Source organism: Curtobacterium sp. PhB128 (assembly GCF_004340725.1).
Lineage (GTDB): Bacteria > Actinomycetota > Actinomycetes > Actinomycetales > Microbacteriaceae > Curtobacterium.
Genome location: NZ_SLUR01000009.1, coordinates 1 through 113,108 on the forward strand (window position 1 = coordinate 1; position 113,108 = coordinate 113,108).

Here is a 113,108-nt window from a genome sequence, read left to right on the forward strand (position 1 = left end):
GCAGCCCAGAACCGTCGCTTGTCCTCACGCGTGTGCCAACGACCCACACCAACACCTCACCACTCAAGGTGTTGCAACCACCCCTTGAACCCAAGGCGGCACACTGTCGCTTTCGCGGGGGTGAGGGGGCTGCCTCAGCGAGGAGTGTCGCTTCCGCGGGCAGGAGCGGCGCTACGCGCCGGTGCTCGCGCGGCGGACCAGGCGCGTGGGGAGCGCTGCCGGCTCGGCCGCGGTGCCGTCGAGCGTCGCGAGCAGCCGTTCCGCGGCCGCGCGCCCGAGGTCGGCACCGGGCAGGGCGACGCTCGTCAGGGCGGGGGCCGTGACCGACGACGACGGCAGGTCGTCGAAGCCGGCGACCGCGAGCTCCTCGGGAACCGCGATGCCCAGTGACCCGGCGACGCGCAGGACGCCGTAGGCCAGGGTGTCCGCCGCGGCGACGACCGCGGTGACGTCGTCGTCCTGCCAGGCCTCGATGACGTGCTCGGTGGCCGAGGCAGCGGCGTCCACGGTGAGGTCGGCGCGGGCGGTGACCTCGGACACGGTGATGCCGGCGGCGGCGCACTCCTGCTCGAGGAGGTCGCGTCGGACCCCGAACGTCGTCGCACGCGAGGTCCCGTCGAGGTACCCGACGCGGCGGTGCCCCTGTTCGTGCAGGTGCGCGACGAGGTCGTGGACGCCGGGGGAGAGGTCGTAGTTGACGGCCTCGGCACCACCGGGGGCGTCGAGGAGCACCACGGGCACGCTCGCCGACATCGACTCGCCCGCGGCCGGGGCGTCGACGAGGATGCCCGCCGGACGGAGCCGTTCGAAGCGGCGGACGTCGGCTGCCAGGGGCTGCGCGCCGCGCTCGGTGACCGACAGCACGAGCTGGAACCGGTCGCCGATGGTGTCGCGCACGCCGCGGATGACCTCGGCGAAGAAGGGGTTCGACAGGTCAGGGGCGATGAGGACGACCAGGTCGCCGCTGCCGCGCGCCAGGGAGCTCGCGGCGTGGTCGACGACGTAGCCGAGCTCGTCGACGGCGTCGCGCACCCGCGTGGCGATGGGGACGGAGACCCGGCCGCGGTCCTTGCCGTTGACGACCAGGGAGACCGTGGCGATGCTCGTGCCGGCGCGCTCGGCCACCATGGCAGCGGTCACACGGCGGCCCGGGGCGACGGATGAAGGCACGGGTCGATGCTACCGAGGACGCCTCGACGACTTGACGTCAAACGCTTGACGTGTTTCGATGTCAAACGCTTGACGCGCTGCGCGACGACGATCTGTCGGACCGCGGATCCCCACCGCGTCGAGCACAGACCCCTCGATTCCCCGAAGAAGTGGAGCGCCCAGCGTGCCCAGTGCGACCCAGCCCGCGAAGATCATCCTCGACTGCGACCCCGGCCACGACGACGCCGTCGCCATCCTGCTGGCCCACGGCAACCCGGACATCGAGCTCCTGGCCGTCACCACCGTCGTCGGCAACCAGACGCTGCCGAAGGTCACCCGCAACGCCCTCGCCGTCGCGCGCATCGCCGGCATCACCGGGGTGCCGTTCGCCGCGGGTGCCGACCGCCCGCTCCTGCGCCAGATCGAGGTCGCGCCGGACATCCACGGCGAGAGCGGCCTCGACGGGCCGATGCTGCCCGAGCCCTCGTTCGAGCTCGACCAGCGGCACGCCGTCGACCTGATCATCGAGACGGTCATGGCGCACGAGCCCGGCACCGTCACGCTGGTACCGACCGGCGGCCTGACGAACATCGCCCTCGCGGCCCGCAAGGAACCCCGCATCGTCGAGCGCGTCAAGCAGGTCGTGCTCATGGGCGGCGGCGTGCACGTCGGCAACTGGAGCCCCGTCGCCGAGTTCAACATCGTCATCGACCCCGAGGCCGCGTCGATCGTCTTCGACGCCGGCTGGGACGTCGTCATGGTCGGACTCGACCTGACGCACCAGGCTCTCGCCACCCCCGAGGTCGCCGCACGCATCGCCGCCGTCGGCACCGCCCCCGCCGCGTTCGTCGGCGAGCTGCTCGACTTCTTCGGCCAGACCTACAAGGACGCGCAGGGCTTCGACTCCCCGCCGGTGCACGACCCCTGCGCCGTCGCCTACGTCATCGACCCGACCATCGTCCGCGCCGTGAAGGTCCCGATCCACATCGAGACCCAGGGCACCCTGACGCTGGGCATGACCGTCGCCGACTTCCGTGCGCCCGCGCCGGAGGACTGCCGGACGAGCGCGGCCATGGAGCTCGACCACGAACGGTTCTGGGACCTGGTCGTCGACGCCCTCGAGCGCATCGGCGAGACCCCTGACACCGGCTGGACCCCGTGCGCCGCCACGACCACCACCACGACCTCGGAGATCTGAGCACCATGACCACCACATCGACGAAGAAGTCGATCGGCGCCCTCACCGCGGCGCTCCTCGCAGCGTGCATCGCGTTCCAGCTCAACGCGAGCATGCTCAGCCCCGCGCTGGTCACGATGGCGCGCGAGCTCAAGACCGACGACGCCACGATCGGGCTCTCGCAGACCCTGTACTTCACGCTCGCGGCACTGTTCTCGCTGTTCCTGCCGCGCCTGTCCGACATCGTCGGGCGCAAGCGCGTCCTGATCGGCATGCTCGCCGTGATGCTCGTCGGCAGCATCGTGGCCGCACTCGCCGTGAACGTGCCGATGCTGTTCGCCGGCCGGATCATCCAGGGTGTCACCGGTCCGGTCGTCCCGATCTGCCTGCTCGTCCTGCGCAACGAGATCGCCGACCCGAAGCGCTACGGCGCCGCGCTCGGTCTGCTCACCGCCGTGAACGGCGGCATCGCCGGCGTGGACGCCCTGGCCGGTGGCTGGATCGCCACGAACTTCGGGTTCCGCGGGATCTTCTGGGTCATCGCCGTCGTCACCGTCATCGCGCTGGCGCTCGTCGCCGTGTGGGGTGTGGAGTCGAAGCCGTCCGCCGGCACCCGGATGGACTGGATCGGTGTCGTCCCCCTGGTGGTGAGCGTCGGCGCACTGCTCACCGCGTTCAACGAGGCCGGCAAGCTCGGCGCCGCCAACCCGGCACTGGTGATCGGCGGCGTCGTCGTCGCGCTCGCCGCCTTCGCGGTGTTCTGGGCGGTCGAGTCACGCGTGAAGGAGCCGCTCGTCGAGACCCGGTTCCTCAAGCGCCGTGCCACGTGGGCGCTCCTCGCGACGACGTTCCTGACCATGACGGGCGTCTTCGCGGTCGTCAACGGTCTCGTCACGTCGCTCGCGCAGAACGGCGACGCCGGCTTCGGCATGGAGCCCGACCTCGCCTCGCTGGTGTTCCTCACCCCGTACGCGCTGGTCGGCTGGATCGTCGGTCCGTTCGCCGGACGCCTCGCGCCGACCATCGGCTACCGCGCCGTGCTCCGCTTCGGCCTGATCGGCAGCATCGTCTCGACGGTCCTGATGGCACTGGTGGGCGTGCACTCGCTGCCGGTCCTGGTCACCGCGACCGTCCTGATCGGCATCACGTACGCCGGCATCGCGAACATCATCCTGAACGGCCTGGGCATCGTGCTCTCGCCGGAGTCGAACCCCGGCTTCCTGCCCGGTCTGAACGCCGGTGCGTTCAACCTCGGTGCCGGGGTCAGCTTCGCCGTCCTGCCGGCGCTGCAGATCGCGCTCGGGGTCGGCGGGTCCGCGGGCACCGCCGGGTACTCGGGTGGCATGCTGCTCGGTGCCGTGATCACGACCGCCGCGCTCGCGATCTCGTTCCTCATCCCCCGCCCGGAGAGCGCCGAGACCACGTCCGTCGCGCCGCAGAAGGAGACCGTCCGTTGACCCAGACCATCGTGATCGTCGGATCGCTCAACGCGGACCTGGTGGTCCGGACCGAGCGGTTCCCGAAGCCCGGTGAGACCCTGCACGGGTCCGACCTGGCGATCCTGCCGGGTGGCAAGTCCGCCAACCAGGCGGTGGCTGCCGGGAGGCTCGGGGGCACGGTCCGCATGATCGGTGCGGTCGGCGACGACGGGAACGGTGCGCTGCTCCGCGACTCCGTCGCGGCTGCGGGTGCGGACACGACGCACGTCGCCGTCCGGGAGGGCGTGGCCACCGGCACCGCCGTCATCACGGTCGACGCCGCGGGGGAGAACACCATCGTGATCTCCGCCGGCGCCAACGGCACGCTGACGCCGGACGACGTGCCCGCCGACGCCTTCGACGACGCCGGCGTGCTCGGCCTCTGCCTCGAGGTCTCGATCGACGTCGTCCTCGCCGCAGCCCGGGCAGCGCACGCCGCCGGGGTCACGGTGCTGACGAACCTGTCGCCCTTCGGCGACGTCCCTGCCGAGCTGCTCGAGCTGACCGACGTCCTGCTCGTCAACGAGCACGAGGCCGAGTCGCTCGGCGAGCACGGTGTCGCGCGCTCGATCGTCACCCGCGGCGGCTCGGGCTGCCTCGTGCACGACGGTGAGGCGGACCCGGTGTCGATCGACGCCGTCCGGGTCGAGCCGGTGGACACGACGGGCTGCGGCGACGCCTTCATGGGTTCGGTGGCCCTGCGGCTGGCGGCGGGGGACTCCCTCGTCGACGCCGCACGGTTCGCGGTGGGGGTCGGGGCGTACGCCGCGACGAAGGCGGGCGCGCAGGCCTCGTACCCGACCACGGCGGAACTCGAGGCGTTCCTGCGGGCGTAGGGCGGGCCTCCAGGCAGCTAGCGTTGTGGCATGCGCGTGGGAGTCCTCGACATCGGGTCCAACACCGGCCACCTGCTCGTGGTGGACGCCCACGGCGGCGCCGCGCCGCTGCCGGCGTCCTCGTTCAAGCAGCCACTGCGGTTGGCCGAGCACCTCGACGACGCCGGGGCGGTGACGCCCGAGGGCGTCGACGCGCTGACGCGGTTCGTCGCGGACGCCGTCCGCGTCGCCGAGGAACGTGGCTGCGAGGACATGCTCGCGTTCGCGACCTCGGCCGTGCGCGACGCGGTGAACTCCGACGAGGTGCTCGCCCACGTCGAGGCCTCGACCGGGGTCGAACTGGCCGTCCTGTCCGGCGGCGACGAGGCACGACTGACGTTCCTGGCGGTCCGGCGGTGGTTCGGGTGGTCGGCCGGACGGCTCGCGGTGTTCGACATCGGCGGTGGGTCACTCGAGATCGCCGGGGGCGCCGACGAGGCGCCGGACGTCGCGTGGTCGATGCCGATCGGCGCCGCCCGCCTGGCCCGGTCCTACTTCGCCGCGGGGACCCCCACCGAGGAGGACGTCCGCCGCATCCGGCACGAGATCCGGGTGGAGATCGCCCGCGATGCCGGCAAGTTGCTCCGCGCCGGTCGGCCGGACCGTGCCGTGGCGACCTCGAAGACCTTCCGGTCGATCGCGCGGATCTGCGGGGCGGCGCCCTCGGGTGCCGGTCCGCTCGTGCCGCGGGCGCTCGACGGTGACGTGCTCCGGTCGAAGCTGCCCGCGCTGCTGACGATGTCGGTCGACGAACTCGCGACGCTGCCCGGGGTGTCGGCGAGCCGGGCGCACCAGGTGGTGCCGGGTGCGCTCGTGGCCGAGGCCTGCCTCGACATCTTCGACCTGCCGGCGCTGGAGATCTGCCCGTGGGCGCTCCGCGAGGGCGTGATCCTCGAGCGGCTCGACCAGCTGTCGGTGCTGGGCAACTCCCAGTAGTGACCGTTATGGTCAGTACATGACCAAAACGGACACACCCCGTGCGCTCGTCCCCGGTGCACTCTGGACGGTCGCGGGAGTCGGATGGCTCGTCGGCGAAGCCGTCTCGGCGTCGGCGTTCCCCGGCTACAGCTACGCGACGAACTACATCTCCGACCTCGGGGTCCCCGACGTTGGCGCGTTCCAGGGGCGGGGGATCGACTCACCGCTGCACGCGCTCATGAACACGACGTTCATCGGGCAAGGCGTCCTGTTCGGGATCGCAGCGGTGCTCGCCGTCGTGGTGTTCCGTGCCGCGTCCCGCCGTGCGCGGGTGGCGACCGCGGTCCTCGCCGTGGTCCACCTGGTCGGGATGGTCCTGGTCGGCTCGTTCCACGGCAGCCAGACGAGCACCGACGGCGGCACCATCGTGTTCCACGTGCTCGGCGCCGCGGCAGCGATCACGACCGGCAACCTCGTGGCGATCACCGTCGGCATCGGGTCCCGGGCGCTGCGGGCACCGGCGGCCTACCGGATCGCGAGCGTCGTGCTCGGGATCGTCGGCCTCGTCTCCCTCGTGATGCTCGTCGTGGACTCGTCGTCGACGGTGATCGACGTGCTCCCCGACGGCGTGTGGGAGCGTGCGTCCGTGTACACGATCGTCGCGTGGGAGCTCATGACCGGGATCACCCTGCTGGTCGCGGGGACCCGGCGGCGGGCGGCACGAGCCGCGGCGGTCCGCGCATGACCCGCTCCGCGCGCCGTGCTCGGCCCTCTGCCGAGGAGATCAACGGGGACGTCCTGGACATCACCGCCGGACTCATCGCCCGCCGCGGCATCAAGGACACCGCCGTGCAGGCCGTCGCCGACCAGGCCGGCTACTCGAAGGCGGGCATCCTCGCCCGGTTCACGAGCAAGGAGCTGCTCGTCGAGGCCGCGCTCGCGCAGTGCGCCGTGCAGACCGAGGCGATCCGGGCAGCTGCCTCCGACGCCCCCGCGGGGGAGTCCCGCGACGCCGCAGCGCTCGCGGGGATCGCCGACCTCGCACTCGCCCGGCCGGGGTGGGCGGAACTCGCCCTCGCGGCGTTCACCCTGCGGCGCGGGGACGACGTCGGCGTCCGGCTCGAACCGGTCGCCGCGACGCTCCTCGACGTGTTCGGCATCGACATGGCCGACGCCACGGCCACCCCGCTGGACCGGCGGGCGCGGGTCTCCGGGGCGTTCGGTGCGATCGTGATGCTCGCGCTGACGTACGAGACCGAGGCCTCCGCCGCCGAGGCCCGGCCGCACATGCTGCAGATCGGATGGGACGCCCTCGGCCACGGTGGGTCCGTGCCGCTCGGGGTCGTCGGTTAAGCCCGCTCGGACCTCGGCGGAGCGAGCAGCCACGGACGGATCAGCTTCGTCACGAAGGGCAGCACCCAGAACGTCATGATCGGTGTGAGCACGAGCGTCGTGATGAGCACCCGCGGCAGCGCTGCGAGTCCCGCGAACGACGGCACGAGCAGCCCGACGACGATCGTGAACGCCAGGTTCACCGGGAAGAAGCCGAGCAAGATGCTCACCGCCTGCTTCCACCGCGGGGGAGCGCTCGATGCAGGGGCGTCCTGCGGGACGTCGAACCAGCCCTCGATACCGGTGCGCTTCTCGACGCGGGACTCCACGACCAGGTCGCGACCGAGGTCGAGCCAGCGGAGCCGGTCGTCGGAGTTCTCCCACGTGGCCAGCGAGTCGTGATCGGCGAAGCGGTAGAGCATGTGCCACTCGCGGGACTGCGCCCTCGACCGCACCCACCCGGAGCCGAGGAACCCCGGGTAGCGGTTGGCGAGGTTCACGCCGGACTGCACCCAGTGGGTGACCTCGGGGATGCGATCGGGTTCGACCAGGCGGGTGATGGACACGGTGACGGGCGGGCCGGCGGTCTCGGGTGACGACTGCAGGCTCCCTGGCTCTTGTGGAGTCATGGGTCCAGTGTCGCGGACGCGTGTTACCGGCTCGTGTCGTCGAGGAGGTCAGTCCTCTGCTGACAGGCCGTGGAGCTGCATCGCCGCAATCACTGCAGGATCGTGCGTTCGGAGCGGTTCCGCTGTGACGTCGTGGAGCAACCGGCTCCGGTCCCCGTCGTCCGATCGCTCGAACACCGTCCAGAGCTCGAGGTCGGACCCGTGCCGGGAAAGGAACCGCACTCCGTCGAACACTGGTTTCACTCCGCGAGCCCCAGCCGCTGCGCGGACTCGAGGAACTCCGGACGGAGCTGTGCCACGGTCGCAGCTGCGCCGACGTCGCAGAACACTCCGGAAAGCGCCGCGCGGGCGAGGAGCCGCTCTCGGAACCACGTCGACGGTACGACACCGGCTTCGCCCGTCGGGTAGAGCGCATCGACTTCGTCTTCGATGATCTCCGCCATTGCGTCGATGACCTGAGGGTCCGGGCGGAACTGTGCGAGTACCTCGACGAGGGACGCGAACGGCGAGGAACCCGCGTAACTCGTCCGGTAGGTTCCGTTCGGCGAATCCCATCGGCCAGGGAACACTCCCCCGTCTGCCCACTTCCAATCGGACCAACCCCACGGCGTCGGCTTCCGACCGACGCGCCACACCGGTCCGTCGGGGCGGCAGGCGACGAGGTCGCCCTCGAGCTTCATCAGCCGTTCGCCACGAACGCTCGGGCCGCGTCCAAGACCCTCGGGCCGACTTCGTCCAGGTCGCCCTCGCGCAGGGTCCGCGCCGGGGAAGCGTCGTCGAGTCGCGGATTGAGTCCCTGGAACCAGGCTTGGGCAACGCGTTCTCCGTCGACCCCGGCGATGAACTCGGCCACGCGGAACGTGAGCTTCAGCCGCTGCTCGACGACGCTTGATGGCCGTCGGCCCCCGGCTTCGGACCATTGCTGCACCGCTCGGGTCTCGTTCACCCCCGCGATGTACGCGACCAGCTTGGAGCCGAGAACCGAGCGGAGGTCACCCACGATCTCCGGGAGGTCAGCGCGGATCGAGCGTTCGAATGCCTGGAGCTCTGTGGTGCGCATGCTTGCAACTTACCACTCACATCCCGGATCACACCCCGGATCACACCAAACTGCGCCGCAGTGAAGAGGCCTAGCTCGCCTGCTTCTTCTCGGCGGGGGCCTTCTTGGCCACGGGTTTCTTCGCGGGTGCCTTCTTTGCGGGGGTCTTCTTCGCGGGGGCCTTCTCGGTGGCCTTGGCGGGCGCAGTCTTCTTTGCAGGCGCCTTCGCGGCCGGCGCCTTCTTCGTCGAGCCGGACGCGCTCGAGTCGGAACCCGACGACGAACGCGAGCTGGACGCCGAACGCGACCCCGAGCCTCCTGTCCGCTTCTTGTCCACGGACGCACGCAGGGCGGCCATCAGGTCGAGGACGTCACCGCCCTCGCCCTCGTCGTCCTCGTCCTCCTTCGCGCCGAACGTCTTCTCGGTGTCGATGTCGTCACCGGCGTCGAGCTTGGCGTCGATGAGCTGCTGCAGTTCCTCTTGGTAGGAGTCGGTGTAGCGGTCGGGATCGAAGTCCGTCGACATGCTCTCGACGAGCGACGAGGACATCTTCAGCTCGTTCGCGCTGACCTTCACCGACGAGTCCAGCGCCGTGAAGTCGGCGGCTCGGACCTCGTCGCCCCACAGCAGCCCCTGCAGCAGGATGACGTCGTCGTGGACGCGCAGCACGCCGAGCCGGGTCTTCTGGCGCAGCGTGAACTGCACGATCGCGAGCCGGTCGGTCTTCGCCAGGGTCTCGCGCAGCAGCACGTAGGCCTTCGGCGAGCGCGAGTCCGGCTCGAGGTAGTACGTCTTCTCGAACATCATCGGGTCGACCTGATCGACGGGCACGAACTCGAGCACCTCGACCTCGTGCGACTGCTCCTCGGGGAGCTGCTTGAAGTCGTCCGCGGTCAGCACCACGGTCTTGTCGCCGTCGTCGTAGGCACGCTGGATGTCGGCGTACTCGACCTCGTGGCCGAACTCGCAGACGCGCTTGTAGCGGATGCGGCCCTTGTCCTCGTCGTGGACCTGGTGCAGGGACACGTCGTGGGTCTCGGTGGCCGCGTACACCTTGATGGGCACGTTGACGAGCCCGAACGCGATGGAACCCTTCCAGATCGACCTCATGCGCACATGATGCCCGTGTCCGCACGGGAGTGCCCGCAGCCGACGGGTTCTCCACAGATCCGGGTTCGCTGGACCGTCGACCGGTCGACGCGAGCACGATGGGCGCATGAGCCAGCTCGACAAGCAGGACCCGCGCTCGCAGTTCGCCAGGCCGCCGTTCCCCGCGCAGACGCAGCAGGGGTCCGGGCTGGCCAGTGCGATGGACCCGCCGCCCGACCACGGCGAGGTCTCCTACCTCGGCACGGGGCGCATGCGGGGGTACCGCGTGCTCGTCACGGGTGCCGACTCCGGCATCGGCCGAGCCGCGGCGATCGCGATGGCGAAGGAAGGGGCAGACGTCGCACTGAACTCCCTGCCCGAGGAGATCGACGACCTGACCGAGGTCCGTGACGTCATCGCCGACCTCGGTCGCAACGCCGTGATGCTGCCCGGTGACCTGACGGACGAGGGCTTCTGCGACGAACTCGTCCGGACGGCGGTGCGCGACCTCGGCGGGCTGGACGCCCTCGTCCTGGTCGCCGGACACCAGCTGGTGCACGAGGACGTCACCGAGCAGTCGACCGAGGACTTCGACCGCACGATGAAGGTCAACCTCTACTCGCTGTTCTGGCTGGTCCGGGCAGCCGTGCCGCACATGGCGCCGGGCAGCGCGATCGTGACGACGAGTTCGGTGTCCGCGTACCAACCGCAGGACCGCATGATCGACTACGCGGCGACGAAGGCCGCGATCATCACGTACACCAACGGCCTCGCGCGGCAGCTCGCGGCGAAGGGCATCAGAGCGAACACCGTGGTGCCCGGGCCCGTGTGGACGCCACTGCAGCCGATCAGCTACCCGGGCGACGAGATCGCACGGTACGGCCAGGACACCCCCTTCGGCCGGCCGGCGCAGCCCGTCGAGCTCGGCAGCGCCTACGTGTACCTGGCGGGGCCGGAGTCGTCGTACACCTCGGGCACGACCCTGACGGTGGCGGGAGCGACCGGGGTGGCGCTGTGAGTCCGGCGGCCCGCAAGACCGTCGTCCTGGTCGGCGATCGGCGACTGGCGCTGACGAACACGGACAAGGTGCTCTACCCCGAGACCGGCACGACCAAGGGGCGGGTGATCGAGTACTACGAGCGTGTGGCGCCGTGGATGATCCCGCACGTCAAGGACCGCCCGGTGACCCGGAAGCGGTGGGCGAACGGCGTCGACGGCAAGGTCTTCTTCGAGAAGAACCTGCCGGACTCCGCGCCCGACTGGGTCCGCCACCACACCATCCACCACTCCGAGCACGACAACGAGTACCCGATCGTCGACGACCTGCCGACCCTCGTGTGGATGGCGCAGCAGGCCGCGCTGGAGCTGCACGTGCCGCAGTGGCGGTTCGGCCCGCGCGGTGGGCAGCAGAACCCGGACCGGCTCGTGCTCGACCTGGACCCCGGCGAGGGCGTCGGCCTGCCCGAGTGCGTCGAGGTGGCGGTCGCGGCACGCGAGATCCTGCACGGCATGGGGCTCGACCCGTACCCGGTGACCTCCGGTTCGAAGGGGATCCACCTCTACGCCGCCCTCGACGGCCGGTCGACCACGGCGAACGTCTCCGACGTCGCGCACGAACTCGCGAAGGCGCTCGAGCACGACCTGCCCGACCTGGTGCTGTCGTCGATGAGCCGGGCCGAGCGGACGGGCAAGGTGTTCGTCGACTGGTCGCAGAACAACGGCAACAAGACGACGATCGCGCCGTACTCGCTGCGCGGCCGCGAGCGGCCGACGGTCGCAGCACCCCGCACCTGGAAGGAACTCGAGGAACGCGGGCTCGCGCAGCTCACGTTGGACGAGGTCCTCGAACGCCTGCAGGCGCACGGGGACCACCTGCACCCGGTCGCCTCCGCCTCGCTTGCCGTCGGGCGCGACGACCACGGTCACTGGGACAGCGACCGGACCGAGCGTGCGAACGAGGCCGAGCAGCCGGCTCGCGACCGGCTCACCGCCTACCGCGCGAAGCGCGACGCCTCGAAGACGCCGGAGCCGGTGCCCGAAGGAGCCCCCACGGTCCGGAAGGACGGCACCCCGACGTTCGTGATCCAGGAGCACCACGCCACCCGCGACCACTACGACTTCCGGCTGGAGCACGACGGTGTGCTGGTGAGCTGGGCATTGCCCAAGGGCGAACCGACCGACCCGGGCAAGAACCACCTGGCCGTGCAGACCGAGGATCACCCGCTCGAGTACGGCGCGTTCGAGGGCACGATCCCGAAGGACGAGTACGGCGGCGGCACGGTCACGCTCTGGGACGACGGCACCTACGAGCTCGAGAAGTGGCGCGAGGGCGAAGAGGTCATCGTCACCCTGCACGGTCGGACCGGCGGCGCTCGCCGACTGGCGCTCCTGCACACCCGCGGCCGGGGCGGGGCGGGCGACGAGAAGAACTGGCTCATCCACCGCACGAAGGAGCAACCCGACCGGCTGGCGGACGCCGGCGGCGCGACGGACGCGGGGCGGGCCTCCCGTCCCTCTGCCGCGCACCGAGACGGACAGCGGCGCATCAGCGGAGCCAGCCCCGCGGACACCGCTCCAGGGGACCGACGGACCATGCAGGCCACCCTGGCGAAGGACGCACCCCGGCTGGACCCGGCCGACTGGGCGTTCGAGATGAAGTGGGACGGCGTCCGTGCGCTCGCCACCGTCCGGGACGGCTCGGTCACGCTGCGGAGCCGGAACGACAACGACCTGACGGAGCAGTACCCGGAACTCCAGGAACTCGGCGACCGTGCCGGGGTCGACGGCGTCTTCGACGGCGAGATCGTCGCGTTCGACGACCGGGGGCGCCCGAGCTTCCAGCTCCTGCAGAACCGGATGGGCCTGACGAAGGCGCGCGAGGTGCGGGCGGCGCAGCAGACGACTCCCGTGCGGTTCTTGCTCTTCGACGTGCTCGAGGCCGACGGGCACGAACTCACCCGCCTGGCGTACGACGCCCGGCGGCAAGCGCTCGAGACGGTCGTCGAGCCCGGCGGGGCGATCGACGTGCCGCCGGCCTCGCAGGGTGACCTCGACGGCGTGATGGCGTCGTCGCAGGAGCAGGGCCTCGAAGGGGTCGTCGCGAAGAAGCGCAGCTCGAAGTACGCCGAGGGCAGGCGGTCCGAGGCCTGGCTGAAGCTGAAGCACCACGCCACGCAGGAAGTCGTGGTCGGTGGGTGGAAGCCGGGCAGTGGTCGTCGAGCGGGCGGGATCGGCTCGTTGTTGCTCGGCGTGCCCGGTCCGGACGGTCTCGAGTACGTCGGCAAGGTCGGCACCGGGTTCCGTGACCGCGACCTCGACGAGATCGCCGCAGCGCTGCGACCGCTCGACCGGAAGACCTCGCCGTTCGTCGACGTGCCCCGGATCGACGCACGGGACGCGCACTGGGTGACGCCGAAGCGGGTGGGCGAGGTCGAGTTCGCCGAGTGGACCGGTGACGGACGCCTGCGGCAGCCGTCCTGGCGGGGCTGGCGGCCGGACAAGGACCCCGAGGACGTGGTGCGCGAGCACTGACCTGCTCGCCGGACCGGCCGCCCTGTGCCAGCTCGCGAACGCGCTGATGCGTGCGCATGGGGTCCGCCCGTGGCGAAATTCCGTCCCCCGTCCGGCGCCCGGGCGGGGGACGTTTCCACCCGTCCGGCCGCCGGTCCGCCGCCGACTGTTACGTTCGCCGGGACGAAAGGGCCTGGGGATGAGCTCGAGCAAGTACCTGCCGCCGTACACGGCCGAGGAACGCGTCGCGATCAACGGGGATCGTGCCGCACGGATCCCGGTCGATCCGGGGGCCGTGGTGACCGACACCGAAGCGACCTACGCGGACTTCCTCGCCGACGAGACCGACGAGTAGCCGCCGGGGCGGGGGAGAAGACGGCCCGTGCACCGGATCAGGGAGCGCACGGGCCGCCGTCGAAGCACCGTGACCGACCCTTCAGGGATGGCCGGCCACGGCGCGCTCGCACCAGGCGCGCGGAGGCGTACCTGGTAGGCACGTACTAAGGACGTGACGAACACCCGATTCGTCACACGAGAATCCGAGATCCGCGAAGAGGAGCTGCTCCTGTCCAGCGACGAAGCCCTCGCGGCGTTGTCCGACGCCTCGCTCGTCGAGCGCAGCGCCGACGGCGACACGGCCGCGTTCGGGGTGCTGATCCGTCGGTACGGACCGCACATGCGGGCCTACGCGGCTCGGATCCTCGGGTACGGCGACGGCGAGGCCGACGACGCCGTCCAGGAAGCCGCACTGCAGGCCTGGCAGCGCATCGACCGGGTCGAGGACCCGGAGCGGGTGCGCAACTGGCTCTTCCGGATCGCGGCCAACAAGGCCCTCGACCGGCTCCGCGGGCGGCACCCGCACGCCGACCTCGAAGCGATGGTCGACGCCCCGGACGAACGACCCGTCGACGAGGTGGTCGCCACCCGGATGCAGGTGCGGGAACTCGCGCGTATCGTGCAGGCACTCCCGGATGCACAGCGCGCCGTCTGGGTGATGCGCGAGGTGGGTGGGGCGCCCTACGCCGAGATCGCCGAGGCGACCGGGTTGCCCGCGCCGACCGTCCGCGGGCTGCTCGCACGTGCGCGGCGACACGTGCTCGAACAGATGGAGGGGTGGCGATGACCGACGACGTCGACGACCGTCACGGTGCCTTCACGCTGGATGAACTCTCCGACTACCTCGACGCCGACCGGACTCCTGTCCGGGCGGACATCGAGGGTGACCCCGAAGCCGTCGCCGCACTCGAGCGGCTGCAGGCCCTGCGGGTGGCATCACGGGACCTGCTCGACACCGAGGCATCGGCGGACGGCGACGAGCGCTGGATCAGCTCGGTGCTCGCGTCCATCCGGACGACCGCCCACGCCGGACGGGACATCCCGGTCCCCGACGACGATCCGGCCGCGCACCTGGTCGTGACCGAGGGGGCTCTGCGCGGACTCGTCCGCACCCTCGGTGACGACGTGCCCGGTGTCGTCGTCCGGCGGACCCGGTTCAGCGGGGACGTCGGGGTCCCCGGCGGTGCCGTGGACGTCGACGTCACCATCGTGGCCACGCTCGAGGCATCGGTGTCGGACCGTGCCGAGGCGCTCCGGGCGCACATCACGTCGGTGCTCGGCGCGCACGCACCGTTCCGGATCCGCAGTGTCGTCGTCCGCGTCGCCGACGTCGTGGTCGGGGGCGCACCGTGACCGCGGACGTCCGGGTGCTCTCCCGCGAACTCACCTCCGTCGTCCTCGCGGTGCCGGGCGTCCGGTCGGTCCTGCCGCCCGGACCCGGGCTCGCCACGCTCGTCCGCGACGTCCGCTCCGTGCTCGAGATCCCGCGGGACGGTGGGGCCGTGCTCGTGCAGGACCGCCCGGACGGGGCGCGGATCCGCGTGGTCGTCACGACCGACCGGGCCGTGCCGACGATCACGGTCGTCCGGGCCGTGCGTGACGCCGTCGTGACCGCAGCGCGCCACGCCCTCGGGGCAGCGCCCTCCGACGTCACCGTCCGCGTCGTCGAGATCGACTGAGCGTCAGGCGGCCGGTGCCGGTCCGTCCGACGGCTCGGCGTCGTCCGCGACGGGGAGGTCCTCGTCGACGAGCTCGTCCTCGCCGGGCTCGGACACCTCGGCCGCAGCGGCCTTGGCCTCGTCGATGGACTCCTGCGAGCGGCGGAGGAGGTCGTCGTCGTGTGCAGTCTGCTCGCTCATGCTCCAGGAGGCTACGCGGGCGTGCCTGTGTCGGCGTCCCGGCGTCCGGCCTGACGGTGCGATCCCCAGTGTGCCCTGCCCCGCGGATCGGTCCTCGGGTGAGGCGGTTCGAAGTCGACCGCTGAGGTCGGAGCCGGTGACGAGGGCATCGCCGGCGCGGCCGGTGCGCCGTACGCGTCCGCCGCATCGAGCACGGCGCGCGTCGCCGCAGCGGCCGTCCGCAGGGCGTCGCCGATCGGCATCGCCCGGTGGCCGGGGGTCCGGACCTCGACGCCCCACGGCTCGTCGAAGCCGAGCTCCCGGACGGTGCGCACGAGCCCCGGCAGGTCCCACGCGCCCGCTCCGGGCAGGTACCGTGCCTCGCGGGCTTCTTCGGACAGGGTCATGCCGGCCGGGGTGTGCAGGAGCCCGTCGCTCAGTTCGACCGCCGCGAGCGTCGCGGGCGCGACCGCCTGGCGGATCGACGCCAACGTGGACCCGCCCCGCAGGGTGTGCATCGCGTCGAGCAGCAGCCCGCCGTTCGGGTGACCCGCCGCCGCGACGAACCGCGAGGCCCGTTCGATCGTCGGCAGGTTCGACCACGGCTCGGGTTCGAGGACGAGCTGCGCGCCGACGGCCGCGGCCTGGTCGGCCAGCACGGTCCAGTCGTCGGCCATCGTGATCGGTGAAGCGCCGGGCAACGTCGTGTCGGCACGAGCGATCACCTGCCAGGCGCGGAGCGCCGCGGCGGCCTCGAGGACCACCCCGCGGTCGGCGGCGGCGTCGTCGGTCCGGCTCGTGCACGTCCACCAGCGGTCGAGCGGCCCCAACTGGACCCAGACGATCCCCGCACCGTCGAGCATGCGGCGGAGTTCGGCGAAGCCTGTCGTCGCACGCACCTCGTGCAGGTCGTCGAGCGACAACGAGAGCCCGGCGAACCCGGCGGCACCGACCGCGTGGACGCGTTCTCTGATGGGCTCGTCGCCCGCCCACGTCCACGACGTCGCCAGCAGATCGTGTTCCATCACGGCCGTACCTCCGTCATCCCGGAGCAGCTGCAGACGCCCGCCGCGATGGTCCTGCCCCGTGTGTGCGACGCCGCGATCCCCACCTGGCGTCGCACCAGGGATACCCGGCGTGTCTGCGAGCCCTCCCAGCGGCGCGTCACACTGCGGAAACGCCGGTCAGACGATGCAGGTGCGGACCGTGCCGATGCCGGCGATCGTGCCGACGACGAGTTGTCCGCGTTGCAGGGCCCCGACCCCCTCGGGCGTCCCCGTCATGAGCAGGTCCCCGGGGGCGAGCGTCACCGACCGCGACAGCGCCGCGATCGTCTCTGCCACCGACCAGATCTGCTCCGCCAGGTCACCGACCTGCCGTCGTTCGCCGTCGACGGCGAGCTCGATCACACCAGCCGTCGGGTCGATGCCCTGCGCCGGGACGATCGCGCCGATCGGTGCCGAGGCGTCGAACCCCTTCGCCGTGTCCCAGGGCCGACCGAGGCGCTTGGCCTCGGCCTGGAGATCGCGTCGGGTGAGGTCGATGCCCACCGCGTAGCCCCAGACGTGGCTGAGCGCGTCGTCGACGCCGATGTCCGCGCCGCCGGTGCCGATCGCGACGACCAGTTCGACCTCGTGCTCGAGCTGCGCCGTCTGCGGCGGGTACGGGGTGTCCGCGTCGTCGACGATGACGGCGTCCGCCGGCTTGGTGAAGAAGAACGGCGGCTCGCGATCTGGGTCGTGACCCATCTCGCGTGCGTGCGCCGCGTAGTTCCGACCGACGCAGAAGACGCGTCGGACGGGGAAGCGTGCGCCCGTGGTCGTGGGGACGGTCGGGAGGCTCGGGGCTGGGATGACGAGGTCGGTCACGGTCTCAGCGTGGCAGGCTCGCAGGGCGTCGGTTCAGCTCTCACCGAAGGACGCCTCGTACTTGAGCTTCCGCGCGCGGGCGCGCTCCTGCCGTTCGCGCCACTCGATCCGTGCCTGGCGGAGCTCCTCCTCGGCGCCCTTCGCCCGCATCATGGGGCCGTAGTGCGGATCGGCGAGCAGCGCTGGCGTGGTGAGCTCACGTCCGTCCAGCCAGTACTTGAAGTCCCGGTCACTGAGCTTCGAGATCATCGTTCATCCCTTCGTTCGTCGCTGTCTTCAGGTCATCGAGTGCCTGGCGGACCCAGCGGTCGTCCGAGGTCGCGCGGTCGGCGACCCACGACCAACGCTGCCACCAGAGATCCCGGTGCCCCAAGAACTCGGTATTTCGCCGCCCGGCCCGCCCGTCGACGACCGACACGACCAACGCGCCGACGGCCACGAGAGCCCCGACCACCGACACGACCGCACTCGTCAACGCGACATCCATGTGGACCACCCTGACGCCACAGGACCGGCCACGCGGCGGGCGTGACCGGTCCTGTGGACGGTGATCCGGGCCTCCCGGCCTGTGCAGGAGGGATCAGGCAGACGGGTCCTGCGGCCACCCCGAGAACTCCCACCCGTCGACGGACGGGTGGTCCTCGCCCCGTGAGTAGGCGTACTCGCGGGCCGCGTCCCGTGCGGCGGACAGCCGGTCGAGCAACTCGGCGTGTGCACCGGCGTCGACCCGTGTCAGGGCGTCGTGCGCCAGCGCGAAGCGGTCCATCTCGTTCCGCATGAGCATGTCGAACGGCGACGTCGTCGTGCCCTGCTCCAGGAAGCCATGCACGTGCAGGTCGTCGTGCCCGTTGCGACGGTAGGTCAGCTGGTGCACGAGCGACGGGTACCCGTGGAACGCGAACACCGTCGGGGTCCCGGGCAGGAAGAGCTCGTCGTACCGCTCGTCTGGGATCGGGTGCTCGTGCTTCCGGGGATCGCCGAGGGCGAGCAGGTCGACGACGTTGACGACCCGGACGCCGACCCCGGGAGCGTGCTGCCGGATGATGTCCGCGGCGGCGACCGCCTCGACCGTGGGGACGTCCCCGGCGCAGGCGAGGACGACGTCGACGCGACCGACGGACTGCTCGGTACCGGCCCAGTCCCAGACCCCGAGACCTGCGTCCGCGTGGGCGACGGCGTCCTCGAGGGACAGGAAGACGGGCTCGGGGTGCTTCCCGGCGACGATCACCTCGATGCGGTCGGTGGTCTCGAAGGCGTGTGCCGCGACGGCGAGCAGCGTGTTGGCGTCGGCGGGCAGCTTGATCCGGACCAGGTCCTGCTGCTTGGACGCGACGACGTCGAGGAACCCGGGGTCCTGGTGGGAGAACCCGTTGTGGTCCTGCCGCCAGACGTGCGACGACAGCAGGATCGACAGGTTCGACACGGGCGCACGCCATTCGATGTCGGTCGAGGACTCGAGCCACTTGGCGTACTGCCCGACCATCGAGTCGATGATGTGGGCGAACGCCTCGTAGGTGTTCAGGAGCCCGTGCCGGCCGGAGAGGACGTAACCCTCGAGCATGCCCTCCAGCAGATGCTCGGACAGCACCTCGGTCACGCGTCCACGGGCAGCGAGGTGCTCGTCGCCGACCGCCCGTTGTGCACGCCACACGCGCGAGGTGACGTCGAAGACGGCGTCGAGCTTGTTCGAGATCGTCTCGTCCGGGCCGAAGAGCCGGAACGACGACGGGTTCTTCGTGATCAGCGCTGCCAGCCACGGGCCGAGCGTGCCGGTGGCCGAGGCCGTCGAGCCGGCGGGGACCCCGTACGCGTCGAGCGCGGGCCGGTCGAGGGCCGTCCGGATGCGCCCGCCGTTGGCGTGGGGAGTGGCGCTCATCCGGTCGTCGCCGGTGGGACGGATCGTCGTCATGATCCCGACGGGGTTCCCGTTCGCGTCGAAGAGCTCCTCGGGTCGGTAGGACCGCATCCACTCCTCGAGTTGGGTGCGGTGTGCGGAGTTCTCGCGGACCTCGGACAGCGGCACCTGGTGGGCGCGGAACGTCCCCTCGATCTGCTGGCCGTCGACCTCCTTCGGCCCGGTCCACCCCTTCGGACTGCGGAGGATGATCATCGGCCAGCGCGGGCGCAGGTCGGCGGCGCCGGCGGGCTGCCCGGCAGCCGCACGTTCGGCCTGCGCCCGAGCTGCCGCCTGGATGTCGTCGATCGATGCGAGCGCTCGACGCAGAGCACCGTCGAACAGGGCGTGCACGGCGTACGGGTCGTCGTCGACCCGCTTCGAGTCCACCACGATCGGCTCGTAGCCGAGGCCACGGAAGTAGGCGGTCAGGTCCTCGCCTGGAATCCGGGCGAGGACGGTGGGGTTCGCGATCTTCCACCCGTTGAGGTTGAGGATCGGGAGCACGGCACCGTCGGACACCGGGTCGAGGAAGGTGTGTGCCTGCCACGACCCCGCGAGCGGGCCGGTCTCCGCCTCGCCGTCGCCGACGACGCACGCGACCACCAGGTCGGGGTTGTCCAGGGCCGCTCCGTACGCGTGGGCGAGGGAGTAGCCGAGTTCGCCGCCCTCGTTGATGGACCCGGGTGTCTCCGGTGCCGCGTGCGACGGGATCCCGCCGGGGAACGAGAACTGCCGGAAGAAGCGCTGCAGATCGTCGTCCGCGTACAGCTCGCCCCACGTGCCGTCGAGCCAGGCGTTCGCGTTCATCGCCGGGCCGCCGTGGCCCGGGCCGCAGACGTACAGGAACTCGCGTCCGGTCTCGGCGATCAGCGCGTTGCAGTGCGCGTACACGAGGTTGAGGGCGGGCGAGGTGCCCCAGTGTCCGAGCAGCCGGGGCTTGATGTCGTCGGGCTCGATCGGCCGCCCCAACAGCGGGTTGTCCAGCAGGTAGATCTGCCCGACCGTCAGGTAGTTGGCGGCACGCCACCAGGCGTCGACCGCCCGGAGTCGGTCGGTGGTGGAGAGCTGTGCAGGAGCCATGCCCCCACGCTACGAAATGCCGGCCCCGTGAACCTCAGGAAACCCGTTCCAAACCGATCGCGGGGGTGCACCGAATGAGTTGCACAGGGCAAAAGCCCAGGGCGCTCTCCGGTCAGACATGGCCGTTGTTCAGCGTACGCACAGGAGCATACGTCGGCCGTCGGCCGGGGTGCCCACACAGCAAAGGAAACGATCACCATGCGCAAGAGCCTGAAGACCTCCATCACCCTCGCCACGACCGGCGCCCTCGTGCTCGGCGGTGCCGCGTTCGGCATCTCCTCCGCCCAGGCCTCGACCCCGGCGATCCACACGGTCTCGTCGTCGTCGTCGAAGATCCCCGCACCGGTCGCCTCGGTCCCCGAGGTCCTCGGTGGTTCCACCGCCGTGAAGCTCGACTCCGGCTTCACCGACGCCCTCACCGCCCTCAAGCTCACCCCCGGCGTCTCCGGAGATGCGACCCTGGCGGACGGGTCGGTGTCGTTCCCGATCACCGCCGGTTCGGTCACGTACTGGTCGCCGGACGGCAACTACAAGCCCTACGTGCAGGGCCTGCTCAACCACGACGACTCCGGCCTCACGCTGAAGGCCGGCGACACCACCGTCACGCTCGAGAACTTCGTCGTGAACCCGGGCTCCTCCAAGCTCTACGGTGACGTCCTGGTCAACGGCAAGGTCGCCGCGTCCAACGCGTTCCTGTTCGAGCTCTGGGGCGGTTCCCTCAAGCCCCTCCAGCTCGAGGGCGACAACGCCATCCTGACCGGCACCACCGTCCACGTCTCCGAAGACGCCGCCGGCCTGCTGAACAAGACCTTCGGCACCGACGCCGTCAAGCGCGGCCTCCTCGTCGGCACCGCCACCATCACCGCACAGATCAAGTAACACCCCGCACCACACGCACCACACGTGAAGGGCCGCCCCGGGCAACCGGGACGGCCCTTCACCACGTTCAGTGACGCCGGCGCCACCACCGGCGGCGACGGTCGTCAGACGCGGCCGTCAGAGCAGCCGCAGCCGCCGCGGCGGACGCGAGTCGGGCCTCCCGGCGGGCATGCCAGGCGACCAACTCGTCGTCGACGTCCCGCAGCGGCGTCACGACCGGCGGCCCACCGAGCAGCTGACGTCGGGCTTCCTTCACCCGGGCGTTGAAGTCCACCAGGACATCGCGCACGTCGGCCTCTGTCGACAGTGCGTCGAGGGCGTCGTCGAGTTCCGCGTCCTCGGTGCGGAGTGCGAGAGCGGGAGGAGCGATACCGCGGATGTCCTCGCGTTCGATCTTGGAGCGGATCCACCAGTCCGGGTCGTGCTGCCCGTCGTTCCCGGGCAGGGGCTTGCCGTGGTACGGATTGCCCTCGAAGACGCCGCGGCGCTCGGCCTCCTCGATCTGCGCCCGAGCATGCGCGGCGACGTCCGCCGCCTTCAGCAGCCGGCGTTCCTCACGCACCTCGTCCGGGTCGAGCGACCCCCGCTCGATCTCACTGTCGACCAGCTGCTGGTAGCGGTAGCGAGCGGCCCTGCGGAGCCGGTCCATCCGTGCATCGACGTCGTTCATGACCCCTCCATGATCACTCCGAGCGGTCGTCCTCGCCAGTCAGTTCCTCGATGGTCAGCGCTGCCTGGATGAGCGCCAGGTGCGACAGTCCCTGGGGGAGGTTGCCCATGAACGAGCCGTCCTCGCTGATCATCTCGCTGAACAGCCCGACGTCGTTCGCCTGGCCGACCATCTCGTCCATCAGGGTCCGCGCGTCGTCGATCCGGCCCGTGCAGGCCATCGCGGCAGCGAGCCAGAACGAGCACGCGACGAAGGGCGACTCCTCGTCCTCGATGCCCGAGTAGCGGTACACCAGCGGTCCGCGCTGCAGCTGCTCCTCGATCGCCCGGATGGTCGACGCCATGCGTGGGCCGCGGTCGAAGGAGCTCATCGCGTGCAGCAGGATCGACGTGTCGAGCGCGTCCGAACCCGGGTACATCACGTAGTGACCGCGTTCCTCGTCCCAGCCGTGTTCCGCGACCCACTGCGTGATCAGTTCGCGGTTCTCGACCCACTTGGCGCGCGGCCCGTCGATCATGCCGGCATCGTGGAGGTCCACCGCGGCGTCGAGGGCCTGCCAGCAGCCGATCTTGCTCGTGACGTAGTGCTGGGTGTCCTCGAGCTCCCACATGCCCGAGTCCGGTTCCTCCCACCGGTGGCAGGCGTCGTCGGCGAGTTGCTGCAGGACGGCCGCGGTCTTCCGGTCCAGGACGTTGCCGGCGTTCACGTACTGGCGCAGGATCTCGAAGACGTCACCCCAGACCCCGAGCTGCAGCTGGTCGCCGGCGCGGTTGCCCACCGTGACCGGGCCGATGCCGTTCCACCCGGGGACGTCGCGCTCCTCGACGTCGTCGCTCTTCGTGCCGTCCAGCTCGTAGAAGATCGGCATGTCCTCGTCGTGCTCGGCGATGGTGCGCATCACCCACGACACCGCCGCGTGGGTCTCTTCGCGCAGGCCGAACCGGGTCAGGGCGTGCACGGTGTACGACAGGTCGCGCACCCAGGCGAACCGGTAGTCCCAGTTCTTGCCGCCGTTTCGGTCCTCGGGCAGGCTCGTGGTCGGCGCCGCCGCGATCGCACCGGTCGGCGAGAAGATGAGCAGCTTCAGGGCGAGGGCGCTGCGCTGCACCGCTTCGGCCCAGGGGCCGTCGTAGGAGAACTCCTCCGACCAGGTCGCCCAGTTGTCGATCGTGCGGTCCATCGCGGCGAGTGCACTCTCCGGCCGCGGCATGAAGATCGGCTCGTCGTGCGTGCCCACGATGGTCAGGATGTGCTTCGATCCGTCGCCGGTGGTGAACCGGCCGGAGAAGCGCGGGCGGTCGTCGTCCACCGGGTCGAACCCCTGCTCGACGATCGCGATCGTGATGCCGTCGATGCCGATGACGGCGCCGTTCGCGGTGTCGAGGCGCTTCGGCTCAGCGGTCCCCAGCAGGGTGCCGGGCACGACGGCCCACTCGAACTCCACGGACCCGTTGACCCCCTGGACACAGCGCGCGACCTCGGCCCACGGCAGGCGACCGGCGACCCCGGTGACCATCGCGTCCGTCACCGTCGCCCGCCCGGACGGTGTCGTCCACGTGGTGACGAGCACGTTGGTGCCGGGCAGGTACTCGCGGGTGACCTCGGCCGATCGGTCCACCGGGCGGAGCGCCACGTGGCCGCCGTGTTCGGCGTCGAGGATCTCCGCGAACACGGGCGGTGAGTCCATCGAGGGGATCGGCAGCCAGTCGATCTGTCCGTCGCGGGCGATGAGCGCGACGGTCCGACCGTCGCCGATCGCTCCGTAGGTGCGGAGCGGGGCGTAGCCGTCGGTGCGTGCGTGGGTGTCGACCGCGTCGAGGGTGTCTTCGGTGCGCTCCGTCATGCACCCAGACTGCCCGCGCCCGGGGCGCGACCATCAGGCGGACGTACCCCGCTGTGGAGGACGCGGGACGGACCTCCCGACTGTGGACGACCGCGACACGCCCGGGTGAGTTGCGCATCCCGGGCGTGTCGCACTACTGTCGCTCTCCTGCCCAACGGCCGGAACGCCAGCGGCACCAACGCCGCCGGCAGAAACGCCAGCGGCACCAACGCCGCCGGCAGGAACGCCCGTCCCGGGCACACCGGAAGGACCGCGCATGCGCGCCGTGCAGCACAACGAGGAACGCGTCGAGCTCCAGCTCGACGCGACCGCCGTGCTGCCCGAACCGCAGCAGCAGTGGTCCCTCCGCTATCCCGCGTAGGCACGGAACGTCCCACGACGCCCCGTGCCCACCCGGCCCGGGGCGTTCGTCGTCCTGCTCATCCTCGCCACGTCGCGCTCGACGTCGCCCGGAGCGCAGGCCGGACACCGTCCCGGACCGTCATCGAAGACCGTCCAGACGACCGTCCAGACGACCGTCCTGAAAGCGAGACGAAGCAATGAAGAAGATCAACGACCGGCTGCTGAGTTGGGCCTCGATGCTCGAGGACAACACCGAGCAGCAGGCCCGCACGACCGCACGCATGCCGTTCGTGTTCCCGCACCTGGCCCTGATGCCGGACGCCCACCTCGGCCTCGGCGCCACCGTCGGTTCCGTCATCCCGACCCTCGGCGCGGTCATGCCGGCGGCCGTCGGCGTCGACATCGGCTGCGGCATGATCGCGGTCCGGACCCAGTTCACCGAGGCCGACCTGCCCGACGACCTGCAGGAGCTGCGCGAGCAGATCGAGCGCGCGATCCCGCTGTCGGCGGGTGCGTCGAACCGCAAGATCGTCGCGACCGCCGAGCCGCGGATCGCCGAGCTCGAGGCGATGGCCGACGCCGCCGGGTTCGACCCCGCACAGGCGCACGGCGGCTGGCGCAACCAGCTCGGCACGCTCGGCTCCGGGAACCACTTCATCGAGGTCTCCCTCGACGAGCAGGACCGGGTCTGGCTCTTCCTGCACTCCGGATCGCGGGGCGTCGGCAACAAGATCGCGCAGCGGCACATCACGGTCGCCAAGCGGCTGATGGAGCGCTGGTGGATCCAGCTGGCGGACCCCGACCTCGCCTACCTGGTCGAGGGCACGCCGGAGTTCGACCGGTACATCGCCGAGCTGCGGTGGGCACAGCACTTCGCCCTGCTCAACCGCGAGGAGATGATGGACCGCGTCGTGCGGCAGCTGTCCGAGGTCGTCGGTACCCCCGTCGACGAGCAGGAGCGGATCAACTGCCACCACAACTTCACGCAGCGCGAGACGCACTGGGGGAAGTCCGTGTGGGTGTCCCGCAAGGGCGCGATCCAGGCGACGGCAGGTCAGGCCGGCCTGATCCCCGGGTCCATGGGCACGGCGTCGTACGTCGTCGAGGGCCTCGGCAACAAGCCGTCGCTCGAGTCGTCGCCGCACGGAGCCGGCCGGCTGTTCTCGCGGAGCGCGGCACGGCGGACCTTCACCCACGACCAGCTGCGGGAGGCGATGGTCGGCATCGAGTACCGCGACACCGATGCGTTCCTCGACGAGATCCCGGGCGCGTACAAGCCGATCGACCAGGTCATGGCGGACGCGTCGGACCTCGTGTCGGTCCGGCACACGCTGCGGCAGGTCGTCAACGTGAAGGGCGACTGACGGGAGGCGCGGGTGCAGCCCGCCCCCGCGCCGCCCGTCCGACGTCGGTCCGCGTCCACTGCCCGGCGCGGCCCGGACAGACCGGCCCGCGTCGGGCACGCTTGACCGGATGAGCGACACAGCAGAGCACGCAGCACGGGAGACCGGACGACAGGTCCGACGAGCGGCGGACAGCCGCTGGTTCGAGCTGACCGCTCGCGCCGGCTTCGTCGGCAGCGGCATCGTCCACCTGCTGATCGGGTACCTCGCGATCCTGCTCGGCATCGGCAACGCGTCCTCCGGCGGTGAGACGGACCAGTCCGGAGCACTGCAGCAGATCGCTGCCGTGCCGGGCGGGGTCTTCCTGCTCTGGCTGATCGCGATCGGCACGGCAGCACTCACCGTGCGGCTGATCGTCGAGGCCGTCGTCGGCGGCCGGTCGGACAGCACGCGTGGGTGGCTCGCCCGGGCGAAGGACGTCGCGAAGGCCGTGGTCTACGGCATCATCGCGTACTCGTCGGCGTCGTACGCCCTCGGCGCCGGGTCGAGTTCCAGCAGCTCGTCGCAGAGTGCCGCGGCGAAGACCCTCGCGACGCCCGGCGGGGTGTTCGTGCTGCTCCTCGCCGGCGCGATCGCGGTCGCGGTCGGCATCGGGCTCGTGGTGATCGGGTGCCGGCGGACGTTCCGGAAGCAGATCACCCGACCGTCCGGGACGCTCGACCGGGTGGTCACGGTGCTCGGGGTCGTCGGGTACGTCGGCAAGGGCATCGCCGTGGTCATCGTCGGTGTGCTCATCGGTGTGGCCGGACTGCGGAGCGACCCGGAGCAGGCGACGGGCCTCGACGCGGCGTTCGACGCGGTGCGCTCGATGCCCGGTGGCGTGTTCGTCCTGGTCGCGATCGGCATCGGGTTCCTCGCCTTCGGCGTCTACAGCTTCTTCCGCGCGAGGTACGCCCGCCTCTGATCGAAGCGGGGCCTGCGGACTTTCGTGCCAGGCGACACTCCACGCGCCCGCGGTCCCGTGAGGTGTCGCCCAGCGCGTGAACTGGTGGGCAGCGCGCCCGGCTGAGGGAGCACGGAGCCGGCGCCGGTAGACCGGTCCGATGAACACCAGCGCGACGACCGGGCCCGTGACCGTCTTCTCCGACGCCCGGGCGGTCCTCGCCGAGAGCATCGTGTGGGACCCGTCGGCGCAGCTGCTCCGTTGGACCGACATCACCCTCGGCACCCTCGTCACCGCGCAGTCCGACGGCACCGTGGTGTCGACGGTCCCGCTCCCGCCGCCGCTCGCGAGCTTCCAGCCGCGGGCCTCTGGCGGCTTCATCGCAGCGCTCGGGGACACCGTCGTCGTGACGGACGAGCACGGGGTGGTCGAGCGTGAACTCACCCGCGTCGAGCACGCCACGGCCGGGCTCCGGTTCAACGAGGGCAAGTGCGACCCGTTCGGCCGGTTCCTGGTCGGCAGCATGAACCTGACGACGGGCGAGCCGGACGGTGCGCTGTACTCGGTCGAGGCGGACGGTGCGACGCGACTGCTCCGCGGCGGCTTCGGCGTGACCAACGGCTTCGAGTGGTCGGACGACGGCACCGTGATGTACGTCACCGACACGAGTGTGTCGACGATCTACCGCGGGTCGTACGGCCCGCACGGCGAACTCGGCGAGCTCGAACCGTTCGTCGTCGGCCACGCCCACGACGGTCTGGTCCGCGACGACGAGGGCTGCTCCTGGAGTGCGATCTACGGCGGCGGCCGGGTGGAGCGGTACGGCCCCGACGGGTCGCACCTCGAGACCGTGGAGCTGCCCACCCCGAACGTGACGTCGGTGGCCTTCGGTGGCCCCGACATGTCGACGCTGTTCGTCGCCTCGGCACGGGAGAACCTCACCGAGGAGCAACTCGAGCAGCACCCGTCCTCGGGGGCGATCCTGGCGGTGCCGACGCGGGTGCACGGGTTCCCCGCGAACACCTTCAGCGGCTGACCGGGCGGGAGCGCACGCAGCGTCGGGGTCCGCGGGTATCGTGGGCGCTCGCCCGACCCGAGGAGACCCACGTGAACGACGAGCGCACGGCAGCCACCCCGGACCCGGCCGGCGAACTCGCGGAGGCCGAGAACGCCGACGTCACTGTCGAGGTGGACCGGGTCGCGGTCGACGGCACGTACGTCCGCGTGAGTTCGATCGGCGAGCCGGGGGAGCGCGCCTTCCTGCTCGTCGCCGGCCTCGGCATCGCGGCCACCTACTACGAGCGGCTCGCCCCGCACCTCAACGAGAACGGCCCGGTGCACGCCCTCGACCTGCCCGGCTTCGCGGGCGTTCCCCGGTTCCGCGGGAAGGTCTCGATCGAGCGGTACGCCGACGCCGTCGAGAAGGTCATCGACGACCTCGGCCTGGTCGACCCGGTCCTGGTCGGCCACTCGATGGGCACCCAGGTCGTGACCGAGGTCGCGGCGCGTCACCCGGAGATCTCGGACCTCGTGCTCATCAGCCCGGTCGTCGACTCGCACGCGCGCACGGTCCGCCAGTCCGCGTTCCGGTTCCTGCGGTCGACCCTGCACGAACCCTCGGCGGTCCGGTGGCACGGCATCACGGCGTACGTGCTGTGCGGATGGCACTGGTTCTCGAAGGTGCTGCCCCGGATGATCGCCTTCCCGATCGAGGAGCGTGCGGCCCACGTGCAGGCGCGCACCCTCATCGTCCGCGGCGAGCACGACGCGATGGTCCCGCGGGACTGGATCCGACGGCTCGCGCGGGTGTTCCCCTACGCGGTGCTGCGCGAGGTCGTCGACGGCGCACACTCCGTGATGCACGCCCAGGCCGACGCGGTCGCGCGGCTTGCGGTCGCACACGTCGACCACCGGCTGCCGGACCGCGGGGTCGGTTCGCTGCAGCGGGTGCGCGACGACTCGACGGCGTCCGACCTGTCGCGTCTGAGTCCGAGTGAAGCGTGGATGCTCGTGAAGTCGCGCTTCGTCGAACTGGTCGGCATGGCGAAGAACGACGACGAGACGCTCGAGGCGGCGAAGTCCGCCCACGCGGTCGCGATGGCCGACGGGGACGACCTGCCGGTCGACCCGGCCGACCGCAAGGCGGTCGTCGACGCCGTCACACCCGAGGCCGACCCGAACCGCTGACACCGGGCACTGCACGCGACGGACAGGAGGCCCGGAGCCGGTTCTCGGAACCGGCACCGGGCCTCCCGTCGGTCGCGTCCAGGGCGACCCGTGCGCCGGTCAGGCCGTGATGCGGCCCGGCAGCATGTCCGACGTCAGGGAGTTCGCCTCGGCGAGCACCTTGCGGGCCTCGTCGGTCTTGTCCCACACGTTCCAGAGCAGCACGCCGCGCACCGTGTCGTCGTCGTCCAGGTAGTAGACGACACCGGTGACGGTCGGGTCCTGCCAGTCCTCGACGGTGCGGAGCTTCGTGGAGACCTGCCCCACCGCTTCGTACCCCATGTCGAAGACGTCGGAGTAGAACATCGGCGTGTGGTCGTAGGTCTCGTCGGCGTCGGCGAGGTTCCGGCCGGCCTGCCGTCCCTGCTGCTGGGCGTTGTCGACGTGTTCGACCCGACGGGTCCCGAGGATCCGGTCCGGGTACTCGGCGACGTCCCCGGCGGCGAAGACCGAGTCGTCGTCGGTGAGCAGCGTCGACGAGACCACGATGCCGTCGCGCACGGTGAGACCGGCGTCGGCGGCGAGCTGGGTGGCGGGCTCGATGCCGAGTCCGGCGACCACGGCGTCCGCCTCGAGCACGGAGCCGTCGTCGAGCGTGAGCGTGACCCCGTCGGCCGTCTGCGTGCCGGACTCGACCCGGCGTCCGAGTCGGAGGTCCACGCCGGCGTCGACGAAGCGCTGTTGGAACGCACGCGCGAGGTCGTCCGGGAACATCCGGCCGCCCACGATGTCGTCGGGGTCGACCAGGGTGACGCGGGCACCGTTCTGCACGACCCCCGCGGTGATCTCCTGGCCGATGTAGCCGCCGCCGACGACGACCACGTGCGCCCCGGCGTCGGCGAGCTCGCGGAGCTTCCGGTAGTCGTCGGCGCTGCGGTAGTCGAGCACGCGGTCCGAGGGCTCCAGGCCCGGCAACCCGCGGGGCTTGCCGCCGGTCGCGATGAGCAGCCGCTCGTAGCCGTGCGTCTGGCCGTCGGCCGTGGTCACGGTCTTCGCAGCACGGTCGATCCCCGTCACCGCGGTGCCGAGGACGAACGACGCCCCGGTCTCCTCGGTGTGCAGGTCGACCTTCTCGTCCCAGCTGAAGTCCGGGTCGGTCCACAGCTTCTTCGACAGGGCCGGGCGGGCGTACGGCCGGTCGACGTCCTCGCTGAGGATGCCGATCGTGCCGTCGGCGTCGAGCTCGCGGACACCGCGGGCGGCGGCGTCGGCGACCATCCCGCCGCCGATGATGAGGTATCGGTAGTCGGTCACGGTGCCTCCCGGCGTCAGATCGTGGCGACCGAGCCGGAGTCGACCCGGTAGTTGGAGCCGTTGACGAAGCTCGCGAGGTCGGAGCAGAGGAACGCGATGACGTTCGCGACCTCTTCCGGCTCACCGCGGCGCTTCAGCTCCATATAGGGACGTTCCTCGTCGAGGAAACTCGTGATCGCGTCGTCGAAGCTCTGGTTCGTCTCCTTCGCCCGCTTGTTCATCATCGCGTCCGTCATGGGCGTGTGGATGAACGCGGGGCTGACGGTGTTCACGAGGACGCCCTCCTGCGCGTAGGTGCGCGACAGGCCCTTCGCGAACGACAGGACCCCGGCCTTCGCGGCGCAGTAGGGCAGTTCGTCGTCGTAGGGCTGCGAGGCGTCCTCGGACACGAGGTACACGATCCGGCCCCAACCGCCCTGCCGCAGGTCGCCGATGAACTCGCGCGTGATGCGGACAGGACCCATCAGGTCGACGTCGATGGTGTCGGCCCAACCCTGCTCGTCGATCTCGTGGAACAGGCCCTGGGCGCCGGTGACGCCCGAGGACTGCACGAGGATGTCGATCGCGCCGACGGCGTCCCGCACCTTGCCGTGCAGGTCCGCCAGGCTCGCCGCGCTCGTGACGTCGGCCGCGAACGCGTGCAGCTTGCCGAGCGGCGCCTCGAGCTGGTCGGCGCTGTTGTCGAGCTGCGCCTGGTCGAGGTCACTCACGACCACGGTCGCACCCTCCGCCAGGAGGATGCGAGCCGTGTTCCAGCCGATGCCGGAGTCGGCACCGAAGACGAGCGCGGTCTTGCCCTGGATGCCGAGGTCCACTCGGTCCCCTAGGCGTGCGCCGACGCGTCGGCGACGGCAGGCGTCGTGGCGGAGGCCAGCGGCGTGCTCGGCGCGCGGTTCTCGGCGGAGACCATCCACGCGAGCTGCTCGAGGCGCTCGATGAAGCCGTGGAGCAGGTCCGCGGTCGTCGGGTCCTCGTCGTCGACCTCGTCGTGGACGTCGCGCATGGTGCCGGTCGCCTGGTAGAGGCGGAGCGTCACCTGGTCGATCGCGTCGTGCGTGGTGATCTCGCCCTCGGGGAACTGGTCGAGGTGGCTCGACGCAGCGACCGTGCTCGAGCGTCCGTCCGGCACGGCGTACAGGGCGCGCATGCGCTCTGCCGTGTCGTCGGCGAACTCGCGTGCGGCATCGACGATCTCGTCGAGCTGCAGGTGCAGGTCGCGGAAGTTCGTGCCGAGGATGTTCCAGTGGGCCTGCTTGCCCTGGAGGTGCAGGTCGATGAGGTCCACGAGGACCGCCTGGAGGTTCTTGGCCATCTTGTCCGAAGCGTGCATGGTGGTGGCTCCTTTCGCGTCGGTGACCCTTCCGGTCTACGCGGTGCGACCGAGACCACTCTCAGTGCGCACGGAACCGCACTGTCCCCCGGGGCGTCCGCGGGGCGGAACTCAGTGCGCGGGGGCCGGGTCGACCTGGTCGACGGCGCCGCGCATCTGCTCGAGGAACGACGCGACGATGCGGGCCTCGTCCGCTGGCAGTCCCTCGGCGATCGACATCATCCGGCGGTGCATGATGCCGAGGGTCGCGCGGACCTCGTCGTCGGTCTCGGTCGTCGGGGTGATCACGAGCGCTCGACGGTCGGTGGGGTGCGGGTCGCGGCGTACGTGGTTCGACTTCACCAGGCGGTCGATCAGGATCGTGGTCGAGGCCGACGAGATCTTCAGGTAGGCGGCGAGGTCCTTCGGGCTGATGCTGCGGCCCGAGCGCTGCGACTGCAGCAGGAAGCGCACGGCGAGCAGGTCGGTCTCGCCCATGCCCATCGAGTCGCGGGTGCGGCGGCGCATCGCGGTCTCGGCGGCCCGGTAGCGACGCAGGGCGTTGAGCACGGCGACCCCGCGCTGGGTCGCGTCGTCGTCGGGGAACCAGTACCCGGACGCCTCGGTGATCTCCTGCGTTGCCATTGGCACAGGCTAGTCCGTCTCGTATGGAGGCCGTCTAGCGACTTCCTGTGGGTGTGCCTGCTTCGTTCCCGCATGCAGGACGGGAGGCCCGTGGCGGGGTCGCCACGGGCCTCCCGTCCGTCCTGTGGTGCGGTCGACCGCACCCGGTCGCGCTACGCGGCGGCCTGCTCGGTCGAGGCGTCGGCGAGTGCGCTCAGCGCGCCCTGGACGAGCGAGGTGACCTCGGCGTCCTCGCGCGGGTGCGTCTCCGCGAAGCGGACGACCGACTGCGGGATCGCGACCTTGACGTCCTCGAGGACCTTCGCGCCGGCGATGCCGGCGACCTTGCGGGCGTCGTCGTGGGCCCACACGCCGCCGTACTGCCCGAACGCGGAACCGATGGCGGCGAGCGGCTTGCCGGACAGCGGCGAGGCGCCGAACGGACGCGATGCCCAGTCGAGGGCGTTCTTCAGCACGGCCGGGATCGTGCCGTTGTACTCGGGGGTGACGAGCAGGACGGCGTCCGCGGCGGCGATCGCGTCGCGGAAGGCGACGGCTGCGGCCGGCGGGGTGTCGCCGTCGATGTCCTCGTTGTAGAACGGCAGGTCGACGATGCCGTCGAACGTGGTGACCTCGATGCCCTCCGGCGCGTGGTGCGCCGCGGCCTCGGCGAGCTTGCGGTTGATGGAGTCGGCGCGGAGGCTGCCGACGAGTGCGAGGACGTTCGTCATGGTGATCCTTCTGGTTCGAGACGTTGTTCTGGGACGGAAAGGTGTCTGCGACAACCAATCCGAGCGTACGACGTGCTATTCCCAGACCGCTGGGTACGGTGGCGATGGGTACGGTGGCGACGTGAGCACGCTTCGGACGCCGGCCAGTACGCCCCGCACGACGAACCCGGACTGGTGGCGCGACGCCGTCGTCTACCAGGTCTACCCACGCAGCTTCGCGGACTCGAACGCCGACGGCCTGGGCGACGTCGCGGGCATCACCAGCCGCGTGCCCTACCTGGCGGCACTCGGCGTCGACGCGTTGTGGCTCTCGCCGTTCTTCCCGTCGCCCCTCGCCGACGGCGGGTACGACGTGGCCGACTACCGGGCGGTCGATCCACGACTCGGCTCGCTGGCGGACCTGGACGCCCTGGTCCGGTCCGCGCACGAGCACGAGCTGCGGGTGATCGTGGACATCGTGCCGAACCACACCTCGGACGAGCACGAGTGGTTCCGGGCGGCGCTCGCATCCGCGCCGGGCTCGCCGGAACGGGCGCGGTACGTGTTCCGCGACGGAAGCGGTCCCGCCGGGGAACTGCCGCCGAGCGACTGGGTGTCGAACTTCGGCGGGAGCGCCTGGACCAGGGTCGCGGACGGTCAGTGGTACCTGCACCTCTTCGCACCCGAGCAGCCCGACCTGGACTGGTCCAACCCTGAGGTCCGTGCGGAATTCGAGGACACGCTGCGCTTCTGGTCGGACCGCGGGGTCGACGGCTTCCGGGTCGACGTCGCACACGGCCTGGCGAAGGACCTGTCGACGCCGTACCGCGCATCGAACGAGCACGCGCTGCCGCTCGACGGCTCCGACCCGCTGTACGACCGCGACGAGGTGCACGAGGTCTTCGCGTCCTGGCGCACCGTGCTCGACGAGTACGACCCGCCCCGGGCCGCCGTCGCCGAGGCCTGGGCACCGGCACCGCGACGCGTCCTGTACGCCCGGCCCACCGAACTCGGGCAGGCGTTCAACTTCGACCTGCTCGAGGCGCCGTTCGAATCCGCTGCGTTCCGGAGCATCATCGAGCGGAACCTGGCGGCGTCCGAGCAGTCCGGTGCGTCGAGCACCTGGGTGCTGTCGAACCACGACGTCGTGCGGCACGCCAGCCGGTACGGCCTGCCGGACGACACCGACACCGACGCCTGGCTGCTGACGGACGGCACCACGCCCGAGCTCGACCGGGAGCGGGGCCTGCGCCGAGCCCGCGCCGCGACCCTGCTGATGCTCGCGCTGCCCGGGTCGTCGTACGTCTACCAGGGCGAGGAACTCGGCCTGCACGAAGCCGCCGCGATCCCGCGTGACCAGCTGCAGGACCCGAAGTGGCTCCGCTCCGGACACACCGTCAAGGGCCGGGACGGGTGCCGTGTGCCGATCCCGTGGACGACCTCCGGACCGTCGTTCGGCTTCGGGGACGTCGCGCCGCTGCTGCCGCAGCCGGCGGACTTCGGAGCGTCGTCGGTTCAGGCGGAGGACGGGGATCCCGCGTCCACCCTGACGCTGTACCGGGCAGCGATGGACGCCCGCCGTCGGCTGCAGCGGGGCGAGGAGCTCACCTGGCTGGAGTCCGGCGACGGCGTCGTGGCCTTCGCCCGGCACGACGGGTGGCGGTCGGTCACGAACTTCGGCACGACGCCCGTGCCGCTGCCGTCAGGTGACGTCGTGGTCGCGTCCGGGCCGCTCGGTGACGCGGCCGGCGTGCTGCCGGGTGTCCTCCCCGGCGAGACGACGGTCTGGTTGGCCTGAGCGGACCAGCTCCGTCCGTTCTTCCTCCACAGCCAGGAGGCCCGTGGCCGCGTTCCACAGATCGGTTCCGGCCCGCCGTCCGGTGACGCCCGGATCGCGACGATCGGGGCATGACAGAACCCACTGCTCCAGCATCCGTCCCACGTCCGGTCCGGTCGCGGGTGGCCCGTCGCCTCGCAGCGGCGTGCACCGCGCTGACCGCGCTCGCCGTGCTCGCGGCACCGACGATCCTGCCCACGGGGTCGAGTGCGGCGACGCTCGACTTCCCCTACGTCAACCAGTTCTCCAGTGCGTCCGGCGGTGCCCTGCACGGTGACGCCGCGGTCTCCGGCGGACGACTCCGGCTGACCGCGGACATCCGCAACCAGGCCGGCGCCTGGTCGACGAACGACACGTTCCCCTCGGACACCGGGCTCGAGATCGAGTTCACCTACGCGATGCACACCGCGAAGGACGACCCCGGGGCCGACGGCCTGCTGCTGTACCTCGCCGACGGTGCAGCGGCACAGGGCGTGGGGTCGTTCGGTGCCGGGCTCGGGTACGCCTGCCGCAAGGAGGCCACCGAGGGCGGCGGGCGGCTGTGCGACCTGCCGGGGGTGCCCGGTGGCTTCGCGGGGATCGCGATCGACCACTACGGCAACTTCTCGTCGCGCATCAACGCCTCCGGACCGGGAGCCCAGCAGGACCACGTCGTCGTCCGCGGCTCCGGCAACGGGCTCGAGGGCTACCGGTACGTCGCCGGGGCTCCCGCTCCCGGCGGCACGGTGACGAACGGGTCGACGCCGCGCACGGTGCGCATCACCCTGCTGCCGGGGGACGCCGGCGAGCTCTCGATGACCGTCCGGCTGCAGGTCGGTTCGACGATGCGCACCGTGCTCGACGCGGTCCCCCTGCACGGGGACGACCAGGCACCGCTGCCGAGCACCCTCCGCCTCGGGTTCGCCGGCGCCACCGGCAGCCACGTGAACAACCACGAGGTCGACGCCCTCAGGGTGTGGAAGCCCGCCGACCTGTCCGTCGAGCACGACCTGCCCGCCACCGCCGTCGCCGGGGAACCCGTCCGGTACACCGTCACGGCGCGCAACCCCGGACCGAACGCCGCCGATCCCAGCCCGCTGCAGGTGGACGTCCCGGACGCGATCGAGGGGGCTTCCTGGACGTGCGAGGCGGCGGAGGGCTCCGGCTGCGCCACCCCGTCCGGGCAGGGTGACGTGGCGACCGACCTCGACCTGCCCCGCGGTGGTTCGGCGGTGGTGACGGTCGAGGGGCGGATCGCCGACGGCGTCGAGGGGCCGCTCCAGAGCGTCGCCACCATCGCACCACCGACGTCGTTGTCCGACACGAACGAGTCCGACAACACCTCGCGGGCGAGCACGACCGTCACCACGCCGCCGGTCGTCGCCCACGTCGAGACGGACAAGACGGTGTCGCCGTCCACCGTCGAACCCAGCGACGAGGTGGAGTACACCGTGACCGCACGGAACCGCGGACCGTCGGTCGCCCAGCAGGTCGGCGCGGTGGACGACCTGCCCGAGGCGATGCGGTTCGTCGCGTCCGACGACGGCTGCACGGCCGAGGGGCAGCGGGTGACCTGCCGGTCGGCGGTGGCGCTCGCCGTGGGGGAGACCCACGACTTCCGGCTCCGTGCCGTCCTCGACCCGGAGTACCAGGGGGACGGGTCCGACGTGGTGAACGTGGCCACGGCGACTTCCCCGACGGACCCGGACGGCGGCGACCCGTCGACCGAGGTCGCGATCGTCGTCGAGCAGGACGACGACGGGCCCGCGCCGAGCCCGTCCCCGTCCCCGGCGCCCGGACCCGACGACGACGAGGCATCGGTGCCCGATGCGCCCAGCGGTGGCGACGGCGACGGCAACCGGGATCCCCGTGGCCCGGCCGCCGACGCGGGACCGCAGGCTGCACGCGGCGCCCTCGCCTACACCGGCGTCGACGACCTCGGACTGCTCGCCGCGCTCGCGGCGGTGGTGGTCGCGGCCGGTTCGACCTGCTGGTGGCTCGCTCGTCGGCGTGCACGGCGGTCGGTGGTGACGGACGACCAGCAGCGGTCCTGATCCAGCGACCGGGGTGGCGTCGCTCGGGCGGCGCCACCCCACCGGGCATTCGAGCATCCTCAGTGCTGCGGAACCCCCGGCGGTCGGTCGGCTGCCACCGCGGCGGTAGGATCGATCTCACGATCCGCATGCCTGAAAGAGGTCCCGTGTCCGACACCGTGGACGACGCCACCACCGTGAACGAGGCGACCCAACGCGCGCGGTACTGGCCGATCCCGATCCTCCGGGCCGTGCCCGCCGCGGTCGTCGCGCTCGTCATCACCTTCTCGACGAACCACGCCGCCGGCTACGGCCTGCTGCTGTTCGCCGGCTTCGCCCTGGTCGAGGGACTCGTGCTCCTGTGGGCGGGCGTCGCGCGGCTCCCGCTCGACGGTCGGTCCCGCCGCACCACGTTGCTGCAGGCCGTCATCACCCTGCTCGCCGCCGTCGCCGGGTTCGCCGGCAACGGTCTCGGGCTGCCGGCGTTCATCTCGGTCATCGTCGCCTTCGCGGTGCTCACCGGGGCCCTCGAGCTGGCACAGGGACTGCGGGCTCGTCGTCGTTCCCCCTTCGCGCGGGACTGGACCACGATCGGCGCACTCACCCTGCTGCTCGCGATCGCGTTCCTCATCACCCCGCCGGACTACTCGCAGCAGCTCGGTGGGGTGGAGCAGGCCACCGGCACGCTGGACGCCTCGATCGTCCTGGTCGGCCTGCTCGGCGCCTACCTCGCCATCACGGCGGTCTTCCACGTGATCGCCGGCCTCTCGCACAAGTGGGGCACGGCCACGCCGGCCGTCGCCCCGGACGGAGCACCACACGCATGACCACCCCCAGCCGCCGTGACCGTCTGCGCCCGGTCGAGCTCCTCGGGATCTCCGCGATCATCGCGGTGTTCACCGGGCTCGTCGTGCTGTTCTCGACGCGGGAACTGCAGCTGGCCGTGATCTTCCTCGGCGTCGCGTTCATCGTGGTGGTCGTCGTGCTCGCGATGCTCCAGCTCGCGTCGACCAGCGACCAGGACGACAACGACATGCTCGGCGGGCACAAGACGCCCGGCGACGGCGAGGGCGACGACTTCCACTGATCCACTGCGGGCGCCGTCGCGCGCATCGCTGTGCGGACACGCCCGGGATCACGTTTCCGCCACGGTCCTGTCAGGATCGCGCGTCCTGCCGACACCTCTGGGTGAAGGAGGTGGGATGTGGACGTGACGACCGGCACCGACACGGACGAAGGACTCGTCCGTGCGATCGCGCAGGGGGACACCGGTGCGCTCGCACGGGTGTTCGACCGCTACGCCGCCACGCTCACCCGGTACGCCTGGGCACTCGTCGACGACCGGTCCGACGTCGAGGAGATCGTGCAGGACTCGTTCCTGACCCTCTGGCAGCGGGCGGTGACGCTCGAGCTCCCGGCGGACACCGTGCTGCCGTGGCTGCTCGTCGTCTGCCGGAACCACGCCTTCAACGCCGGCCGGAAGCAGGCGCGTCGGCGCGCTGACGAGCTGCCCGAACACCTGGCCGCTCCCACCGACCAGGACGAGGCCCGTGACCTCCTGCGCTGGGTCCGCGACGAGATCGCCGCACTCCCCGCCATCGACCGCCGCATCTGCGAGCTCTGCCTGCTCGAGGGGTACTCGTACGCCGAGGCCGCCGAGATGCTCGGACTCAGTGTCGGAGCGGTCACGCAGCGGGTCTCCCGCAGCCGACGCCGACTCAAGAAGGTGGTGACGCACGATGAACACTGAACCTCCCGAGGGAGACGACCTGCAGCGCATGCTCGTCTCGATGAAGCAGAACGTCCTCGAGCGCGCCACCCCGCGGGCGAGGCGGGGTCGTGGCCGATCCGGCATCGTCATCGGTGTCGTGGCGCTCCTGGCCGTGGGCACCGCGACCGGAGCCGTCGCCCTGACGCTCTCCCAGCAGGACACCCCGGTCGCCGCGCCCACTCAGACGCAGGTGCCCGAGCCCTCGCCCACCGCGACGACCCCGTCCTCCGCGCCGATCGCCGGTGCACCGACCCCGACGTCCACACCGAGCGCCCCGGTGGACGTGGCGACGATACCGACGGACTGTCGCGCGCTCGTCTCGGCAGCGGACTACGACCGCTTCTTCGGGGACACTCCGTTGACGCAGGCCGATCCGCCGTCGGGAACCGATCGGGTCCCCGACGGCCAGGACCCGGCAGGCGTCGAGTCGAAGGTCTCCTGCACGTGGCGTGACCCGCGCGCGGACGTCTCGGGGATCGAGGTCCGGGTCGGGACCGCCACCGAGGCCGCCATCCAGCAGGAGATCGACGAGTTCCCGGCGCACGACGGCGGGGGGACGTGCACCGAGCGCGACGGCGGGACGTTCTGCCAGTCCCGCGGGATCGTGGAGCCCTACGGCGTGGAAAAGGCGTACACGTACTTCGCCCGAGGTGACACCTGGATCACCATCGAGCAGACCAACGTCCCGACCGACGGGCTCCTGCCCGCTCTCATCGCGACGATCTGGGGGGACTGACGGCCGGGAGGCGCGCGGCGGACCCGCCCTGCGCCTCCCGTCCGTCGGTGCGACCCACCAACCGGCGCCGCGTCACACGACGCGCGCCGCGACGAGGTCGCGCGCCAGCGTCCGGACGGCACGGTTCGGCTCCGGACTCGTGCGGATCGCCAGGCCGATGCGGAGCGGTTCGACCGTGTCCTCGAGTTCCAGGACCGCTCCGTCGTGCCGCACCCCGGAGTCCGGCACGACCCCGACCCCCAGCCCCGCCGAAGCGAACCGGATCACCGCGGGCATGTCGTTCATCTCGGCGACGATCCGCCGCCGGATCCCGAGCCGCTCGAGTGCGCCGTCCAGGATGATCCGGTTGCCGAACCCGTGCGCGGTATCGACGAAGGGCTCGTCCGCGAGCTCGGCGAGCGACACCGAGGCGCGCCCCGCCAACGGGTGGTCCGACGCCGTGAAGACCCGGAACGGCATCTCGCGCAACGGTTCGACCACCACTCCCGCCGGCACCGTCGGCAGTCCCGTGTACGCGAGGTCGAGGCGCCCGGCGACGAGGTCCTGCACGAGCCCGGTCGTGCCGGACGGCGAGGTCATGAGCTCCACGGTGACGAGCGGGTGCCGCCGCCGGAACCGCTGCAGCACGCCGGTCAGGTCGACGATGTCCATGCTCGTGAAGATCCCGAGCCGCACCCGTCCGCGCAGGTCGGCGTCGTCCACCGTCGCCAGGTCGCGCATCCGGTCGAGCGACTCCAGCACGGCGCGGGCGTGGGGGAGCAGGTCCTCGCCGGCGGTCGTGAGCACGAGGTGCCGTCCGGTGCGGTCGAACAGCCGCACGCCGAAGGTCCGCTCGAGCGAGGCGATCCCGGCCGACACCGTGGACTGCGCCGCCCAGAGCCGTTCGGCCGCGCGGGTCACGCTGCCCTCGGCGGCGACGGTCACGAACTGTTCGAGCAGGCGGGTCTCCATCTCCCCATCATCGATCCGATCGATGGGCGGCATCAAGAGCATCCGTTGGACTCGATGCTCGGCGCGCGCGATCATCGGAGCATGTCAACCGTGACCGACACCCCGACGGGCGCTCTCCCCGCCACCCCAAGCGCTCCCGCGAGCGACCGCGTCCCGGCCCCGCGCGGTCGTCGTTCGCACACCCGTCGGCGCCACGGCTTCGGCTTCTGGGCCGTCGCCTTCGCGTTCCTGTCGGTGATGGCCTTCGCGACCGTCCCCGCACCGCTCTACGTCATCTACCAGGCACGGGACGGCTTCCCGACGTTCACCACCACGATCATCTTCGCCGCGTACGGCGTCGGGGTCGTCGGGTCCCTGTACCTGGCCGGGCACCTCAGCGACGTGCACGGGCGGAAGCCGCTCATCCTCGTGTCGATCGCGCTCGAGCTCGTCGCCGCCGTGCTGTTCCTGGTCTGGAACGACGTCACCGGCCTGATCGTCGCTCGCCTGGTGACCGGCCTGGGTGTCGGCACGCTCACCGCCACGGCGACCGCCCACCTCGGTGAGCTCCGGGTCCGCGCGACCGGATCGTCCGACTCGGCCAAGGGCGCGAGCGTCGCCGCCGGCGCCGTGAACCTCGGCGGGCTGTCGCTCGGCGCCCTCGTCGGGGGTGCGCTCGCCGAGTTCGTCGGAGCGCCGCTCATGGTGCCGTACGTCGTGTTCGTCGTCGCGCTGACCGTGGCCTTCGTGCTCGTCCTCGTCGTGCCGGAGACCGTCGCCCGCCCCGAGACCCGTGTGCCCTACCGCCCGCAGCGCATGCAGGCGCCGGAGGGCAAGGCCGCCGCGTTCTGGGCAGCCGGTGCCGCAGCGTTCGCGGCCCTCGCGGTCCAGGGGCTCTTCACCTCGGTCGCCCCGACGTTCCTCGGCACCACCTTCCACGTCACCGACCGACTGGCGGCCGGTGCGACGACCTTCGGGGTGTTCGCCGCGAGCGCCGTCTCGCAGATCGTGTTCGCCCGACTGACGCAGCGCACGCAGATCCGACTCGGCATGGTGCTCCTGGTCGGCGGTCTGGCGGTGCTGGCCGTCGCCGCGGTCCTGCTGCAGGTCGCCGGCTTCATCGGCGGTGGCGTCGTGGCGGGCGCCGGGGTCGGGCTGCTCTTCCGGGCCAGCATCGCGAGTGCCGGAGCCCTGGTCGGTCCCGAGCGTCGGGGCGGGGTGCTCGCGGCCACGTTCCTCATCGCGTACGCCGGGCTGACGGTGCCGGTCGTGGCCGTCGGGGCGGCGCTCCTGGTGATCCCGACCCTGCCCGTCCTGATCGGGTACGTGGTGCTCGTCGCCGTCCTGGCCGTCGTCGCCGGTACCCGACTGGCCGCGCGCGCCTGACGCGGGGCGGGCCTCCCGTCCGCCCGTCGCATCCCGGAACCAGGTTCCGGACACCGCACCACGCGATCGCGCGGTGTCGTGTCCGGAACCTGGTTCCGTCGTCATGGTCGCACTCCCGGCATACTGGGCGCGTGCCCCAGAACCGCAACCGTCCCGTGATCACGGGGATCGCGGCCGTGGTGGCCGCCGGTCTCCTCGCCGGCGGGCTGTTCCTGACGGCGAGGCAAGGCGCGGACGACCCGACCATCGGCGCCGGATCGAGCTCCGGGACACCGACCGACGCGGCAACCGCCTCCGGCGACGGCACCGTCACGATCACCCGCACCGGGCCGGACCTGCCCGGCGACACCACCCTGGCGCGGTGCGACTCCACGACCCAGGCGGCCGTCGCCCAGTACGACACCGCGGCGCTCGGGCGGGTCACCCTGCAGTGCGGCACGTCGGCACAGGGCTACGAGCACATCCGGCAGCGGCACACCGCCGACTGGCAGGAGGTCGTCGCGGGCCACGGTTCCCGCGACTGGGACGACGCGATGCTCACGGCCGTGCAGACGGCGCTGGTCGCACCGCGAGCAGGGTTCCCGGTCGACGCCGGCGACGGCAAGGTCTGCTACGCGGCGCCGGTGCGGTTCGACGACGGGTCGCGCCCGGATGCGGACCCGTTCGTGAAGGTCATCGTCTCCGCCACCACCGACCGCGTCATCACGGCGTACCCGACGCGCACCGACGACTGCTGACGCGGGCGCGGGCGAACGCCGACCCCGAACGACACTCTCGATGTCGTACGACGTCGAGGATGTCGTCTCCGGGCACCGGCAACAGTGCGCGCGTGCAACGAACGACGAAGCCGATGTCGTACGACGTCGACGAAGTCGTTCCGCGTCGACAAGCACAACGCCCGCCAGCACCGTTACGCGTGCACCTCGTGCTCGTGCCGCCGGTGCGACGCGGGCTCCAGCTGGAAGGTCGAGTGCTCCACGGGCACGTCGAAGTGCTCCGCCACGCACTGCTGCAGCTCGTCGAGGATCCGCGGAGCGTGCGCCGTCGAGAAGCACTCGTCGTCCACCACCACGTGCGCGGTCAGGTTCGGGACCCCCGTCGCCACCAGGGTCGCGTGCAGGTCGTGCACGGCGATGACGTGCTCGAGCTCGAGGATGTGGCCCCGCACGTCGTCGAGGTCGAGCCCCGGCGGCGTGGACTCGAGCAGCACGTTCGCGGTCTCGCGCAGCAGCCGGATCGCCCGCGGCAGGATGAGCAGGCCGATGAGGATCGCAGCGACCGAGTCGGCACGCTCCCACCCGGTCAGCATGAGCACGACCGCGGCGGCGATGACGGCGACCGAGCCGAGGGTGTCGTTGAGGACCTCGAGCCGGGCGGCGCGCGAGGTGAAGCCCTCGCCGGAGGCCCGCAGCAGCACGCCGTAGGCCACCAGGTTGCCGACGAGTCCGATGACGCCGAACACGAGGAGCGGCCCGGAGTGGATCTCGGCAGGCACGAACAGCCGTTGGATCGCGGAGATGATCACGAAGACGCCGACCGCGAGCAGGATCGCCGCCTGCGCCGTGGCGCCGAGCACCTCGGCACGTTGGAAGCCCCACGTGCGCTGCGTCGTCGGGCTGCGGCGGGCGAGCCGCGTCGCGACGAGTCCGATACCGAGCCCACCGGTGTCGACGACCATGTGCCCGGCATCGACCAGCAGCGCGAGGGAGCCCGTGACGACGGCGCCGACGACCTCGGCCAGCAGGATCGTCGCCGAGATGCAGAACGCGATGAGCAGTGCGCGCTCGGACGCGTGCCCGTGCGAGTGCCCTGCTCCGTGGTCGTGACCCATGTGCCACATCGTAGGGATCGGCACCGACGACATGCCAGGATCGGGACGTGACCCGGTCGCCCTACGAGCTGTCCACACCATCCGACGTGCTGGCCCGGTTGCACCCGCGGCTCTCGGCGTACTTCGGCGCGATCCCGCCCGGTCACGTCGGCCGCGGTGAAGGGGTGTTCGCCGTCGTCGGCACACCGCGCCGGTGGCTGTGGCCGCTGCTCGCCTGGTTCGCCCGGGATTCCGTCATGTTCCCGGTCTGGGAGCGGGACGTCCCCTTCACGGTCGAGAACCGCCCGGCTCGCGTCCGTCGTGGTCGTGCCGGACGGGAGGCCCGCCCCGCGGTCCGCGCGCACCGCACCTTCCGGTTCCGCTCCGGCAGCCGCACGATGGTGGACGCCATCACCGCCGAACCGGACGGCCTGGTCGACCACCTCGGTCGCCACGGGCGCGTCAGCGCCCGGCTCCGGGCGGAGGTCGACGCGCACGGTCCGGACGCGGGCGCCCTGCGCCTGGTCTCCACGCGCGTGACGTTCCGTGCGCTGGGACGCGAGGTGCGCCTCCCGGCCGCCCTGTCACCACGTGTGACGCTCACAGAACGATTCGATGACGAAGCGGACCTCCAGCGCGTGTCCCTGGTGCTCTCGGCACCGGTGCTCGGCACGCTGTACCGGTACGAGGGGGCGTTCCGGTACGAGATCGCGCCGGACACAGGACGGGGATGAGATGAGCGACCAGAAGGGCCGCGTCGTGATCGCGGGAGCGAGCGGGTTCGTGGGGCAGTACCTGCGGGACGCCTTCACCGAAGAGGGCTACCAGGTCGTCACGGTCGGCCGGACCGGTGATGCGGTGTGGGGCAACACCCTGCGCATCCGCGAGCTCGTCGACGGTGCAGCCCTCGTCGTGAACATGGCGGGCAAGAGCGTCAACTGCCGGTACGGCCGCCGGAACCGCGCCGAGATCACGCGCTCCCGGGTGGACACCACGCTCGAGCTCGCCGAAGCCATCCGCACCGCCGAGCAGCCGCCACCGCTGTGGCTGAACGCCTCGACGGCGACGATCTACCGGCACGCCGACGACCGCCCCCAGGACGAACTGACCGGCGAGCTCGGCGAGGGCTTCTCGGTCTCGGTGGCGCGCGCGTGGGAGGACGCCTTCTTCGGCGCGGACCTGCCGTCGACCCGTCGGGTGGCACTCCGGATGGCGATCGTGTTCGGCGACGGCAGCGCACTCGTGCCGCTCATCCGGCTGGCGCAGACGGGCCTCGGCGGGCCGCATTACGACGGCGCCTGGGTGCCGACGCGGTCCCGGCTGCGGGCGGGGACGTACCACCACCACCGACCGACCCGCGGCCGACAGCGGTTCAGCTGGGTGCACATCGCCGACGTGCTCGGCACGATCCGGTTCGTCCGCGACCACCCGGAGCTCGAGGGGCCGGTGAACGTGTCGAGCCCGAACCCGTCCGACAACCGGACCGTGATGGCGACGATCCGCGACGCCGTGGGCCGCCGGTTCGGACTGCCGACGCCGCGGTGGATGCTCGAGGTCGGCTCCTTCGCCATCCGCACCGAGACCGAACTGGTGCTCAAGAGCCGGTGGGTGGTGCCGACCCGGTTGACCCAGGCGGGTTACGAGTTCCGGTACCCGCACCTGCGCGGTGCGCTCGCCGGGATCATCGCGGAGCGTCGCCAGCACCGGGGCTGAGCGCCGGCACCGGGACCCCGTCGATCGGCGTCGGCACCAGGACCTCGGAAGGCGACGAGTGCGACGGACCCGACGCGCGTGCCGGTCGCGACGCGCGCGCCGGTCGCGACGACCACAGCACCGCCCCGACCACGACGGCGCCGGCGAGCACCTCGACCAGGTCGGGCACCTCGCCGAAGGCCGCCCACGACGCGAGCACACCGACGACCGGCACGAGCATCGAGAACGGGGCGACCGTGCTCGACGGGTAGGTCGCCATCAGTCGCGACCAGATCCCGTAGCCGACCAGGGTCGCGACGAGCACGATGTAGAGCAGGCCGAGGTCCGCCGGCAGGGCCTCGGTGGTGAAGGCCGTGCCGAGTGCGGCGCCGATGCGGTCCGGCCCCTCGACCACGAGCGACAGCACGGCCATCGGGATCGGCGGCACGACCGACCACCAGAGCGTCAGGTGCAGCGGGTTCGCGGCTCCTGCTCGTCGGGTCGCGACGTTGCCGATCGCCCACCCGAGCGCGCCGCACAGCGCCAGCACCACCGGCAGCAGGGCCGCCGTCTGCGAGCGGTGCAGGGCGATCAGGCCGAGGGCGGCGACTGCGATCGTCACGCCGATGACCTGTCGCCCGGTGAGTCGTTCGCGCAGGAACACCCCGGCGAGCACCACGGTGAACGGCGCCGAGGCCTGCAGCACGAGCGAGGCGAGCCCGGACGGCATCCCCGACGCCATGCTCAGGTACAGGAACGAGAACTGCAGCACCCCGAGCCCGAACCCGACGAGCAGCAGCCGTCCGAACGGGATCTTCGGCCGCGGCACGAACAGCAGCGTCGGGATCGCCAGGATCGTGAACCGCAGGGCCGCGAGCAGGAACGGCGGGAAGTGCTCGAGGGCGAGCGCGGTCGCGGGGAAGTTCAGGCCCCAGACGACGGCGACGACCAGGGCGAGGAGGCGGTCACGGGTGGTCATGCTCCGATCGTGACGGCTCCGAACGTGTAGGACCAGCGAATTGTTCGCAACCGACGTTGTAGCCTCCCTGCATGGTCGACTTCGACGTGCAGCTGCTCGCCGTTCTCCGCGAACTCGCCGAGCGCGGCAGCGTCACCGCCGTCGCCGAGGCCACGCACCGCACGCCCAGCGCGGTGTCGCAGCAGCTGCAAACGCTGCAGCGGCAGGTGGGCGTCCCGCTCGTCGAGCGCATCGGACGCGGCGTCCGGCTCACTGCCGACGGCGAGGTGCTGGCCGGCCTGTCCGCCGGCGTCGCCACAGCGATCGCCCGGGTCGACGCCGCGTGGCAGGAGCATCTGGGTGGCGCGACGGGCCGCGTCGACCTCGCGATCTTCCCGTCGGCGGCCGAACTGCTGCTGCCCGGGGTCCTCACCAGGATGCGCGCGCACCCCGGTATCGAGCTGACCCTCGTCGACGTGGACGTCAGCGAGGGGGAGTTCGCACCCCTGGCCGCCGACCACGACGTCGTCGTCGGACACCGGTCGGACGGGGTGCGGCTGGCGGACCAGGGATCGGTGGAGACCGTGCCGCTCCTGCGCGAACCGCTCGACGTCGCGGTGCCGCCGGGGCACCGGCTCGCCGGTCGCGAGCGGGTCGGGATCGACGAGGTCGTCGGCGAGACGTGGATCGGCGTGCCCGAGGGCTACCCGATCGACCGGGTCCTGCAGGCGATGGCCGCGGCGTCGGACGCCCCGCCGAGCGTCGCCTTCCGGACGATCCACCTGCCCGTCATCGAGAACCTGGTCGCAGCGGGCCACGGCGTCGCGCTCGTGCCGCGGTACACCTCGGGCACCCGGGCGTCCGGCCGGTTCCACCTGGCCGAGCTGGCCGACGTGCGTGCGGGTCGCCGGATCGAGGCGCTGGTCCGCCCCGACCGTGCGGTCCGCCCCGTGGTGCGCACCGTCCTGGAGGCGCTGGTCGCCGAGGCCCTGGACGTCACCACCTGAGACGGTCGCGCCCACTGCCGGGCGCACGCCGTGCCTCCAGTCCGGGTGTGCACCACGGCAGACCCGCTCCGTGCGCGGAAACGCGCTCAGCGCACCTGGAACGGTGTGCCGAGCGGCAGGAGCTCGGCCAGGGCGCTGATGTCGGCGTTGTGCATGCGGATGCAGCCGTGCGAGGCAGCGGTCCCGATGCTCGAGCTGTCGTCGGTGCCGTGCAGGCCGATCTGGCCCGGGCCGCCGCCGAACGAGTTGAGGACGTCCGAGAACGCCGTCGTGCCGTACGCGTACGGGCCGTAGCCGCTGTTCGTCGGGGCGAGCAGCTCGGTCAGGGCGAAGCGGCCGGTCGGTGACGGGGTGCCGCCGGTGCCGGTCGCGACGGGGTAGCTGTCGACGACCTTGCCGTCCTTGTACAGGTCGAGCGTGTTCTCCGCGCGGGTGACCACGATGGCGTACGGGTCCTCGGTGAGGGCGACCGCGCTCGTCGGGACCCACCCGGTGCTGCCGTTCGGACGCTTTGCGAGCTGCACCTGCGCCCAGCCGTCCCGCTGGTCGACCACACGGAAGACGAGTGGTGCGCCGGACTGCTGCGGGTTCGACAGGGTGGTCGTGGCCGCGCCGCCGGGCGTACGGCTGACCGGCACGCTGTCACCGCGGACGGCCGCGACGGTCGTGCTCGCGGGCGCGTCGACCGCATCGGTGGGGCCTGCGGAGCGCGTCGGGCCCGGTGTCGCCGTGGGGGTCGGCGTCGCGCTCGCGGCGACGGACCGTGTCGGGGTCGGCGCGGGGGCCGCCGACAGGGGGCCGAGGGCGACGAACGCCACCGCCCCGGCGCAGACGACGGCCACGGCGGCGGCGATCAGTGTCGCGCGCCGCCGTGGCTCGGTCGGGAGGATCGGCAAGATCAGCCCGTGAAGGTCGCCGTTCCGGGCACCGGCACGGCGACCGGCGCCGTGGCCGCGTCGGCCGTCACGGTGAGGGTCGTCGCGGCCGTCTGCCCCGACGACAGGCCGACGAGACCGAGCACGTAGGTGCCGGCCGAGTCGACGAGGTCGGCGGGCAGGACGATGGTCCCGGAGACGTTGCCTTCAGCGTCGGCGCGGAACTGGACGCCGGGGATCGCGACGGCGTCGGCTGCGTCGCCGACGGCAGCGGTGACGACCTCGTTCGGGGCGAAGCCCGAGCCCTGCACGCGGACACCGGTGGTGGTGGCCTCGGTCAGCGTGGCGGAGGTGGTGAGCAGACGTGCTGCCGCGGTGGGCTGCGGCGTGAAGTACGTCGTGGTGTCGTCGATGCGCAGGGCCGAGATCGAACCGCTGGCGTCGGCGGCGAGGGCCTGGGCGTCGGACTCGAGCGGCGAGGCGAGGCTCTTCAGCTCGCCGCCGGGGGCGGTGGTCGCGTCAGGAGCCTCGGTGGTCGGCGGCGTCGGGGCGGTCGTCGGCGTCTCGGTGGGCGCGGGGGTCTCGGTCGGAGCCGGGGTCTCGGTCGGGGCGGGCGTCTCGGTCGGGGCCGGCGTCTCGGTCGGTTCGTCGGTCGCGGGCGGTCCGGGGACCTCGGCGGTGATGTCGATGCCGACGTAGACGACGTAGCCGACGACCTCGGCGTCTGCTGCCTTCAGGTCGGTGGCGAGCTTCGAGGTCGACTCGACCTCGCCGGTGGCGGGGTCGATCCACCGGGTGAGGCCGTCGCTGACACCGTCGGTGTTGCGGGCGTCGGTGGCGAAGACGACGGTCTGGGCGCTGGTGTCGCCGCCCTCCTGGATCGCGAGGCCGAAGCTCGTCGCCCCGGTCGTCGTGGTGCTGAGGCCGGAGGCGAGCGCCCCGACCTCGCCGCCGGGCACCGGCTTCGTCAGGCCGCGGACCAGGCCGACGGCCTCGCCGTCGGAGACCGACAGGCCGTCCTCGTCGAGCGTCGCGAAGTCGGTGATCTCCCCGCCGGCGGTCGGGTCGGACAGCGCCGCCCAGTACCACTTGTCGTTCAGCGGGACGGTGCCCTCGGGTGCCGCAGTGAAGTCGGCGGCCGAGTCGGTCCAGGTCACGATCGCCGACGCGGCGGTGGTCGTCTGGTTCGCGGTGGAGACGGTGGGGACGAGCGCAGCGGTGACGCCGAGCACGGTGGCGCCGACGGCGGCCGCGGTGATGCGGGAACGAAGCACGGTGTGGAGATCCATCCGGTCAGAGGACAGGGGTCGTCCTCTGTGACGCCCCCGTGCTGAGACGATGCTCAGCGGAACGAACCTACCGACTTCATGAGGATTCCGCACCCCTTTGGAGCACAGTGTTCACATCGTGCAGGTGAACAGCGTCAGACGTCGAGGTGGTCGACCAGCTCGTCCGCCAGGCCCGTGTACGTCGCCGGCGTCAGGTTCGTCAGCCGGGCCTTCGCACCGTCCGAGATGTCCAGACCGTTCACGAACACGATGAGGTCCTGCTGGGTCACCCGCTTGCCGCGGGTGAGGTCCTTGAGCATCGCGTAGGGGTCCTCGATGTTCGACTGCCCGGCGGTGACCTCGGCACGGATGACCGTCTGGATCGCCTCGGCGAGGACCTCCCAGTTGTGGTCCAGGTCGTCGGCGAGCTTGGCCTCGTTCACCGAGATCTCGCCCAGGCCGCGGCGCAGGTTGTCGAGCGCGAGCAGCGAGTGCCCGAACGCGACGCCGATGTTCCGCTGCGTGGTCGAGTCGGTCAGGTCGCGCTGCAGACGGCTCGTCACGAGGGTCTCGGACAGGGTGGAGAACAGCGCCGACGAGATCTCGAGGTTCGCCTCGGCGTTCTCGAACTTGATCGGGTTGATCTTGTGCGGCATCGTCGACGACCCGGTGGCACCGGCGACCGGGATCTGCGTGAAGTACCCCATCGAGATGTAGGTCCACACGTCGGTCGCCAGGTTGTGCAGGATGCGGTTGGCGTGCCGGATCCGGTCGTACAGCTCGGCCTGCCAGTCGTGCGACTCGATCTGCGTGGTGAGCGGGTTCCAGGTCAGCCCGAGGCCCTCGACGAACTCGCGCGACAGCGTCGGCCAGTCGGCCTCGGGGTCGGCGGCGAGGTGGGCCGAGAAGGTGCCGGTCGCGCCGGAGAACTTGCCGAGGTACTCGCCGCCCTCGATCTGGGCCAGGACGCGCTCGAGCCGGTAGACCACGACCGCGAGCTCCTTGCCGAGCGTCGACGGGGTCGCGGGCTGCCCGTGCGTGTGCGAGAGCATCGGGACGGCGCGCAGCTCGACCGCGAGGGTCCGCAGCTTCTCGAGCACGGCACGGTACGCCGGCAGCCAGACCTGGTCGACGGTGTCGCGCACGGTCAGGGCGTAGGACAGGTTGTTGACGTCCTCGCTCGTGGCGGCGAAGTGGGTGAGCTCGGCGATCGCGTCCAGCCCGAGCTCCGAGAGCCGGCGGCGGACGAAGTACTCGACGGCCTTGACGTCGTGGCGGGTCGTCGCCTCGATCTCGGCGAGTTCGGCGATCTGGTCGTGGCCGAAGGTCTCGACGATGCGCCGGAGCGCGGCCTTGTCGTCGACGCTGAGCGGCGAGGTGGTGAACATCGCGTGGTCGGTCAGGAAGACCAGCCACTCGACCTCGACCACGATGCGCGCACGGTTGAGTCCGGCCTCGGAGAGGTGCTCGCCCACCGTGTGCACGATCGGGTAGTAGCGCCCGTCGAGCGGGCTGATCGGCTGCGGGGGAAGGGGGGTCATGGGGCTCCCTGACGGACGGCCGGCTCGAGCTGGTGGAAGAGCGCCCGGCAGGCCCGTTCGACGGTCGAGAGCACTCGGTCGAACTCGTGCCGGTCCGCGTAGTACGGGTCCGGCACGTCGGTCTGCTGGGGCCAGGCGTCGTCGTACCGCAGCAGGAGCGTCACCTTGGCGGAGTCGTCCATGGTCGGTGCCCACGATCGCAGGACGCGTTCGTGGGAGCGGTCGAGTGCGACCACCAGATCGAGGTCCGGGAACCGGTCCGGGTCGAACTGACGGGCGCGATGCCTGCTGCCATCGTATCCGCGTGCCGCGAGGGCTGCGATCGTGCGCTCGTCGGCCGGTTCGCCGACGTGCCAGTCACCGGTGCCTGCTGACTCGACGTGGAAGCGGTCGGCGAGCCCGGCGTCCGCGGCGATCTGCGCGAAGACCACGCCGGCCATCGGGGACCGGCAGATGTTGCCACTGCAGACGAACGAGACGCGGAACGGGGCGTCGACGTCCGGGGCCATGGTCACATCATGACGCAGGGAGGGTTCCTCCGCGAGGTCCGTCCGCGTCACGCCCGCTGGCGGTTCAGCACCGGACGGACGAACAGCCCGATCAGCCAGGCGAAGACGGCGAGCACGAAGGCGCCGACGATGCCCCAGCCGAACGACTCGACCTCGAGCCCGAAGCCGAACGCGTCCGAGATGCCCGCGACGATGAGCAGCAGGACCGCGTTCACGATGAAGGAGATCAGCCCGAGGGTCAGGATGTAGATCGGGAACGCCACGATCCGGATCAGCGTGCCGATCACGGCGTTGACGAGCCCGAACACGAAGGCCACGAGCAGGTAGGTGAGCACAGTCGCCGTGGTCCCGCCGTCGCCGAACGCGGTGACGGAGACGCCGCTGACGATGAGCGTGGTGAGCCAGAGGGCCACGGCGTTGACGACGAGGCGGACGAGGAATCGCATGCACCCATGATGCCCTCCGGTCCCCGCGCACGTGCCGGTAACCTGAACCGGTGACTGACGAGCGTGTGCACATCCGGCCGGAGATCGCCGTCCTCCCCGCCTACAAGCAGGGACGCCAGGCCGCCGACGACGCCTTCAAGCTGTCGAGCAACGAGAACCCGTTCCCCCCGCTCCCCGGGGTGGTCCAGGCCGTGCAGGCGCAGACCGCGTTCAACCGCTACCCCGACGCCACCGCCCTGGCCGTGCGCGCCGCGCTCGCGAACCGCTTCGGGCTGACCGCCGACGAGGTGCACGTCGCCCCCGGCAGCGTCGCGATCCTGCACGAGCTCGCCCGTGCGACCTCCGGTCCGGGCGACGAGATCGTCTACGCCTGGCGGTCGTTCGAGGCCTACCCCGGCGTCGTCACCGTCGCGGGCGCCACGAGCGTGCAGGTGCCGAACCGGCCGGACGGCGGCCACGACCTCGATGCGATGGCCGCCGCCGTCACCGACCGCACCCGCATGGTGATCGTGTGCACGCCGAACAACCCGACCGGCCCGATCGTGACCGAGTCCGAGTTCGCGTCCTTCATGGCCGCGGTGCCGCAGTCCGTGCTGGTCGTGCTCGACGAGGCATACGCCGAGTTCGCCACCGACGAGGCCGCCGTGCACGGGCACCCGTTGCTGGCCCGCTACCCGAACCTGGTCGTCCTCCGGACGTTCTCGAAGGCGTACGGTCTCGCCGGGCTGCGCGTCGGCTACGCCCTCGGCCCGGTGTACGTGCTCGAGGCGGTCCGCGCGTGCGCGATCCCCCTCTCCGTCACGGCCCAGGGGCAGGCGGCCGCACTGGCCAGCCTGGAACGCGAGGGCGAACTGCTCGAGCGGGTCTCCGAGATCGCCGCGCTGCGGGACCGCATCGTCACCGAGCTGCGCGAGCAGGGGTGGGCCGTGCCGGACGCCCAGGGCAACTTCGTCTGGCTGCCGACGGGGGACCGCACGGTCGCGGCGGCTGCCGCCTTCGAGGAGGCCGGCATCATCGTGCGGGCCTTCCCGCCGGAGGGCATCCGCATCTCGATCGGCGAGCACGAGGCTGTGGAAACGCTCCTCGAAACGGCCCGCTCGCTTGTGGGGGACCTCCAGGTGGCCGACTGATGCCTGCCGCTACGCTGGCCCGCATGTCATTCCGCGCCGCGGCTCCCGCGACGACCACCGTCCGGCTCCTCGACCCCGAGGGTCGGTTCGTGGAGTCCGACGAGAACGCCGAGTTCGCCGCCGCCGCGCGGGCGATCCCCGACGAGACCCTGCTGGCGATGCACCGCCGCATGGTCCTCACCCGACGGTTCGACCACGCCGGCCACAACCTGCAGCGCACCGGCCAGCTCGGCCTCTGGGTGCCGAGTCACGGGCAGGAAGCGGCGCAGACCGGTTCCGCCTTCGCCCTGCGCGCCCAGGACCACGTCTTCCCCTCGTACCGCGAGCACGCCGTCACGATGCAGCGCGGTGTCGAGCCGATGGAGATCATCGCGATGTACCGCGGGCAGACCCACGGTGGATGGGACCCGGACCAGCGCGGCAACACGCACATCTCCACCCTGGTGATCGGCTCGCAGACCCTGCACGCCACGGGCTACGCGCTCGGTCAGAAGCTCGACGGCGACGTCGGCACGGGCGACCCCGACCGTGACGCGTGCTCCATCGTCTACTTCGGCGACGGCGCGACGAGCCAGGGCGACGTGAACGAGGCGTACGTGTTCTCGGCGTCCACGAAGGCCCCCGTCGTCTTCTTCCTGCAGAACAACCACTGGGCGATCTCGGTGCCGGTGTCGGTGCAGTCGCCGACGCCGCTCGTCGACCGTCCCCGCGGCTTCGGGATCCCGAGCGTGCTGATCGACGGCAACGACATCCTCGCCTCGTACACGGCCTCGGTCGTCGCCACCGACCACGCCCGCAGCGGCCAGGGTCCGGCCTTCATCGAGGCCGACACCTACCGCATCGGCGCGCACACCAGCTCGGACGACCCGAGCCGGTACCGCGCCGACGGCGAGCTCGAGGACTGGGTCCGACGCGACCCGATCGTCCGCTCCGAGGCGTACCTGCGCTCGAAGGGCGCGACCGACGAGCAGTTCGCCGCGTTCGACGAAGAGGGCGAGGACATCGCCGCCGACGTCCGCCGCCGCACCGTGGCGCTGACCCCGCCGTCCGTCGACGTCATGTTCGACAACGTCTACCGCGAGCCGCACCCGCTGGTCGCCGAGCAGAAGGCCTGGCTCGAACAGTACGAGGCCGGCTTCGAAGGGGGCGCCCACGCATGAGCACCACCGAGCAGCTCTTCGACTACACGCTGCGCTCCCACCCGGGCGCCGGCGAGGTCCCGAGCGACCCGACCCCGACCCTGCCGATGGCGAAGGCCCTCAACGCCGGGCTCGCCGCGGCGATGCAGGCGGACGACAAGGTCCTGCTGATGGGCGAGGACATCGGCCAGCTGGGCGGCGTCTTCCGCATCACCGAGGGCCTGCAGGACCGGTTCGGCCCCGAGCGCGTGCGGGACACCCCGCTCGCCGAGGCCGGCATCATCGGCACCGCGATCGGCCTCGCCCTGCGCGGCTACCGCCCGGTCGTCGAGATCCAGTTCGACGGCTTCGTGTGGCCCGGCTTCGACCAGATCACCTCGCAGCTCGCGAAGATGGCGAACCGGCTGCCGGCGCACATGTCGCTGCCCGTCGTCATCCGCATCCCCTACGGCGGCCACATCGGCGCCGTGGAGCACCACCAGGAGTCGCCCGAGGCGTACTTCGCGCACACCCCCGGTCTGCGCGTGGTCAGCCCGAGCACCCCGAACGACGCCTACTGGATGATCCAAGAGGCAATCGCCTCGAAGGACCCGGTGATCTTCCTCGAGCCGAAGTCGCGCTACTGGCCCAAGGGCCAGGTCGACCTCGTCGACGGACACGTCCCGATGCACACCACGCGCGTGGCACGCACCGGCACCGAGGTCACCCTCGTCGGCCACGGTGCGATGGTCGCGACCCTCATGCAGGCCGCCGAGCTCGCCGAGTCCGAGGGCACGAGCTGCGAGGTCATCGACCTCCGCTCGATCTCGCCCATCGACTGGGACCCGATCCTCACCTCGGTCCGCAAGACCGGTCGCCTCGTCATCGCGCAAGAGGCGTCCGGCTTCGTCAGTGTCGGCAGCGAGATCGCCGCCACGGTCGCCGAGAAGGCGTTCTACACGATGCAGGCGCCGCCGCTACGGGTGTCCGGGTTCGACATCCCGTTCCCGGTCTCGAAGCTGGAGCACCTGCACCTGCCGGACGCCGACCGCGTCCTCGAGGCCGTCGACCGCGCCCTCGCGTACTGATCCAGCTCGACTGACCCAACTCGTCCGAACGCCGAAGGAGCCGTAAGTGGCCGTCGCCGAATTCCCCCTGCCCGACGTGGGCGAAGGCCTCACCGAGGCCGAGATCGTGCAGTGGCGCGTCGCGATCGGGGACGAGATCACCGTCGACCAGGTCCTGGTCGAGATCGAGACCGCGAAGTCGCTCGTCGAGCTGCCGTCGCCGTTCGCCGGCACCGTCACGGGGCTGCTCGTGTCCGAGGGTGACACGGTCGAGGTCGGCAAGCCGATCATCCGTGTCGAGTCCGACGCGTCGGTCGCGTCCGGCGCGCCGGTCGCCGCTCCGGCAGCCCCGGCCGTCCAGTCGGGAGGCCCGGCACCGGTCGCCGACAGCGTCCCGACCTCGCCCGTGGTCGCCCCGGCCCCGCCGGCAGCGCCCGCCCCGGCAGCTCCGGTCGCGCAGACCCAGCCCGCCCCCGCGGCGGCCCCGGCACCTGCTGCTGCACCTGCTCCCGTCGTCGCTGCCGCGCCCACGGCTGCACCGGCAGCACCGGCAGCACCGGTGCAGCCCGTCGCCGACGGCGCCTCCGTCGTCGGGACGGACGAGTCCTCCGGCGCCGTCCTCGTCGGCTACGGCTCAGCGACCTCGTCGCCGTCCCGTCGCAAGCCGGGCGCCCGCCGGGCCGCAGCCCTGGCGGCCGAGGCGAGCCGTGCCTCCAGTGTGGATGCGCAAGCAGCGGCCGAAGCGGCCAGCGATCCCGGTGAGGACACCACCGCCGAGGCGATCGCCGGTCTGGCCTCCGCGCCCGCGCGCAAGCAGACCCTCGCGACCAACGTGCTCGCGAAGCCGCCGATCCGGAAGCTCGCGAAGGACCTCGGTGTCGAGCTGACCGAGATCGTCGCGACCGGGTTCGCCGGCGAGGTCACCCGCGACGACGTCATCCGGCACGCGAAGCAGGCCAGCGTCTTCCGCAACATCGAGACGCCCGAGTGGGGCGAGGTGCGCAGCGAGACGATCCCGGTCAAGGGCGTCCGCAAGGCCATCGCGACCGCGATGACCACCTCGGCGTTCACCGCACCGCACGTGTCGCTGTTCGTCGACGTCGACGCGACCCACACGATGGAGTTCGTCAAGCGGCTGAAGGCCTCGCCGACGTTCGCCGGCGTCAAGGTCTCGCCGCTGCTCATCGTGGCGAAGGCCGTCATCTGGGCCGTCCGCCGCAACCGTTCGGTGAACTCCACCTGGACCGATCGCGAGATCATCGTCCACCACTTCGTGAACCTCGGCATCGCCGCAGCGACCCCGCGCGGGCTCATCGTGCCGAACATCAAGGACGCGCAGGACATGTCGTTGCTCGAGCTGGCGCAGGCGCTCGAGGAACTCACCCTCACCGCCCGTGACGGCAAGACGACTCCGAAGCAGATGGCGAACGGCACGGTCTCGATCACGAACATCGGCGTGTTCGGCATGGACACCGGCACCCCGATCCTCAACCCGGGCGAGGTCGCCATCGTCGCCATGGGCACGATCAAGCCGAAGCCGTGGGTCGTCGACGGCGAGGTCCGGTCGCGCATGGTGACGACCATCGGCGCCTCGTTCGACCACCGCGTCGTCGACGGCGACGTGGCATCGCGGTTCGTGCACGACGTGGCCTCGGTGCTCGAGGAGCCCGCGCTCCTGCTCGACTGAGCGCGTTCAGGAGTCGATGCGTCGGTCGTTCCGCTTCGTGAGCAGAAATGGTCGGGTGGCTTCGAGCCACTCGACCATTTCTGCTCACCATCTGCGGCCTTCCGCAAACGTCGCGTGGTGTTCACACGGATGTCGGTGGTGCGGGGGATGATCGGGGCATGGTCCACCAGCTCCTGACCCCCTCGCAGGAGATCCGAACGGATCGCCTCCTGCTCACCCCGCTCACGCCGGCCGACATCGACGACGTGCACGCGGTGTTCGCTGACGCCCGCACCTGGCAGCACCTGCCGAGCGGACGGCACGTCGCCCGGAGCTCGAGCGTGGACCTGGTGCAGCGGAAGATCGGTGGGCGGGCCCGACACGGACTCGGTTCGTGGGCCGTCCGGACCGCTGCTGACCACGCGTTCGTCGGGGTCGGCGGGGTCGACATGACCGCCGGTGGGGTCTGGAACCTCGGGTACCGGTTGGCTCCCGCGGCCTGGGGGCAGGGCTTCGCGTCCGAGATCGCCCTCGCTGCCGTGCGCGCTGCTGCCGAGACCGCGCCGGACGTCCCCGTGACGGGTCGCGTGCTCACGAACAACCCCGCGTCCGCTGCGGTGCTCCGTCGTGCCGGGCTGTCACTCGTGTGGCAGGGGGCTCCCGGGGTGCAGACGTCCTCCGCCGCGGGGGTCGAGGGGCAGGTCTGGACCGACCGGCTGCTCTCCGACGAACAGTTCGCCTGGCTCGTCCGCAACGCCTGAACCCTCCCGCCGGTCCACGCGGAACGTCACGCACGTTGGCGTTCCGAGGTCGACTCGCTACTGTGATGGGAACTGGTCATGTCCGCGCATGACCACCACCCAGGACCAGCAACGGAGCACGAGGGACGCATGACGAGCCGCATCACCGAGGGTGCCGAACCGAAGCACCAGCAGTTGCGGCGCATCCTGCTCGACCTCGCCACCGCGCGCCTGGCCCCCGGCGCCGCGATCCCGTCCGAACGCCAGCTCATCGCCGAGTACGGCGTCTCACGGATCACCGTGCGCGAAGCACTCGGGCAGCTCGTCAACGAGGGCTACCTCGAGCGCGTGCGCGGCAAGGGCACGTTCGTGGCGCACCGCCCCGTGCAGTCGACGCTGCACCTCGCGTCGTTCACCGAGGAGATGCGCGCGATGGGCCACGTCCCGACCACGGTTGTGCTGGTGCGCGAGGAACGTGTGCCGCCGAGTGACACCGTGGCGGCGCTGCGGCTCGACGCCGAGGTGTCGGCCTTCCACGTGAAGCGACTCCGGATGGCGGACGGCGCTCCGGTGTCGATCGACGACGCCTGGCTCGTGGCCGATGCGTTCCCGGGCCTGCTCGACCACGACCTGTCCGGGTCGGTGTACTCGATCATCGCGAACGAGTACGGCACCCCGATCGACCGGGCACAGCAGACGGTGGCCGCGAACCCGGCCGCCGACGACGTCGCGACCCTGCTCGGCACGAAGACCGGTGCTCCGGTGCTCGAGTTCGACCGGGTGTCGTACGCGGGGGAGCGCCCCGTGGAGCACACCCGCAGCTGGTACCGCTCGGACCGCTACCGCGTGCAGATGGAGGTCACCGCGACCCCGGCGGTCGCGTAGTCCGGCACGAACGCGAAAGCGACTCTGTGCTGCGAACGTTCCGCAGCACAGAGTCGCTTCGGCAAGGAAGAACCGGGGTGCGCCCGGGTCAGACCTCGAACAGGGTGTCGCCGTCGAGCACCGAGGTGCCCACCGTGCCCTGGTCGACGGTGTCCGGCGCGGAGCCGAGCACCACGACGGGGCAGATCGGCGAGTAGCCGGCGGCCGAGATCACCGACGGGGTGAACCGGACGACGGGGTCGCCGGCCGTGACCGTCGAGCCCTCGGTGGCGAGGAGCTCGAAGCCCTCGCCCGACAGCTTCACGGTGTCGATACCGACGTGCACGAGGACGTCCGTGCCCGCCGAGCCCTGCAGGGCGAACGCGTGCGGGTGCAGCTTCACGATGGTGCCGTCGACCGGGGCCACCGCGGTGACCGCGCCCTCGACGCCCGTCGGGTCGACGGCCACACCGGCGCCGACGAGCTGGCCGGCGAACACCGGGTCCGGCACGTCAGCGAGGGCGACGACCGGGCCGGCGAACGGCGTGCGGACCGCCGTCACAGTTCGTCCTGGATGTCCTGCGCGAGGTTGTCGGCGACCGTGCCGACGATGACCTGCCAGCCGGTGCCGCCGCCGACGACGGCCTGGGCGCCCGCAGCCTGCAGCGCGGCCTTGTCGACGAGGTCGCCGTCCTCGACCTCGACACGGAGGCGCGTGATGCAGCCCTCGACCTCTTCGATGTTGTCGGCACCGCCGAGCGCGGCGATGATGTCGGCTGCCTTGATGTCGGCCATCGTTTCCTCCTCGTTAAGGGTTTTCGTACCAGGTTGACACGGGACCGGTCTCGGTTCAGACTACGGAACTGGTCATGACCGGACAGGACCGGACCTGGCGACACCGCCGAGGTTACCTGCGCTGGCTGCACGACTCAACTCACCCCGACAGCTCCACCCAATGACGAGAGGACCTCCGATGAGCGCCACCACTGCCACGGACGTGCCGGAGAAGAAGAAGCCGAAGAAGCAGTCCCGGCTCTTCGCCAACGCCCAGCGCCTCGGACGGAGCCTGCTCCTGCCGATCGCGGTCATGCCCGCTGCGGGCATCCTGAACCGCATCGGGCAGCCCGACCTGCTCGGCGCGATCCCCGGCTTCGAGACGGGAGCGGGAGTCATCTCGGCTGCCGGACAGGCCATCTTCACCTGGCTGCCGCTCCTCTTCGCGGTCGGCATCGCGATCGGGTGGGCGAAGAAGTCGGACGGCACGACCGCTCTGGCCGCCGTCGTCGGCTACATGGTCATGTACCAGGTGTTCGCAGTCATGTCCCCGGTTGTACTCGCGGGGGTCAAGGACGCGAACGGTGACCAGGCGACCATCAACTTCGGTGTCCTCGGCGGCATCGTGATGGGGCTCGTCTCGGCGGTCATGTGGGAGAAGTTCCACCGCACGAAGATGCCCGACTTCCTGGGCTTCTTCTCCGGTCGTCGCCTCGTCCCGATCCTGACCGCTGCGGCTGGTCTCGTCATCGCCGTGCTCATGGCATTCGTCTACCGCTACTTCGACATCGCCCTCACGGCAGCCGGTACCGCCGTTGCGGACAACGCTGTGATCGGTGGCGGCATCTTCGGGTTCGCGAACCGCATGCTCATCCCGATCGGCCTGCACCAGCTGCTCAACTTCTTCCCGTGGTTCCAGCTCGGCAGCTTCACGAACGCGGCTGGCGACATCGTGCACGGCGACATCCCGCGCTTCCTCGCCGGCGACCCGACCGCTGGTATCTTCCAGACCGGCTTCTTCCCGATCATGATGTTCGCGCTGCCGGCCGGTGCGCTCGCCATCTGGCGCAACGCCAAGCCGCAGAACCGCAAGCTCGTCGGCGGCATCATGATCTCGGCCGCGCTCACCTCGTTCGTGACCGGCATCACCGAGCCGCTCGAGTACTCGTTCATGTTCGTGGCGTTCCCGCTGTACATCATCCACGCGGTGCTCACCGGGACCTCGCTGGCGCTGGTCAACGCCCTCGGCATCCACGACGGGTTCTCGTTCTCGGCCGGTGCGATCGACTACGTGCTGAACTTCGGCAAGGCGGACGGGGCGATCTGGCTCATCCCGATCGGCCTCGGCTACGCGGTCGTCTACTACTTCCTGTTCAGTTTCGTGATCAAGAAGTGGAACCTCCGCACGCCCGGGCGTGAAGAGGACACGATCGCCGAGAACACGATCGACGCGGCCACCAAGCCGTAGACGTCACCACGTGACGGACAGGAGGCGCGGTGCCAGCTGGCACCGCGCCTCCTGTCCGTCTGTCGTCACCACCAGAGCGCTGATACCGGTTTTGACAATCGTTATCAGCAAGCGCTACCGTCGGAGCATGCACAACCGCCTCCTCGCCCTCCCGCTCGTCGCCGGCGCCGCCGCGCTCGCCCTGACGGGCTGCGCGACCTCCTCGGCCTCGGGCAACGCCAGTAGCGACGGGAAGATCGCCGTCGTCGCCTCGACCAACGTCTACGGCTCGATCGTCCAGTCGATCGGCGGCGACCAGGTGTCGGTCACGAGCATCCTGAACGACCCCTCGCAGGACCCGCACTCGTTCGAGTCGAGCGCCCGCACCCAGCTCGCGGTGTCGAAGGCCGACCTGCTCATCGAGAACGGCGGCGGGTACGACGACTTCATGACCACGCTCGCCGACGCCTCGGACACCAAGGCCGACACCATCAACGTCGTGAAGCTGTCCGGCTTGGACAAGGGTGGCGACGCCGAGTTCAACGAGCACGTGTTCTACAGCTACCCGACGATGGTGAAGCTGGTCGACGACGTCACGAAGCGCCTGTCCGCGCTCGACGCGGGCGACAAGACCACGTTCGAGAAGAACGCCGACGCGCTCACGACGAAACTCGAGGGCCTCGAGTCCCAGACCGCCGACTTGAAGAAGACGTACGACGGCGAGAAGGTGGCGTACACCGAGCCGGTGCCGGGCTACCTCTTCGACGCGATCGGTCTCGACAACGTCACCCCCGAAGCGTTCTCCGAGGCGATCGAGGAGGGCGACGACGTCCCGCCGGCAGCCCTCAAGGACACCCTCGCGCTGTTCAGTGGCAAGAGCGTGGCGCTGCTCGCCTACAACGACCAGACCTCGAGTGCCGAGACCGAACAGGTCAAGAAGGCCGCCGACCAGGACGACGTCCCGGTGGTCGGTGTCACGGAGACGCTCCCCAAGGGGCAGGATTACGTCTCGTGGCAGCAGGCGAACATCGACGTGGTGCAGGCGGCGCTCCAGAAGTGACGACCTCGACCGCAGCAGCGACGACCGACAGCCCGGCGACCACCTCGGTGGACGACCGGGCTGCGGCCCGTCCGGTCCTGGCCCTGCGCGACGCCGGGCTGTCCTTCGGCGAACGGAAGCTCTGGGGACACCTGGACCTGGACATCGCGCCGGGGGAGTTCGTCGCGGTCCTCGGCCCGAACGGCGCCGGGAAGACTTCGCTCCTGCGCACGGTGCTCGGGCAGCAGCGCCTGACGAGCGGCACGATGTCGTTCCTCGGCCAGCCCGTCCGTCGTGGGCACCGGAAGATCGGCTACATCCCGCAGCAGCGGCTCATGGAGGCCGGCACCCCCCTGCGCGCGCGGGACATGATCGCGCAGGGCGTGACGGGGCACCGGTGGGGCGTCCTGCCGACGTCGAAGGCCGACCGCGCCCGCATCGACCGGATCCTCGACGAGGTCGGCGCCACCGCGTTCGCGGACGCCCCGGTGGCCGAGCTGTCCGGCGGCGAGCAGCAGCGCACCCGCGTCGGTCAGGCCATCGCCGCCGACCCGGCACTGCTGCTGTGCGACGAACCCCTCATCTCACTCGACCTGCGGCACCAACGCGGCGTCACCGAGCTCATCGACCGGCAGCGTCGGCAGCAGGGTGCCGCGGTGCTCTTCGTGACGCACGACGTGAACCCGATCCTCGACGTCGTCGACCGGGTCCTCTACATCGCCGGCGGCCAGTTCCGGATCGGTTCCCCCGACGAGGTCCTGCGCGCTGACGTGCTGAGCGACCTGTACGGCACCCCCGTCGACGTCGTCCGCACGATGGGCCGCATCGTCATCGTCGGCGCGAACGACGCGCACGACCACCACCACGGCGAGGTCGACCCGCACGCCCCGGCGTCGGACGAAGGGCGGATCTGATGGACGTCCTGTCGACGGTCTTCTCGTTCCAGGACTACGGCGAGCTCGTGGCCCTGGTGCAGAACTCGATCTGGGCCGGCGCGGTGCTCGGCATCGTCGGCGGGCTCATCGGCCCGTTCGTCGTCGCCCGGAACATGCCCTTCGCGGTGCACGGCATCTCGGAGCTGTCCTTCGCCGGCGCGAGCGCATCCCTGCTGCTCGGTGTCAACGTCGTCACGGGCTCGCTCGTCGGGTCGGTGATCGCGGCGCTGCTCATCGGGGTGCTCGGCTCGAGGGCGCGTGACCGCAACTCGATCATCGCCGTGCTCATGCCGTTCGGTCTCGGGCTCGGCATCCTGTGCCTGGCGCTCTACAAGGGACGTGCGGCCAACAAGTTCGGGCTGCTCACCGGCCAGATCGTGTCGGTGGACAATCCGCAGCTGACGTTCCTGATCGTCATCGCCGCCATCGTGGTCGCGACCCTGCTCGTCATCTGGCGGCCGCTGATGTTCGCGTCGGTCGACCCCGACGTGGCCGCGGCCGCCGGCATCCCGGTGCGGACGCTCGCGATCGTGTTCATGCTCGTCCTCGGCCTGGCCACCGCGGTGTCGGTGCAGATCGTCGGCGCCCTGCTCGTGCTGTCGCTGCTCGTCACCCCGGCTGCCGCGGCACTGCGGCTCAGCTCGCACCCGGTCGTCGTGCCGGTGCTGTCCACGGTGTTCGCCGTGGTGTCGGTCGTCGGTGGCATCCTGCTGGCACTCGGCGGCGGCCTGCCGATCAGCCCCTACGTGACGACCATCTCGTTCGCGATCTGGGTGGTCTGCCGGATCGTCGGGGCCCGGCGCGACCGCCGTGGACGCGACCGGGTCGTCCGCCGCGACCAGCGTGGCGGGGGCACACCGGGCCTCCCGTCCGGAACGAACGGAACCGGAACCGGTTCCGGAACGTCAGCCGAAACGAAGGTGGGTGCACCAGCATGAACGCCGTGCAGAAGGTCAAGCGGAACACGTGGCAGCGCGAAGCGGTGCGCGGTGCCCTCGACTCCACCGAGGGGTTCGTCAGCGCGCAGGCGCTGCACCAGCACCTGCGTGACGAGGGTTCGACGATCGGCCTCGCCACCGTCTACCGGGCGCTCGCCGACCTGGCGACCGAGGGTGACGCCGACTCGTTGCAGCAGGACGGCGAATCGCTGTACCGGGCGTGCACGACGGACGCGCACCACCACCACCTGATCTGCCGGAACTGCGGCCGGACCGTCGAGATCGAGGCGGACCCCGTCGAGCAGTGGGCGCAGGACGTCGCCGCCGCCAACGGGTTCACGAACGCCAGCCACGTCGTCGACATCTTCGGCGAGTGCGCGGTGTGCACGGCATCTGCCGCCGCAGCCGGACCTCGGACCGGCGACGCCGACGGCGAGTAGCGTCCGCGCCATGCACGTCATCCTGGTCCCCGGGTTCTGGCTCGATGCGAGCGCGTGGGACGACGTCGCCCCGGTGCTGCTGCAGGCGGGCCACACGGTCGAGGCGATCACCCGCGACGGCGACACGCTCGACGAGCAGGTCGCGGCGCTCGTGGAGCGCCTGGACGACGTCGCCAGCCCGGACGAGCCCGTCGTGCTCGCCGGACACTCCGGCGCCGGACCGATCGCGTACATGGCCGCCGACCAGCGGCCCTCGCTCGTCGCACACCTGCTCTACGTCGACACGTTCCCCGGTCCCGCCGGCGGCTGCGTGAACGACGAACTGCCCGTGGTCGACGGTGTGGTGCCGCTGCCGTCGTGGGACGTCTGGGAGCCGGCCACGGTGCGCGGGATGACCCCGGCGTTGCGGGAGTCCTTCGAGCACCGCGCGATCCCGGAGCCGGCCGCCGTGCCGTCCGACCGGTTCCACTACGCCGACGCCGCCCGGCACACGATCCCCGCGACGGTGATCACCTGTGAGATCCCGGCGACCGAGCTCGCGACGATGGTGGCCGACCACCAGACCTGGGCCGCGGAACTCGTCGCGACCGAGGAACTCAGCATCGTCGGACTCGAGACCGGACACTGGCCGATGTTCACGGCGCCGCGCGAACTCGGGGAGCTCATGGTGCGTGCGCTTGCGACACGCCCGGAGCTCGCGTAAGCTCTTCCCTTGGTCCTCCACGTCCGCGTGGTGGACCCGTTGTTCCAAGCCCTCCGACCGTCGCGAACGCCGCGGTCGCGTGGTGTCCGTTCCCCCTTCGACAGGGGCTGCGGGCCTGGGCGGTGTGCACAACCCCCTCGCATGCACCACTCCGGTGGTCCTGCGCGTGCGCACCAGGCAAGTGAACTTGGGTGCGGCCGTCCGGTCGCACGGTACCTCAGGAGGAAACCATGGCAGCAGTGTGCCAGGTGACCGGCGCCGTTCCCGGCTTCGGTCACAACATCTCGCACTCGCACCGCCGGACGAAGCGCCGCTTCGACCCGAACGTGCAGAAGAAGACGTACTACGTGCCGTCGCTGCGTCGCAACGTGACGCTCAACGTCAGCGCTAAGGGCATCAAGGTCATCGACGCACGGGGCATCGAGTCCGTCGTCAAGGACGTCCTCGCCCGTGGGGAGAAGATCTGATGGCGAAAAAGGGTCAGGACATCCGTCCGATCATCAAGCTCCGCTCGACGGCGGGCACCGGGTTCACGTACGTGACCAAGAAGAACCGTCGGAACAACCCCGACCGTCTCGTGCTGAAGAAGTACGACCCGGTGATCCGCAAGCACGTCGACTTCCGTGAGGAGCGCTAAGCATGGCGAAGAAGAGCAAGATCGCGAAGAACAACCAGCGTGCCGTCATCATCGCGCGCTACGCCGAGCGTCGTCTCGAGCTGAAGAAGGCCCTCGTGGACCCGAACGGCTCCGACGAGTCGCGTGAGGCCGCTCGCGTGGGCCTGCAGAAGCTGCCCCGCGACGCATCCCCGATCCGCTACCGCAACCGCGACGCGATCGACGGCCGCCCCCGTGGCCACCTGGGTGAGTTCGGCATCAGCCGTGTCCGCTTCCGCGACATGGCCCACCGTGGAGAGCTCCCCGGCATCACGAAGAGCTCCTGGTAAGCACTCGCAGTACCCGACGCCCCGTCACCTCCGGGTGGCGGGGCGTTCGCTGTGTCCGGGGTACAAGGGCGCCTCAGTGGTCACATCTGCCCCTCTAGCACCCGTCTCGGAGCCCGACAAGCCCGGAAATCCGGGCGAGTCGGCGGTTTTCACCCCTTGTGGCTGGTAGGTTCAACTCCGGTTCCGCCGGGCCCTCGGCCCACTGGCACCGTGGCACGGGGCAACCGCTCCGGGCGCCGGACGGCACGTCCGTCCGACCGATACTGCAAGAAGTCCGAGGAGGACATCCATGGCTGACAAGTCACTGAACCGCACCGAGCTCGTCGCTGCCGTCGCCGCCGAGTCCGGCCAGAGCCAGGCCACCGTCAACGGCGTCGTCGACGCGCTCTTCAGCGTCGTCTCGTCGTCCGTCGCGGACGGCACGAAGGTCACGATCCCCGGTTGGATCGCCTTCGAGAAGACGCACCGCGCCGCCCGCACCGGCCGCAACCCGCAGACGGGTGAGGCCATCGAGATCGCCGCGAGCGACTCGGTCAAGGTCAGCGCCGGCTCGAAGCTCAAGGCTGCGGTCAAGTAAGACTGTTCCGCGCATCGGGAGGGACGGCTTCGGCCGTCCCTTTCGTCGTTTCCAGGGTGCGTTCGGTGCGTCGGGTCGCGTTCGTCGGGTCGCGTCGCGTCGTGTCGGGTCGCGTTCGTCGCGCTGCGTCGACCGGGAGGCCCGTGCCGGTTCCCACAGGTCGGCCCGGCCGGTTCGGTGGCCGGGTGGGCACCGCCTAGGCTTGACGGGTGAATCGGATCGCGCGCATCGCCGGTCCCGCCGTGCTCCTGCTCGTCGGGTTCGTGGCGCTGCTCACGGCACTCGTCATCGGCGGTGGTGCGAACGCAGCGTTGATCGCCGACCCCGGTGCCCTGGTCCGTTTCGGTCTGCCGATCTCCCGGTTGGTCGTGGACCTGTCCGCCGCCGCGACGATCGGCGGCCTCGCGCTGGCCACCGTCGGACTCTCGCGCTCCGGGCCGGAGTGGAACCGCGCCATCGACGTCGCGGCCGCCGCCAGCGGGCTCTGGACGGTGTCGTCCGCGGTCACCACCTTCTTCACGTTCCTGAGCGTCGCCGGCTCGAAGATCAGCATCGACGAGCAGTTCGGCCAGTCGATGGGCGTGTTCCTCACCGGCACGGACCTCGGGCTCGCCTGGCTCGTGACGGTGCTCGTCGCCGCCGCCGTCACGGTGCTCTGCTTCGCCGTCCGTTCCCGGGGCATGGTCGCCCTGACCGCCGGTGTCTCGATGATCGGCCTCATCCCGCTCGCACAGCAGGGCCACGCCGCCGGCACCGCGAGCCACGACGCCGCCGTGACCGCGCTCGGGCTGCACCTGGTCGGCGCCGCGCTCTGGGTCGGTGGCCTGACCATGCTCGTGCTCCTGCGCGGCGTGCTGCCCGGTGACCGCCTGGCCGTGGTCGTGGCGCGGTACTCGAGCATCGCGCTCGGGTGCTTCGTGCTCGTGGCGGTGTCGGGTGTCGCCTCGGCACAGATCCGCGTGGGTGCCCTGTCGAACCTGTTCACGCCGTACGGCACTCTCGTGCTGGTCAAGATCGGCGCGATCGTCGTCATCGGGGTCCTCGGTGCCGTGCAGCGTCGGCGTGCGATCCGCTCCCTGACCGAGGCGCCGGCACGGCACCGCCCGTTTTGGACCCTGATCGTGGTCGAGCTCGCCGTGATGGGTGTCGCATCGGGCTTCGCCGCGGCGCTCGGCCGAACGGCCACGCCGGTCGACCAGATCGCGCTGAGCAAGACGACCGACCCGAGCCCCGCCGAGCTGCTCACCGACGACCTGCTGCCGCACGCGCCCGGGGCCTGGGGCTGGCTGACGCAGTGGAACATCGACCTGTTCTGGCTGATGGCCGCCGTGCTGCTCGCTGCGACCTACGCGGCCGGTGTCGTGCGCTTGCGCCGCGCCGGGGTCCACTGGCCGGTGCGCCGTTCGGTGGCGGCGGCCCTCGCGGTCATCTCGCTCGTGGTCGCGACGTCCGGTTCGCTGCACCAGTACGACCGGTTCCTGGTGTCGGCGAACGTCGGCGCGCACGTGCTGCTCGGCCTGGTGGTGCCGGCGCTGGTGTGGGCGGCGGCTCCCGTCGTGCTCATCCGGGCCGCGGTGCACCCGCGCGACGACGACAGCACCGGCGTGCGCGAGTGGACCGGTGTGCTGGTCGACAACGCCGCGGTCCGCTACCTGGTGCAGCCCTTCCCGGCGTTCCTGCTCGCCGCGGCGGTGTGGTGGGCGTACTTCGCCACCGATGCCGTCCGCTGGTCGGTGAGCGACTCCACGGGGCGCACGGTCATCGACGTGGGCTTCCTGCTCGTCGGACTCCTGGCGATGCCGACGCTCTTCACACCGATCGCGGTCGGCCAGCAGTACCCGACCCGCGGAGCGGCGGTCGTGCGGATCGTCGGGGCCGCGGTCGTCGCCGCCGGAGCGGTGTCGCTCGGCGTCGCGATGCGCGGGCCGCTCGGACTGCTGCAGGCGTCGTGGTTCGGGGCGATGGGGCGGACGTGGGGCCCCGATCCGCTCGTCGACCAGGCCCGTGGCGGGCTCGTGCTCGTGGTCGCCGGGGTGCTGCTCCTGGTGGCGGTCGTCGTGGTGGTGCTCGTGCAGCTGCGGCGCGCTGGATCGGCGGCGCGCACGCTCGGAGCGGACGCGCGCACTCTCGAGCAGGACGCACGATGAGCGTCGAGCTCAGCGACGAGCAGCGGGCCGTCTTCGAGTACATCGAGCACACCCGCGACCACGTCTTCATCACCGGTCGTGCCGGCACGGGCAAGTCGACCCTGCTCAACCACCTGTCGTGGAACACCGAGAAGCAGGTCGTGATCTGCGCACCGACCGGGGTCGCGGCCCTGAACGTCGGTGGCCAGACGATCCACTCGTTGTTCCGCCTGCCGATCGGCCTCATCGCCGATGCCGAGCTGCGCCAGGGACCGGACACCCGCAAGCTCCTCAACACCATCGACACCCTGGTCATCGACGAGGTCTCGATGGTGAACGCCGACCTGCTCGACGGGATGGACCGCTCGCTCCGCAAGGCCCGCGGGCGGCAGTTCGAGGCGTTCGGCGGTGTCCAGGTGGTCATGTTCGGCGACCCGTACCAGTTGCCGCCGGTCCCGGGCGGTGCCGACGAACGCGCCTACTTCACCGACCACTACCGGTCGATGTGGTTCTTCGACGCCAAGGTGTGGCTCGAGGCGAAGCTGAACATCATCGAGCTCGCCACCGTGCACCGCCAGCGCGACGACGCCTTCGCCGCCATGCTCACGGCGGTACGGCACGGCCGGGTGACCGCCGAGATCGCCGACCAGCTGAACACCGCGGGCGCACGGCCCTCGCCCGACGACGCCATCACCCTCGCCACCCGGAACGACACCGTCGCGCGCATCAACAAGGCGGCGCTCGAACGGTTGCCCGGCAAGGTGAAGACCGCGAAGGCCGACGTCAACGGCGACTTCGGCGGGCGGAACTTCCCGGCCGACGAAGCCCTCGAACTCAAGCCCGGCGCGCACGTGATGTTCCTGCGCAACGACGCCGACCAGCGGTGGGTGAACGGGACGCTCGGCATCGTCACGGCGATCCGCGACACGGTCTGGGTCGACGTCGACGGAGAGTCCTTCGAGGTCCAGCCGTCGGTGTGGGAGAAGTTCAAGTACTCCTACGACGCCGACAAGAAGGAGCTCAAGAAGGACACCGTCGGTGAGTTCCAGCAGTTCCCGTTGCGGCTCGCCTGGGCGGTGACGATCCACAAGTCGCAGGGCAGCACCTACGACCGCGCGGTGGTCGACCTGGGCAACCGGGTGTTCAGCGCCGGACAGACGTACGTCGCGCTGTCACGCCTGACGTCGCTCGAGGGGCTGTACCTGACCCGGCCGCTGCGGCCGCAGGACATCATCGTCGACACGGATGTCCGACGCTTCATGTCCGAGGCGCCACGCATCGTCGCGACGGCACTCGAAGCCCGGAAGCCGGAGCCTGCGCCGGATCCCGACTCCGGCGACGACGCCTGACGCACACACGACGACGCCCGCCTGCCGGAGCGGCAGACGGGCGTCGGGGAGCGTGTCGGTGCGTCAGGCGCGAGCCGCCGCACGCAGCGCGCGGAGGTTCTCCTTGTCGGCACCGAGCGCCGTCAGCAGCAGGATGACCCCGACGATCGCGTGGAACACGTTGTCGGTGGTGTTCAGCGCGAAGATGTTCGCCGAGGTGTTCACGAAGACGAAGCCGTACACGGCCAGCACCACGAGCACGGCGCCGACGACCAGGTTGCCGTTCCGCGAACCGATGGTGGTGCCGAGCCCGGTGATGAGCAGGACCGCGGCGAGCAGCACCCAGATGAGGGCGAGCGGCGGGTTCACCCCGAAGGCGTTCCAGAGCATCCCGCCCTGGCGGCTGAAGAAGCCGGGGTCGCCGTCGGCGGCGAAGAAGAAGCCCAGGATGCCCCAGAGTGCGAGGACGCCACCGACCGTGAGCGCGAGCCCGCGGTTCGGTGAGGCGGTGATGCCCGGTTCCTTGATGGCCACTTCGGTCTCCTCCTCGTACACTGCCGACGCGACGTGCGTCAGTCCGGCGGTGCCCGCCGGACTGAGCGGCGCGGCACTGAGCGGCACAGCGCGGGATCCGCGGGTGACGGCCGCGCGGTTCCCAGCCTCCGGCCGGTGAGCCAACGGTATCGTGTCCGACCCCGACCGTCCGAATCGCAGCGCCGTCACCAGGCGTGCGACGAGACCGACGACGACCACTCCGAGGAGGACCAGCCCGGTGACCTTGACACCCGAGCGCAATGCACCGGAGTCGCGTGGACCGAGCGTCTCGCGGCGGTTGCGGTGGGGTGTGCTGGCGGCTCTGGGGTTCGTGATCGTGCCTTCCGTCTACGCGGCCGCGGTGCTGACGCCGGTGGGGCAGCGCATGGAGGACGCCGCGCTCGGCGGGGTCCGTGAGTCCGACCTGTTCAGCTCGGACACTGCGCTCAACGTCATCTCGGTGCCGGTGATCCTGTTGCTCGTTGTCGTGATCGTCGCGGTGGCGTTCGCCAGGCGACGGCTCTCGGTGGGGCTCGGCGCGGGTGCAGTGGTGCTCGCGTCGGCGGCCACCTCGACGCTCGTCAAGCGTATCGCCGAGCGCCCGGAGATCGCCCAGTCGACGACGCCGAACTCGTTCCCCTCGGGGCACGCGACCATCGCGCTGGCCGCACTGTTCGCCGTCCTGATGGTCACGCCCCGTCGCTTCCGGCCGATCGTCACCCTGCTCGGTGCCGCCTACGCGGTCTTCGTCGCCAACCAGACGGTCGTCTACGGCTGGCACCGGGTGAGCGACATCATCGGGGCGTGCGCGATCGCGATGTTCTGGCTCGGCGTCGTCCGGGCGTTCGGGCCGAGGGTCGACCGGGGACTCCGAGGTGACCGGGACGGCCGACGGGGACCGCGCCGGGTGGTCAGCGTCGTCCTGCTCGTCGCCACCGGGGTCACGCTGGCCGTCGGCGTCGCCGCGCTCGTCGTCGGCCTGACGGGGGACGGCGCTCACGACCACGCCGCGATCCTGATGGCCGGACGACTGGCCTCGAGCGCGAGCGTCCTGGCGGTGGTGACCGCGGTGTGGTTCCTCGACGGCATGCACCACGCGGCCCGGACCGACCCCGCAGCGCTGTCCGCAGCTCGCTGACGCCTGGTGGGAATGCACCGGCGTACGCTACGTTGTACCCAGCAAGTCGATGCAAACGCATCGATATCGCGAAAGGCGGCGCAACATGCAGTTCGGCATCTTCACGGTCAGTGACGTCACGACCGACCCCACGACCGGCACCACGCCGGACGACACGCAGCGCGTCCGCGACATCCTCACGATCGCGCAGCACGCCGACCAGGCCGGACTCGACGTCTTCGCCACCGGCGAGCACCACAACCCGCCGTTCGTCGCATCGTCGCCGACCACGTTGCTGGCCTACCTCGCGGCGAAGACGAAGGACATCACGCTCTCGACGAGCACCACGCTCATCACCACGAACGACCCGGTGCGCATCGCCGAGGAGTACGCGATGCTCCAGGTGATCTCCGACGGCCGCATGGACCTCATGATGGGTCGCGGCAACACCGGCCCGGTCTACCCGTGGTTCGGGCAGGACATCCGCCAGGGCGTCAACCTGGCGATCGAGAACTACGCGCTCGTCCGCCAGCTCTGGGAGAACGACGTCGTCAACTGGCAGGGCAAGTTCCGCACGCCACTGCAGGGCTTCACCTCGACGCCGCGCCCCCTCGACGGCGTGCCCCCGTTCGTCTGGCACGGCTCGATCCGCACGCCCGAGATCGCGGAGCAGGCCGCGTACTACGGTGACGGCTTCTTCCACAACAACATCTTCTGGCCGATCCAGCACACCGAGCAGATGGTCGGGCTGTACCGCCAGCGCTTCGAGCACTACGGCCACGGCCGCGCGGACCAGGCCATCGTCGGTCTGGGCGGGCAGTTCTTCGCCCGGAAGAACTCGCAGGACGCGGTCAACGAGTTCCGGCCCTACTTCGACAACGCCCCGGTCTACGGCCACGGCCCCTCGATGGAGGACTTCGCCGCCCAGACCCCGCTCACGGTCGGTTCGCCGCAGCAGGTCATCGACCGGTACGCGGCCATGAAGGACCACGTCGGCCACTACCAGCGCCAGCTGTTCCTGGTCGACCACGCCGGGCTGCCGCTCAAGACCGTGCTCGAGCAGATCGACATCCTGGCCACGGACATCGTCCCCGAGCTCCGCAAGCTGAACGACGAGGGCCGTCCGTCCGACGTGCCGTCGAACCCGCCGAGCCACACGGAGCGCGCCGCCGCGGCGCTCGCCGCCGGCACGGTCGGCAGCGACCACGTCGCCGCCGAGGACGAGTGGACGGGCGCCTCCGTCTGACGCTCCCAGCGCTCGCATCGTGAGCAGGAATGGTCGGGTCCCGCGAGGTGACCCGACCTTTTCTGCTCACGATGCGGGGTGGGCGCGACCACATGCGGACGGGAGGCACGGCGCCAGCTGGCACCGGGCCTCCCGTCCGCCTCGGCGCACGTCCACGGCGCGAGTCGGCTTTCGGGGTCAGCGACAGATCACGGGGCCGGCGGCGCGTGAGCTGTCGCTCAGCGCGAGAGCTCGGAGCGGGAGGCGGGCTCGGCGACCGGGCGGGCCGGCACGAGCTTCAGGCCGACGACGCAGCCGACGATCCCGGCGATGAACAGCACGCGCAGCAGGGTGACGGGCTCGGCGCCGGTGGCCATGCCCCACAGCACCGTCAGGGCTGCACCGGTGCCGGTCCACACGGCGTACGCGGTGCTGATCGGGATGTGCTTGAGGACGTAGCCGAAGGCGACGAGGCTGATCACGATCGTGATCGCGAACACAACGGTCGGGCCGGGTCGGGTGAAGCCGTCGCTCTCGCCGAGGGCGGTCGCCCACACGGTCTCGAGCGTGGCGCTGAGGAACAGGACGATCCAGGCCACCTCAGCTCACCACCTTGAGGCCGACGACGCAGGCGACCAGGCCGAACACGAGGCCGAGGCGTGCGAGCGACGCGGCTTCCTGCTGGCGCAGGATCGACACGACGACCGTCAGCGAGGCGCCGATGCCGACCCAGACGGCGTAGGCGGTGCCCACCGGGATCGACTTCATCGCGAACGCGAGCCCCACCATGCTCAGCGCCATGCCGGCGATGAACACGATCGTCGGCACGACCTTCTTGAAGCCGTTCGAGGCGCTCAGCGCGGTGGCCCAGACGGTCTCGAGCACGCCGCTCAGCACGAGGATGACCCATGCCATGACGATGTTCCCTTCGTTCGGTCGCATAGTCGCACGACTGTGCGACAACGACCCCGACGGTAGCACGAGTTCGTACGACTGTGCGAGTATGGCGTCGTGGCCAGGAGCATGGACGTCGAGCAGCGGCGCCGCACCGTGTCCGAAGCGGCGTGCCGGGTGCTCGCCCGCGACGGACTCGGGGCGCTGAGCGTCCGGAACGTCGCGGCGGAGGCCGGACTGCCGCCGAGCACCGTCCGCTACACCTTCCCGACCCAGGCGAGCGTCCGGTCGCACGCGCTCGAGCTCGTGTTCGACGCGACCGCGGCCCGGATCGACGCCGTGCCCGCGGACCTGCGGGGCACGGCGTACGCGCACGCGGTCCTGCTCGAGCTCCTGCCCCTCGACGAGGAGCGACGCATCGAGCTCGACGTCTACCTGGGCCTCGGCACCGCGGCGCTGACCGACGCCGAGCTCCGGCCGTTCCACGACCGGGTCGTCGACGAGATGCGGGAGTGGTGCGGGCGGATCCTGCGGGCACTCGGGGTGCCGGACGCCGACGTGCCCTACGAGACCCGGCGGCTGCACGCCCTGGTGGACGGGCTCGCGATGCACATCGTGCGGGTCGATCCCGGGGGTGACGCCTCGTGGGCGATCGACACGCTCGACCGGCACGTGGCGGGCATCGCCCGGGTCTGACTGCGGCACGGTGCTGGGTTCGCGGGCCGGTGCGGCGTTGTGGCTGGCGGTGGAGCACGTGCACGGTGCTGGGTTCGCGAACCCGTGCGTTGTTGGTGGCTCCGTGCGGCGCTCCAGGCCTGCACCGAGCGAGCAACCCTGCACGGGGTGAACGAACTCGCACGGTGCGCAGGCGGCCGCGCGCGGACCGCCACGCAGCACGCGTCGCCTATCCTTTCCGGGTGACGACGACCACGCCGCCGCAGCAGCGCTCCCGCTCCCGTTCCCTGACGGGCCCGGGCCTCGTGCTGCTCGCCGTCGTCGTGCTCCTGGGGATCCGGCTGCTGTCCCCGAGCATCGGGACCGCGGGGCTGCCGGACGTCGTGCAGGACTTCCTGACGCTGGCGATCAGCGTGGTGGTCGAGTCGCTGCCGTTCGTGGTGCTCGGCATCGTGCTGTCGATCGTCGTCGAGGTCTGGGTGCCGGTCGGCGCGCTCGAGAAGGTCCTGCCGCAGAACGCCTTCGGCCGCCGCGCCGTGATATCCCTGATCGGCATGCTCTTCCCGGTGTGCGAGTGCGGCAACGTGCCCCTCGCCCGCGGCCTGATGATGCGCGGGTTCACCCCTGCCGAGGCCGTCACGTTCCTGGTCGCCGCCCCCATCCTCAACCCGCTCGTGATCATCAGCACCGCGCAGGCGTTCGGCTGGTCCGGCTGGATCCTGCCGGTCCGGATCGTCGGCGGCTTCGTGATCGCGAACCTGGTCGGCTGGATCGTCGCCGCGCACCGCCGTCCGGCCGACCTGCTGCTGCCCGCGTTCGAGGCCCGGTGCCGCGCTGCGATCGGCGCACCACGGAGCCGGAACCGCTGGCGGGAGAGCGCCGCGCAGTTCGGCGGCGAGACCGCCACCATGATGCCGGCCCTGTTCGTCGGCGCCGGCCTGGCTGCGGCGATCCAGGTCGCGGTGCCCCGTTCCACGCTCGTCGCGATCGGCTCGAACCCGGTGCTGTCCGTCGCGGCGATGATGCTGCTCGCCATGACGGTGTCGCTCTGCTCGAACGTCGACGCGTTCTTCGCACTGTCGTTCGCCTCGACGTTCCTGCCCGGGTCGATCACGGCCTTCCTGATCATCGGGCCGATCATCGACGTGAAGATGATCGCCCTGCTCCGTACGACGTTCCGGGTCCGGTTCCTGGTGCTGCTCGCCGTCGTGTGCGTGCTGTTCGCCGGCGCCGTGGGATTGGTGATGAATGTCCTCGTCTGACGCACGCAGCAGCAACGCTCCGGCCTACCTCGGGCTCGGGTCCGTGCTGGCGGTCGCCCTGTGCACGCTCTGGCTCGCACTGGTGGGCCACCTCGACCTGTACATCAACCCGCGGTACTCGGTGTTCACGATCGTGCTCGCCGCCGTCGCGGTACCCGCCTCGATCGCGGGCCTGGTGGTCATCGCACGCGGCCACGGCCACACGCACGGTGACGACGCGGACGAGCACGAGCACGAGCCGGACCACGACCACGGGCGGCGCGGGCCCGGCCGTGGTCGCGCCGTCCGCCTTGCCCTCGGCGGAGCGGCCGCGATCGTCACGGTCGGGGTCACCGTGTCGATGCTGGTCCTGCCCCCGACGACGCTGTCCGCCCGCACCGCGCAGCAGCGGAGCGTGGACTCGGCGACCCTGTCGAACGCGACGGGCTCCGAGGCGGCGGTCTCCCTGCTCGGCAGCGAGGGCGTCGACACCTCGGAGTACGGCGTCAAGGACTGGGCGGCGCTGATCCGGCAGACCACCGACACCACGGCCCTGGTCGGCAAGCAGGTACGGCTGTCCGGCTTCGTCGTGCCCGGCCAGGACGGCTCGTTCACCCTGACCCGGTTCGTGATCAGCTGCTGCGCCGTGGACGCCCAGCCAGTCGGTCTCGGCGTGGTGACCGAGGGCGGCGACCGTAACGAGGCGGAGCCCGACGAGGGGCAGTGGGTCACGGTGACCGGCGCACTCGCGGCGAACCCGGACCAGTCCGCCGACGCCCGCATCGTCATCAAGGCCGCGAAGGTCACCGAGATCGCGCAGCCGAAGGACCCGTATGAGTACTGAGACGGGCACGCGTACTGAGACGGGCACGCGTACTGAGACGGGCACGAGTACTGAGCGCACGGACCGCCGCCCGGTCACGCGCCGGTTCCACCGCCGGTACCTCGCCGTCGTGCTCGTCCTGGCGGTCGTCGCCGCGCTCGCCGCCGTCGTCGGGTCGCAGCAGGGGCCGCGCCTGCGCGACGTGTCGTACGACGCCACCGGTCTGGTGTCGCGCCCGGCGCAGCGGGTGATCCTGACGGCGAACCAGGCGCTGCAGCAGGTGTCCGCCGCCGACGTCCGGGTCACCCCGGCGGCCGCGCACACCGTGACCTCGAGCGGCAACACGATCGCGGTCGAGTTCGCCGGACCCCTGGCCTACGACCGCGAGTACACGGTGACCGTCGAGGGTGTCCGGGCTCCCGGGCAGCGCGCCACCGCCGACCTGACGGCCGCGATCCGCACTGGCAGCACCGACGTCCTCGCCCTCGTGCCCGGAGCCGACGGCGCGAAGGACCGCATCGTGCGCCGCTCCCTCGACGCCGGCGGTGCGACCACCGTGTACCAGGGCACGGACATCTCGGAGTACGCCCGGCTCGGACGGTCGCTGGTGGTCGTCAGCGGCAGCGACGCGAGCTCCTCGGTCGACGTGGTCGCGCTGTCCGGCGGGGTGCAGGACCCGGACGCCCCCGTCGAGCACCTCACCCTGCCGTCCTCGCAGGGTCGGGTCACCGCGCTGCACGTCGCCGACGACGCGGCCTCGTTCGGGTTCGAGTACGCCGACACGTCCACCGGGCAGTCGCGGAACACCGGTCTGTACGTGGTCGACATGACGGGCACGCACCTGCCCACCGCGATCGCCGAGGACGGGAAGCCACAGACGGGCGCCGTGCCGATGACGGTCGGGCAGTGGGCCTACGTGCCCCGGACCGAGAGCGCCCTGGTGCGGACGGGCAGCGACGACCTGGTGCTCGTCGACATGAGCGGCCGTGCCGACCCCGTCCGGCTCGGCAGCGCCACGTACCTGCACGGGTTCGTCGGCTCGGGCACCACGGCGGTGGTCGAGACCGGCACGGGCATCGAGCGCCTCGACCTGACCGACGGCGCGAAGACGGCGCTGCGGGCGCCGGCCGCGAGCACCGACGCGGCGGTGCTCGGCAGGATCGCCCCGCTGACGGACGACACGTACCTGCGCGTGCTGGGGGACGTGCGGTCGGACGGGACCGTCTCGGCACGGATCGTGCGCGTGGACGGTGGGCGGGCCTCCCGGCTGCCGGTGACCGTCCCCGACGACGCGAGCGTCACGGCGGTCTGCCCGTCCCCGAACGGGCAGTTCGTGGCGGTCGCGACGAAGTCGGCGACCGACGAGCTGGTGAGCATCGTCGACGCGACCTCCGGTGCGCTCGAGGCGAGCATCGACGCGGGTTCCGTCGACTGGTGCGGCGCGCTGCCGTCCGGCGACGAGGTCGGCTGACGGCCCGACGGACATACACAGACAGGAGGCCCGGTACCAGCTGGTACCGGGCCTTCCGTGGATCAGGTGGTGACGACTACGCCAGCGTGGCCGCGTCGATCACGAAGCGGTAGCGGACGTCCGAGGACAGCACGCGCTCGTAGGCCTCGTTGATCTGGTCGGCGCTGATGAGCTCGGTCTCCGGCAGGATGTCGTGCTCGGCGCAGAAGTCCAGCATCTCCTGGGTCTCACGGATGCCGCCGATGGCCGAACCGGCCCAGCTGCGGCGCGACCCGATGAGCGCGAAGGCGGGGACCTCGAGCGGCTCGGACGGTGCACCGACGTTGACGATGGTGCCGTCGACGGCGAGCAGGCCGAGGTACGAGCCCATCGGGATCTTCGCCGACACGGTGTTGATGATCAGGTCGAAGGAGTTCGCGAGCTTCTCGAACGTCTCCGGGTCCTTCGTCGCGTAGTGGGCCTTCGCGCCGTAGCGGAGCGAGTCGGCCTCCTTCGACGTGGTCTGCGACAGGACGGTGACCTCGGCGCCCAGGGCAACCGCGATCTTGACGGCCATGTGGCCGAGGCCGCCCATGCCGACGACGCCGACCTTCGTGCCGGGGCCGGCCTTCCAGTGGTGCAGCGGCGAGTAGGTGGTGATGCCGGCGCAGAGCAGCGGCGCGACCTTCTCGATGTCGAGCGACTCGGGGACGCGGAGGACGAAGTCCTCGTTCACGACGACCGCCTGCGAGTAGCCGCCCTGGGTGATCGAGCCGTCGGCCGGGTCGACGCCCGCGTAGGTCTGGATGTTGCCCTTGAGGCAGTACTGCTCCTCGCCGGCGACGCAGTTCTCGCACTCGCCGCACGAGTTCACCATGCAGCCGACGCCGACGCGGTCGCCGACCTGGTGCTTGGTGACGTTCTCGCCGACGGCGGAGACGTGGCCGACGATCTCGTGGCCGACGACCTGCGGGTACTGGATCTGGCCCCACTCACCGCGGACGGTGTGGATGTCCGAGTGGCAGATGCCGGCGTAGGCGATGTCGATCTCGACGTCGTTCGCTCCGACGTCACGACGGGTGATGGTGGTCTTGACGAGCGGCTCGGTCGCTGACGGTGCCGCGTACGCGTTGACGGTGCGCAATGATCTCCTCGTGGGGGTGCGTTGCGGGCCGGTTCCGGCCCGGAACCAGTCTGATGGAGCGCGCCACAGCGTGGGAGGTTCCAATGGGGCTCCCCAGTGCGGGAATCGGAGTGGTCAGGCCAGCCGTGCGAGGCGCTGGCCCGCGATCGTGGCGAAGCGCAGCGGGTCGGCCAGGGCGTCGTCCGGTTCCCCGGTGGTCTGCGTGGCGAGGACGGTGAGCGAGGCAGCGGCGGCGTAGTCGTCGAGGGAGGCCTCGATCGCGCCGGCGACGAGCATCGACCGGGCGCCGGGGGCGTGCGTCGCCGTGAGTGACCGCACCACCGACGGGACCTTGCCGGCGGCGGACTGGCCGTCGTACCGGCCCTCGCCGCTGATCACGACGTCGGCGCCGGTGAGTCGGTCGGCCAACCCGAGCACGTCGGCGATGCCGTCCGCGCCGCGGGCCAGGGTCGCACCCCAGGCGAGCAGGCCGAAGCCGACGCCACCCGCTGCACCGGCGCCCGGGGTCGCGGGGTCCACCGAAGGGAACCGGGCGGCCCAGGCGGCCAGCAGCTCGTCGAAGGATGCGACCCGCGAGGGCTCGATCCCCTTCTGCGGCCCGAAGACCGCGGCGGCGCCGGTCGGGCCGAGCAGGGGAGAGGTCACGTCGGTCAGGACGGTGACGCCGAGCGGTGGCAGGGCACGCAGCGTGCCGCGATCGCCGTCGTAGCCGAGGGCTTCGAGCACGGGACGGCCGCCGTCGGTCGAGGCGCTGCCGCCGATGCCGAGCACGAGCCCCTTGGCGCCGGCGTCGAGCGCGGCGGCGATCGCCTCGCCGAACCCGCGGCTCGTCGCGGTGTCCGGCAGGAGTTCGTCGAGCAGTGGCAGGCCGCTCGTCGCCGCGAGCTCCACCACCGCACGGCCGTCGGGCAGCATGAGCCACCACGTCTCGACGGGGGTGCCGGCGGGCCCGGTCACGGTGACGGGGACCCGGACCGCATCGGGGACGGCGGTCGCGAACGCCTCGAGGGTGCCCTCGCCGCCGTCGGCCATCGGCACGAGCACCACGTCGTCGTCGGGGCGTTCGGTCAGCCAGCCGTCGCGGACCGCCTGGGCGACGGACGCCGCGGTCGCGGTGCCCTTGAACGAGTCCGGAGCCACCACGATGCGCACGGGACCACCGTAGCGGGGAGACGGCGACACGTGCTGGACAAGGTAGGCAAGGCTCACCTAAGTTAACGGTTAGGTGAGGCTCACCTAACTTCACGAACCAGCACTCGGGACCATCTCCATGTCGTCACTCCGTCGCGCCCTCACGGCCGCAGCGTCCGCCCTCGTCGTCCTCGCCGTGGCGACCGGCTGCACCGGCGGCGGCACCGGCACCGCGGGTGCGACGCACGCGGCGGGTCGCGGAACGAGCGCGACGGACCCGGCCGCGAGCCTCCAGGCCATCGCCCCGGTGACCGACGCGCAGGACGTGACCGGCGAGCGCACCGCGACCCTGGCGACCGACCTGCCGCCGACGGCGAGCACGGTCGACGAGCCCGAGCTGCCCGTCACCGTCACCGACAACCAGGACACCGAGGTGACCGTCACGAGCGCGGACCGGATCCTCGCGCTCGACATCTCCGGCACGCTGTCGTCCACCGTGTACGGCCTCGGCCTGGGCGACCACCTGGTCGGACGGGACGTCTCGACCGGCTTCTCCGGCACCGAGGACCTGCCGCTCGTCACCCAGAACGGCCACGAGCTCTCCGCCGAGGCGATCCTCGCGCTCCGCCCGACCGTGCTGCTGACCGACACCTCACTCGGACCGTGGGACGTCGTCCTGCAGATCCGGAAGGCCGGCGTCCCCGTCGTCGTCCTGGACCCGCACCGGGACACCACGAACACCGACGCGATCATCGAGCAGGTCGCGACCGCGCTCGGCGTCCCGGCGACCGGCGACCGCCTGGCCGCCGAGGTGCACGCGCAGGAGCAGGCCGTCGCCGCGCAGGTGGCCCGGATCGCGCCGTCGGCTCGCGCCGACAAGCTGAAGATGGTGTTCCTGTACGTGCGGGGGAACGCCGGGATCTACTACCTGTTCGGCAGCGAATCCGGCGCCGACTCGCTCATCGACGCCGTCGGCGGGCGGGACGTCGCGACGGAACATGACTGGACGGGCATGCGCCCCGTCAACGCCGAGGCGCTCGTCGCGATGCAGCCGGACCTGGTCATCATGATGACCAAGGGCCTCGAGTCCGTCGACGGCGTCGACGGACTGCTCCAGCGGGTCCCCGCGATCGCGAAGACGCCCGCGGGCGAGCACCGCCGCATCGTGGACATGGCGGACACGACGGTGATGAGCTTCGGGCCGCGCACGCCCGAGATCGTGGCCGCGTTGGCCGCGGCGATCTACGGTCCGGCGGACGCCTCGTGACCGTCCGGCAGGAACGGATCGCGCCCGCCACGCACGTCCCCGCCGCACCGGCGGTCACGTCCAGGTCGCGGGCCGGCCGCATCGCGCTCCTCACCATCGGGCTCGTGGTGGCGCTCGTCGTCGCGACGCTGGTGTCGGCGAGCGTCGGGCAGCTCGGGATCTCGCCCGCCGAGGTACTCCGGACCGTGGGCCGGTCGCTCGGGCTGCCCGTGGACGGTCCCGCCGACGACCTCGTCACCCAGGCGCTGTGGACGATCCGGTTCCCGCGCGTGGTCATGGCGCTGCTGATCGGTGCCGCGCTCGCCGCAGCCGGTGTGCTCATGCAGGCCGTGTTCGCGAACCCCCTGGCCGACCCCGGCGTCGTCGGGGTGTCCGGCGGCGCGGCGTTCGGGGCCTGCGCCTCGATCGTGTTCGGGCTGCAGTTCGCCGGGTACTGGACGACGCCGCTGATGGCCTTCGCCGCTGGGCTGGTCGCGACGCTGCTCGTCTACGGGCTGTCCCGTGCCGGCGGCCGGACCGAGGTCGTCACGCTCCTGCTCACCGGCATCGCCGTGAACGCGTTCACCGGCGCGGGGCTCGCCTTCCTGACGTTCCTCGGCGACCAGCAGGCGCGCGAGCAGATCGTGTTCTGGCAGCTCGGGTCCCTGAACGGCTCGATGTGGGACCAGGCCGCGGCGATCGCCCCGGTCATCGGGGCGGGACTCGTCGGCGCCGTCGTGCTGACGCGTTCGCTCGACCTGCTCGCCCTCGGTGACCGGGCCGCGCGGCACGTCGGGGTGCGGGTCGAGGCCGTCCGGGTCGTCGCGATCGTCGTGGTCGCCCTGCTCGTCGGCGCAGCGGTCGCGTTCGCCGGCCTCATCGCGTTCGTCGGGCTCGTCGTCCCGCACCTGATGCGGATGGTCATCGGCCCGGCACACGGCCCGCTGCTGCTGGTCTCGACGCTCGGCGGCGCCCTGCTCCTGACGATCGCCGACCTGCTCGCGCGCACCCTGGTGCCGTACGCGGACCTGCCGATCGGCATGCTGACCTCGCTCGTCGGCGGTCCCTTCTTCTTCTGGCTCCTGCGCCGTGCCCGCCGACGGTCGGGAGGCTGGGCATGATCGAGTCGAGCGCGGTCGGCGCCGTGGTCGCCTCCGGGATCGGCGTCGTCATCGACGGACGACCGCTGCTCGCCGACGTCGACCTGACCGTGCGCGCGGGCGAGGTCCTGGCGCTCGTCGGTCCGAACGGTGCCGGCAAGTCGACCCTGCTCCGGGCGATCGCCGGTGACCTCGCGCACAGCGGCACGGTCGCGATCGACGGCGTGCGCACCGGCGGCGAAGCACCGCTCGCGACCGCTCGTCGGCGCGCCGTGCTCGAGCAGGACACCGCGGTGGCCTTCGGGTTCCGCGTCGGCGAGGTCGTCCGGATGGGCCGTGCTCCGTGGCGGGGGACCCCGCGAGCGGTCGACGACGACACCGTGGTCGCGCGGGTGCTCGACCAGGTCGAACTCGCCGACCGGATCGACCAGGCGTTCCCCTCGTTGTCGGGCGGGGAGCGCGCCCGGGCCTCGTTCGCCCGGGTCCTGGCGCAGTCGACCCCGGTGCTCCTGCTCGACGAACCGACCGCCGCCCTCGACCTTCGACACCAGGAGGCCGTGCTGGCCGTCGCCCGCGCACACGCCCGGGCCGGTGGCGCCGTCGTCGTGGTGCTCCACGACCTGAGCCTCGCCGGGGCGTACGCCGACCGCGTCGCCATGCTCGCCGGCGGTCGGATCGTCGCCGACGGCACCCCCACCGACGTCCTGACCGCCGACCGCATCGGCACCGTCTACCGGCACCCGGTCACCGTCGTTCCCGACCCGAACACCGGCACGCCCGTCGTCGTGCCGTCCCGAACCCTCCAGGAGGCCTCCTCGTGACCACCCGCACCCGCCCGCTGCGGCTCGCGCTCGCCGGACTGCTCGTCGCGCTCAGTGCCGGGGGAGCCGCCCTGGTGGGCGTCGCCCCCGCATCGGCAGCCGGCCGTGTCAGCGTCGCGATCGAGGGGCACCCCGAGGTCACGAACCAGGTCGACTCGACGTACCTGACGACGCTGCGCCTGAGCGGTTCCGGGTTCCAGGGCATCAAGAACGGGTACGGCGGCATCTACGTGGCGTTCGGCACCGTGAACGGTACCTGGCAGCCGAGCAAGGGCGGGGCGACGGGCGCGGACTACAGCTACGTGCCCGACGACGAGTCGAACCCCACCGGGTACCTCGACTTCGTGGCCTTCGAGGGCAGCACCACCGCGTCGGCGGCGAACGGCGGCACGGTCGACTCCGCCACGGGCACCTGGTCCGCGACCCTCAAGGTCCCCGGTTCGACGTTCCAGGCGCTCGACCGGAACGGTGCCGCGAAGACCGTCGACTGCACGGTCGTGCAGTGCGGGATCATCACGATCGGTGCGCACGGCGTCGCGAACGCGAACAACGAGTCGTTCACACCCGTCTCCGTGCAGAACCTGTACGGCAGCGGCGGCACGCTGGCCGGTGGCGGCACCAGGGCGACCACCGGGCAGGCGCCGGCCGACACGACGGACGCGGGCAGTGCCTCCCGGCCGTCCGCCGAGCCGTCGTCCGAGGCGAGCGCCGACACCCGCGCGACCACGAAGCCGTCCGCGCGGTCGACGGCGAAGCCGAGCGCCACCGCGGAGCCGACCGCGTCGGCGACCCCCACCGTGCCGGCCGGGGCGACCCCATCGGCGGTGGCGGCCGCGGCTGCCGACGGCTCCGCGGGCGGGATCGACCCGAGCGTCCTGCGGATCGTCCTCGGCGGCCTGTCCGCGCTCGTCGTGGCCGTCGCGGCGCTCGTCGTCTTCGCGATCGTGCACTCCCGCCGCACCGCACGACGCACCGCGACCGACGTCGCGCCGTAGGACCACCGGACCCGGGTGCTCACAGGGGGCGCCCACATCGAGAGGGAAACACGAACATGACACGAATCGCACGCTCGTTCGGGATCACGCTGGCGGCAGGGGTCGCCGCGGTCGGGATCGCCGTCCTGCCCGCGGTCAGCGCGTCCGCGGCCACCGCGGTCACGAACGACTACGGCGCCAGCCTGTCCGTCAGCGGTCCGGCCTCGGTCGTCACCGACGGCCCGGGGGCGCTCCACGGCGTTTCGGACGGCAGCGTCACGGTCACCGGCAGCGGCTTCGACGGGGATGCGCAGGGGCGCGGCTTCGGCGTCTACGTCGTCTACGGGCCCAAGCAGGCGGACTACGCCACCAACTCCGGCTGGTTCGGCTCCGCCCAGTGGGTGTCGAAGAGCGCGTTCACGGCCGGCGGCGGCTTCACCACGACGATCGACGTCGCGAAGTCCTACACCGCGGACCCGCACCACACCGGCGACGCGGCCGCGACCGTCAGCTGCGACTACGACGCCACGAAGACCGCGACCGCCAACGCTGCCCTCGGGCAGTACGAGTGCTTCGTCCAGACGTTCTCGGCGCACGGCGTCGCGAACGACCCGGTCGACCTCGACGAGGTCCAGGTCCCCGTCACCTGGTGACCCACGCGGTGCCCCGGGTCCGCCCGGGGCACCGCCTCCCCACACGCGCACCACCCGACCCGAGGAACCGATGCACACCCAGACCAGACCGGCCCGTCGCCTCCGCGCGCTCAGCGCCACCGTCGCCGCGATCATCGGCCTGACCGCGGCCGTCGCCGGCACCGTGCCCACCGCCGCCACCGCGGCCTCGGGTCCGAGCACGTCCGTCACGGGCGGCACGCTCGACTGGGGGTTCAAGCAGTCGTTCCGGAACTACGTGCCGGCCGCAGGGCAGTCGGTGTCCGGCGGTGCGTCGAAGAACGCCGACGGCACGTTCCGGTTCGCCGCGTCGGGCGGCAGCTACGACCCCGGCACGCGGAAGCTCACCGTCACGGGTTCCGGCGCCGCGGTGTTCGACTACCGGGCGCACACGTTCGTCATCTCGCTGCGCGACCCGGCGATCGAACTCACGCCGACCACCGGCACCCTGACCGCCGGGGTCGACGTGCGGCTCGTGGACCCGACGACCGGTGCCACGACGTCCGACCCGGGGACGAAGCGCATCGCGTTCGCGACGATCGACGTCACCAAGGGCACCCGATCGGTCACCGACGGGAAGTACTCGTGGACCGGTCTGCCCACCACGATCACCGCGGCGGGTGCGGCGGCCTTCGCAGCCGACGTCACCGGCGGCGGCAACCCGACCCAGTTCTACGCCGCGGGCACCGCGCTGGACCCGCTGTCGGTCGCCGTGACGGGCGACTGGACCGCCGAGGGCACGGACGGTGACGGCGGCGCCGACGGCGACCAGGGGTTCAGCGACCCCGGCGTCCAGGGACTCGTGAGCACCGGCGTGCAGACCACGGTCGGTGACAGCACGATCGGCCGGGTCACCACGGTGGTGCGGGACGCCGCGCGTGCCCTGAACGTCGTGCAGGTACCGGCAGCCGCAACCGCCAAGGCAAGTTACTTCGTCGTGGACGACGAGGGCAAGCGCGTCGCCGGGCCGATCGACCCCGGTGTCGCCACCTCGAAGCCGAGCGTCGACCCGTCGACCGGGAACATCGTCGCGACCGCGTCGTTGCCCGCCGCGGAGTTCGGCGGCACCGGCGCGAACGTCCAGGGGTACGTCGTCATCGTGCGCGGCACGGACGCCGTGTACCGGGACGTCGTGCACGTGAAGCCGTCCGTCACGGTGCCCGCGGCGAAGGCGTTCACGATCGACCCCGCCGACGGCTCGATCGTCGCGCAGGTCGCCCCGGCCGCCAACGGCGGGTCCGCGGGGCTGCTGCGGGTGGCCGCCGTCGGCGCGGGAGTGGGAGCGGGTGCTGGTTCTGGTTCGGGTGGCTCTGGCTCTGGCTCTGGCTCTGGTTCCGGTTCTGGTTCGGGTGCGGTGACCGAGGTCGGCACCAGCCCCGCTGGCGGGACCGTCCGCGCCGTCACCCGCACGGCAACCCTGATCGGCTCGGTCACCGGGACGATCTCCTCGGTCGGCGTCGACTGGACCGGCAAGCGCGCCGTCGTCTTCGACCAGGCCGCCGCCCTCGCCCGCGTCGTCGCCCTCGAAACCGGGGCCTCGGTCGCCGACGTGTCGATCGGCGCCGCCGCGACGTCCGGGGCCACCGGCGGGACCGTCGTCGACTCCCGAGGCCGGGCGTGGTGGAGCAACGACGGCGACGCCACGCTCCGAGCCGTCTCGCTGCGCGGGACCCCGGCCGTGACGACCTCGATCGACCGGGTCGGCGGTGCCGCGTACCTGGCCGTCGACGAGTCCGCGAAGCGCCTCTGGGTGTCCGCCGCCGGCAGCACCGACACCGGCAACGTCGTCCGCGCCTACGCGATCGAGGGCAGCACCGCGCCCACGCTCGGTGCCGAGTACCAGCCCGGCACCACCTACACCGGCGACCCGATCGTGGTCGCCGCCGACGGCCGCGCGGTGGTCGGCGTCGTGAACGCCGCGACCGACGCCGCCGACCAGGGGCTCCGAACGTTCACGGTCGTGACCACCCCGACCATCACGGCGCAGCCGGCCGACGTCGCCGTGACGCTGACCGGCGCGACCACCGGAACCGACGGCAGCACGACCCCCGCCACGCCGCAGCAGGTGTCCTTCGCGGTCACCACGACCGGGACCCCGACGCCCACCGTGCAGTGGCAGCAGCACACCCCGTCCGGCTGGGCCGACCTGCAGGACGGCCCCTCGGTCGCCGGCGCGACGACCAGCACACTCCGCATCACGGCCACCGAGGGGCTGGACGGCGACCGGTACCGCGCGGTCGCCACGAACGCCCTCGGTACGACCGTCGTCGGTCGGGTCGCCTCGGACACCGCGACCCTGCGCGTCACCGTGCAGGCGCCGACGAACCCGGGTGGCGGGAACGGCGGCGGGGGAACGGGCGGCGGCGGCACCGGCGGCGGGTCGACCGTGGTCGGTGCGGACGGGTCGATCACCGGGGCGGAGAACGCCCGGGGTGCCTCGACGAACGTGCGGCCGGCCACCGGCCTCTCGACCGCCGCGGCGGGCACGAAGCTCACCGTGACCGGCTCCGGCTTCACGAAGAACACCAACGGCTCAGGGTTGTACGTGCTGTTCGGGTACGTCACGAAGCACCCGAGCGCCGGGGGAGCGGCCGGCGCGGGCTACGACTACGTCCCCGGGTCCGGCGGCACCGGGCAGGACGGCCAGGGCTTCGTCGCCTGGCCCGACAACACCGGCACCGGCGCCGCAGCGACCGCGAAGTTCAGCGGCACCAAGAACGCCGGCTTCACGCAGGGCGGCGTCATCGCGGGCTCCACCTTCACCGGCCAGTCGACGAAGCGTGTCGACTGCCTGTCCGGGGCCGTGCAGTGCGGGGTCCTGACCATCGGTGCGCACGGCGCCGCCGACGCCGCGCTCGAGACCTTCACGCCGGTGTACTTCGCGGGACAGACGGTCCCCGGCACCCTGCCGACCGGTCCGACCACGGGTGGTGGTACCGGCGGCAACGGCGGCACGGTGATCCAGCCGCCCGTCGTGCAGCTGCCGCCGGCCGCCACAGCACCGACCATCACGAACGCCTCGGACACGGCGCCGACGGCCGCGTCGACCGCTGCGCCGACCGCAGCGCCGCGGAACACCGCCGCCCAGCCCCGGAACAGCGCGAAGGCCCCCGCGGCCGCCGAGCCGCCCACGGCCCCCGCCGCAGACTCCGACGAGCTGGCACGCAAGATCGACGCCGGCGACATCACGACCGTCGCGGCCGCCGACGCCGGGATCCCCGACGAGGTCACCGCCGGCGACCAGCTCGAGCTCCGCCTGCCGTGGACGGGCGACGACGAGGGCGGGAGCGTGTGGACCTACTCCGAACCGGTGCAGGGCGACGACTTCACCGTCGAGGACGGCACGGCCACCGCCTCGGTCGACACCACCGGACTGGAGGTCGGCGGCCACCACGTCGTGCTCGTCGGTGACCAGGGAACGGTCGTCGCGGTGCCGTTCTCGGTGACCGACGGCGTCGAGGCGGTCACCGAGCAGGCCGACGGGTCGGTCGCCGCCGCGGCCGCGTCCGACGGGAGCAGCGGCGGGGGGATGTCCACCGAGACGCTGCTGCTCGTCGTGATCGGGTTCCTCGCCGGGCTCGTCGTGCTGGCGATCGGGCTCGTGGTGCTGCTGCTGACCGGGGTGCTGCAGGTGCGGACCCGTCGCACGCCGCGGGGGGCATCGGCTGCGGCGGGCGTCTGACGACGGCGTTGTGTGACGTCAGGCGCGTGCACACCCGAGCTCGTCGAGGAACAGCGCTTCGGCCAGGGCCATGTGCTCGATCTCGGACGGATCGACGCTCTCGTCCGGCGCGTGCACGTTCGCAGCCGGCTCGGACACCCCGGCCAGGATGACCTCGACCCCCGGGATCGCCCGCTCGAGTGTCGCGCAGAGCGGGATCGATCCGCCGCCGCCGAGGGAGCCCACGGAGGACACCCTGTACGACGATGCCAGTGCGCTCCGGAACGCCGACGAGTACTGCCCCGCCGTCGCCCGGAAGCCGTCGCCCGTGCCCGTGACCCGCGCGGTGACCTCGACCCCGGCGGGCGCTCGCCGCAGCAGGTGCGCCACGAGCAGATCGCCGGCGGCAGCGGGGTCGACGCCCGGCGGGACCCGGAGGTTCAGCGCGGCACCGGCGGTCGCCTGCACGGACGGCGACGACCCGGCGACCGCCGGCGCATCGATGCCGACGACGGTCAGCGCCGGCCGTGCCCAGACCTGGGATGCCGGGTCCCCGGACCCGATCGGCACCGCGCCGTCGAGCAGCCCGGCGTCGGCGGCGAACCGGTCGGCGTCGTAGGGCAGGCCGTCCCAGGTCTGCGAGGCCTCGAGGCCGTCGACGGTGGTGTCCCCGGCGTCGTCGCGCAGCGTGGCGAGCAGGGCCACCAGGGTCGCGATGGCATCGGGTGCGGCACCGCCGAACATCCCGGAGTGCACGTTGCCGTGCAGCGCACGGACGCGCAGCTCGACGAACGCCGTGCCGCGCAGGGTGGTCACGAGCGCGGGGACCCCGACGGCGGCGTTGCCGGCGTCCATCACGACGGCTGTGTCGACGTCGGCGAAGTCCGCTGCGTGGGTGGACACGTACTGCTCGAGACCGTCGGTGCCCTGCTCCTCGGACCCCTCGACGACCACGACGAGTCCGACCGGGAACGATCCGTGCACGTCGAGCAAGGCCCGCAGCGCCACGAGGTGGGTGACGACCCCGCCCTTGCAGTCAGCAGCGCCGCGACCGTACAGGCGACCCTGGCGCTCGGTCAGGGTCCACGGGTCGCTCGTCCACGCTGCGAGGTCGCCCGCGGGCTGGACGTCGTGGTGGGCGTAGAGCAGGACCGTCGGGGCGCCGGGCGGCGCGGGGTGGGTCGCGAGGACCGCCTGCGAGCCGTCCGACGTCGTGACGAGGCGCGAGGTCAGGCCGAGGCCGTCGAACGCACCCCGCACGCGCTCGGCGACGCGGCGGCAGTCGTCGAGCGACTGCACGGCCGGGTCGTGGACGGACGGGATGGCGACGAGCGCCGCGAGCTCGTCGAGCCCCGCGGGCATCCCGGCGCGGACGGCGTCGCGGAGCGGGTCAGCGGGCTCGGTTGCCTGCAGCGCTGCGTCGCCGCTGCTCACGAGCGCCCGATCTCCCAGATGCGGAACTCACCAGAGGCGTCGACCGACTTCGTCAGCCCGGTGAGCGACTTCTGCCCGATGACGTTCTCCTGCCCGGCGAGCAACGGGATGAGCGGCACGGACTCGGCGGTGTCCTGCTGGATCTCCTCGATCTGCTTCGTCCGCTCGGTCGCGTCGGCCTCGACCGCCTGCGCGGCGACCAGTTGCTGCACGGCCCGGTCGTCGAAGTGGTTCGCGAGCAGGTTGACGTCCTCGGAACCGTAGGCCGGCGTCAGGTACGAGGAGGCGTCGGGGTAGTCCTGGAAGAACCCGAGCTGGAAGACCGGGTACTCGCCCTTGCCGACGTTCCCGACGTAGGTGTCCCAGCTCGCCGACTGCAGGTCGACCGTGAACAGGCCGGTGTCCTCGAGCTGCTGCTTGATCAGCGCGTACTCGTCGTCGGACCCGGAACCGTAGTGGTCGGTCGTGTACTCGATCGGCAGCGCGACGGGCGTGCGCACGCCGGCCTTCTCGAGGATGGCCTCGGGGTCGGCACCGTCGTACTCCGTCTGGAACGCATCGGTCGCGCCGGTGAAGTCGGACGGCACGATCGAGTACGCCGGAGCGTAGGTGCCCTGGTAGACGTCCTTCGCGATCGCCGCGCGGTCGACGGTCGCGGCGACGGCCTGGCGGATCGCGGTCTTCTGCGCGGTGTCGTCACCGGGCATCGTGTCGAGGTTGAAGCCGAGGAACCGGACCTCGCCCGACGAGCCCTGGACCCGCTGCAGGCCGTCGTCCTCGGACAACGAGGTGACCTCGGTCGGCGTGAGCTGGCGGTACGCCACGTCGGCGTCACCCTCCTGCACCGCGAGCTTGAGGTCGGCGGACTTCGTGTACTGCTTGATCGTCACGCTCGACGACTCCGGCGCGGTGCCGTCGTACTCCTTGTTCGCCGTCAACGCGATGGTCGCCCCGCCGTCGGCGGACTGCTGCAGCGCGTACGGACCGGACCCGACGACCCCGTCGTCCGCGTGGACCTTCGTCTTCGAGAACACACTGCTGTCAACGATCGCCCCGGCCATGCTCGCCAGGACGTACGGGAACGTCTGGTCGTTCGCCTGCTTCAGGGTGAACGTGACCTCGTCGCCGTCGGCCGCCACGGACGCCATGTTGGCGAGCAGCGACCCCGGACCGTTCTCGGAGCCGATGCCGACCTGGCGCTCGAACGAGAACACGACGTCCTTCGCCGTCAGGGCGTCACCGTTCGAGAACGTGAGCCCGTCGCGGATCCGGCACACGTAGTGGGTGCCGTCGGTGAAGTCGCACGACTCGGCGACCTCGGGACTCGTCGTGGTCTTGCCGGCCGGGTAGGTGAGCAGGTGCTGGTACAGCTGCGTCTGCACCGTGTAGCTGCCGCGGTCCCAGGCGCCGGCCGGGTCGAGCGAGGTGACGGGATCGGTGGTCCCGATCACCAGGCCGTCGGAGACGTCGGTGGACGCCCCGGTGGAGGCGCAGCCGGTGAGCACGGCGGCGACGGCAGCGGAGAGCGCGAGCGCGGAGAGGAGTCGGGTCGTCACGGGGTTCCTGAGTGGGATGGTTTCGAGAGGGAGAAACGGGGATGTGCGGCCCCGCCGGTCGCGAGGTCGGCGATCATGTCGCCGAGCAGCGGTGCGAACTTGAAGCCGTGGCCGGAGAACCCGGTCGCGACGGTGACGGGACCACGTCGGTCGATCACGAAGTCCTCGTCGGGGGAGTTGTCGTACAGGCAGCTGATGAAGGTCGGCTTCGTCGCGTCGACACCGGGCACGTACCGCGCGACGTAGGCCTGCAACCGCTCGGCCTCGGCCGGCACGGGCGTGAAGTCGCGGTGGTCCGGATCGACGACGGGGCCGGTGCCGTGGAACCCGACCTTGACGCCCTCGCCCGGGGTGAGCAGGCCGTACACGTCGTCGTCGGCCGCCCAGTGCACGAAGCTCGGCCACGCCTGGTCCGGCAGACGGCTGGGGAAGTGCGCGGGCTGCTCCTGGGTGACGCGGATGGCCGGGAGGCCCGCCCCGCGTCCGGCGAGCAGGTCGCCGACCAGCGCGGGTGCCCACGACCCCACGGCCGCCACCACGGACGAGCTGCGGTGGGTGGACCCGTCGGACAGCGTCACGGTCACGTCGTCGCCGTGGTCCTCGAGCCCCGTCACCCCCGTGTCGAAGCGCAGCTCGGCGAGCCCCGTCCGTTCCGCCAGGGTGAGGAACACCTCGATGGCGCGGTCGGACCGGATGCGACCGGCCGTGGCGTGTGCGAGCACGTGGCCCTCGAACGCGATCCCCGGCCAGCGTGCGGCCGCGGCGTCCGGGCTGAGGGTCTCGTGCGGGATGCCGGCGTCCGTCAGTGCGGCGGCGATGGCGTCGACGACCTCGGCGCGGCCGTGGTCGACGGCACCGGTGCGGACGATGAGCTCCTCGCCCGCAGCGCCCTCGAGCGCTTCCCACAGCGCCAGCGCGCGGGAGGTCAGGGCGACGTACTCGGGGTCGGCGTAGCCCTGCCGGAAGATCCTGGTGGCGCCGTGGGACGAGCCGTTGTGGTGCCCGCGCTCGTGCTGCTCGACGAGCAGGACACGCTCGCCGCGGAGTGTGAGGGCGTACGCGGTGGCGGCGCCGACGACCCCGCCGCCGATCACGACGTGCGTCGGGGGCCGGTCGCTCAGCACGTCGCTCATGCCACGGCTCCGGCTCGTCGGGCGTCGGCCTCGCGCCGCGCCGGCATCATCGCCACCACCTCGGCCTCGGTCGGGGCCGCCGCCGGGAACCGTGCCGGGGCGTAGCGGCTCGCGTCGCCGAGGGTGGTCGTGCCGGTGACGCTCAGTTCCGCCGCGATCCGCCCGAGGCCGGGACCGTGCGTGACGCCGGACTCGTTGTCGCCACCGGCCACCACGAGCCCGTCCAGCTCGGGGACCGCGCCGACGATGAAGTTCCGGTCGGCGGTCATCGAGACGACGCCCTGCGTGGGGGTCTCGTCGACCCCGAGCACGCTCGCGGCGGCGGGGAGCAGCCGGGCGACGATCGGGTGCAGGTAGGTCCGCATGGCGTCGAGCAGGTCCGTGCGAACCGGTCGGCGGTCGGGTTCGTCGCTCCGGTCCGCACCGCCGACGTGCAGCGGCTCGTACCCGGGCCCGGCACCGTACGTCAGGCCGCCGCGGTGCTCACGGATCCACAGGCCGTGCAGCTCCGGCAGCATCAGGGTCGGCAGGGTGCCCGGCAGACCGAACGGTGTCGTCACGAGCCGGCTGGCGACGACCCGGACCGTCGGCAGCTCGCGCCCGAAGGGGGCGAGGAGGGCGTTCGTCCAGCTGCCGGCGGCGAGCACGACCTTCGCGGCGTCGATGACCTCGCCGTTCGCGGTCCGGACGCCCGTGACGGAGCCCCCACGGGCCTCCAGACCGGCGACCGGCGTGTGCTCGCGGATCTCGACGCCCCGCGCACGGATCGCGTGCACCAGCGCTGCGGCCGTGTCCGGCGCACTGATCTGGATGCCGTCCGGATGGAGGAAGCCCGCGGTGACCGCGGTCGGGTCGAGTCCGGGCACGAGGTCGGCCGCTTCGGCCGGGGTGAGCGTGCGCGCCCCGGCCGGCCGGAGCGGGTGCTGCTCGAACGGCGGCAGGTGGTCGGCCCGGCCCTGCGCGGTGACGGTCAGCCAGACGTTGCCGTTCTGCCGGTACCCGGTTGGGCCGTGGCCGGCGCCGGCGAGGTCGCGGTAGAAGTCGATGCCGTACTGCTCGACGTCGCGTTCGGACTCGTTCCAGTACCAGGCGTACCCGGCTGCCCACTGGCCGACGAACCCGGCACCCGCGGTGGTCGTGCCCCCGGCGACCGTCCCGCTGTCGAGGAGCAGGACCCGCTGCCCGAGCCCGGCGAGGTGCCACGCGGCGCTCAGTCCGATGATGCCGGCGCCGACGACGACCACGGGGGATCCGGAGGAGGACATGGAGCGAGCGTAGTGTCCCGGGGTCCCCGACAGGTGTCGTTCATGACGCCGTGTGACGCGGTGCAGAACGGCGATCGCCGCCCCGGTCGATCAGCGGTCGAACGCGCCGAGCACCGCCGATGCCGACCGTGCCACCAGGGCGTCGTCGTAGGCGGCGTCGGGGTCGTTCCGCGTGGTCAGGACCGAGAGCACGATCGGGTCGCCGCCGGGCGGGGTCACCCGCGCCACGTCGTTCCGGATCGGTCCGGCGCCCCCGGACTTGTCGACCACGACCCAGCCGTCGGGTGCGCCGGCCCGGATGAGTGCGTCGCCGGTCGCGTTGCCGCCCATCCAGTCGACCAGCAGTGCGGTGTCGGCGCGGTCCAGGGTGCTGCCGTCGAGCACGGTCGCCAGCGCCGCGGTGAACGCGGCCGGGGTCGTGGTGTCCTCGGTGCTGCCCGGCTCGATGGTGTTGAGGTCCGGCTCGCCGTGGACCACCTCGGTGGTGGTGTCGCCGAGCTCGGTCAACGCGGCGTCCAAGCCGCTCGGACCGCCGATGCGCGTGAGCACGAGGTTCAGGGCCGTGTTGTCGCTCATCCGGACGGCTGCCTCGGCCAGCTGCTCGTACGACAGCCCGTCGGCCACGTGCTGTTCCGTCACGGGGGAGTACCCGGCAGCGGCGACGTCCGCGGCCGTCCAGTGCACGACCTCGTTCCGGGCGTCCACGGGCACCGAGCGCAGGAACTGTGCCGCGGCGAGCGCCTTGATGGTCGAGGCGTAGCCGAAGCGTCGGTCGCCGTTGTAGGCGACCGTCTCACCCGTGACGGTGTCGGTCGCGACGACGCCGACCGTCGCGTCGTACTCGCGTTCGAGGCCCGCGAGTGCTCGGCGGACCGCGGCGGTGGTCGCGGCGTCCGTCCTCGGCGGCGGCGTCGTCGCTGAGGTGCTCGTCGGTGTGCTCGTGGACCGTGCGGACGACGTGGCCGACGCGGTCGGTCCGACGGAGCCGCCACCGGAGCACCCGGCGAGGACGAGCACGGCGACGGTGCCGCCGACGACCAGGGGGAGAGCACGGTGCATGGGAGCACCCTGCCGCTCGACCCTGGTCACACGCCGGGAACCGGCACCCCGACCCGGGCGACGGAGACCTGCGTGCCGACGCCCCGCTCGCGGGCGAGGTCGATCAGCTGGGCAGCGACGGCGAGGTCCTGCGCGCCGAGCCCGACCGAGTCGAACACGGTGATCTCGTCGTCCCCGGTCCGGCCGGGTGCGCGTCCGGCGATGACCTCGCCGAGTTCCGCCGGGTGGAGGTCCTGCGGGACCGCCCCCTCGACCACGGCCTCGAGCAGGTCACCCGACTTCGTCCAGGCGGTGGCCCGGCTGTCGACGAAGAGCGTGCCGCGTGCCATCGCCGCGCCGTCGAGCTCCCGGTGCGTCGGGCGGGGACGGGCCCCGACCGCGTTCACGTGCTGGCCGGCGTGCAACCAGGCGCCGCGGACGATCGGGTCGATCGAGGGCGTCAGGGTGCAGAGCACGTCGGCCTCCTCGACCACGCGACGGACCTCCGGTGCGACCACGCACCGCCGGGCCACGTCCGGTCCGACGGCCTCGAGGAACCGGGTGACCGTCCCCGACGACCGTGACCACAGGACGATCCGCTCGAACGGTCGCGTCGCCTCGAAGGCACGGACGTGCTCGACGGCGAGGTTGCCCGCGCCGAGGATCCCGAGGGTCCGGCTGCCCGAGCGGGCGAGGTGCTTCGTCGCGACCACGGTGATCGCCGCGGTCCGCGCCCGGGTGATCGTCATGCCGTCGAGCACGGCGACGCACTCGCCGGTGACCGACGAGGACACCAGGATCGTGGAGCGCTGCGACGGCAGCCCCCGCGCACCGTTGTCGGGGATGTCGGCCATCAGCTTGACGGCGACGAGCCCGAGCCGGTCGGAGCGCACGGCCATCGGCAGGAAGAGCGCGTCGTCGGCGCCGGTCAGGGCGACCGGGGCCGGCTGCTGCATCGCGCCGGTCCCGAGGTCGGCGTGGACGGCCTCCACGGCCCCGACGACGTCGACGGCGTCGATGAGACCGGCGACGTCGGCGGCGCCGAGGACGACGGTCACGACGCGGTGACGGCGGTCGAGGCGCCGAGCAGCTCCTCGAGCGACGGGGTGTGGGTCGTGAGGCCACCGTCGAACAGGATGCGCATCCAGCGGTCGGAGGCATCGCGGTCGACGACCGCGGAGTCCCAGACGCCCCCGGCAGCCATCTCGTCGGCGGCCCGTCGCAGCAGGGCGGCGTCCTTCTCCGGCCACCGGGCGGCGAGCACGGCCGCGATCTCGGCGTCGGCGTCGCCCGCGGTGATCTTGGCCATCGCGGCGGCGATGCCGTCCATGAACCGGTCGACCCGGTCGCCGAGTTCGTCGATGCGGTCCGTGCGCGTGTAGTAGACGCTGTTCGGCATCACGCCACCGGCGTCGAGGTGCCGGAAGACGATCGTGCCCCCACCGGCGGCGACGAGTTCCTGGGCGGAGACGAGGTCGAGGATGATCGCGTCACCGAGCCCGCCCTGGTACAGCTCGATGAGCATGGCGGTCGACAGGTCGCGGACGAAGCGGGTCGCCGCGACGTCGAACCCGGCCTCGCGGACGAGTCCGGCCGTGAACTCGTACGGGGCGCTGCCGCCGGCGCCGGGCGCCAGGACGACCTTGCCGGCGAGCCAGTCCAGCGTGATCGGGTTCGTCTCGTCGCGGGCGACGATGGTCATCGGGAACCCGTGGTTGAGCTGGCCCACGACGGAGAGCTTCCGCGGCGTCCCGGCGTACATCGCGGGGACCCAGAGACCGCCGAGGGCGAGGTCGGCCTCGTGCGAGTCGATGTCGTCGAGGACGCCGGTCCACGGGTCGCAGGCCTTCGCGGTGACGGACAGGCCGCGCTCGGCGAACAGACCGCCGACGTCGGCGACGTACTCGGGCAGGTAGTTGAGGCCGTTCGCGGTCGCCGAGATCTTCAGGGTGTCCATGGTGTTCTCCGATCGTGGGGTGGTGGGCCGGGGTGTCCGGCCCACCGGGGTGGTGCGGTTGGTGCGGTTGGTCAGGTGGGTCAGGCGGCGGTGGTCGAGAGGGCGTTCTCGTTGACGTCCTCGAGCGACCGGCCGCGGGTCTCCGGGGCGAAGCGTGACGCGACCACGAGGACCGCGTACATGACGGCGGCGAGTCCGAAGACGCCGGCGAAGGCCCACGAGCCGTACAGCGCGATCGCGGCGAACGGCATGACCGCTCCGGCGATGTTGCCGATGCCGTTGACGATCGAGGCGCCGGAGGCACGGATCGCGGTCGGGTAGACCTCGGCGGTCCACGCCGCGAGGGTCGTGTTCGTCAGCATCGTGAAGAACTGGAACAGGGCGCCGAGCACCAGGATCGCGGCGGTGTCGTTGCCGAAGGCCGCGAACGCCAGGGCGGTGAGGCAGCCGAGGATGCCCGCGACGGCGATGAGGGGCCGTCGTCCGACGCGGTTGGCGAGGAGCGCCGCTGCCGTGCACCCGAGGAGCGATCCGATGTTCATGATCATCGTGTAGAGCAGGCTCTGCGACACGGTGTACCCACGCTCGACGAGCAGGGTCGGCATCAGGAAGTTCAGCGTGACCTGCACACCGAAGGCCATCCACGAGGCGACGCCGATGGCGATCGTCCGACGGAGCACCAGCTTGTGGAACACCGCTGCGGGCGATGAGTGCAGAGCGACCGGGGGCAGGTCGGCCGGCGTCAGGCGCACCGGGGGAGCGGCGTCGGCGGGCGGGGTGAGCGTGTTCGAGGCGAGGACCGCGAGCGAACGGTTCGCTTCGTCGACCCGGCCCTTCGACAGCAGCCAGCGAGGCGTCTCGGGCAGCTTGCGGCGGTACAGGACGACGAACAGGGCGGGGATCGCGAGGATCACGAACGTCCAGCGCCAGACGTGGTCGTCACCACCGAGCGGGGCGGCCAGCGGGCCGAGCAGCAGCAGGAAGAGGCCGTAGGAGATGAAGTTGCCGATGCCGCCGGCGCCGACGTTGATGGTCGCGATGAGGCCGCCGCGGTACTTGGTGGCCACCATCTCGGACAGCATCGCGATGCCGATCATGAACTCGCCGCCGACGCCGATCCCGACGATGAACCGGCTGACGAGCAGCATGTCGAAGTTGAAGGAGACGGCGCTGAGGAGGCCGCCGAGCGTGTAGACGAGCAGGTTGAGCCCGAGCGAGAACCGCCGACCGTACTTGTCGGCGAGCCAGCCGGCCAGGAACCGGCCGACCAGGCCACCCAGGACGGTGGCGGTGTTGATCGTGGAGAGCTGGACGTCGCCGATGGCGAGCGAGGCCTTGATGTTGGTGGCCATCGCGCCGATGGAGTTCTGTTCGAGCGTGTCGAAGAACTCCCCGGCGAGGATGAGCATGAGGACCCAGAACTGGGCCCGGGTGAAGCCGGTCGAGTCGAGGGCGGATCCGACGCCGCCGGAGGACGGGGTGGCGGAGGCGGTTCGGGTTGGTGCGGTGGAGCGGGTTACAGCAGTCATTCGTAACTCCAGCGGGGGAAGAGTGAGGTGGGTGCACCGTGCGGTCACTCTTTTGTATACGAAAAGCTGTTTCGGGCTGGCTTCGAACGCGAGACGGTTCGTTACGGCTGCCTGAATCACCTGCATATTCAAGCATCCAGGCAGAGCCCCGCCAAGCTCTCGGGCTGTTTTGTATACGTTCTTACGGGTTCAGGGCCCGGTAGATCGCTTCGTCGCGGCGCAGGTGCTCGTCCATCAGCAGCCCTGCCTGCACCGAGGCGCCGCGCAGGATCGCGCCGGCGACGGCCGTGTGGTCATCGCTGCTCGACGCCACCTCGTCCTGCGTCACGCGCTCGAACGCCCACGCCGTCTGGTGGATCAGGTGGTCGATCATCGTCTCGAGCCGGCTGTTCCCCGAGGCTCGTGCCACCAGCCCGTGGAACGCGAACCGCGGTGACTGCGCGGCCTCGACCTCTTGGTCGGACCGGTGTTCGCGACCGACGGCACGGAGTAGGTCGGCGCACTCCCCACCCTGGCGACGGGCGGCGAGCTCGGCGGCGAGCACCTCGAGCCCCCGGCGGATCTGCATGAGCTCGATGACCACCTCGGTCGAGGAGTCGGCGACCCGGACGCCCTTGAACTTCTCGGACTCGACGAACCCCTCGGTCTCGAGCTGCCGGAGTGCTTCGCGCACGGGGACCCGCGAGACGCCGAAGCGTTCGGCGAGGGCGTCTTCCTTCAGCCGGGAGCCACGTGCGAGCGTGCCGGCGATGATCTCGGCCCTGATCGCCTTGAGGACAGATGCCGGCTTGGACTCCACAGCACGATGCTAGTTGGAGCGAGTGACGGGAATCGAACCCGCGCTACCAGCTTGGGAAGCTGGAGTTCTACCATTGAACTACACTCGCGCACCCCGCAGAACGGGACTCGGCAAGCCTATCGGATTCTCGCCTGGAAGCCAGCCGACCGCGCACCGTACGCCTCCTGTCGGGCGTGTGTCGTGCCTCCCGAGTCTCCGCTGTGAGCACGCCAGCCTGACGGACAGGTGTCGTCCTCGTGTGTACCGTCCAGGGAGTTCCAGCGCCGAAGAACCCGAGGAGGACCGGATGGTCAGGCATCCCCTCATCGACGACGTGGTCGGTCCCGCCATCGTGGTCGAGTCCGCCTCGCCGGTCGTGTGGCTGACGGACGCGCTCGCCTCACTGCTCCGTCGTTCGGCGGACGCCGGCCGCATGGTCGTGCTGCGGACCGGGCGCGAATCCGCGATCACCCCCGCCCTGCGGCACGCGCTCGGTGCCTACGGTGCCGCGTGGGCCGTCGCCGACTTCGACGGGACACTGCGCGACGGCCGGACGGGTGCGGCAGCCTCGGGCATCGAGGACTTCGTGCACCGCGGCCCCGAACTCGTCGGCACACCGTCGCCCGAGCACCCGGTCGCAGCCGACTCCGTCCGCCAGATCAGCATCGACCTGACGCTCCGCCACCACGCCGAGCGTGCCGTGGACATGGGGTCCGCGATCGAGGCCCTGTGCCACACCGTCGGCACCTGCCCCACCCGCTGGGGCACCGCCGAACCGCTCACCGTTCCGTGGGACCGATGGGTCGTCACGCAGTACGCCAAGCACGAGGCACCCGGGGTGTCGACCTCGTACGCCGTCGGCGAGGGCTTCTCTGCCACGATGACCGCCCACCTGGTCGGTGGCGTCGTCGTCGAGACGATGTCCGCCGTCTTGACCGTGCCTGAGGAGAACACCGACCCGGAGCTCGCGAACCGCCTGTTCGACGCCGTGCAGCAGGTCGCCGACCAGGTCGTGCCCGTCTTCGGTGTGGTGATGCAGCGCCGGGGGGACGCCGACCACCTGATCCGCGCGGTGTCGCACGGCGAGCCGTCGCCGCTCGCCGTCGTCGTCGGACCCGAAGCCTCCGAGTTCCTGGACCGCGACGGGGTCTGGCCGCCACCGCGCACCACGACGGCGACGTTCGGCACCCGGTCCGGGGCAGGCGACCGGTCCGGGGCGGGCGGCCCGTCCGGAGCAGGCGACACCGGTGCTGCTGACAGCGGCATCGTCGACGGCGGCATGATCGTCCGCTTCGAGGACGGCTGGGAAGCCCTCGAGTCCTTCCTCGACCGCATCGACGAGGACCGCTTCCTGCAGCTCGTCGGCGGAGCGCCCCTCGACCCGGCCCACGACGAGGGCACGCTCGACGGACACGTGCGGGACGCCCGGGTGGCAGGCGGTCACGGTGCCGCGTGACGTCACCATCCTCTGCCGCCAGCCGGTCGAGCCGCGGGAGGTCGCCGAGGCGCTGCTCCTGCACGACGAGTCCTGGGGTGTCCGAGCCCTCGACGACGGCCCGATGCTGCAGGTCTGCCGCGACGCCACGCACCCGGTGATCACCGTGCTCGGGGTGCGGCGGGTGGACTCGTTCGACGAGGTCGAGCGGATCCTGCCGGACGCTCCCACGATCGCGACGCCGCTGTGGTGGGTCGACACCGTCACCCCCGCCGGGGCCGACGGCGAGTCCGGGATCTCGGCGGCGCTCGAGGCCGCACTCGACCTCGACGCGGTCTGCATCGTCCACGGCGACTGACGGAGCCGACGCGGCCGGCCGGCGACGTCCGCCGGACGCGACGACTGCCGGACGCCACGCCTGCCGGAGCGACTCGTCGCGCGGGTCGGCCACGCCCTGCCCCCAGTTGTGGTGAGAACTCACGTTTCGAGACCCGTGAGTACCCAGAGCCGCTCTACGGTGTGAGGACCCGAGCCGACGAGCCGGGCGAGCACGCTCCTCGTCGGCACCCTTCTCACTGAACAGGGCTCCAGTGCGTACACACCACCAGGGGCGCGCCGTCGCGCGCGCTCGCAAGATCCTCACCGGCGTGGTCGTCGCCGGTCTCGCGGGCGTCGCGCTCGTCGGGGTCGGAGCGACCACCGCGTCCGCCGCGGCACCCGCGCAGACCACCTTCGTGAACGAGGGGTTCACCGGCGCGAGCGCCGGCGACGCCTACATCCTGCCGTCGACGCAGTCCGGTGCCGCGAACGTCGCGTGCCTCACGGCGAAGCCCGCAGCCGGTTCGGCGAACACCGGCTCGATCCCGACCTGTGCGGGCGCCACGGACGCCGACGGCAGCGGCGCGCTCCGCCTGACCGGTGCGGTGAACAACCAGGCCGGTGGCCTCGGTGCGAAGCAGTCCGTGCCGATCACGAAGGGCATCGACGCGGTCTTCGACAGCTACCAGTACAACGGCTCCTCGGCCGACGGCATCGTCTTCTACCTCGCCGCGACCGACCCGTACAACCCGACCGTGCCGGCGAAGATCGGCTACCTGGGCGGTTCGCTCGGCTACAGCGCGAGCACGACGAACAACGCGCAGGGTCTGTCCCACGCGTACCTCGGCATCGGCCTCGACCGCTACGGCAACTTCGGCAACCGCCAGTTCGGTGGCACCGGGTGCGAGTCCGACCAAGCGACCAACGGCAGCCTCACGGCGAACGCCGTGACCGTCCGAGGCCCCGGCGACGGCGGCACCGGCTACTGCGTGCAGTCCCGCACCGTGGTCAACGGGTCGCTCAACAAGACCGGCGTCACCGACCGTGCGCAGGCCAAGGTGCCCGTCGAGATCGTGATCAACCCGACGTCGTCGGCGCTCGCCGCGCAGGAGAACACCGCGGTGTCCGTTCCCGCCGGTCAGTACGCGGTCGTCTTCACGTCCATCGGCGGCTCGCAGCAGGTCGTCCGTGGCGCCCTGCCGAAGCTCACCACCGGCAACGCCGCGAACGTCGACCCGTCGTGGGTCGACCCCGCCACCGGCTACCCCTACAAGCTCACCTACGGGTGGGTCGCGGGCACCGGCGGGCAGAACGACATCCACGAGGTCAACTACCTCCGCACCACGACGGCTGCCGGTCCGGTGCCGGTGCTGACCGCCAGCACGGGAGGCACGGCCACCGTCGCGCACGCCGGTTCCGGCGCGTACACGGTCACCCCCACCGTCTCCGCTGACGGTGGCTCCGAGTCGCAGCTCGTGCGCACGACCACCACGTTCCCGGCGGGCGTCACGCCAGACGTCTCCGGTGTGACCGGTGCGGGCTGGACCTGCCAGCCGCCCGTCGGGCAGGTCGTCACGTGCGACCAGGCCGTCGACGCCGGATCGCCCCTCGCTCCGGGCACCGAGCTGCCCACCCTCTCCATCCCGTACTCGGTCACGGGCGCAGCGCGCACCGCGACGATCTCCACCGTCCTGGCGTCGACCGACGCCGAGGCGGTCACCGTCACCCGCGGCCTGACCGTCGAGCCGCAGGGCACGACGCTCACGGTCGCCGACGCCACCGCGACCGTGGGCGACACGGTCACGCTGACCGCCCAGGTCGCGTCGTCCGTGAAGACCGGTGCGACCGCACCGACCGGCACCGTCACGTTCACCGACACCGAGACCGGCGCGGTGCTCTGCACGGCGACCATCGTCGACGGTGCGGCCTCGTGCGACACGACGACGTCGACGGTCGGCACCAGCGGGGTCACCGCGACCTACGAGGGTGACGCGGACCACACCGCTGCGTCCGGCACGGGTGCGCTCACCGCGACCGAGGTGCCGACTGCCGTCGCGGTCGAGTCGACCCCGACGTCCGCTGCGTACGGCGAGCAGATCACGCTCGACGTCACCGGCCTGGGCTCCGGCTCGGAGACGGTCGCCGCGCCGACCGGCACGGTCGAGTACCGCGAGGGCTCCACCGTCCGGTGCACGGCGACGCTCCCCGCCACGAGCTGCGTGGCCGAGGGCCTCGGTGCCGGCACGCACACGGTGACCGCCGTCTACTCCGGCGACGCGCTGCACGCCGGCTCGACCTCGGTCGCAGTGGACCTGACGGTCCGCAAGGCCTCGACGACCATCGGCACCCAGCCCGGTACCGGTGGTGGCGACCCGAGCGACGGCGGTGACCCGAGCGACGGCGGCGAGCCGACCGCACCCGACACCACGGTGACGGTCACGCACGGCGAGACCACCACGCTCGACACCCCGAACGTGCCCGAGGACGCCACCGGCACCATCGAGTACGTCACCGACGACGGCACCGTCCTGTGCACCGCGACGCTGCCCGACACCACGTGCGCGATCCCGTCCGACCTGCCGGGTGGCAAGTACACCGTGCACGCCCACTACAGCGGCGACGACAACTACGAGGCCGCCGACGGTGCGCCGTTCGAGCTGGTCGTGACCGCGCAGTCGACGGCCCTCGTGGCGAGTACCGACGCGACGGCTCCGGTCGTCGGCTCGAAGGTCCGCCTGACCGCGTCCGGCCTGCCCGTCGGCGCGACCGGCACCGTGACCTTCACGGCCGCGGACGGCTCCGTCCTGTGCACCGTCACGCTGCCCGAGACGACCTGCGAGACCGACGCCCTGCCGGTCGGCACGAACACGGTCACGGCTGCCTACAGCGGTGACGCGTCGTTCGCCGCGTCGAGCAGCACGCTCGAGGTCGTCGTCGCGGCGCTCCCCGCCGTCGAGCCGACGCCGGAGCCGACCGACGAGCCGACCACGCCGGAGACCTCGGCGCCCGCCCCGGGACCGTCGGACTCCGCCGACCCCTCGGCGACGGCCGCACCGATCGCCCCGTCGGCGTCGGCCACGGCGTCCGCCACGCCTGCGCCGACCACCACCGGTGCGCTCGCGTTCACGGGTTCGCCCGTGGCCGTGGGCACCGCGATGGCACTGGCGGCAGCACTGCTCATCGCGGGCCTGGTGCTCCTGATGGTCCGTCGCACCCGGGCCGCTCGCGGCACGGTCGCCGACACCACCGCGGAGTAATCGGCCGCACGGACGAGGACGGCGCCCCGGGCAGATGCCCGGGGCGCCGTCCTGTTCGTGCGCCTGGTGTCCGTCAGTCGCGGCGCGCGGTGTCGGTCGCGTTGATCGCCGCCAGGCGTTCGTTGTAGGCCTTCAGGTCGGCGTCACCGTCGCGCTCGGCCTTGCGGTCGAGCCGCTTCGCGTCGCGCTTGTCCGTGCGGATCCAGTTCCGCACCACGAGCAGCGCGACGAAGACCATCGGCAGCTCGGAGGCGCCCCAGGCGATCCCGCCGCCGGTGTGCTGGTCGTCGAGCAGCGCGGCGTCGTTCGTCTGGCCGAGTGCGTGGAACCAGTCGATCGCGAACACCGACTGCGAGGTCATCACGGCGACGCCGAAGAACGCGTGGAAGGCCAGCGTCGCGAGCAGCGCGATGATCAGGATCGGGTACGGCGGACGCTTCGGCCCCGGGTCGACGCCGACGAACACCCAGAAGAACAGGTAGCCGCTCAGCACGAAGTGGACGACCATCGCGACGTGCCACTCGTGCGACTGCATCGCCGCTTGGTACGCCGGCGTGAAGTAGAACACCACGAGCGACCCCGCGAAGATCACACCAGCGACGGCGGGCTTCCCCATGAACTGCATGTACCGCGAGTGCACGAAGAGCATGAGCCACTCGCGGGCCCCGCGGGACCCGTCGTTGCGGACCGGCAGGGTGCGCATGGCGAGCAGCACCGGACCGCCGAGCACGAGCGGCAGCGGCACGAACATCATGAGCAGCATGTGCTGGACCATGTGCGACGAGAAGTGGATCATGCCGTACACGGCCGGTCCGGCCGACGTGGTCCAGATGAACAGGGCGCAGCCGATGACCCACGCGATGGTGCGCCCGACGGGCCACTTGTCGCCGCGCTTCCGGAGCTTCCGCACGGCGAGCAGGTACCAGACCGCACCGACGACGGCGAGCCCGAGCCACACCCAGTCGATGTGCCACTGCGTCAGGTACGTGTGCATCGTCTGGGCCGGCGGGAACGGGAACCCGATCAGGCCGGAGCGGGTGTCCTCACCGGTCTCGGGCGTCTGCGGGATCGGCGGCTGCGAGCGGGACACGGCCACCGAGACGCCGATCGCGACGGCCATGAACACGATCTCGGCGAGCGCGAACCGGGTGAACCGACGGCGGTCGAGCGGCGCGCGGAGCAGCCCGGGCACCAGCTTGCGGCGCTGCACGACGCCGGCGATCCCGAGCAGCACCAGGATGACGGCCTTGACCGTGATGAGTGCGCCGTACGGGGTGGTGACGAGGTCGAGCGGACCGGTCAGCCGCAGCGAGGCGTTGACGATGCCGGAGAACGCGACGGCGCCGAACGACCACCCGGCCAGCGTGGAGTAGCGGGAGACCACCCGACCGGTAGCGCCCTTCGTGCGGGTGCGCAGCAGCACGACGGCGACGAGCCCGCCGGCCCAGACGCACACCCCGATCAGGTGGATCGCGAGGGAGTTCACGGCGTTGGCGTGCTCGAGCGAGCCGGCGGCGTGGCCGGACAGTGCCAGGGGGAGCAGGGCGAAGAGGCCGAACACGGTGGCGACGGCGAGCGTCGTGACCCGGGTGGCGAACGCGGCGAGCACGGTCGCGATGAGGATCGCCGCCGCGGAGACCACGAGCGCCTGACCGATCTCGACCTGGAACGCGAACAGCATGAAGTTGCGGGCGAACACCGGACTGGTGAGCGGGACGCCGAGGGTGTTGGCGCCGGTCAGCACGACGGTGACGGCCGCGGCGAGGAACCAGATCGATCCGGTCGCCGCCGCCCAGCGCGTGGCGCGGTGCTGCACGCTCGAGAGTGCCCGGTGGTCCTTCTTCTGTGCCGGCAGCGCGAACGCGGCGACGATGAGCAGGCCGACGGTCAGCGCCGCCATGGTGTCGTGCACCACGCGGGCGATCGGCAGGCCGTACTCGACCACGTCGCCGGCGGACACCAGCTGCTGGTTCGCGGTGAACGCTCCGGTGATCGTCAGGCCGAGGATCGAGCACGCGACCGCGAGCGGGATGGCGACGACCAGCACGGTCGCGACGGTGGACGTGCGCGCGGTGACGGGCGCGGATTCCGGCGCCGGGCCTCCGGGCTGGGTTGCGGGGGACGTGACGGTCATCAACCTTGTTCCAGGGACGCGTGCGTCCGCGAGACCGCGGACCCTCCATGGTAGGCGGGTCGGTCTGGAGGCGCAGTGTCAGTCCGCAGCGCGCGCTGCGGTCCGCCTCAGGCTCGCGCCGACGACCCCTGCAGGTCGCGGATCCGGCCCAGTTCGTCGAAGTCGACCGTGATGGTCCCGTCCGCCAACGTCAGCGTGCGCCCGTCCCAGGGGACACCGCGGAGCGACGCCCAGCTCCCCACAGCGCGGCGGTGGTCGTGCACCTCGGTCGTCTGCAGGCCCTCACCGAAGACCCGGACCATCCGGGGGACCGTCGGTGGCGCGAACAGCAGGCCCTCGAACAGCACCCAGAGGCGGGAGCCTCCGCCGACGTGCCCGCCGAAGCCGAACCACGAACCCGTCGCCAGCCGTGCCGCGATCGACATGTCCCACGCGAACTCGTACCCGGCGTCTGCGGCGTCGGCCTGCCGGTGCTCGCCGAACGGGACCTCGCCCTGCACGAGTTCCGGGATGCCGAGCCGTTCGCCCAGCGCGCGGGTGGCGTTCGCGGCGGCGAGCACCGACGCTGGGTACTGCGACGGGTTCGCCCAGCCCCAGAGCCAGCTGCGCGGCCCCGGTGCGGCCGACCCCAGGAGCTGGATCCGGAACTCGCCCGGGTGCGGTCCGACGAACTGCAGGGTGCCGGCGGCGAGGTCGACGTTCCAGCGTTCGTGGTCGTCGTACCGGTCGGCGAGCTGCAGCTGCGCCTCCCAGGCCAGGAAGACCCCGTCGCTGACCAGATCGTCCATCCCCCGTGAGCGCGCCATGGGGGAACCCTACGCCGGGCGGTGTTCCCAGATCCCCTCGCTGCCGACGCCCACGAACCCGACGGCCTCGTTCACGTCGAGCATCGGGCGGTTCTCCTCGGCGTTGAAGGTGATGATCGAGGGGTGCCCCGGGTGGTCGCGCTCGATCGTCTCGATCCCGACCACCTTGAGCAGCCACCCGAGCCGGTGGCCGCGGTGCTCACGCAGCACCAGGGTGTCGCCCTGCATCACCGGCTGGACCACGGGCCCGGGGACGGCGAGCTGGGTGAAGCCGACGAGTCCGCCGGACGACACGTCCTCCACGGCGACGGTGCGCATGGTGCGCGGGCCGTCGTCGAGGTGCTGCTCGTGCGTTCGGAGCCGATCGACCGTCCAGGCGTCCTCGGGCTCGGCCATGTCGCCGGCCGGGGCATCGGTGCTCATCCGGGTCAGGAGGAGTGCGACGTCCGTCTGCCACCGGGACGGAGTCGGTCCGGCCCATGTGTGCACGCGGTACCGGTCGGCCGCCGCCCGCGTCGCCGCCGCGCGGACGCCGGAGAGCGCATCGGGGTCGGCCGGGAGCTCCAGACGGCTGATCCGGTTCACCTGCCCGAACCGCCACCCCCGGCTCGTCAGGAACCGGGCTCCGGGTTCGTCCTCGGGCACGACGCCGAACCCGGTCGGTGCACGGAGGTACCCGGGGCCCGCTGCGGGGCCGACCTGCCGTGACACGGCGTACGTCTTCCACTGCGTGCGGCCCTGCTGCCTCGCGACCGCTTCGACGTGCTCGGCCAGGAGCGTGCCGATGCCACGGCGCCGGTGCTCGGGCGCCACGCTGACCGCCATCCAGCAGTTCGGGGCGTCCGCGACCGCCTTCGATTCGTACGAGCCGGCCCCCACCGCGGTCCCGTCGTCGTCACGGACCAGGAACAGTCGGCTGGGCGCGTCGGGGTCGATCAGGTACGGCAGTTGTTCCTCGGGCGTCCAGAGCAGTTCCGGCAGTCCGGTGATCGACACCTCGGCACGGTTCTGCACGTCGACCCACTCGCGGAACGCCTGCACGGTCCCCGGGTCGTCGTCCATCGTGGCGGGGACCACGAGTTCGTGGACGGTGTACGCGGTCATGTCGGTTCCTCCCAGCGGTGCGAAGCCGCCCGGCCCCGGACAGCCTCGCAGCATATCGGCGGGGGTCCGCTGCCGCTAGGCTGCACGGCGTGCTGCTCTCCGATCGCGACATCACCGCCCAGCTCGCCGAGGGCCGGATCGGTCTCGACCCCCACGACGCCTCGCTCGTCCAGCCGTCGAGCATCGACGTCCGGCTCGACAAGTTCTTCCGGCTGTTCGACAACCACAAGTACCCGCACATCGACCCGGCGGTCGACCAGCCCGACCTGACCCGGCTGGTCGAGACCGACCCGGACGAGGCGTTCGTGCTGCACCCCGGCGAGTTCGTGCTCGGCTCGACGTACGAGGTCGTCACGTTGCCGGACGACATCGCCGCGCGGCTGGAGGGCAAGAGCTCGCTCGGACGCCTCGGCCTGCTGACCCACTCGACCGCGGGGTTCATCGACCCCGGGTTCTCCGGCCACGTGACGCTCGAGCTGTCGAACGTCGCGACGCTGCCGATCAAGCTCTGGCCCGGCATGAAGATCGGGCAGCTGTGCTTCTTCCAGCTGTCCAGTCCCGCCGACAAGCCGTACGGCTCGGCCGAGTACCAGTCGCGGTACCAGGGCCAGCGCGGGCCGACCCCGTCCCGCTCGGCGCAGAACTTCCACCGCGCGGACGTCTCAGCACGCCCCTGACCGCGGTCCACCCGACCCGGAATGACGTCCTCGACGTCGTGCGACATCGATGACGTCGTTCCGAGTCGACACCGCCATGTCTCCCGGCGGACGAAATGTCGCATGCTGTGTATCGTTGCAGCATGTCCGCAGTCCCTCCACGTCCGATGCCGACGGTGTCGGCGGCCGCGCTCATCCGTGACGCCCGTGACCGCGCCGAACTGACGCAGGTGCAGCTCGCCCGCCGCGCCGGCGTCACGCAGAGCGTCATCAGCACGTACGAGAACGGCCGACGCGAACCCTCGCTCGCCGCGCTCCAGCGCATGCTCCGGGCCGCGGGCTTCACCACGTCGATCGACTTGCTGCCGGTCGAGGACCCACCGCCCCTGCGCGAACGCGTCGCCGCCGCACGGCAGGACCTGATCGCCGTCGTCGAACGGTTCGGCGGCCGGAACCCGCGGTTGTTCGGCAGTGTCGCCCGTGGTGAGGACGGCCCGGGCAGCGACGTCGACCTGATGATCGACGTCGACGCGGGGCTCGGCATCTTCGCGCTGATGCGGATCCAGGACGCGGCCGAACGGCTGCTCGGCGTGCGTGTCGACGTCGTGGACGCCGCCGGCATGAGCCCCGAGGTCGTCCGCCGCGCGGTGCCGCTGTGAGCCAGGACCCGACGACGCACCGCCTGGTCCGGGACCGGCTCGACGACGTCATCGGTGCGTGCGAGGCGATCCGGCGGTACGTGGGGGATGCACACCTGCCGGAGGACCTGGTGCACGACGCCGTCCGGATGCGGCTGGTCGAGATCGGCGAGGCGGTCCGTGTCCTGCCGAGCACCGTCACCGCGAGCGAGCCGGACATCCCGTGGTCGCGGGTGTCCGACCTCGGCGACCGGCTGACCCGGCGCTACTTCGACACCACTCGCGCGGTGGTGTTCGGCACGGCCCACACGGACGTGCCGCACCTGGCCGACGCAGCGCGGCGGTTGCGCGCGACCCGGCCCTGACCCGGCGGGTCGCGCGGGCACCGGACGTGCGTGCACGGCGGACGGGAGGCACGGATCACGACGTGCCCCGGGCCTCCCGTCCGACCGTGGCCGGCCCCACGACGACGCAGGACGGCCCCGTCTCGCCGAGGCGAGACGGGGCCGTCCGTGTGAGCGGGGGAGATCAGCCCTTCTTGGCGAGCTCCTCGAGGGTGTCGTTGCCCTTGTAGGCCTCGACCGCGTTGTCCTTCGTGACCAGGATCGGCGTCAGCTCGACGGCCGGGACGACCTTCGAACCGTTGTCGTTGTTCTTGTCCTTGGTCGTCTTCGGGGTCTTGCCGTCGGCGAGGTCGGACACCAGGTCGATGGCCGCCTGGGCCTCTTCCGTGGTGTTCTTGTAGATCGTCGAGTACTGCGTGCCCTTCATGATGAGCGGGATCGAAGCGGTCTCCGAGTCCTGCCCGGTCACGACGGGGTTGTCCTTGCCGGCGGCCTTGGTCGCGGTGAGGATCGCACGGGCGAGGGTGTCGTTCGGCGACAGGACGCCGTCGAGCTTGGTGTCACCCGTGTAGTACTGGGCCAGCAGGTCGGTCATGCGCGACTGGGCCTTCTGCGCGAGCCAGCCCTGCGTGTTCACCTTGGCGAACGTGGTCTGACCCGAGACGACCTTGAGCGTGCCGTCGTCGATCTTCGGCTGCAGGACGTCCATCGCACCGTTGAAGAACACGGTGGCGTTGGCGTCGTCCGGCGAACCGGCGAAGAGCTCGACGTTGTACGGTCCGTCGCCCTTCTTCTCCTCGAGGCCCTTGAGCAGTGCCTGGGCCTGCAGCTGGCCGACCTTGAAGTTGTTGAACGCGACGTAGTAGTCGACGTTCTTCGTGTTCAGGATGTTGCGGTCCCAGGCGATGACGGTCGTGCCCTGGGCCTTGGCGGCCTTGACCTGCGAGCCGAGCTGCGAACCGTCGGCAGCACCGATGATGATCGCCTTCGCACCCTTGGTGACCATGCCCGAGATCTGCGACTGCTGGTCGGGGACCGGGTTGCCGGCGTTGGCGTACTGGATGTCGGCCTTGAAGCCGGCGTCCTCGATCGACTTCTTGAACGCGGCGCCCGCGAGCACCCAGTTCTGCGAGGTCTTGGCCGGCAGGGCGACGCCGATGAGGTCGCCCTTCTTGATGGACGAGCCGGAGCCGTCGCCCGAGTCGGAGGTGCCACGAGCCGAGCAGCCGCTGAGGGCCAGGCCCGCGACGAGTGCCAGACCGATGCCGGCGATGAGCTTCTTGCGCATGAGAGTGCTTTCTCTTCGTTGAGGTGGTGGTGCTGTGAGGGGAAGGGTTGGACTAGGGGAGGGTGATCTTGTCGGGCTGGTCCTCGATCGAGCGCGGCTGCTGCTGGGCCGCGGGGACCTCGGCTGCGTCCTTGCGCTGGAACTGCCGCATCATGCCGCCGATGAGCGATGGGCGGCCCTGCGACTTCGAGTAGACGTCGAAGGCGACGGCGATGAGGAGCACGAGACCACGGATGATCTGGACCTTGTTGGACTCGATGCCCATCAGCTGCAGACCGTTCGACAGCAGCGCCATCACGAGGCCACCGATGATGGAGCCGGAGATGGTGCCGATGCCACCGGCGACCGCTGCACCACCGACGAACACGGCGGCGATCGCGTCGAGCTCCCAGCCGGTGCCGTCCGCGGGGCCCGAGGCGTTCGAGTACCCGACGAACACCATGCCGGCGATCGCGGCGAGGACCGACATGTTCGCCATGACGAAGAAGTTCACCTTGCGGGCGCTGACGCCGGACAGGACGGCGGCGCTGGAGTTGCCACCGACCGCGTAGACCTGGCGACCGAAGATGGTGTTCTTCGTGATGAAGCCGTAGACGATGGTCAGGACACCGAGGATGATCGCGACGATCGGGATCGAGGTGCCGACCGGGCCGGCGCCGAACAGGTACGTGGCGACGAGGGTGACGGCGACCAGGATGCCGGTGCGGACGACGGAGACCCACAGCGGCGGGACCTCGGCCTGCATCTTGCGGCGACGCGAGCGACCGCGGACCTCGACGATGATCAGGACGGCGATGGTCACGGCGCCGATCAGCAGCGTGCCGTTCGAGAACCCGAAGTCGGGGCCGAAGTCACCGAGGAAGCCGGAGCCGATGGTGTTGTAGCCGTCCGGCGTCGGGACCGAGGTGGACGCACCGATGATCTGGTTCGCACCGCGGAAGATGAGCTGGCCGGCCAGGGTCACGATGAAGGCCGGGACCTTCACGAACGCCACCCAGAAACCCTGCCAGGCACCGACGAGCGCACCGACGACCAGGCCGAGCACGATCGCCAGCCAGACCGGGAAGTGCCAGACCGACATCGACTGGGCGACGATGATGCCGACGAACGCCGCCACCGAACCGACCGACAGGTCGATGTGGCCCGCGATGATCACCATGACCATCCCCAGCGCGAGGATGAGGATGTAGGAGTACTGCAGGAACAGGTTGATCACGTTGGTGGGCTCGAGGATGAGCCCGTCCGTGGTGAACCAGAAGAAGATGACGATCGCGACGAGGGCGATGATCATGCCGTACTGGCCGATCGAGTTGCCCTTGCCGAAGAGCAGTTTCAGGTTGTTCATGAGACGGGAGCGCCCTTCCGCGCGGAGGTCATGCTGCGCATGAGCGTTTCTGGATCGGCCTGGTCCGCGGGGACGTCGGCCGTGATCTGGCCCTCGAAGATCGTGTAGATGCGATCGGAGAGGCCGAGGAGTTCGGGGAGCTCGGAGGAGATCAGGATGATGCCCTTCCCCTGTGCTGCGAGCTGCTGGATGATGCCGTAGATCTCGAACTTCGCGCCCACGTCGATGCCACGGGTCGGTTCGTCGAGGATCAGGATGTCCGGGTCGGTGAACATCCACTTGGACAGGACGACCTTCTGCTGGTTCCCGCCGGAGAGCTTCCCGACGTTCTCCTCGACGCTCGGCACCTTGGTGCGGAGCATCTTCCGGTACTTCTCGGCGACGTCGTACTCCTCGATGGAGTCGACGACGCCGCCCTTCGAGATCTTCTGCAGGTCCGCGGAGACGGTGGACCGCTTGACGGTGTCGAGCAGGTTGAGGCCGAGGGCCTTGCGGTCCTCGGAGACGTAGCCCATGCCGTTCTGGATCGCCTGCTGGACGTTCGTGACCTTGATCTCGTGGCCGTCCTTGATGATCTCGCCACCGAGCCAGGTGCCGTAGGAGCGACCGAACAGGCTCATCGCGAGCTCGGTGCGGCCGGCGCCCATCAGACCCGCGAAGCCGACGATCTCGCCACGCTTGACGTGGAAGTTCGAGCCCTTGCAGACCAGGCGGCTGGCGTCGAGCGGGTGCTGCACGGTCCAGTCGCGGACCTCGAAGAAGGTCTCGCCGATCTTCGGGGTGCGGTCCGGGAACCGGCTCTCGAGCGACCGGCCGACCATGCCGCGGATGATGCGGTCCTCGTTGACGCCGTCGCCCTTGACGTTCAGCGTCTCGATGGTCTTGCCGTCACGGATGATCGTGATCTCGTCGGCGATCTGCTCGATCTCGTTGAGCTTGTGGCTGATGATGATGCTCGAGATGCCCTTGGCCTTCAGCCCGACGATCAGGTCGAGCAGGTGCTGCGAGTCGTTCTCGTTCAGGGCCGCGGTCGGCTCGTCGAGGATGAGGAGCTTGACGTCCTTGTGCAGGGCCTTCGCGATCTCGACCAGCTGCTGCTTGCCGACACCGATGTTCTTGATCTGGGTGTCCGGGTCGTCGGCCAGGCCGACGCGGGCGAGCAGGTCCTGTGCACGGAGCTGGGCGCTCGTCCAGTCGATCACGCCGAACTTGCCGGGCTCGTTGCCGAGGAACAGGTTCTCGGTGATCGAGAGCTCCGGGATCAGCGCGAGCTCCTGGTGGATGATCACGATGCCGGCCTGCTCGGACTGCTTGATGTCCTTGAAGCGGACCTCTTCGCCCTCGTAGACGATCTCGCCGTCGTAGGTGCCGTAGGGGTAGACGCCCGACAGGACCTTCATCAGGGTCGACTT

The 113,108-nt window shown here is 71.3% G+C and carries 112 protein-coding genes and 1 tRNA gene (1 of these 113 running past the window's edge); 64 read left to right on the forward strand and 49 right to left on the reverse strand.

Features of this window, described 5'->3' with window-relative positions:
- Positions 1–171: 171 nt before the first annotated feature.
- A complete protein-coding gene (locus EDF23_RS14865) occupies positions 172–1,170 on the reverse strand; it encodes a LacI family DNA-binding transcriptional regulator (RefSeq protein ID WP_243648941.1) in 999 nt (332 codons plus the stop codon).
- A 163-nt stretch (positions 1,171–1,333) separates the two neighbouring features.
- On the opposite strand from EDF23_RS14865, the gene EDF23_RS14870 reads away from it, so the two are divergent.
- From EDF23_RS14870 to EDF23_RS14895, 6 genes are read left to right on the forward strand one after another with little or no spacing between them, the layout of a single operon-like run.
- Entirely contained in the window at positions 1,334–2,347 is a 1,014-nt protein-coding gene (locus EDF23_RS14870) for a nucleoside hydrolase (RefSeq protein WP_131922087.1), read from the forward strand.
- A 5-nt stretch (positions 2,348–2,352) separates the two neighbouring features.
- Complete coding sequence (locus tag EDF23_RS14875; protein WP_123294886.1) at positions 2,353–3,783, forward strand: MFS transporter; 1,431 nt, start codon at positions 2,353–2,355, stop codon at positions 3,781–3,783.
- Positions 3,780–4,640 (forward strand): ribokinase, encoded by an 861-nt coding sequence (locus EDF23_RS14880; RefSeq protein ID WP_131922088.1) that lies wholly within the window; start codon positions 3,780–3,782, stop codon positions 4,638–4,640. Before EDF23_RS14875 ends, EDF23_RS14880 begins: the two co-directional genes overlap by 4 nt.
- A gap of 30 nt (positions 4,641–4,670) precedes the next feature.
- The gene (locus EDF23_RS14885) at positions 4,671–5,615 is read left to right on the forward strand and encodes a Ppx/GppA phosphatase family protein (RefSeq protein WP_131922089.1); all 945 of its coding nucleotides are present in this window, start codon (positions 4,671–4,673) and stop codon (positions 5,613–5,615) included.
- Between the two features lie 19 nt (positions 5,616–5,634).
- Positions 5,635–6,342, forward strand: a complete 708-nt coding sequence (locus EDF23_RS14890) for a DUF998 domain-containing protein (protein WP_131922090.1) — start codon at positions 5,635–5,637, stop codon at positions 6,340–6,342.
- Complete coding sequence (locus EDF23_RS14895; RefSeq protein WP_131922091.1) at positions 6,339–6,950, forward strand: helix-turn-helix domain-containing protein; 612 nt, start codon at positions 6,339–6,341, stop codon at positions 6,948–6,950. Before EDF23_RS14890 ends, EDF23_RS14895 begins: the two co-directional genes overlap by 4 nt.
- Here EDF23_RS14895 and EDF23_RS14900 read toward each other — a convergent pair.
- The 4 genes from EDF23_RS14900 to EDF23_RS14915 all read right to left on the reverse strand — a co-directional run bounded on the left by EDF23_RS14900 (position 6,947) and on the right by EDF23_RS14915 (position 9,708).
- Positions 6,947–7,558, reverse strand: a complete 612-nt coding sequence (locus EDF23_RS14900; protein ID WP_131922092.1) for an antibiotic biosynthesis monooxygenase — start codon at positions 7,556–7,558, stop codon at positions 6,947–6,949. The genes EDF23_RS14895 and EDF23_RS14900 overlap by 4 nt on opposite strands.
- A 239-nt stretch (positions 7,559–7,797) precedes the next feature.
- On the reverse strand, positions 7,798–8,001 hold the full coding sequence (locus EDF23_RS14905; protein WP_131922093.1) for a hypothetical protein: 204 nt from the start codon (positions 7,999–8,001) through the stop codon (positions 7,798–7,800).
- Positions 8,002–8,237: 236 nt separating this feature from the next.
- Complete coding sequence (locus tag EDF23_RS14910) at positions 8,238–8,618, reverse strand: hypothetical protein (protein WP_123937326.1); 381 nt, start codon at positions 8,616–8,618, stop codon at positions 8,238–8,240.
- Between the two features lie 70 nt (positions 8,619–8,688).
- Positions 8,689–9,708, reverse strand: a complete 1,020-nt coding sequence (locus EDF23_RS14915) for a Ku protein (protein WP_131922094.1) — start codon at positions 9,706–9,708, stop codon at positions 8,689–8,691.
- Positions 9,709–9,814: 106 nt separating this feature from the next.
- Here EDF23_RS14915 and EDF23_RS14920 point away from each other — a divergent pair, with 106 nt between their 5' ends.
- The 6 genes from EDF23_RS14920 (at position 9,815) to EDF23_RS14940 (ending at position 15,212) form a co-directional block, all read left to right on the forward strand.
- Entirely contained in the window at positions 9,815–10,705 is an 891-nt protein-coding gene (locus EDF23_RS14920; RefSeq protein WP_131922095.1) for an SDR family oxidoreductase, read from the forward strand.
- Complete coding sequence (locus tag EDF23_RS14925) at positions 10,702–13,218, forward strand: ATP-dependent DNA ligase (protein WP_131922096.1); 2,517 nt, start codon at positions 10,702–10,704, stop codon at positions 13,216–13,218. Before EDF23_RS14920 ends, EDF23_RS14925 begins: the two co-directional genes overlap by 4 nt.
- A 178-nt stretch (positions 13,219–13,396) precedes the next feature.
- A complete protein-coding gene (locus EDF23_RS19290) occupies positions 13,397–13,552 on the forward strand; it encodes a hypothetical protein (protein ID WP_159570798.1) in 156 nt (51 codons plus the stop codon).
- Between the two features lie 153 nt (positions 13,553–13,705).
- The gene (locus EDF23_RS14930) at positions 13,706–14,320 is read left to right on the forward strand and encodes an RNA polymerase sigma factor (RefSeq protein WP_235035797.1); all 615 of its coding nucleotides are present in this window, start codon (positions 13,706–13,708) and stop codon (positions 14,318–14,320) included.
- Positions 14,317–14,886 (forward strand): hypothetical protein, encoded by a 570-nt coding sequence (locus tag EDF23_RS14935; protein WP_131922097.1) that lies wholly within the window; start codon positions 14,317–14,319, stop codon positions 14,884–14,886. The genes EDF23_RS14930 and EDF23_RS14935 overlap by 4 nt, the downstream gene beginning before the upstream one ends.
- Positions 14,883–15,212 (forward strand): hypothetical protein, encoded by a 330-nt coding sequence (locus EDF23_RS14940; protein WP_131922098.1) that lies wholly within the window; start codon positions 14,883–14,885, stop codon positions 15,210–15,212. Before EDF23_RS14935 ends, EDF23_RS14940 begins: the two co-directional genes overlap by 4 nt.
- A gap of 3 nt (positions 15,213–15,215) precedes the next feature.
- Here the strand turns inward: EDF23_RS14940 and EDF23_RS19295 are convergent, their stop codons facing one another.
- From EDF23_RS19295 to EDF23_RS14965, 6 genes are all read right to left on the reverse strand, one after another.
- Positions 15,216–15,392 carry a hypothetical protein gene (locus EDF23_RS19295; RefSeq protein ID WP_165901141.1) on the reverse strand — a complete coding sequence of 59 codons (177 nt, stop codon included), beginning with the start codon at positions 15,390–15,392 and terminating at the stop codon, positions 15,216–15,218.
- An 11-nt stretch (positions 15,393–15,403) separates the two neighbouring features.
- Positions 15,404–16,396 (reverse strand): TIM barrel protein, encoded by a 993-nt coding sequence (locus tag EDF23_RS14945; RefSeq protein ID WP_131922099.1) that lies wholly within the window; start codon positions 16,394–16,396, stop codon positions 15,404–15,406.
- A gap of 159 nt (positions 16,397–16,555) precedes the next feature.
- On the reverse strand, positions 16,556–17,239 hold the full coding sequence (locus tag EDF23_RS14950; RefSeq protein WP_131922100.1) for a fumarylacetoacetate hydrolase family protein: 684 nt from the start codon (positions 17,237–17,239) through the stop codon (positions 16,556–16,558).
- A gap of 33 nt (positions 17,240–17,272) precedes the next feature.
- Positions 17,273–17,488, reverse strand: a complete 216-nt coding sequence (locus EDF23_RS14955) for a hypothetical protein (RefSeq protein WP_123294902.1) — start codon at positions 17,486–17,488, stop codon at positions 17,273–17,275.
- A complete protein-coding gene (locus tag EDF23_RS14960) occupies positions 17,469–17,726 on the reverse strand; it encodes a hypothetical protein (RefSeq protein WP_131922101.1) in 258 nt (85 codons plus the stop codon). Before EDF23_RS14960 ends, EDF23_RS14955 begins: the two co-directional genes overlap by 20 nt.
- 93 nt (positions 17,727–17,819) lie before the next feature.
- Entirely contained in the window at positions 17,820–20,216 is a 2,397-nt protein-coding gene (locus tag EDF23_RS14965; protein ID WP_131922102.1) for a phosphoketolase family protein, read from the reverse strand.
- A gap of 198 nt (positions 20,217–20,414) precedes the next feature.
- On the opposite strand from EDF23_RS14965, the gene EDF23_RS14970 reads away from it, so the two are divergent.
- The gene (locus EDF23_RS14970) at positions 20,415–21,095 is read left to right on the forward strand and encodes a hypothetical protein (RefSeq protein WP_131922103.1); all 681 of its coding nucleotides are present in this window, start codon (positions 20,415–20,417) and stop codon (positions 21,093–21,095) included.
- A gap of 67 nt (positions 21,096–21,162) precedes the next feature.
- Here the strand turns inward: EDF23_RS14970 and EDF23_RS14975 are convergent, their stop codons facing one another.
- Together EDF23_RS14975 and EDF23_RS14980 are read right to left on the reverse strand one after the other, a co-directional pair.
- Entirely contained in the window at positions 21,163–21,765 is a 603-nt protein-coding gene (locus EDF23_RS14975; RefSeq protein ID WP_131922104.1) for a DUF1992 domain-containing protein, read from the reverse strand.
- A 13-nt stretch (positions 21,766–21,778) separates the two neighbouring features.
- Positions 21,779–23,608 (reverse strand): glycoside hydrolase family 15 protein, encoded by a 1,830-nt coding sequence (locus EDF23_RS14980; RefSeq protein WP_131922105.1) that lies wholly within the window; start codon positions 23,606–23,608, stop codon positions 21,779–21,781.
- 539 nt (positions 23,609–24,147) lie between these two features.
- Here EDF23_RS14980 and EDF23_RS14985 point away from each other — a divergent pair.
- From EDF23_RS14985 to EDF23_RS15000, 4 genes are all read left to right on the forward strand, one after another.
- Positions 24,148–25,314, forward strand: a complete 1,167-nt coding sequence (locus EDF23_RS14985; RefSeq protein WP_131922106.1) for an RtcB family protein — start codon at positions 24,148–24,150, stop codon at positions 25,312–25,314.
- 109 nt (positions 25,315–25,423) lie between these two features.
- Positions 25,424–26,257, forward strand: a complete 834-nt coding sequence (locus tag EDF23_RS14990) for a DUF1206 domain-containing protein (protein WP_123293429.1) — start codon at positions 25,424–25,426, stop codon at positions 26,255–26,257.
- Between the two features lie 139 nt (positions 26,258–26,396).
- Positions 26,397–27,272: an SMP-30/gluconolactonase/LRE family protein gene (locus tag EDF23_RS14995; RefSeq protein ID WP_131922107.1), complete on the forward strand. Its 876-nt coding sequence runs from the start codon at positions 26,397–26,399 to the stop codon at positions 27,270–27,272.
- A 71-nt stretch (positions 27,273–27,343) separates the two neighbouring features.
- Positions 27,344–28,423, forward strand: coding sequence for an alpha/beta fold hydrolase (locus EDF23_RS15000; protein WP_165901142.1), 1,080 nt, complete (start codon positions 27,344–27,346; stop codon positions 28,421–28,423).
- 99 nt (positions 28,424–28,522) lie between these two features.
- Here the strand turns inward: EDF23_RS15000 and EDF23_RS15005 are convergent, their stop codons facing one another.
- The 5 genes from EDF23_RS15005 to EDF23_RS15025 form a co-directional block, all read right to left on the reverse strand.
- Complete coding sequence (locus tag EDF23_RS15005; RefSeq protein ID WP_131922109.1) at positions 28,523–29,716, reverse strand: FAD-dependent oxidoreductase; 1,194 nt, start codon at positions 29,714–29,716, stop codon at positions 28,523–28,525.
- A 14-nt stretch (positions 29,717–29,730) separates the two neighbouring features.
- Positions 29,731–30,531, reverse strand: coding sequence for an SDR family oxidoreductase (locus tag EDF23_RS15010; RefSeq protein WP_111086919.1), 801 nt, complete (start codon positions 30,529–30,531; stop codon positions 29,731–29,733).
- A gap of 8 nt (positions 30,532–30,539) precedes the next feature.
- Positions 30,540–31,046, reverse strand: coding sequence for a DNA starvation/stationary phase protection protein (locus EDF23_RS15015; RefSeq protein ID WP_123293434.1), 507 nt, complete (start codon positions 31,044–31,046; stop codon positions 30,540–30,542).
- Positions 31,047–31,157: 111 nt separating this feature from the next.
- Complete coding sequence (locus EDF23_RS15020) at positions 31,158–31,670, reverse strand: MarR family transcriptional regulator (protein ID WP_123339939.1); 513 nt, start codon at positions 31,668–31,670, stop codon at positions 31,158–31,160.
- Between the two features lie 152 nt (positions 31,671–31,822).
- Positions 31,823–32,380, reverse strand: a complete 558-nt coding sequence (locus tag EDF23_RS15025) for an NAD(P)H-dependent oxidoreductase (protein ID WP_131881915.1) — start codon at positions 32,378–32,380, stop codon at positions 31,823–31,825.
- A 121-nt stretch (positions 32,381–32,501) separates the two neighbouring features.
- On the opposite strand from EDF23_RS15025, the gene EDF23_RS15030 reads away from it, so the two are divergent.
- The 6 genes from EDF23_RS15030 to EDF23_RS15055 all read left to right on the forward strand — a co-directional run bounded on the left by EDF23_RS15030 (position 32,502) and on the right by EDF23_RS15055 (position 38,715).
- Complete coding sequence (locus EDF23_RS15030; RefSeq protein ID WP_243648942.1) at positions 32,502–34,157, forward strand: glycoside hydrolase family 13 protein; 1,656 nt, start codon at positions 32,502–32,504, stop codon at positions 34,155–34,157.
- Between the two features lie 110 nt (positions 34,158–34,267).
- Positions 34,268–36,229: a DUF11 domain-containing protein gene (locus tag EDF23_RS15035; RefSeq protein ID WP_131922111.1), complete on the forward strand. Its 1,962-nt coding sequence runs from the start codon at positions 34,268–34,270 to the stop codon at positions 36,227–36,229.
- Between the two features lie 146 nt (positions 36,230–36,375).
- Positions 36,376–37,035 (forward strand): DUF308 domain-containing protein, encoded by a 660-nt coding sequence (locus tag EDF23_RS15040; protein WP_131922112.1) that lies wholly within the window; start codon positions 36,376–36,378, stop codon positions 37,033–37,035.
- A complete protein-coding gene (locus tag EDF23_RS15045; protein ID WP_111086912.1) occupies positions 37,032–37,295 on the forward strand; it encodes a hypothetical protein in 264 nt (87 codons plus the stop codon). Before EDF23_RS15040 ends, EDF23_RS15045 begins: the two co-directional genes overlap by 4 nt.
- 123 nt (positions 37,296–37,418) lie before the next feature.
- Complete coding sequence (locus tag EDF23_RS15050) at positions 37,419–37,958, forward strand: sigma-70 family RNA polymerase sigma factor (RefSeq protein ID WP_131922113.1); 540 nt, start codon at positions 37,419–37,421, stop codon at positions 37,956–37,958.
- On the forward strand, positions 37,948–38,715 hold the full coding sequence (locus EDF23_RS15055; protein WP_131922114.1) for a hypothetical protein: 768 nt from the start codon (positions 37,948–37,950) through the stop codon (positions 38,713–38,715). The genes EDF23_RS15050 and EDF23_RS15055 overlap by 11 nt, the downstream gene beginning before the upstream one ends.
- Positions 38,716–38,787: 72 nt before the next feature.
- On the opposite strand, the gene EDF23_RS15060 is transcribed toward EDF23_RS15055, so the two are convergent.
- Positions 38,788–39,699, reverse strand: a complete 912-nt coding sequence (locus tag EDF23_RS15060) for a LysR family transcriptional regulator (RefSeq protein WP_165901143.1) — start codon at positions 39,697–39,699, stop codon at positions 38,788–38,790.
- A gap of 48 nt (positions 39,700–39,747) precedes the next feature.
- On the opposite strand from EDF23_RS15060, the gene EDF23_RS15065 reads away from it, so the two are divergent.
- Both EDF23_RS15065 and EDF23_RS15070 read left to right on the forward strand, forming a co-directional pair.
- Positions 39,748–41,031, forward strand: coding sequence for an MFS transporter (locus EDF23_RS15065; RefSeq protein ID WP_131881930.1), 1,284 nt, complete (start codon positions 39,748–39,750; stop codon positions 41,029–41,031).
- A gap of 131 nt (positions 41,032–41,162) precedes the next feature.
- Positions 41,163–41,768, forward strand: a complete 606-nt coding sequence (locus EDF23_RS15070) for a hypothetical protein (protein ID WP_131922116.1) — start codon at positions 41,163–41,165, stop codon at positions 41,766–41,768.
- 173 nt (positions 41,769–41,941) lie between these two features.
- Here EDF23_RS15070 and EDF23_RS15075 read toward each other — a convergent pair whose 3' ends face one another.
- Complete coding sequence (locus EDF23_RS15075) at positions 41,942–42,862, reverse strand: cation diffusion facilitator family transporter (RefSeq protein WP_131922117.1); 921 nt, start codon at positions 42,860–42,862, stop codon at positions 41,942–41,944.
- Positions 42,863–42,909: 47 nt separating this feature from the next.
- On the opposite strand from EDF23_RS15075, the gene EDF23_RS15080 reads away from it, so the two are divergent.
- Positions 42,910–43,575 carry a DUF4166 domain-containing protein gene (locus EDF23_RS15080; RefSeq protein WP_131922118.1) on the forward strand — a complete coding sequence of 222 codons (666 nt, stop codon included), beginning with the start codon at positions 42,910–42,912 and terminating at the stop codon, positions 43,573–43,575.
- Position 43,576: 1 nt separating this feature from the next.
- A complete protein-coding gene (locus tag EDF23_RS15085) occupies positions 43,577–44,554 on the forward strand; it encodes a DUF1731 domain-containing protein (protein WP_131922119.1) in 978 nt (325 codons plus the stop codon).
- On the opposite strand, the gene EDF23_RS15090 is transcribed toward EDF23_RS15085, so the two are convergent.
- Positions 44,523–45,512: an EamA family transporter gene (locus EDF23_RS15090; RefSeq protein WP_131881938.1), complete on the reverse strand. Its 990-nt coding sequence runs from the start codon at positions 45,510–45,512 to the stop codon at positions 44,523–44,525. The genes EDF23_RS15085 and EDF23_RS15090 overlap by 32 nt on opposite strands.
- A gap of 71 nt (positions 45,513–45,583) precedes the next feature.
- Between EDF23_RS15090 and EDF23_RS15095 the strand changes: the two genes are divergently transcribed.
- Positions 45,584–46,498, forward strand: coding sequence for a LysR family transcriptional regulator (locus EDF23_RS15095; RefSeq protein WP_131881940.1), 915 nt, complete (start codon positions 45,584–45,586; stop codon positions 46,496–46,498).
- Positions 46,499–46,584: 86 nt separating this feature from the next.
- On the opposite strand, the gene EDF23_RS15100 is transcribed toward EDF23_RS15095, so the two are convergent.
- From EDF23_RS15100 to EDF23_RS15120, 5 genes are all read right to left on the reverse strand, one after another.
- Positions 46,585–47,394: a L,D-transpeptidase family protein gene (locus tag EDF23_RS15100; RefSeq protein WP_243648943.1), complete on the reverse strand. Its 810-nt coding sequence runs from the start codon at positions 47,392–47,394 to the stop codon at positions 46,585–46,587.
- A 2-nt stretch (positions 47,395–47,396) separates the two neighbouring features.
- Positions 47,397–48,662, reverse strand: coding sequence for a hypothetical protein (locus tag EDF23_RS15105; RefSeq protein ID WP_131922120.1), 1,266 nt, complete (start codon positions 48,660–48,662; stop codon positions 47,397–47,399).
- A 134-nt stretch (positions 48,663–48,796) separates the two neighbouring features.
- Complete coding sequence (purB, locus tag EDF23_RS15110) at positions 48,797–50,182, reverse strand: adenylosuccinate lyase (RefSeq protein ID WP_123672158.1); 1,386 nt, start codon at positions 50,180–50,182, stop codon at positions 48,797–48,799.
- Positions 50,179–50,691, reverse strand: coding sequence for a low molecular weight protein-tyrosine-phosphatase (locus EDF23_RS15115; RefSeq protein WP_111087056.1), 513 nt, complete (start codon positions 50,689–50,691; stop codon positions 50,179–50,181). Before EDF23_RS15115 ends, purB begins: the two co-directional genes overlap by 4 nt.
- A 47-nt stretch (positions 50,692–50,738) precedes the next feature.
- Positions 50,739–51,137: a phage holin family protein gene (locus tag EDF23_RS15120; protein WP_123293450.1), complete on the reverse strand. Its 399-nt coding sequence runs from the start codon at positions 51,135–51,137 to the stop codon at positions 50,739–50,741.
- Positions 51,138–51,187: 50 nt separating this feature from the next.
- Here EDF23_RS15120 and EDF23_RS15125 point away from each other — a divergent pair, with 50 nt between their 5' ends.
- The 6 genes from EDF23_RS15125 to EDF23_RS15150 all read left to right on the forward strand — a co-directional run bounded on the left by EDF23_RS15125 (position 51,188) and on the right by EDF23_RS15150 (position 57,743).
- A complete protein-coding gene (locus EDF23_RS15125) occupies positions 51,188–52,267 on the forward strand; it encodes a histidinol-phosphate transaminase (RefSeq protein ID WP_123293828.1) in 1,080 nt (359 codons plus the stop codon).
- A 23-nt stretch (positions 52,268–52,290) separates the two neighbouring features.
- Positions 52,291–53,427, forward strand: a complete 1,137-nt coding sequence (locus tag EDF23_RS15130) for a thiamine pyrophosphate-dependent dehydrogenase E1 component subunit alpha (RefSeq protein ID WP_111087051.1) — start codon at positions 52,291–52,293, stop codon at positions 53,425–53,427.
- A gap of 86 nt (positions 53,428–53,513) precedes the next feature.
- The gene (locus tag EDF23_RS15135; RefSeq protein ID WP_131845166.1) at positions 53,514–54,473 is read left to right on the forward strand and encodes an alpha-ketoacid dehydrogenase subunit beta; all 960 of its coding nucleotides are present in this window, start codon (positions 53,514–53,516) and stop codon (positions 54,471–54,473) included.
- Between the two features lie 46 nt (positions 54,474–54,519).
- The gene (locus EDF23_RS15140) at positions 54,520–56,139 is read left to right on the forward strand and encodes a dihydrolipoamide acetyltransferase family protein (protein WP_131922121.1); all 1,620 of its coding nucleotides are present in this window, start codon (positions 54,520–54,522) and stop codon (positions 56,137–56,139) included.
- A gap of 158 nt (positions 56,140–56,297) precedes the next feature.
- Complete coding sequence (locus tag EDF23_RS15145; protein WP_165901144.1) at positions 56,298–56,879, forward strand: GNAT family N-acetyltransferase; 582 nt, start codon at positions 56,298–56,300, stop codon at positions 56,877–56,879.
- A gap of 129 nt (positions 56,880–57,008) precedes the next feature.
- Entirely contained in the window at positions 57,009–57,743 is a 735-nt protein-coding gene (locus EDF23_RS15150) for a GntR family transcriptional regulator (protein WP_123293453.1), read from the forward strand.
- 88 nt (positions 57,744–57,831) lie between these two features.
- On the opposite strand, the gene EDF23_RS15155 is transcribed toward EDF23_RS15150, so the two are convergent.
- Together EDF23_RS15155 and EDF23_RS15160 are read right to left on the reverse strand one after the other, a co-directional pair.
- The gene (locus EDF23_RS15155; RefSeq protein WP_123293454.1) at positions 57,832–58,284 is read right to left on the reverse strand and encodes a glucose PTS transporter subunit IIA; all 453 of its coding nucleotides are present in this window, start codon (positions 58,282–58,284) and stop codon (positions 57,832–57,834) included.
- Complete coding sequence (locus EDF23_RS15160; protein WP_071253138.1) at positions 58,281–58,517, reverse strand: PTS transporter subunit EIIB; 237 nt, start codon at positions 58,515–58,517, stop codon at positions 58,281–58,283. The genes EDF23_RS15155 and EDF23_RS15160 overlap by 4 nt, the downstream gene beginning before the upstream one ends.
- A 178-nt stretch (positions 58,518–58,695) precedes the next feature.
- Between EDF23_RS15160 and EDF23_RS15165 the strand changes: the two genes are divergently transcribed.
- The 12 genes from EDF23_RS15165 (at position 58,696) to EDF23_RS15220 (ending at position 68,995) form a co-directional block, all read left to right on the forward strand.
- Positions 58,696–59,964: a PTS transporter subunit EIIC gene (locus EDF23_RS15165; protein WP_123293455.1), complete on the forward strand. Its 1,269-nt coding sequence runs from the start codon at positions 58,696–58,698 to the stop codon at positions 59,962–59,964.
- Positions 59,965–60,091: 127 nt separating this feature from the next.
- Positions 60,092–61,003 carry a zinc ABC transporter substrate-binding protein gene (locus EDF23_RS15170; protein ID WP_131922123.1) on the forward strand — a complete coding sequence of 304 codons (912 nt, stop codon included), beginning with the start codon at positions 60,092–60,094 and terminating at the stop codon, positions 61,001–61,003.
- Positions 61,004–61,050: 47 nt separating this feature from the next.
- Positions 61,051–61,896, forward strand: coding sequence for an ATP-binding cassette domain-containing protein (locus tag EDF23_RS15175; RefSeq protein ID WP_131922184.1), 846 nt, complete (start codon positions 61,051–61,053; stop codon positions 61,894–61,896).
- The gene (locus tag EDF23_RS15180) at positions 61,896–62,855 is read left to right on the forward strand and encodes a metal ABC transporter permease (protein ID WP_131922124.1); all 960 of its coding nucleotides are present in this window, start codon (positions 61,896–61,898) and stop codon (positions 62,853–62,855) included. Before EDF23_RS15175 ends, EDF23_RS15180 begins: the two co-directional genes overlap by 1 nt.
- The gene (locus EDF23_RS15185) at positions 62,852–63,295 is read left to right on the forward strand and encodes a transcriptional repressor (protein ID WP_123293457.1); all 444 of its coding nucleotides are present in this window, start codon (positions 62,852–62,854) and stop codon (positions 63,293–63,295) included. The genes EDF23_RS15180 and EDF23_RS15185 overlap by 4 nt, the downstream gene beginning before the upstream one ends.
- 10 nt (positions 63,296–63,305) lie before the next feature.
- Positions 63,306–63,998 (forward strand): alpha/beta hydrolase, encoded by a 693-nt coding sequence (locus EDF23_RS15190; RefSeq protein WP_123672148.1) that lies wholly within the window; start codon positions 63,306–63,308, stop codon positions 63,996–63,998.
- Between the two features lie 230 nt (positions 63,999–64,228).
- Entirely contained in the window at positions 64,229–64,465 is a 237-nt protein-coding gene (gene rpmB, locus EDF23_RS15195; protein WP_111085377.1) for a 50S ribosomal protein L28, read from the forward strand.
- Positions 64,465–64,635, forward strand: coding sequence for a 50S ribosomal protein L33 (gene rpmG, locus EDF23_RS15200; protein ID WP_017886456.1), 171 nt, complete (start codon positions 64,465–64,467; stop codon positions 64,633–64,635). The genes rpmB and rpmG overlap by 1 nt, the downstream gene beginning before the upstream one ends.
- Positions 64,636–64,637: 2 nt before the next feature.
- Entirely contained in the window at positions 64,638–64,943 is a 306-nt protein-coding gene (gene rpsN, locus EDF23_RS15205) for a 30S ribosomal protein S14 (RefSeq protein ID WP_111085378.1), read from the forward strand.
- A gap of 289 nt (positions 64,944–65,232) precedes the next feature.
- Positions 65,233–65,520, forward strand: a complete 288-nt coding sequence (locus EDF23_RS15210) for an HU family DNA-binding protein (protein ID WP_111085379.1) — start codon at positions 65,233–65,235, stop codon at positions 65,518–65,520.
- Between the two features lie 209 nt (positions 65,521–65,729).
- Positions 65,730–67,667: a cytochrome c oxidase assembly protein gene (locus EDF23_RS15215; RefSeq protein ID WP_131922125.1), complete on the forward strand. Its 1,938-nt coding sequence runs from the start codon at positions 65,730–65,732 to the stop codon at positions 67,665–67,667.
- On the forward strand, positions 67,664–68,995 hold the full coding sequence (locus EDF23_RS15220) for an AAA family ATPase (RefSeq protein WP_123937364.1): 1,332 nt from the start codon (positions 67,664–67,666) through the stop codon (positions 68,993–68,995). The genes EDF23_RS15215 and EDF23_RS15220 overlap by 4 nt, the downstream gene beginning before the upstream one ends.
- Before the next feature lie 63 nt (positions 68,996–69,058).
- On the opposite strand, the gene EDF23_RS19300 is transcribed toward EDF23_RS15220, so the two are convergent.
- Positions 69,059–69,508: a DUF4383 domain-containing protein gene (locus EDF23_RS19300; protein ID WP_165901145.1), complete on the reverse strand. Its 450-nt coding sequence runs from the start codon at positions 69,506–69,508 to the stop codon at positions 69,059–69,061.
- Between the two features lie 238 nt (positions 69,509–69,746).
- Here EDF23_RS19300 and EDF23_RS15230 point away from each other — a divergent pair, with 238 nt between their 5' ends.
- Together EDF23_RS15230 and EDF23_RS15235 are read left to right on the forward strand one after the other, a co-directional pair.
- Positions 69,747–70,646, forward strand: coding sequence for a phosphatase PAP2 family protein (locus tag EDF23_RS15230; RefSeq protein ID WP_123937365.1), 900 nt, complete (start codon positions 69,747–69,749; stop codon positions 70,644–70,646).
- 85 nt (positions 70,647–70,731) lie between these two features.
- On the forward strand, positions 70,732–71,871 hold the full coding sequence (locus EDF23_RS15235) for a CE1758 family FMN-dependent luciferase-like monooxygenase (protein WP_123339972.1): 1,140 nt from the start codon (positions 70,732–70,734) through the stop codon (positions 71,869–71,871).
- Positions 71,872–72,089: 218 nt separating this feature from the next.
- Here the strand turns inward: EDF23_RS15235 and EDF23_RS15240 are convergent, their stop codons facing one another.
- Together EDF23_RS15240 and EDF23_RS15245 are read right to left on the reverse strand one after the other, a co-directional pair.
- Complete coding sequence (locus tag EDF23_RS15240) at positions 72,090–72,449, reverse strand: multidrug efflux SMR transporter (protein WP_131922126.1); 360 nt, start codon at positions 72,447–72,449, stop codon at positions 72,090–72,092.
- A gap of 1 nt (position 72,450) precedes the next feature.
- Positions 72,451–72,765, reverse strand: a complete 315-nt coding sequence (locus tag EDF23_RS15245) for a multidrug efflux SMR transporter (RefSeq protein ID WP_131922127.1) — start codon at positions 72,763–72,765, stop codon at positions 72,451–72,453.
- Positions 72,766–72,861: 96 nt separating this feature from the next.
- Between EDF23_RS15245 and EDF23_RS15250 the strand changes: the two genes are divergently transcribed.
- From EDF23_RS15250 to EDF23_RS15265, 4 genes are all read left to right on the forward strand, one after another.
- Positions 72,862–73,440 (forward strand): TetR family transcriptional regulator C-terminal domain-containing protein, encoded by a 579-nt coding sequence (locus tag EDF23_RS15250; protein ID WP_165901146.1) that lies wholly within the window; start codon positions 72,862–72,864, stop codon positions 73,438–73,440.
- A 221-nt stretch (positions 73,441–73,661) separates the two neighbouring features.
- Entirely contained in the window at positions 73,662–74,681 is a 1,020-nt protein-coding gene (locus tag EDF23_RS15255) for a permease (RefSeq protein ID WP_123672144.1), read from the forward strand.
- Positions 74,668–75,504 carry a TIGR03943 family protein gene (locus EDF23_RS15260; protein ID WP_131922128.1) on the forward strand — a complete coding sequence of 279 codons (837 nt, stop codon included), beginning with the start codon at positions 74,668–74,670 and terminating at the stop codon, positions 75,502–75,504. The genes EDF23_RS15255 and EDF23_RS15260 overlap by 14 nt, the downstream gene beginning before the upstream one ends.
- Entirely contained in the window at positions 75,494–76,954 is a 1,461-nt protein-coding gene (locus tag EDF23_RS15265) for a hypothetical protein (RefSeq protein WP_131922129.1), read from the forward strand. The genes EDF23_RS15260 and EDF23_RS15265 overlap by 11 nt, the downstream gene beginning before the upstream one ends.
- 76 nt (positions 76,955–77,030) lie before the next feature.
- Here the strand turns inward: EDF23_RS15265 and EDF23_RS15270 are convergent, their stop codons facing one another.
- A complete protein-coding gene (locus EDF23_RS15270) occupies positions 77,031–78,077 on the reverse strand; it encodes an NAD(P)-dependent alcohol dehydrogenase (RefSeq protein ID WP_123937370.1) in 1,047 nt (348 codons plus the stop codon).
- Positions 78,078–78,191: 114 nt separating this feature from the next.
- Positions 78,192–79,229 (reverse strand): glycerate kinase, encoded by a 1,038-nt coding sequence (locus tag EDF23_RS15275; protein WP_131922130.1) that lies wholly within the window; start codon positions 79,227–79,229, stop codon positions 78,192–78,194.
- A gap of 118 nt (positions 79,230–79,347) precedes the next feature.
- Between EDF23_RS15275 and EDF23_RS15280 the strand changes: the two genes are divergently transcribed.
- The 6 genes from EDF23_RS15280 (at position 79,348) to EDF23_RS15300 (ending at position 87,702) form a co-directional block, all read left to right on the forward strand.
- Positions 79,348–80,475, forward strand: a complete 1,128-nt coding sequence (locus EDF23_RS15280) for an ABC transporter substrate-binding protein (protein ID WP_131922131.1) — start codon at positions 79,348–79,350, stop codon at positions 80,473–80,475.
- A gap of 80 nt (positions 80,476–80,555) precedes the next feature.
- Positions 80,556–81,575 (forward strand): iron ABC transporter permease, encoded by a 1,020-nt coding sequence (locus EDF23_RS15285; protein ID WP_243648953.1) that lies wholly within the window; start codon positions 80,556–80,558, stop codon positions 81,573–81,575.
- Positions 81,572–82,375, forward strand: coding sequence for a heme ABC transporter ATP-binding protein (locus tag EDF23_RS15290; RefSeq protein WP_131922132.1), 804 nt, complete (start codon positions 81,572–81,574; stop codon positions 82,373–82,375). Before EDF23_RS15285 ends, EDF23_RS15290 begins: the two co-directional genes overlap by 4 nt.
- Positions 82,372–83,370, forward strand: coding sequence for a hypothetical protein (locus EDF23_RS15295; RefSeq protein ID WP_131922133.1), 999 nt, complete (start codon positions 82,372–82,374; stop codon positions 83,368–83,370). Before EDF23_RS15290 ends, EDF23_RS15295 begins: the two co-directional genes overlap by 4 nt.
- A 56-nt stretch (positions 83,371–83,426) precedes the next feature.
- On the forward strand, positions 83,427–84,002 hold the full coding sequence (locus EDF23_RS19305) for a hypothetical protein (protein WP_111085395.1): 576 nt from the start codon (positions 83,427–83,429) through the stop codon (positions 84,000–84,002).
- 70 nt (positions 84,003–84,072) lie between these two features.
- On the forward strand, positions 84,073–87,702 hold the full coding sequence (locus EDF23_RS15300) for an HtaA domain-containing protein (RefSeq protein WP_165901147.1): 3,630 nt from the start codon (positions 84,073–84,075) through the stop codon (positions 87,700–87,702).
- Positions 87,703–87,720: 18 nt separating this feature from the next.
- Here the strand turns inward: EDF23_RS15300 and EDF23_RS15305 are convergent, their stop codons facing one another.
- From EDF23_RS15305 to EDF23_RS15350, 10 genes are all read right to left on the reverse strand, one after another.
- Complete coding sequence (locus tag EDF23_RS15305; RefSeq protein WP_243648944.1) at positions 87,721–89,115, reverse strand: M20/M25/M40 family metallo-hydrolase; 1,395 nt, start codon at positions 89,113–89,115, stop codon at positions 87,721–87,723.
- A complete protein-coding gene (locus tag EDF23_RS15310; RefSeq protein WP_165901148.1) occupies positions 89,112–90,671 on the reverse strand; it encodes an ABC transporter substrate-binding protein in 1,560 nt (519 codons plus the stop codon). The genes EDF23_RS15305 and EDF23_RS15310 overlap by 4 nt, the downstream gene beginning before the upstream one ends.
- A complete protein-coding gene (locus tag EDF23_RS15315; protein WP_131922136.1) occupies positions 90,668–91,804 on the reverse strand; it encodes an FAD-dependent oxidoreductase in 1,137 nt (378 codons plus the stop codon). The genes EDF23_RS15310 and EDF23_RS15315 overlap by 4 nt, the downstream gene beginning before the upstream one ends.
- Entirely contained in the window at positions 91,801–93,069 is a 1,269-nt protein-coding gene (locus EDF23_RS15320) for an FAD-dependent oxidoreductase (protein ID WP_131922137.1), read from the reverse strand. Before EDF23_RS15320 ends, EDF23_RS15315 begins: the two co-directional genes overlap by 4 nt.
- A 90-nt stretch (positions 93,070–93,159) precedes the next feature.
- Positions 93,160–94,128, reverse strand: a complete 969-nt coding sequence (gene bla, locus EDF23_RS15325) for a class A beta-lactamase (protein ID WP_131922138.1) — start codon at positions 94,126–94,128, stop codon at positions 93,160–93,162.
- Positions 94,129–94,154: 26 nt separating this feature from the next.
- The gene (locus EDF23_RS15330; protein ID WP_131922139.1) at positions 94,155–95,165 is read right to left on the reverse strand and encodes an ornithine cyclodeaminase family protein; all 1,011 of its coding nucleotides are present in this window, start codon (positions 95,163–95,165) and stop codon (positions 94,155–94,157) included.
- On the reverse strand, positions 95,162–96,064 hold the full coding sequence (locus EDF23_RS15335) for an ABC transporter substrate-binding protein (RefSeq protein WP_131922140.1): 903 nt from the start codon (positions 96,062–96,064) through the stop codon (positions 95,162–95,164). The genes EDF23_RS15330 and EDF23_RS15335 overlap by 4 nt, the downstream gene beginning before the upstream one ends.
- 80 nt (positions 96,065–96,144) lie before the next feature.
- Complete coding sequence (locus EDF23_RS15340) at positions 96,145–97,593, reverse strand: MFS transporter (RefSeq protein WP_243648945.1); 1,449 nt, start codon at positions 97,591–97,593, stop codon at positions 96,145–96,147.
- Positions 97,594–97,774: 181 nt separating this feature from the next.
- Complete coding sequence (locus EDF23_RS15345; RefSeq protein WP_123339989.1) at positions 97,775–98,392, reverse strand: GntR family transcriptional regulator; 618 nt, start codon at positions 98,390–98,392, stop codon at positions 97,775–97,777.
- 14 nt (positions 98,393–98,406) lie between these two features.
- Positions 98,407–98,480 (reverse strand) — tRNA-Gly (locus EDF23_RS15350).
- Between the two features lie 198 nt (positions 98,481–98,678).
- On the opposite strand from EDF23_RS15350, the gene EDF23_RS15355 reads away from it, so the two are divergent.
- From EDF23_RS15355 to EDF23_RS15365, 3 genes are all read left to right on the forward strand, one after another.
- Entirely contained in the window at positions 98,679–99,827 is a 1,149-nt protein-coding gene (locus EDF23_RS15355) for a DUF6177 family protein (RefSeq protein ID WP_131922141.1), read from the forward strand.
- Positions 99,817–100,164, forward strand: a complete 348-nt coding sequence (locus EDF23_RS15360) for a hypothetical protein (protein WP_123293483.1) — start codon at positions 99,817–99,819, stop codon at positions 100,162–100,164. Before EDF23_RS15355 ends, EDF23_RS15360 begins: the two co-directional genes overlap by 11 nt.
- Positions 100,165–100,396: 232 nt before the next feature.
- Positions 100,397–103,381 carry an Ig-like domain repeat protein gene (locus EDF23_RS15365; protein ID WP_131922142.1) on the forward strand — a complete coding sequence of 995 codons (2,985 nt, stop codon included), beginning with the start codon at positions 100,397–100,399 and terminating at the stop codon, positions 103,379–103,381.
- Positions 103,382–103,454: 73 nt separating this feature from the next.
- On the opposite strand, the gene EDF23_RS15370 is transcribed toward EDF23_RS15365, so the two are convergent.
- The 3 genes from EDF23_RS15370 to EDF23_RS15380 form a co-directional block, all read right to left on the reverse strand.
- The gene (locus EDF23_RS15370; protein WP_131922143.1) at positions 103,455–105,515 is read right to left on the reverse strand and encodes a cytochrome c oxidase assembly protein; all 2,061 of its coding nucleotides are present in this window, start codon (positions 105,513–105,515) and stop codon (positions 103,455–103,457) included.
- Between the two features lie 107 nt (positions 105,516–105,622).
- Entirely contained in the window at positions 105,623–106,321 is a 699-nt protein-coding gene (locus tag EDF23_RS15375; protein WP_123937384.1) for a DUF6882 domain-containing protein, read from the reverse strand.
- Positions 106,322–106,330: 9 nt separating this feature from the next.
- A complete protein-coding gene (locus EDF23_RS15380) occupies positions 106,331–107,425 on the reverse strand; it encodes a GNAT family N-acetyltransferase (protein ID WP_165901149.1) in 1,095 nt (364 codons plus the stop codon).
- A gap of 89 nt (positions 107,426–107,514) precedes the next feature.
- On the opposite strand from EDF23_RS15380, the gene dcd reads away from it, so the two are divergent.
- The 3 genes from dcd to EDF23_RS15395 all read left to right on the forward strand — a co-directional run bounded on the left by dcd (position 107,515) and on the right by EDF23_RS15395 (position 109,084).
- Positions 107,515–108,102, forward strand: a complete 588-nt coding sequence (gene dcd, locus EDF23_RS15385; protein ID WP_111085408.1) for a dCTP deaminase — start codon at positions 107,515–107,517, stop codon at positions 108,100–108,102.
- Positions 108,103–108,224: 122 nt separating this feature from the next.
- Positions 108,225–108,740 carry a helix-turn-helix domain-containing protein gene (locus EDF23_RS15390; RefSeq protein ID WP_165901150.1) on the forward strand — a complete coding sequence of 172 codons (516 nt, stop codon included), beginning with the start codon at positions 108,225–108,227 and terminating at the stop codon, positions 108,738–108,740.
- Positions 108,737–109,084, forward strand: coding sequence for a HepT-like ribonuclease domain-containing protein (locus tag EDF23_RS15395; protein WP_131922146.1), 348 nt, complete (start codon positions 108,737–108,739; stop codon positions 109,082–109,084). Before EDF23_RS15390 ends, EDF23_RS15395 begins: the two co-directional genes overlap by 4 nt.
- 163 nt (positions 109,085–109,247) lie before the next feature.
- Here EDF23_RS15395 and EDF23_RS15400 read toward each other — a convergent pair whose 3' ends face one another.
- The 3 genes in view from EDF23_RS15400 to mmsA are tightly spaced (at most 52 nt apart) and all read right to left on the reverse strand, a layout consistent with a single transcriptional unit that may run on beyond the window.
- On the reverse strand, positions 109,248–110,351 hold the full coding sequence (locus EDF23_RS15400; RefSeq protein WP_123937388.1) for a sugar-binding protein: 1,104 nt from the start codon (positions 110,349–110,351) through the stop codon (positions 109,248–109,250).
- 52 nt (positions 110,352–110,403) lie between these two features.
- Positions 110,404–111,696: a multiple monosaccharide ABC transporter permease gene (gene mmsB, locus EDF23_RS15405; RefSeq protein ID WP_131922147.1), complete on the reverse strand. Its 1,293-nt coding sequence runs from the start codon at positions 111,694–111,696 to the stop codon at positions 110,404–110,406.
- Positions 111,693–113,108: the 3' portion of a multiple monosaccharide ABC transporter ATP-binding protein gene (mmsA, locus tag EDF23_RS15410; RefSeq protein ID WP_123293834.1), read on the reverse strand. 108 nt of this gene lie beyond the right edge of the window; 1,416 of the gene's 1,524 nt are visible here — the last part of the coding sequence; its start codon lies beyond the right edge, outside the window — the gene reads right to left on this strand; its stop codon occupies positions 111,693–111,695. Before mmsA ends, mmsB begins: the two co-directional genes overlap by 4 nt.

Excerpts from the sequence above, each read along its gene's own strand:
- EDF23_RS14945 (WP_131922099.1), bottom strand. The coding sequence starts at position 16,396 with ATGGAACACGATCTGCTGGCGACGTCGTGGACGTGGGCGGGCGACGAG.
- EDF23_RS14975 (WP_131922104.1), bottom strand. The coding sequence starts at position 21,765 with ATGAACGACGTCGATGCACGGATGGACCGGCTCCGCAGGGCCGCTCGC.
- EDF23_RS14910 (WP_123937326.1), bottom strand. The coding sequence starts at position 8,618 with ATGCGCACCACAGAGCTCCAGGCATTCGAACGCTCGATCCGCGCTGAC.
- EDF23_RS15150 (WP_123293453.1), top strand. The coding sequence starts at position 57,009 with ATGACGAGCCGCATCACCGAGGGTGCCGAACCGAAGCACCAGCAGTTG.
- EDF23_RS15120 (WP_123293450.1), bottom strand. The coding sequence starts at position 51,137 with ATGCGATTCCTCGTCCGCCTCGTCGTCAACGCCGTGGCCCTCTGGCTC.
- EDF23_RS15380 (WP_165901149.1), bottom strand. The coding sequence starts at position 107,425 with ATGACCGCGTACACCGTCCACGAACTCGTGGTCCCCGCCACGATGGAC.
- EDF23_RS15165 (WP_123293455.1), top strand. The coding sequence starts at position 58,696 with ATGAGCGCCACCACTGCCACGGACGTGCCGGAGAAGAAGAAGCCGAAG.
- EDF23_RS14965 (WP_131922102.1), bottom strand. The coding sequence starts at position 20,216 with ATGGCTCCTGCACAGCTCTCCACCACCGACCGACTCCGGGCGGTCGAC.
- EDF23_RS14980 (WP_131922105.1), bottom strand. The coding sequence starts at position 23,608 with ATGACGGAGCGCACCGAAGACACCCTCGACGCGGTCGACACCCACGCA.
- EDF23_RS14900 (WP_131922092.1), bottom strand. The coding sequence starts at position 7,558 with ATGACTCCACAAGAGCCAGGGAGCCTGCAGTCGTCACCCGAGACCGCC.
- EDF23_RS14990 (WP_123293429.1), top strand. The coding sequence starts at position 25,424 with ATGAGCGACACAGCAGAGCACGCAGCACGGGAGACCGGACGACAGGTC.
- EDF23_RS15300 (WP_165901147.1), top strand. The coding sequence starts at position 84,073 with ATGCACACCCAGACCAGACCGGCCCGTCGCCTCCGCGCGCTCAGCGCC.
- rpmB (WP_111085377.1), top strand. The coding sequence starts at position 64,229 with ATGGCAGCAGTGTGCCAGGTGACCGGCGCCGTTCCCGGCTTCGGTCAC.
- EDF23_RS15090 (WP_131881938.1), bottom strand. The coding sequence starts at position 45,512 with ATGACCACCCGTGACCGCCTCCTCGCCCTGGTCGTCGCCGTCGTCTGG.
- EDF23_RS14895 (WP_131922091.1), top strand. The coding sequence starts at position 6,339 with ATGACCCGCTCCGCGCGCCGTGCTCGGCCCTCTGCCGAGGAGATCAAC.
- EDF23_RS15025 (WP_131881915.1), bottom strand. The coding sequence starts at position 32,380 with ATGACGAACGTCCTCGCACTCGTCGGCAGCCTCCGCGCCGACTCCATC.
- EDF23_RS15170 (WP_131922123.1), top strand. The coding sequence starts at position 60,092 with ATGCACAACCGCCTCCTCGCCCTCCCGCTCGTCGCCGGCGCCGCCGCG.
- EDF23_RS15085 (WP_131922119.1), top strand. The coding sequence starts at position 43,577 with ATGAGCGACCAGAAGGGCCGCGTCGTGATCGCGGGAGCGAGCGGGTTC.
- EDF23_RS15390 (WP_165901150.1), top strand. The coding sequence starts at position 108,225 with ATGTCCGCAGTCCCTCCACGTCCGATGCCGACGGTGTCGGCGGCCGCG.
- EDF23_RS15135 (WP_131845166.1), top strand. The coding sequence starts at position 53,514 with ATGGCGAAGGCCCTCAACGCCGGGCTCGCCGCGGCGATGCAGGCGGAC.
- EDF23_RS15105 (WP_131922120.1), bottom strand. The coding sequence starts at position 48,662 with ATGGATCTCCACACCGTGCTTCGTTCCCGCATCACCGCGGCCGCCGTC.
- EDF23_RS15115 (WP_111087056.1), bottom strand. The coding sequence starts at position 50,691 with ATGGCCCCGGACGTCGACGCCCCGTTCCGCGTCTCGTTCGTCTGCAGT.
- EDF23_RS14955 (WP_123294902.1), bottom strand. The coding sequence starts at position 17,488 with ATGATCTCGAAGCTCAGTGACCGGGACTTCAAGTACTGGCTGGACGGA.
- EDF23_RS14985 (WP_131922106.1), top strand. The coding sequence starts at position 24,148 with ATGAAGAAGATCAACGACCGGCTGCTGAGTTGGGCCTCGATGCTCGAG.
- EDF23_RS14970 (WP_131922103.1), top strand. The coding sequence starts at position 20,415 with ATGCGCAAGAGCCTGAAGACCTCCATCACCCTCGCCACGACCGGCGCC.
- EDF23_RS15320 (WP_131922137.1), bottom strand. The coding sequence starts at position 93,069 with ATGTCCTCCTCCGGATCCCCCGTGGTCGTCGTCGGCGCCGGCATCATC.
- EDF23_RS15145 (WP_165901144.1), top strand. The coding sequence starts at position 56,298 with ATGGTCCACCAGCTCCTGACCCCCTCGCAGGAGATCCGAACGGATCGC.
- purB (WP_123672158.1), bottom strand. The coding sequence starts at position 50,182 with ATGACCCCCCTTCCCCCGCAGCCGATCAGCCCGCTCGACGGGCGCTAC.
- EDF23_RS14875 (WP_123294886.1), top strand. The coding sequence starts at position 2,353 with ATGACCACCACATCGACGAAGAAGTCGATCGGCGCCCTCACCGCGGCG.
- EDF23_RS15335 (WP_131922140.1), bottom strand. The coding sequence starts at position 96,064 with ATGGACACCCTGAAGATCTCGGCGACCGCGAACGGCCTCAACTACCTG.
- EDF23_RS15290 (WP_131922132.1), top strand. The coding sequence starts at position 81,572 with ATGATCGAGTCGAGCGCGGTCGGCGCCGTGGTCGCCTCCGGGATCGGC.
- EDF23_RS15190 (WP_123672148.1), top strand. The coding sequence starts at position 63,306 with ATGCACGTCATCCTGGTCCCCGGGTTCTGGCTCGATGCGAGCGCGTGG.
- EDF23_RS15130 (WP_111087051.1), top strand. The coding sequence starts at position 52,291 with ATGTCATTCCGCGCCGCGGCTCCCGCGACGACCACCGTCCGGCTCCTC.
- rpmG (WP_017886456.1), top strand. The coding sequence starts at position 64,465 with ATGGCGAAAAAGGGTCAGGACATCCGTCCGATCATCAAGCTCCGCTCG.
- EDF23_RS15185 (WP_123293457.1), top strand. The coding sequence starts at position 62,852 with ATGAACGCCGTGCAGAAGGTCAAGCGGAACACGTGGCAGCGCGAAGCG.
- EDF23_RS15280 (WP_131922131.1), top strand. The coding sequence starts at position 79,348 with ATGTCGTCACTCCGTCGCGCCCTCACGGCCGCAGCGTCCGCCCTCGTC.
- mmsB (WP_131922147.1), bottom strand. The coding sequence starts at position 111,696 with ATGAACAACCTGAAACTGCTCTTCGGCAAGGGCAACTCGATCGGCCAG.
- EDF23_RS14915 (WP_131922094.1), bottom strand. The coding sequence starts at position 9,708 with ATGAGGTCGATCTGGAAGGGTTCCATCGCGTTCGGGCTCGTCAACGTG.
- EDF23_RS15045 (WP_111086912.1), top strand. The coding sequence starts at position 37,032 with ATGACCACCCCCAGCCGCCGTGACCGTCTGCGCCCGGTCGAGCTCCTC.
- EDF23_RS15095 (WP_131881940.1), top strand. The coding sequence starts at position 45,584 with ATGGTCGACTTCGACGTGCAGCTGCTCGCCGTTCTCCGCGAACTCGCC.
- EDF23_RS19305 (WP_111085395.1), top strand. The coding sequence starts at position 83,427 with ATGACACGAATCGCACGCTCGTTCGGGATCACGCTGGCGGCAGGGGTC.
- EDF23_RS14905 (WP_131922093.1), bottom strand. The coding sequence starts at position 8,001 with ATGGCGGAGATCATCGAAGACGAAGTCGATGCGCTCTACCCGACGGGC.
- EDF23_RS15375 (WP_123937384.1), bottom strand. The coding sequence starts at position 106,321 with ATGGCGCGCTCACGGGGGATGGACGATCTGGTCAGCGACGGGGTCTTC.
- EDF23_RS15015 (WP_123293434.1), bottom strand. The coding sequence starts at position 31,046 with ATGCACGCTTCGGACAAGATGGCCAAGAACCTCCAGGCGGTCCTCGTG.
- EDF23_RS15400 (WP_123937388.1), bottom strand. The coding sequence starts at position 110,351 with ATGCGCAAGAAGCTCATCGCCGGCATCGGTCTGGCACTCGTCGCGGGC.
- EDF23_RS15235 (WP_123339972.1), top strand. The coding sequence starts at position 70,732 with ATGCAGTTCGGCATCTTCACGGTCAGTGACGTCACGACCGACCCCACG.
- EDF23_RS15060 (WP_165901143.1), bottom strand. The coding sequence starts at position 39,699 with ATGCCGCCCATCGATCGGATCGATGATGGGGAGATGGAGACCCGCCTG.
- bla (WP_131922138.1), bottom strand. The coding sequence starts at position 94,128 with ATGCACCGTGCTCTCCCCCTGGTCGTCGGCGGCACCGTCGCCGTGCTC.
- EDF23_RS14920 (WP_131922095.1), top strand. The coding sequence starts at position 9,815 with ATGAGCCAGCTCGACAAGCAGGACCCGCGCTCGCAGTTCGCCAGGCCG.
- EDF23_RS15245 (WP_131922127.1), bottom strand. The coding sequence starts at position 72,765 with ATGGCATGGGTCATCCTCGTGCTGAGCGGCGTGCTCGAGACCGTCTGG.
- EDF23_RS19290 (WP_159570798.1), top strand. The coding sequence starts at position 13,397 with ATGAGCTCGAGCAAGTACCTGCCGCCGTACACGGCCGAGGAACGCGTC.
- EDF23_RS15075 (WP_131922117.1), bottom strand. The coding sequence starts at position 42,862 with ATGGGTCACGACCACGGAGCAGGGCACTCGCACGGGCACGCGTCCGAG.
- EDF23_RS19295 (WP_165901141.1), bottom strand. The coding sequence starts at position 15,392 with ATGAGCGAGCAGACTGCACACGACGACGACCTCCTCCGCCGCTCGCAG.
- EDF23_RS15260 (WP_131922128.1), top strand. The coding sequence starts at position 74,668 with ATGTCCTCGTCTGACGCACGCAGCAGCAACGCTCCGGCCTACCTCGGG.
- EDF23_RS14890 (WP_131922090.1), top strand. The coding sequence starts at position 5,635 with ATGACCAAAACGGACACACCCCGTGCGCTCGTCCCCGGTGCACTCTGG.
- EDF23_RS15055 (WP_131922114.1), top strand. The coding sequence starts at position 37,948 with ATGAACACTGAACCTCCCGAGGGAGACGACCTGCAGCGCATGCTCGTC.
- EDF23_RS14995 (WP_131922107.1), top strand. The coding sequence starts at position 26,397 with ATGAACACCAGCGCGACGACCGGGCCCGTGACCGTCTTCTCCGACGCC.
- EDF23_RS15180 (WP_131922124.1), top strand. The coding sequence starts at position 61,896 with ATGGACGTCCTGTCGACGGTCTTCTCGTTCCAGGACTACGGCGAGCTC.
- rpsN (WP_111085378.1), top strand. The coding sequence starts at position 64,638 with ATGGCGAAGAAGAGCAAGATCGCGAAGAACAACCAGCGTGCCGTCATC.
- EDF23_RS15265 (WP_131922129.1), top strand. The coding sequence starts at position 75,494 with ATGAGTACTGAGACGGGCACGCGTACTGAGACGGGCACGCGTACTGAG.
- EDF23_RS15065 (WP_131881930.1), top strand. The coding sequence starts at position 39,748 with ATGTCAACCGTGACCGACACCCCGACGGGCGCTCTCCCCGCCACCCCA.
- EDF23_RS15315 (WP_131922136.1), bottom strand. The coding sequence starts at position 91,804 with ATGAGCGACGTGCTGAGCGACCGGCCCCCGACGCACGTCGTGATCGGC.
- EDF23_RS15020 (WP_123339939.1), bottom strand. The coding sequence starts at position 31,670 with ATGGCAACGCAGGAGATCACCGAGGCGTCCGGGTACTGGTTCCCCGAC.
- EDF23_RS15160 (WP_071253138.1), bottom strand. The coding sequence starts at position 58,517 with ATGGCCGACATCAAGGCAGCCGACATCATCGCCGCGCTCGGCGGTGCC.
- EDF23_RS15220 (WP_123937364.1), top strand. The coding sequence starts at position 67,664 with ATGAGCGTCGAGCTCAGCGACGAGCAGCGGGCCGTCTTCGAGTACATC.
- EDF23_RS15370 (WP_131922143.1), bottom strand. The coding sequence starts at position 105,515 with ATGACCGTCACGTCCCCCGCAACCCAGCCCGGAGGCCCGGCGCCGGAA.
- EDF23_RS14935 (WP_131922097.1), top strand. The coding sequence starts at position 14,317 with ATGACCGACGACGTCGACGACCGTCACGGTGCCTTCACGCTGGATGAA.
- EDF23_RS14885 (WP_131922089.1), top strand. The coding sequence starts at position 4,671 with ATGCGCGTGGGAGTCCTCGACATCGGGTCCAACACCGGCCACCTGCTC.
- EDF23_RS15355 (WP_131922141.1), top strand. The coding sequence starts at position 98,679 with ATGGTCAGGCATCCCCTCATCGACGACGTGGTCGGTCCCGCCATCGTG.
- EDF23_RS15340 (WP_243648945.1), bottom strand. The coding sequence starts at position 97,593 with ATGACTGCTGTAACCCGCTCCACCGCACCAACCCGAACCGCCTCCGCC.
- EDF23_RS14960 (WP_131922101.1), bottom strand. The coding sequence starts at position 17,726 with ATGGATGTCGCGTTGACGAGTGCGGTCGTGTCGGTGGTCGGGGCTCTC.
- EDF23_RS15210 (WP_111085379.1), top strand. The coding sequence starts at position 65,233 with ATGGCTGACAAGTCACTGAACCGCACCGAGCTCGTCGCTGCCGTCGCC.
- EDF23_RS15035 (WP_131922111.1), top strand. The coding sequence starts at position 34,268 with ATGACAGAACCCACTGCTCCAGCATCCGTCCCACGTCCGGTCCGGTCG.